We start from the raw sequence: 115,343 nt of genomic DNA on the forward strand, positions 1-115,343 counted from the left end.
ACAGGCCGGATATATGGCAGCAACCTGTCCCTCATCAGACTCTGGAGCCTTGCAAACGGGGAGGAGACCATATATGGATTTAGTGGATTTCGTGGCTGAACAATTCTTTTCTTTTCACTTTTCCGTACCCCGTTCACCCTGAGCCTGTCGAAGGGTCGTGAACTCCGTAACATAACGACCGAAAGTCCGAATTATCCCCGTTCGCCCTGAGCCTGTCGAAGGGCTCTGGACTTCGTGGCAAAACGATCTTTAACGCTCCGCCAAGCGGCGGTACCCCCAACAACACAGGTTCTCCATGGCTTTTCTTGACGCTATTCTGACCACCCCCTGGTTGCTCTATCTGACCGTGCTCTTTGTTTCCCTGTGCATAGGCAGCTTCCTCAACGTCGTCATTCTCCGTCTGCCGAAGATGATGCACCAGGAGTGGCGGTGTCAGTGTGAGGAGTTCCTGGCGGTTCCGGAAAAGGAGCGCAGTAACGAGGAGCGCATCACCCTGTCTCGTCCGGCGTCCACCTGTCCGTCCTGCGGGCATAAGATCCGTCCCTGGGAGAATATTCCGGTGGTCAGCTGGTTGTTCCTGCGGGGCAAGTGCAGTAGTTGCGGCACCCGGATTTCGGTTCGTTATCCGCTGATCGAGGCGGTTACTGCGCTGTTCTCGGTGTTGACCGTGTGGCTGCTGGGCCCCTCGGTGGGCACGCTGTGGGCATTGGTGCTGGTCTGGGCGTTGATTGCCCTGACCATGATCGATTTCGACACCCAGCTGTTGCCAGACAACATTACCCTGCCCCTGATGTGGTTGGGGCTGGTGCTGAATTATTTCGGGTACCTGACGGATTTTCAGAGTGCCTTCTGGGGCGCGGTTGCCGGCTATTTGTCCCTGTGGTCGGTTTACTGGCTGTTCAAGCTGGTGACCGGCAAGGAGGGGATGGGCCACGGGGATTTCAAGCTGCTGGCCGCCATTGGTGCCTGGCTGGGCTGGCAGTTGCTGCCGGCGGTGATTTTGCTGTCGTCGCTGGTGGGAGCCGTGGTCGGTATCAGTCTGATGGTGTTCCATCGCCACGGGCGGGATGTGCCCATTCCCTTTGGGCCTTACCTGGCGGCGGCGGGGTTGCTGGCGTTGTGGTTCGGGGATGAAATCCTGGCTGGGTGGTATGCCTGGCTGGGGGTTGGCTGAGGAAAGGTGGCCAACCCCCCTCGCCTGTCAGCTACCCGCGTAGCCCAGCTTTTTGTCTACGTGGTTAAACAAGTCTTCGCCCTTGTGCCAGCGGTCAAAGTTTTCCAGGAACTGGTCCGTCAGTGCCCTGCGCCAGCCGATAAAGTCGCCGGACATGTGGGGCGTGAGGATCACGTTGCCCATCTCCCACAGCGGGTGGTCTTCCGGCAGGGGCTCTTCCTCGAACACGTCCAGCGCGGCGCCGGCGATCTCGCCCTTGTTCAGCGCGTCGATCAGGTCTTTGGTGTTCACGATGGGGCCGCGGCCGATGTTGATCAGGCGGGCCTCTTTCTTCATCGCCGCGAAAGCCTTCTGATCGAACAGTCCTTCTGTCTGGGGTGTCAGCGGCGCGGCGATCACCACGAAGTCTGCCACCTCCAGCTGATCAAATAACTGCTCGTTGGCGTGAACGGCCACAAAGTCTTCGTCACCGCTCCTCGCGCGACGGGCGACGCCGTGGGGGTTCATGCCCACAGCCCTCGCCAGGCGGGCGATCTGGCGACCTATGGAGCCGGCGCCTACGATCAGCACTTCGCGCCCCTCTGCCCGTTCCGTATCCCGGTGCTTCCATTTGTGCCCGGCCTGCAGGCGCATGGAGCGGGGGAAGTCCTTGGCGAACATCAGCATGGTGCACAGCACGTATTCGGCAATGCTGCGGTCAAAAATGCCGCGGGCATTGGTGACGGTCACGTCACTGTCGATCAGGGCCGGGAACATCAGGGCATCCACGCCGGCACTGGTGGCATGGATCCACTCCAGCTTGTCTGCCGTCGGCCAGGCCGCCGCCAGTGCCTCGGTGCGGAAGTCTGTCACCATCATCACACGGCTGCCGGGCAGGGCCTCCCGCAGGGTTGCCTCATCCCAGGCCAGTCTTACCTCACCCCGGGCCCGGACTGCCTCGATGCCCGGCGGCTCCGGCTCGCCCGGTGCGGTCAGTACGGTGATTACAGGCTTCTGGTCGTGGCTCATGGGTGATGTATCCTCCGGTCTGTCTCGGTTGGCTCTCACTGAGTTTGGTCCTTAGCGGCAACCGGGTCAAACAGGCGCACTCATACTTTTGGGCCAAACTGCACAACGCCCCTTGTATGTGTTGTGACTCGTGGACTACTCTGCCTGAAAGGGGCTGAACACCCTACCAGACTTCCATTCATGGCCGTGAGAGGTGCTTATGGCAGAGGTTGCAAAAGATACCGGGCAGACCGAGCCACGCAAGGTGAAATACCGCAAGGCCAAGGCCTCCTGGAACCCTGCGATGCAGGCGATTCCGGTACCGGGTATCCGCCGCATGGTGAACATGGCGTCCACCATGAAGGACGTGATCCACCTGTCCATCGGCCAGCCTGACCTGCCGACACCCAAGCACATCATTGATGCCTATGTAGACGCCCTCAACGCCGGCCAGACCGGTTACACCATGGACGCCGGCCTGCCGGAACTACTTGTCGCATTGCGGGACTACTATGGCAAGCGCTACAACCGCAAGCTGACCCGGGACAACATCCTGATCACCAGCGGTGCCACCGAGGCCATGTACCTGGCCATCACTTCCACCGCCCAGCCGGGCCGACAGTTTATTATTACCGACCCCACCTTCCTGCTGTATGCGCCGCTGATCCGCATGAACGGCGGCGAGGTGAAATACATCCCCACCCGGCCGGAGAACGATCACCAGCTGGATCCGGACGAGGTTATCCGGGCCATGGGGTCACGGACCTATGCGCTCATCCTGAACTCGCCCAACAACCCCACGGGCGCGGTGTACCCCCGCTCGACCATAGAAACCATCGTGGAAGAGTGCGCCTATCGCGGCATTCAGATCTACGCTGACGAGGTCTACGACCACCTGATCTTCGACGATGATGACTACGCCAGTGTGCTCAAGTGCGCAGTGGACCTGGACAACATCATGTGCATCAGCAGCTTCTCCAAGACCTTCAGCATGGCGGGGCTGCGGGTGGGCTGGGTGATCTCCAGCCAGGCCACCATCAAGAGCCTGCGGCGCTATCACATGTTCACCACCTCGGTTGCCAACACCCCGTCGCAGTTTGCCGGGGTGGCAGCCCTGACCGGCGACCAGCAATGCGTGGCGGACATGCTGGACATCTACCGGGAGCGCCGGGACAAGATCGTGGAGCTGATTGACCAGACGCCCCATATGACCGGCTATAAGCCAGGCGGTGCCTTCTTCGCCTTCCCCACCCTGCCGCCCCATGTGGACGGCTCGGACCTGGCCCTGAGGATGCTGAAGGAAACCGGCGTCTGTACCGTGCCCGGGGATGCGTTTGGCGAGAACACACAGAATGCCCTGCGGCTGAGTTTCTCGACAACGTGCGAGAAGCTTGAGGAAGCCTTCGACCGGATTATTCCGTGGATGGCCAAGCAGCAGTTCTGAGAAATATGCCGGCGCTTGCCTGAAACCCTTTGGTCGTTCACTCTATAAGCATTGATGAATGACCAAAGGAACACCAATGACCCTGCGCCCCCTGCTTGCCTTGTTGCTTGCCGTCACCCTGCTGTCTGGCTGTGCCGGTTTCTCACCACTGTCCATTAGCGAGTCCACGCTGGAGCGTCATATGCAGGACGCTGTCAGCGATTACGACCGCCAGCAGCTGCAGGCCGGCTCGCCACTGAGCTTCTCCCTGGACAACGCTGACATCACCCTGGGTCCGGATGGCAGGGATGTGGCGGTGATCGACCTGTCTGGCCAGGTTGCCCTGAATGCCCTGATGGCAAAGCTTCCTGCGGACATCACCCTGAAGGTAGAAGGCGCCCCGGTCTATGACAGCCAGGAACAGGCCATCTATATCCGGCGGCTGAAATTGCTGGAAAGCAGTGTCGATACCCCGTTTTTCAGCAGCGGCGAACTGGCGCCGATAACGGATAACATCATGCGGGTGGTGGCCCAGATGCTGGAGACGGTTCCGGTGTACCGACTGGACAACACCAGCCTCGGGGCACGGCTGATGGGTATGAGCGGATTGAATATGCGGGTTGCCCCCGGGCGTCTGGAATTTGTGAAACCCTGACCCCGGGGCCGGGGGCCTACCCGATAAGGTAGGTCTCCAGGTCCACCGGCACCCCCACCAGGCCGCCGTCGTAGTTGTCCAGCAGGAACTGGTCAACCAACGGGTCAGTCTGGCGGACGTACTCAGCGGAGTTGACGAAGGACAGCACCAGGTCACCCAGACCGAAACCATTGTCCAGCTCGTCCAGCCAATACGAACGACCGGAAGCGTCTGCCGGGCGGTCCAGTACCTGCTGGTACAGGTAGTCCACCAGCGCCCCTGGATTGGTGTCCGGCTGGGCCAGCCAGAACTCGTCGCTGGCGAGGAATGACTCCGCCAGCCCGGACAGGGATATCACGTCGCCAGCCTCGTCCAGCCAGTAGTCAAAGCCGGAGACATCCGGCTGCCTGTCCAGCACACCGGTGTACAGGCGGACAATGGTTTCTGCCTCCTGCTGTTCCGCCGCGAAGGCCGCCAGGTCAAACCCCAGGCCAGCCGGGTTCATATCTTGCAGGTTTACCCCCCACAGCAGGGGCTTGGCGCCCTGCACCAGGTTCTCACTGGTGGCGATGTATTCGGTCGACTCGGTAAACGACACCGCCACCCCGGCCAGGTCCAGCCGGCCACTCTGCAAGGCCTCTTGCCAGTAACGGAAACCATCGCTATCCGGTGACCGGTCCAGTACGTTCCGGTACAGGGCCTCAATGGCCCCTTCCATGCCACCACCGAGGCTGTTTGCCAGCGCCTGGAACTCATTCGAATCCACGAACGAGCGGGCCAGTTGCTGCAGCGAGCCGCCTTCGTTCAGCTCCCGCACCCAGTATTCCACACCCGACCTGTCTGGCTGGCGCCCGAGCATACCGGTATACAGGCGCAGCACCGGGTCGATCACGGCATCCAGGTCCGGGAAATCAAGCAGCAGGTCGGTGGTCACAATGTCGTCGGCCAGGCCTGCCGGCACCGACCAGCCTTCCGCTTCCAGCTGATCAAAGGCCTGTTCAATCAAAGACTGCTCCGGTGTCAGCTCCGGCGCTGGCGCGGGTATGAGGTGGTCATTGCCGGTAATCCAGCTTTCTACGGTCTCAAACTGGCCATCGACCGCGGTCGCCCAGCCATCAGTGGAGACCGTGCCCACCAGCACCGGCGACGACGCGGGGCCATACCAGACGGGGCCACCACTGCTGCCCGGGCTGATATCAAATCCATTCAGGGAGATAAGGTCGAAGTAGCGGTCTGCGCTGGCATAGCCGGAATCTTCCACCATCCGCGGGCCGCTGTAGTCCTGGTAGGCGCCGGGATAGCCCGTTACCCGGTAGTTTTCGCCGGGCACAAAGCTGCCCATGCCAAACCAGCCAAGCTGATCACCAACGGCCTGGTCCAGGCCGATCAGCGCCAGGTCTTGCTCGCTTTCGCTTTGGGTCAGGCTGCCGGAGTACTGGGCGTCGATCTCGAAATAGTTCAGCAGGGCGCCGTCAAAGCTGCCCAGGGGAGAACCCGCGCCATCCCGGCCCGGGGTGACCTGCACGCTCTCTGCCGCCCAGCCCCGGTCCTGGTCATAGATCACATGGGCAGCGGTAAGTACATCGTTGCGCCCCACCAGAACGCCGGAGCCGGACACCCGACTGCCATCGGGAAACACCGCCTCTATGTAAGCCACGCTGGAATACGGATACTGACTGGCGGCATCGCTGATGTATCGGGTCATTGCAGGGCTCCCGGCCGGGTTGGTAAACCGTCAGAATGCCAGTATACCAACCCGACCGGGAAGATGTGTGACAGCGGCAGAGCTTTGCCTGGAAAGCTATGGCGCCTGTTGCACTCCGTTGATGGAGAGAGAGAGCATCTCGGTGGTGATCTGCTCTTCCCCGTCACTGGTCCTGGACCCTGACTGGATACCTATACCGTGCTCAACACTCATCCAGTTAAGAGAGGCCGCGCTGAACTGGCTGCCGGTCTCCCGGGTCGAGAACTTGCAGGTTTCGAAGGTGCCTGCCGGCACCGTGATGGTTTCCCGGCCCTCGTAGGTCTGGGTGTAATCCATCGCCTGTTCGTATACCGGATCACTGCCGCCAAAAGAGTCATAGGTGGTGTAGATCTGCCGGTAGCTTTGTCCGGGGCTGAGATCAAATCGCTGGTCAAAGGATGGCTCAAACCACTGGGTCACCGTCGGCTCGGCGCCCTCGGAGGGCAGGGTTTCTGACCCATAGCTGCGAAGCACCAGTGCACCCCGATCCAGGACGTGATACTGCCGCCCGTACAGGGTCGTCAGTCCATTGACCATATTCATCTCGGTGTATGTGTTCATTACCCTTACGGTATTGCCCTTGTAATTCACCATACCGCCGATGGTTTGCTGAAGCGTCACATCACCAAGCACCTCACCCGAGAGAGGCTGGTAGGTACGGAACTGCAGTTCGATTTCGGTGCCTTCCTGGTCCAGGTCCGGCATGCAGGCCGCAGCCGAGGCGCCACTGCCGCCACCCTGACCGCCGTCGTCACCGGAGCCGCCATCATCGCCGCCACTGCCGTCATCGCCGCCGTTACCACCATCGTCCCCACCACTGCCACCATCGTCACCGCCGCCCGGGGCCTGGGGAGCCGAAGGAAGCACCGACACGTTGCCGTCGCTGATCAGCGCTACCAGGGCCGGGTAATCTGCGATATTGGGGTTGGCTGCCAGGCTGGCCTGCAGCGCATCCAGCATCTGGTCTACGGCGTCACCAATGGCAAAGCCGGTGCGGAAGGGATCGAAGTCATCTCCGGGCACGTTATAGCCCTGATTTCGCAGGACAGTCAGCAGGTCGTCCCGCGCTTCGGAAAGGTTCTGTACCCGCTGGCCCCTGTCGTCCTGGTCATACCAGGTGGCCGGGGGTATGGTGGCACTGATGGCGATCGCCAGGTCGGTCAGTGGGGTGATATTCACCGTGCCGCCGGTTTCTGCCCAGCTGTGCAGGGTCGTTTGCGGTGTGCCCCCGTTTACCCGCAGGGCACAGGGCAACGCATCCGGGTTGACGTCGCCCCGGAAGCCGCCGTCACTGTCCGTCGTGACGTTGGTCAGAAAGCCGCTGCCATCTTCGCAACGGGCCTCTACCGGGGCCTCTGCGATGGGTGCGCCGACCGCTGCTGTACCCGACAAGGTTGCCGAGGATGAACCATTGTCGCCGTCATCGGAACTGTCGGAGGACGACCCGCCACACCCAACCAGGGCCGTGCCTACCAGACCCACCAGAATACCCTGAACCGTTATTTTCCTCATTATTGCCTCCGCTAGCCATGGAATTGCACCATGATCGAGGCAAGAATGACTCCAGCCAGGCATAAACGCCGAAAAATCAGACCTTCGAGATTGATCAATTATTGTTCATGTTAAATTGTTCGACACTCTGGGGCTGCCCAATGGCAAAGCCCCGGTTAAGGGGCCAAGGCCACTCAGGGTCAGAAATTGAAGCTCAGGTCGTCGTCATCGTCATCACCGAACAGGTCTTCCAGGTCAACATCATCCGCGGTCTGTTGCTGACGGTTGGCTGTTGTGCGCAGGTGATACAAACGGGACAGGCCCTGCAGGCGATGCTCCGACAGCAGCTGGGAATAGGCCACGGACAGCGCACCTGAAGCAGCGAGGAGGGACAGGGTGTCCGGGGCCAGGGCCTTCAGGGCGGCTTCATCGATATGGAACAGGCCTTTGACCTCCTGGTCATCACCGCCGTCCTGGGGCTTGACCTTCAGGGGCCAGGGTACGACCACACCGGCCTCCGCCAGCTGGCCAACCAATGCCTGGGTAACGTTGGTGGCTTTCTGCAGCTGCTCAAGGAACTTTACCGTGCTACGGGTGCGGTCGGTGGGCTCGCCCTCGTCATCAAACAGGCGGGCTGCGGAGTCGTCGGCCTCGGCCTCGAAAGCCTTTGAGTCTTCGTCAATGCAGACCACGGTGCGCTGTTGCTGCTCTTCCTGCATCAGGCGGAAGGGGTGGGCCCGGTACCAGGCCGGCCGATAGCCACCGATCCAGCGCCCGTTGGTGTGTACATACACGTTCACCCCGGCCTGAAGAGACTGCAGTGCCACCAGCTGGTAGCCGTCCCCGGAAGTATTGCTGATAAAGGCGACGGCCATGGTGGGCAGGACCTGCGGCAGCTCTTCCGCCGCCACGGGCACCACAGCCTGTTGCAAGGCGTAGTCGTATCCGGCGGGAACAAGCCCCGCCTCGCGGTGCCGGGATTTGCTCAGAGGGACATAGTTGGGCATTCGGACCTCTCGGTGTTACTGAAAACGGGCTAGGGTCGGCAGAATACCACACCCACTGCGGGCTTACAGTCTGACGGGGCTGGGGCAGCGGGCATCGGGCGTCAGAACGTTGAGTGGGGGTGCGGTGGGGCCGCTCGGTTTTGCTGGTCCCCGGTCTCCTGCTTGAAAGGCGTCAGGATCTGCGCCGGCAGACCGCTGCGGGCCATCGCAGCATGAGCCAGTGCCTATCCAAGGCGTGGTGATGCCCCGCTCGCCCTACAGGGTCAGACTAACTGACAAACCAGTCACTGGGGATTCGCAGCCCCAAGACGTTTTACAGGGCTGACACACAGGTTTTGCTCCTGGATTTTATCTATGGTCGCCTGTTTTGACCGCTCAATAATTTTCGTCGAGCCCGGAACCACCAGCCTTGCTATCGGCTTATACTCGAAAAAGGCGACCGTGCCCGGCTGCGCCTCGAACATCATCTCATCTTCAAACCCGAACATGTCCGGATGGTCCGCCTCCACCAGGTAGTCACCAGGGGCAAGTTCAATACGGACAAAACAGGCTGCACTGGTCTCAACAGTGTGGTCACCGATATAAATATCCAAAAAATGCATCCCGAAATGGGACTCCCTGTCCCGATATAGATACATAACCCCACGTTCATCGTCCGGTTCAAAGGAAAGTGATAAAACTCCCTGCTCAGAGTCTCGGTCAACTGACGGGACAGTGGTACAACCATAGGCCCCAAACAGAATCATGGCCAAAACGACAATCTGCTTCATATCAACTCCTGAACGCGGTACCTGGACAACAGATTCAGGCGCCGCGCATCGCTGAACCCTCTCGAATGCCACCTAAGGTGACCTCTGGCTAATATCGATGGGCAGAATACTGTTTTGCCAGTATCAGGTCCGTTTCGAAGCGTTACTGGTTTGAAAAATGGCGTAAAACAGGGCTGAGGAGGCAAAACGCAAGAGTGCGGCAAAACGCAAGAGTGCCTGTCCATGGCCCTAACGTGTCCATAGCCCTCGACGGTGCTTATCACTCAGTCCACTCAATGCGTGGAGATCCGTGCGGTCTGACGGGAGGCTTTTACGTTCGTCCACGGAAGGTTTACCGGTAAGTTCCAGTTGGCTTTCGTGGCCTGGGCAATCAATGACTGGAGTACCTGGTGCGCATGCGTGGCTTCCAGCGACAACGCCAGGACGGGCACCTGCTGGCCATTTTTCAGCATGGACTCGGGCATTGGCAAGCCCTTGAATGCCAGTTGCAACCGGTCCCGGGCCTGCTGAGCGTTCAGTTCGGTAGCCAGGAATACCCGGGATGCCGATATATCGGCGTATCGCTGTTCCCCGGCTCTTGCGGGCTCGGTACTTTCATTCGACGATGACTCAGCCTTTGCACAGGTATCCTGGGCCCGCCCTCTGTCCGCCTCTTGCTGATGCTGCTGCACCGCCTGCTGATGGGACAGCTCCAGAACTTCCTGCCAGTAGTTGGCCGGTGTTTGGTCCAGTCCACTGAGGGCTGGCAACCGATCAAGGATCTGCTTCAACACCAGCAAGACCATTCGTCGCGTCAGCAACAAAGTGGTCGTACCGGCTTCTTTCAATTCGGTGGTTAGCAGCAGGCGGTCTTCAATAGGATTAAAGCCAATCGAAAACTGGTGGCCCACCGGATACGACGTTTGTTCACTCATCAAGGACTCCATCGGGGATTAATGGAAGGAATGATAACGGAAGGAGGGACGGGGTGCCTGTCCACGAAAACAACGCAACCTGGGCAAAGATAGCAGTGCAAAGACCGACCATTCAGCCCTCGCCTCCTACACCCGATCACGGTAGCATTTCACATCACCCAGCCGATATTCACTTGGTTTAACCCTGCCATGCTCTTTCTTTCTGCAACCCTGACGCTCTGCGCCCTGATACTTTTTGCGCAAACCCTGAAGACCAGGCTGGCGTCAATGGCGGTCTCTGCTTTGCTATTTACATCACTATCCAGCCTTGGGCTTTACGCCATATCCGACTACCTGACCGGAAATGGTATTGACGAAGCGTTGATCTACCACATTTCCAGCGACCTGGGCGGGGCGGGCTTTGGCGCCTTTACGGGTTTAATCGCGTTATCCGTAGCCTATCTGATCGTTGTCGTAATCATCAGTGTACTGGCCTACCGGGTCAGCCGTTCCGAGAGACGTCCCCACTTCGGCCGGGCACGGATGGGCCTTGCCTTAGCGGCATTAACGCTGTCATTCCTGTCCAACCCTGCCCTTCAGGATCTGGCCAGGCTGCATAAAAGTGGCCTGTTCGCCGCCACCGCACCGGTCGAGCCTGCACCTTCGGCGTATAGCGTGCCGGCCGAACTGAACGCCCCGAGCACCGCCCCGCGAAACATAGTCTATCTCTACCTGGAATCGGTGGAGCGAACCTATCTCGATGAGAATCGCTTCCCGGGTCTGATGCCGAACCTGGCAAGGCTTGAAAAAAATGCTCTGAGTTTTACCGATATCCGGCAGGTTTGGAGCACTGGCTGGACTATTGCCGGAATGACTGCCTCCCAGTGTGGCGTGCCCCTGGCTCGTTTTATCCAGACCGGCTCCAACTCAATGTCCGGGGTGGATGAGTTCCTTCCTGGCGCTGTCTGCCTCGGCGACCTGTTATCAGCCCAAGGGTACAATCTGCATTACCTGGGCGGGTCGTCACTGTCGTTCGCGGGCAAGGGAGCCTTCTATCGCACCCACCAGTTTGACAGGACAGAGGGCCTCAAGGAGCTTCAACCCCTACTGGAAGACCCTGACTATACCTCGGTCTGGGGGCTGTATGACGACAGCCTCTACGACATCGCTACTGAGCGGTTCCGGCAACTGTCCGCCAGCGGCGAGCCCTTTGGCCTGTTCCTGTTAACCCTGGACACTCACCACCCGGAAGGCCATATGTCGGAGGGCTGTCAGGGGCTTGCTTACGGCGACGGAACCAACCCCATATTAAATGCAGTTCATTGCGCCGATCGCATGGCGGCCCGGTTTATCGAATCACTTCGCAACAGTCCTCATTTCGACGACACGCTGATTGTTGTGGCTTCCGATCACCTGGCGCTTAGAAACAGCGCCTGGGAAACCCTGGAAAGTGGACCCAGACGCAATTTGTTGATGGTGCTGGGAGAGGACGTGCCAACCAGGCAGGTCGACAAGCCCGGGTCTACCCTCGATATAGGTCCAACAACATTGGACTTGCTGGGCTACCCGACACCGGCCCTGGGGTTTGGCCGGAACCTGATGGCCACAAAGGAAACCCTGGTCACGTCAAAGGCGCCCGCCGACGAGTTCCTGTCCAGCCAAAAGGGTTGGCTGTCGGGGCTTTGGGAGTTTCCATCCGTAACAACTGGCATTACGTTCAATGCGGACGAGCAACGTTTGCAGATGAACAAGCGCCACGTTCAGTATCCGGTTATTTTTCTGCTTAACGAAAGGCTCAATGTCCAGGAACTTCGGTTCGAGTTTGACAATCCCACACCACTACCACAGCAACTGGCGGGGCTTGATCCTGACCAGCGGTTTATCTGGGTTGACCGGTGCAACAGGGTGGACTGGCTTGCCACCACTAGCGTCACTTATGATTCCCAGTACTGTGCGGTCCTTGGCAGTCTATCCCATGAAAACAATATGCTCCTGCAGCTGCAGGACAACATGACGGTCACCGCACGGCAGGTCTATCAATCATTCGATGCCCTGAGTACCGATGCTTCGACCTACCATAACCGTCGCCAGACCCTGAAGCACCTGGAGAAGTTTGGCACTCCACTGGTCAATGAGCTGGCCACCGGCGATGCCACACTGGCATCCCACATCGCGCGATCAGCCGGTGGTATCGAGTCAGGCGAGTCCTACGTCCTGAACGTCGAGACCGGAACGAAGGCATCACTGCAACGAGGCGTTTCCCTGCTTGGCCTCAGGAGGTCATCGTCCCCGGAAATCATCAGCCACCAGGATACCTGCGCCGGGGAGGGCGTAAACTCAGGATCGAATTTCAACGATCTGATGACCGACCACGCCAACGACTACGAGAATTTCGCTGTTGTCGCCCATGATAGCGCGGTTTGTGGAAACGGAGGCCTGGAAAGGCTGCTAACGGACACGCCGCTGTCAAAGTGGCAGGAAATCACCCTTCGCCGTCCCTACATCGGACTGATCTCACCGGGCGCCCCGCCCTACGAATCCGTTGGCCGGGCTGAAGATGCGCTGGTGGTTTTGCCTGTTCCGTCGACGTGACGACTACCGGGGGGGGGTCGAGATTATTAGCCTGACAAGAGTGAGAAGTGGGGGAATATGACGAAGGGGTGCCGGCCCAGTGTAGACACTGGTATACTTTTGTTTCATAGATTTGTGTAACAAGGAGGCTTCGATGGAAGCGACTACGAGGGACCTACGCCTGCATACGAAAGAAGTACTCTCTGCAACCCGCCGGGGCGAGGACGTCATCATCACCTATCGAGGTAAACCCACTGCCCGTCTGGTCCCGATTCAAGAGGAGCAAAAGGCAGATAGAAACCCCGGTTTCGGAATGTGGGCTGACCATCAGGAATTGGGCGTGGACCAACAAGTCAGGAATCTTAGAAAGCGACGGAAGTTTGACTGATGCTGGTAGACACGGATGTATTGATATGGGCTTTCAGGGGAAATGACAAAGCAGCGGACTATCTCGACCGCCAACCCGGCTTCTCGATTTCGATCGTAACCTATATGGAACTGATTCAGGGCGCCCGCAACCGGACAGAAATGCAACTGATCAGAAAGACATTGCGCTACTGGAGCGCCCAGATTGAGCAGGTAAACGAAACAATATCTTCGCGCGCTGCCTTCCTGGTGGAAGAGTATGCGTTGAGCCACAACATGGAGCTTGCAGATGCACTGATTGCATCATCGGCACTCTCAATCGGAGACACGCTGATGACCTCAAATGATAAACACTACCGCTTCATCCCCGGCCTTGAGGTTAACATATTTCGCCCATGAGCTTCAGGGCCATGCCTCATCTTCATCACTCGTCAGCAGGAGCACGGTGCAGGAGAAGCGGTGCCTGTCCACGGAAAAAGCCACGTCGACTTGAACCCTATCCGGGCGGCGATTGCCGACACACCGGAAACGTCCGACTACACCAGCATCAAGGAACGCATTCAGCCACAGTTCAACCTGGCAGACGCCATCCAGAATCAACTCGAACAGCAGGCTCTAAACGACTTTACCGTTCCCCTCAAGCCCCTGCTGGGCTTCGAGGAAGTCATTCGTAACCACGACCAGCGTGGTCTTCTGTTCCGGCAGGATGACTACCTGACGCTGGTGGACGAAACCGGACGGATTACCCGGGACGATAAGCGGGGTGCCATGTCACCTACCCTCCGCCCCATTCTCGAACGCCTGAACCTGGACCCGGAGCGCTGGTGTCATCGGGCGACGGCGTTCGAAGCCTCCTACACGGACTACCGCAAGGAACACCAACGAGCGGCGTAGCCGCCCTCTTCTGCCCCAGCATTTCCTCAGACTGGCTGACCGGCTCAGGGCCTGCCCCTGCCTGCTACTTGACGTTCAACACCAAACACCGACGAAATCGCATTGGATGCGACGCTGACTGCGATCGATTTTCACCATAACGTTGAATTATGCGCAATCGGAGGGCGCGAGGGACAACTGGAAGAGAAAGGAAAAGAAAAAAGAAGGAAGAAGGGGGAAGAAAGAAGGGGTGCCTGTCCAGGGAAACCACCAACCACGCTTACCCAAAATAAAAAACCCCGACAAAAATGCCGGGGTTTCGCTCTACCCTTCCCAGTTCTTAGAACGTCGAGGGCAGTGGCCAGGCTCGGAAAGCTACCTGGCCAATCTACTTCACAAGCGCTTCTTAGACAGCTTGCGTCATATCAACGCTGTCACCGAAGTCATAGGTACCGATCAGCTGAGCCTGAGTCGCAACGGTATCGCCATCGCTGTTCAGTCCAACTGTCAGATCCCATGCCTGGTACGCACCGTCATCACCGTCATCTTCGATCATCAGTACGGCTTTATATGCGTTGCCAACATAGTCGCCGTCGCTGAAGTCAGTGACGATATCTGTGATATCACCATAGGCTTCATCACCGTTCAAGGCAGCCAACAGGTTGGTGCTGGTGATGCCATCGAAGGTCTCACCATTGGGAGCATCGCCATCGAAGTCCCAGAATGTTACCTGGTTAGCGTCGATTTCGGTGTTGGAGTAACCACCTTTAACCAGAACCTGAGAAATCTCAGATGTGCTATCGCTGGTCGGGTTTTGCTCCTTGGTTACCAGGTAGTTGGAGAAGTCCAGGCTATCTACGCCGGACTCACCGGTAGCGTCAGTGAAGTTAACAATGGTGTTGAAACCATTACCGTACTCACTGAACTTGATGGTCTCAGAGCTGTTAGCTTCAGTGCTGAGTACAACCAGGTCGCTACCTGCGCCCAGGTCGACGACAGTGCCGTTGCTTCCATAACCACCTTCTTCGGCGAAGAAGCCATCCTGAGCATTGGCTACTTGTTCGCTCTGCAAGTGACCAGCCTGGAAGTCATAGGTGGAGTCGCTCACGGCTTCCTTGACCGCTTGTTCGATGGTGTCTTGCTGACCGGGGCGAACATAACGGGCGTCGGCTTCGTCGAGGGCATCAGCCTCGAGCAGCTTAAACTGCAAACTTTGCTCGTTAAATACACCATCCACCTTCGAGGTGATCACCAAGCTACCATCAGGGCCGTTTCCGGCCATTAACAGTTTGCTAAGTACCGCATCTTCGTTAATTGCACGCTTGATCGCTTCGTTGATATCAGTTGCATCGCCCAGCACTTCACCCGGGCCAAGGATATCTACCACACTTTCATAGCCATCATTCCAACCAAGCGCTTCGGAGGAGGCGTCAGAGAAAGTAACCGCGATCTGGGCGCCGTAAAGAATGGCACGACTATCCGTATAGTCGGTATCAATCTCAGAGAGCGTATACAGGTCAAACGCAGGGGTCTCACCTTCATCTGCAGAAAAGAGGTCAACAGTCCAAGACGATTTGGCACCAGTGTTGTCGGTATAAACAACGTCGTTACCAGAACCTGCAACAACGGTAGCAGAGGCATTGTTAAACACGGTAAGGTCGACCATATCGTCGCCACTGCCAGTGTTCACGTTAATGACCTGATTACCCACAATCGGCTCAGCCGAAACAGTAACCATCACTGAGTCGTTACCAGCACCAGTGGTGTAATTGAAAGATCCAGCTTCGGTCAGGGAAGCATCGAACCAAACATTACCACCGCCAGTCGCATTCAGAGTATTAACGTTCTGAGCTGCATTCTCATTACCGATGGTCAGATCACCCAGGAACTGAGTGGCGTTGATCATGTCAACAGTGCCACCAAATGGCAGGTCGTCGCCGTAATCATTTTCACCACGAACAGTCAGACTAGCGTGAGTCTCACCAGCCACGTACTCATCAGCAGTGGCGATATTAACAGTACGCAGGGCACCGTTAGTGGAGCTGATCATGCCCAGGTTGCTCGGCTTGTTATCCGCGCCCAGTACGTCAATGTTGAAGACTTCGATACCGTTGCCTTCGTCTGCGTCCTGAGACTTACCACCGATCACCAGGTTGCCGCCTTCACCTTCACGACCAACCTTGTGCAGGTCAACGTTAACGGTTACAGGCTTGTCCAGCTGCTGAGACGGCTGGTTGTCGAAATCACCGTAGATATCGAACGCACCAGTGGCGTCTTCCGGAGACAGGAAGCCAGTCGGCTCCAGCTCACGACCCAGGCTGTCGATGATGGTGATTGCCGGGATGGTAACCAGGTTACCGAAGTCGTTGTAGGTAGCGTCGGTGTTGGTCCGGTCTACAACTACAGACAGGCCTTCCAGTGCGGAGTTACCATCAGCAACCTGCTGGTCGATAGATGCTTGCAGGCCAGCTGCGAAAGCTTCCCAGGTGTCAGCGGCTTCAGCCACGTCTACGGGCATTGCAATGTCGACCGGCTCGCCGTCCAGGTTCAGGGATACACCAAAACGCTCGATGTTGAGCAGCGGTGCATTCTGGTAGTCCTGGCTATCTTCGTCCAGCAGCCAGTAGTTGGCCTGGGAGGTAGTGCGGGACTGGCCGGCCAGCAGGTAGTCTTCGTCGAAGTAAACGGTCAGGTCAGAGGCATCGCCGTCACTGTTGAAGTTGTCAGTGTGATCCATAGTCACAGTAACTTCTTCAGTGTTGCGAGCCTGGCCGTTACTGGTGAGGGTAGTCAGGTTTTCGATAACCAGGTCACCATCGGAGAAGCTGGAACCGATCTTGTCCACGTCGGCGATATCTTTAGCGTCTACGATCACTTCTGCGCTATCGCCGTCCAGATAGTCTTCGATGCTCATGTAAGAAATGCCGTCACGAGCTTCGAACTTGATGTCTTCGACGTTGCGAATAGTGGGCTGGACGTCCAGCGGCCCCCAGTAACCAGCTTCAGCCGTCAGAATAGCGTCGAGGGTGTCATTACCGCCCTGGCCGTCGATGGTGTCAGCAGTAGACAGAGAGTTAACGTTAACGCCCTGATAGGAGTTCCGGACGTCCGTCGAACGTGTCATCGTTAGCTGTACCAACAAGATCATCAGACTCGCCAGTCAGACGGAAGTCTTCACCCGGAACAGAAGGCTCCTGAGGCTCTTCACCATCAGCATCGGTAGCAGCCTGAGCTTCGGCAACGTTCGCGTCCAAGGTGGCGCGATCGTCGGCGCCAGCGCCGTTGATCAGGGCGTAAACCAGCAGATCGGCAGGAACGCCAGCGCCTTCGCCGTTCACCCAGTAATCGAAGCCTTCGTCGTCAACAGCAGGAACGCGGTCGAACAGGTTGCTGTACAGCTGCTGTACGATAGCGACACGGTCGCCGGACTCGTAGATAGCCTGACCTTCCGGCTGCTCGTTAACAAAGTTGGAACGAACTTCTTCCAGAGTCAGTGTGCCGGATTTGATCTCTTCAACCCAGTAGTTAAACCCCGTTGCATCAGCAGGACGGCCCAACAGACCGACGTAAAGCTGCTGAACCTGTTCTTCAACAGTATAAGTTGCCATAACTCTTTATTCTCCATTGGTTAAGTCGAAACGACTAATTCAGGCTTGGCTGTAGCCCCAGGCATCCGTCGATGCCAGCCTGACATGCACTTCCTCTGGGCGAGAAACCCTAAAGGTCGAACATCTCAGATGTAACCGCCGCAACGTAGACGGCTGGGTTACAAATACCGCGAGCGAGCATCGCTTTAATATCGCCGGAATGCTACCACCTGCACGGGCTCACAACAAGCCGACAAGTGTACAGAATTCCGCCGATATCATTACGAAATAAGCCTCGATCTGTCGCTTTGGCGTTTATATCTTATCCACTCAGGCAAGGTCAACCGCCCCCCGGCACCAAATGGCTAAAAGTTAACATAGCTACAAAAATTTACATTCATGCAGCCCCAACCCCTTGCATGGCAAGCGATTTCAGAACCCGGAAACCACGCCAACCGATGGCGGAAAGCGATCTGGTTGGACAGGTGTGGTCCGTTTCATTACTATCGCCACCCTGCTGCGTGCGCGGATACCCGGAAAGCCTTCCCCCGGGGCTCCTGCAGCACTGAATCTCCTGCCTTTACGTGGGGTAACCCCCTTTTTTATGACAGGTACCTGAAGTTTCATGGCAAAACCCTTGATAGTCAAGCAGCATATCCGCCACATTGCCAATTTGTTAATGGAAGGTGACAAGCAGCAACACTTTGCGATCTGCCTGGTGCTGGTGGTAACGTTCTGGCCGCTGACCGGCAGCCCGACAACCGCCCTGGTGCTGACCTTGATGGTAGGGCTGGCGAAGGAGATCTGGGACGGGCTCTGGGGCTCCGGGTTTTGCTGGCTGGATATGACCGCGAACATACTGGGCGCGCTCTGCGGCCTGGTCGCCGTCTGGGGGCTGCTGCAGATGGCGGGCGCCCTGTCAGCGGGCTGACTCCCCGCCCTGCAGCATCCAGGCCAGGGTTTCTTCCAGCGCAACCGGCTGCCATTGCGGCAACAGGGACTGCAGGCGGCTGATGTCACCCACCAGTGTTTTCACTTCGTTGGCGCGCACAAAGGCGGGATTGACCCGCACCTCTATGTCGTAGCCCGCATGGCGCTCACAGATGGCGATAATGTCTTCAAGGCTGCGACCCTTCCCTGAACCAATGTTAACGGTCTGCCCTCCGGCATCTACTTCCAGCAAGCCCCGGTAGGCCTGTGCAACGGCCCTTACATCGTTAAAGTCGCGGACCACGTCCAGGTTGCCCAGCTCGATCACCGGCTCCCGACGCCGGAAATGCTCGACGATCTTGGGCACCAGGAAGTGCGGCGGCTGCCCTGCCCCGGTGTAATTGAAGGGACGCACAATGGTTATCGGTAGTGTGTCCTGCCAGAGCCTGGCCATATGCTCCATGGCCAGCTTGCTGACGGCATAGTCGTTGGCCGGTGCCGGCGGCGTATCTTCGTCCAGCATGCCGCCACGGCTGTTGCCGTAGACGTTGGCACTGCTGGCGAGGATGACCCGGTGCAGGTCGTGCCCACTGTCTGCCAGGGCCTGCAGCAGGTTACGGGTGCCCAGCAGGTTGACGTGGTAGAAGTCTTCCGGGCTGCCATGGGCCACAAAGGCCAGGGCTGCCAGGTGAATGACCGCCTGCGGGCGCACGTGCCGGATGACGGCGGCCAGCTGCTCCGGTTCGCGCAGGTCGACCTGGTAACAGCCGGGGCTGTCCGTCGGCTCGGAGCTGGTACCGTATACCCGGTATCCGGCCTGGACCAGCTCACGTTCAAGGTAGCGGCCTGTGAATCCATGGATGCCGGTGATCAGCACCCGGTCACAGACCGGCCCCTGCCGGTTGGTGGTGCTGGCCGGTCCCATCAGAAGGACACCCCGGCCTTGTTACGGCGCATATCCGACTCCACCATCATGGCGCAGATCTGCTCCAGCGTGGTGTGAGGCTCCCAGCCCAGTTCCTTGCGGGCCTTGCTGGCGTCACCCACCAACAGGTCCACCTCGGCAGGCCGGTAGAACCGCGGGTTAATGCGAACGACCACTTTGCCGGTGCGTGGGTCGATGGCGTGCTCTTGCTCGCCTTCGCCGTGCCATTCCACGGGCATATCAACCACGTTACAGGACATGGTGACAAAGTCCCGTACGGTTTCTGTACGGCCGGTGGCCAGTACGTAGGTATCCGGGTGTGGTGCCTGCATCATGCGCCACATGCCCTCAACATAGTCGCGGGCGAAGCCCCAGTCACGCTTGGCGTCAAGGTTGCCCAACTCCAGGCAGTCCTGCTGGCCCAGGCGGATACGGGCCACGGCGTCGGTGATCTTGCGGGTGACGAACTCCCGGCCACGCAGGGGGGATTCATGGTTGAACAGGATGCCGCTGGTGGCAAACAGGTCGTAGGACTCCCGGTAGTTAACGGTCATCCAGTGGGCGTAGAGCTTGGCCACCCCATAGGGGCTACGGGGATAGAACGGCGTCGCTTCGTTCTGGGGGATCGACTGCACCTTGCCAAACATCTCAGAGGTGGACGCCTGGTAATAGCGAATGGCCGGGTTGACGATACGGATCGCCTCCAGCAGGTTTACCGCACCCAGGCCGGTGATTTCGGCGGTGGTGATGGGCTGGTCAAAGGACACCCCGACAAAGCTCTGGGCGGCCAGGTTGTAGACCTCGGTCGCGCCGCTTTCCTTTAACAGGCGGATGCCGGAAGACAGGTCGGTCAGGTCAAAGTCAACCAGGTGCAGGTTGGGGTGATCGGTGACTCCGAGCTCCTCAAGGCGCCAGAGGTTCACCGAGCTGGTACGGCGATGGGTGCCGTAGACGGTATAGCCCTTGTCCAGCAACAGCTCAGCCAGGTAGGCGCCGTCCTGGCCGGTAATCCCTGTGATCAGTGCGTTCATGATGGTTACTTGTCTCTCTGGGTGTCTTCCGTTGGTGGTCATTGGCTACTGATTGATCCACAGCGAGCGCAACATGTTGAACAGTCGCCGGGACACGGCCGGATAGGAATGGGCCTGCTTCCACTTGTTGACGCTTTCCGGGCTTTGCCGGAGCTGGCCTTCAAGGGCCCGGGCCAGGCCCTGGCGAATGGATTCCGCGTCGGTACCTTCGAAGCGGTCAACCGCCTCTGCCACATCATCAAAGATGGGCAAAGGGGTCACCATGACCGGGGTGCCTGAAGCGAGGGCCATCTTGACGGCGCCACTGGAGGATTCGCCGGTGCCCTGATACGGCATGGCGATGACATCCGCCTGGCTGAGCAAGCCGAGGCTTTCGCCGTCCGGCAGGAAGTTGTGCTCCGCTTTGACGTGCCCGGTAAGCCCCAGCTCGTCGATTCGCTGGTGCAGGGCCTTGATAAAAGCCGCGGACGAAGGATCAGTGTGTTCGGCATTCAGCAACAACAGCACCAGGTCCGGGTGGCTTTCACGCAGGGCGGCAAAGGCTTCCAGCAGTTGCTCGAGCCCTTTATGGGGCAGCGCGAACCCATAGGAGGCGATGCATCGCTTGCCTTCAAATGGCCAGTTTACCGGCTGTGGCTGGTAATCGGCAATGCCGTGGGGAATCAGTACCGTGTTATCGGTGACTCCGGCGGCGACCAGGCGATTGAGGTCGGCCGGCGTGTGCACGATCACCCGGTCAGCCAGCTCCAGGGCGCGGCGCAGGTTCGCCAGGGCCTTGCGGGGTTCCGGGTCGACCGTGGAGTGAAGCGTTACGGTGACCACCACGCCCGCGCCTTTGAGCCGGGTAATGAGGTGCTCGAGGGCCTGGTAGTCGTAAAAGTAGTAGTTCATCTGGATGACGACGGCATCGGGATTGCCTTCCAGGAGGGCATCGCCCAGGGCCTCCAGGTTATCCGCGTCGTCCTGGCGCCAGCAGCGATGGACAAAGTCCTCATCCGCACTCACCGGGTCATCCTCCAGTACCGGTGCCAGCACCCTGATCCGGTCGGTGACGTTCTGTTCGGTCAGGTGCCTGGAATAGGTGGCCAGGCCACACTTCTGGTTCCAGGTGCTCACCCAGGCGATATTCAGGGGGCGGGCCAGGTCCTGCCCTGCCCTTTGCTGGCGGATATCCTCTCCCTGGGTGACCAGGCGCAGTGCCACCTGCTCCCAGCTGAACTGTTCCCGCAACAGGCTGATGGCGGCTGCGGTGCGGTCTTTTACCAGGGCCTGGTCAGCCTGGCGCACCTGCCGGAGGGTCTCCGCCAGGTGGGTAACGTCTGGTTCGGCCCATACCGAATCGTATAACTCGAAATGCGTGTCGGCCAGGCGGAAGCGGTAATCCACCAGCCAGGCGGTCTCCGGATTACAGAAGTCGAGCTGGCCACTCCAGGCCGTGGTAATCACCGGCAGTCCGCTGAGCATGGCTTCGGCCAGGGGCAGGCCAAAGCCTTCCGCCCGGCTGGGCGCCACCAGGGCATGGCAGTGTTCATAGAGGTACCGCAACTGGCTGTCCGGCAGGTCCTCCATGATGACTTCCACATGGGGGTAGCCGGGGTTTTGCTGCTGGTGTTCCGCCAGCATCTCACGGACGGTGTTGTGGGGGTTCTCAAAGGTCTTGATGACGAGGCTGACGTCGTCTTCGCTGGTAAATGCCTGCCCCCAGGCCTCAAGCAGCACCGCGATACCCTTGCGGGGAAAGCAGGACGAAACATGCAGGAAGCGGAAGCTTCGGCCGCCCACGGTCATGGGTTCAGGCTCAATCCGGTCCCAGTGGTCCACGCCACAGCCACTGACCGCCATGGGCAGGCATACCCCGTTATCGACCAGGACCTTGCGAACATGCTCCGACAGACAGGTCAGCCCCGTCAGGTGCTGGTTGAACTGCTCGACCCACTCTGGCGGAAAGCCGCTCTCTTCCCAGGCGTACAGGTGGAGGAAGCGGGCATCGCCGGCCAGGTCGTTAACCCTGGGGGGATACAGGTTGCGACTGACGATATCCACCGGCGCGCCCTCCGGTTCACGGCTTTGCCGGTGCATGGCCGCTATGTCCGGGTTGCGCGCCAGGAAGTCGGCTGACGGGTCAAAGTCCCCCGGCCCTTCGGTGGAGTGCAGGCTGACCTGCTGGCCAATGGCGGCAAGGCCACGGGCGGTTTCCCGGTTGAGCAGGGCCAGGCTGTAGGATGAGTCGAAGGGGCCCTCAATACGCCAGTGGTAACTGGCCGAAGGCGCCCGCTGACTCAGGGCCAGGTCATTGGCGGCCATGCAGTTGGCCGCCTGGCGCACCAGGTTGTCGTCCATCTCCCAGTCACACAGCAGCCTGGCCACGGTGCGCGCCCTGGCTGCCGGCCCGGTATCGCCTGGCGCGGATACCTCACCAGCAGGCCACACAGCCCGTGGTATTTCTTCCAGCACCCTGGCCGCCGTGTCTGCCCAGCTGAAGGCCTTGCTTTGATGCTTGCCGTGATCGGTCAGCCGCTGCCTGAAGTCTGCATCGGTCAGCACTCGCTGGATCAGCGCACTGATTTCGTCAACGTTGCGGGGGTCGAAGGTCGCCTCGGGCAGGCCGATCACTTCCGGCAGGCTGGTGGTGTTGGAACAGATGACCGGCGCACCACAGGTAATGGCTTCCAGTACGGGGAGCCCGAAACCTTCATGGAACGACGGGAAGACAAACAGTTCACAGCGATTGTAAAGCAGGTTCAGGGTCGCCTGGGATATAAAGCCGGTATAGACCAGGTCCGTCGGGGCCAGGCCGTATTTGCGGGCAAGCCGGCTGAGCCGGACACGGTCTGCCTCGTTGTATTTACCCACCAGCACCAGCTGCAGGTCACGGCGAAGGGCGCTGTCCAGGCGACCAAAGGCTTCCAGCAGGCCTTTCAGGTTCTTGCGTTCATCGGCTGCCCCGCTGTAGAGCAGGAAGGGGTTGTCGATGCCAATTTCGTTCAGTGGACGGGTGTCAACGGTGTCACCGTCCAGGGGGTAATAGCCCTCATCGCAGGCTGAGGAAATGGTATGGGTAACACCCGGCGCCGGCGCCAGCATGGTTTCAAACTCACGGCGGGAGCTTTCGGAAATGGCAAAGATACGATCGGCCCGGCGCAGGCTGTCGAGTTTGCGGTTATACCAGCGCTTGATCACTGGGTCCGACAGGTACTCGTCGGGGCTGATCAGCGGAATCAGGTCATAGCCGATAACACCGGTGGCGCAGGGGCGTCGCGCTGGGATATCACAGGCAAAGTCATCAATGACACCCTCGAACAGCGACAGCACCAGCACAAAGTCCGCCTCCAGGCGTTCTATGTAGTCGTTACGCAGGTATTCGTTAACGTGGATGATACCGGCATTGGGGGCGATCAGTTCGCCGCTGCCGGGTATGCCGTGAAACACGCGAATGGTGGAGGGCCCGAGCCATTGCTGCCAGTCACGGCGGATCGCGCGGATGACATCCAGGTGAAAACTGTTGAGCAGCAACAGGATTTCATGGGGCTCGCTGCGGCTGCGGTTAAGCTCCAGCATCTTACGGACCAGCGAACTGGCGTAGTGGCCGATCCCCCGGTAACGGCTGCTGGTTTGCAGGCACTGCAGGTCGATAACGATGCGCATCAGCTGTCGTGTCCTTGCCGTTGTGACTGGTAGCGTTCCATTTCTGCGGTGAGGTCCCGGTATATGGCTCGCCCCCGGGAACTCAGGTGTACCTGGTGCTCAATGGGCTCGGGGGCATGGCGCTGGCGACTGACCCGCTCCACCATTCGAAACAGGACCGGCACACGGGTCAGGGTCGACAGCAGAGCAGACCGGATACGCGGATACCGGGTGGTCAGGCGGTCTGCAGCAGCCAGCCCTTTAACCAGTCGTGGCATCAGGGCGTCACGCAGCTTTGCCCGCCGGTCGGACTGTCGCATCAGGTTGAGCCCGTGCTTGATCGATCGCAGCGGTGCGGTGATGCGCCAGGAAGTACTGTCCACAAGGCGGTGGATGGACGCCTGCACGGTGTCGATTTCATTCTGGAGGGTAGCGATCTCCTGCTGGAGGGCGACAACCCTGGACTCTTCCAGGACCGCCCGGTGGGCCAGCTCATCCCGCAACTGGTCCTCCCGGCGATGGGAGGCCTGCAGCTCCCGGTCACTGGCCGCTCCCTGGCTGATCAGCTGCTGTTGTTTGCGGCGAACCAGGTCGCGATAGCGGGCCAGCTCCCCTGCTACGGCCTCCGGGACCGTATCACTGCGATACTGGTCCGGGTCGTGCTGTTGGCGAAGTGCAAGCATAGCCTCCAGGTCTTGCTGTGCCAGGCCGGCGCGGGACCATAACTGATGAATCTCATGCTCCAGGGCATCGAAACGGGCCCGCTCTTCGTCGCTGTACCAGGACGCCGGCATATGGCAGTCGCTGAAGTCGAGCCCGCTGACACCTGCCCGGCCGAAGCCCTCGATAACGCGCTGTCGCTCGGCAGGATCGGCACTCAGGCTGTCAATATTGACCAGCAGGTCAGCGTAACGCAGGCCATAGTGCATGGCCAGCAACCAGAGGGTGTAGAAGGCCTGGTAGGCCTGGTCCGGTGCCAGTGGGCGGTGCAGGTACCAGTCGTAGGTCACATCCAGCGGAGGATGGGGCTGGGCTTTGAAGCCAACCAGTTCCGCCGCCAGCTGAACCAGGGCGGGCGGTTCCGCCGCGTTGAAGGTCAGCTGGGTGGTCAGGTCAAAGTAGGGAGACACCTGGTAGGACCACCACTGGTCCCGTGGGTTACGCCACAGCAGGGCATGGAAGCCCCCAAGTTGTTCCCGAATCAGGGCCATGCGCCCGGCACTGCGACATTCCTGGATAACCGGACGGGCCGGTGCCTTGTCAATCAGGGTGCGCCAGAAGCCGATACCTGCCGGCTGGCCGGCTGGTGCAAACCAGTGGTTATAGACCTCCGGCTCCGAGAGCTGCTCCAGTGCCTCCACGCCAAGGGCATGGAGCTCGGAAAAATAGGGGTTGTCGAGCTGGGGATGACGGAGCTCGCGGACCTTGTCGTTGCCCTGGTCGTCTATCAGCACCTGCGGGTTGGCAGCGGCCTTGACGGTGATTTCGTGGAGCGGTTCCTGGAAACAGGTATAGCCATCGCCCAGGCGCCGGAAGGCCTTGAACAGATAGGTACTGCCGGAGCGGAACAGGGAATGTATAAAAACCGGGGAGGTGTTGCTGTGCTCGGTCAAGCCTGAAATTCCTTGATGGTCATGATCGCTGGTACATTGATGATGCCGGACTTGACGGTTGTTTTCTCGTCATTGCGAACCCGGAACAACTGGGTGTCCAGCCGCCGATGGAGGAATACCGGGTCGGTACTGCGGTCGTCCCTGACCCCGCAGTTAATGTAATACACGCCGGGAGCAAAGGCGTTGCCGATCTGGTAGCGGAAGCACAGGCTCTCGCCCTCCTGGAAGGCCCTGTCACTGAGCGCCTTGTCATCCGCCGTATCGATTCCGAACAGGTTCAATCCTTCCCGGTTCTTGATCATGAAGGCGAAGACCGCATGGTCAACGGCCTGGTTAAACCGGACCCGGAAATTCAGGAAGATAGGCTCGTCACTGCCAAACAGGTTGGCGCGGGCACCGCTTTCGCTTTCCAGCCAGACTTCTTCGATAGTGGCGCGGCCATCGCCGTAGGTGACCTCGCAGTCGGAGGTGAGCATCGGGTCGACCTGACCGGTTACTGGAACGTCCTGTGCGCTGACTTGCCCGTTACCGCCGTCGGCCTGGCTCGGGTCCCCTGTCGCGGCGGGCGCACCCGGGTGGCTGTCGCCACCGAACAACGAACGCTCATAGGCGTCACTGACCTGCCTGGCAGGACCGTAGGCGGCCATGCGGCCGTTTTCGAGGAAGATCGCCTGGGTGCACAGCTTTTTTACCGCGTCGATGTCATGGGTCACGAACAATAACGTGGTGCCCTGCTCCAGGAATTCGTTTATCCGGCGAAAGCATTTGCGCTGGAAGGCCGCATCGCCCACGGACAGGGCTTCATCGATAATGAGGATTTCCGGGCGTACCGCCGTTGCCAGGGCAAAGGCCAGCCGAACCTGCATGCCGCTGGAATAGACGCGCACCGGCTGGTCGATATAGTCGCCAATGCCGGCAAACTGCTCAATCTCCGAAAATACCGACTGGATCTGAGCGACGGACAGGCCCTGTAGCTGCCCTGCCATAAAGACATTCTGCCGGCCAGTGAAGTCCGGATGAAACCCCATGCCCAGCTCCAGCAGGGCGGCTATGCGTCCGTCAATCTCAATATCGCCGGTGGTGGGCCGGGTAGTACCGGTAATCAGTTTGAGCAGGGTGCTCTTGCCAGCGCCATTCACCCCCAGGATTGCGACCGCTTCTCCCCGGGGAACGTCGAAGGCGATGTCCTGCAACACCCAGTGCAGATGATGCCTTTTCTGGTCACCGGGCAGCACCCACTCTGCCAGCCTGGCCCAGCGCCCCGGATATTGCTTGTAGGCCTTGCCTAGGCCACGAACCCTGATTGCCGCCATTACAACTCATCCACGATTTCAGCCGCGTGCTTGCTGTAGAGGCGTACCGATGCCCATAACAGGAGCAGTGCCAGTGCCGTAATCGGCATCAGGCTGCTCCAGTCCGGCACCTGTGCGCTGACAAACAAGCCCTGGTAGGCGCCCATCAGGCCGGTCAGCGGGTTCAGGTGAATCAGTTGCTGCAACTGCTCGGGCAAGATGCTGAGCGGGTAAACGATGGGCGTGAGCCAGAACCAGAACTGGAGTACAACCGCGAACAGCTGGCCGACGTCACGAAAGAAGACGTTGAGGATGCCCAGCACCAGCCCGAGACTGATGGAAAACAGAAGCTGCAGCAGCAGCACCGGGATGATCGCCAGCACAATCCAGCCGGGAAAGTTGCCGGTAAAAATCAGGAACAGCGCAAACAGCGCAAAGATGATCAGGAAGTTCAGGCAACCGCTGAGCACCACGGTGACCGGCAGGCAAAACCAGGGAAAGCTGAGTTTCTTCAGCAGGTTGGCATTTTCGAGAAAGAGATTCTGGGCGCGCCCGGTGATTTCAGCAAACAGGCCCCAGGTCAGAATGCCGGAGCACAGGTAAATGCTGTAGCCGAAGGTATTCTCGACCCCGGGGAGTTTCGCCTGCATGATCTGGGAAAAAATCAGAGTGTAGACGATGATCATCGCCAGTGGCTGGATCACCGTCCATGCCACACCCAGCAGCGAGTTGAGGTATTTACTCTGGAACTCCCGCTTTACGGTACCGGTAATGAAACCCCGGTATAGCCACAGCTCCCGGACGGGGCGGATGACGGCGCTTGCCACGCCACGGTTTTCCGTGGCGGAGGAACGGAGAAAAGAGCCCATCAGTCTACGGTCATGAGGTTACTCTGGGACAGAGTTCCCGCCACCTGGCGTAGCTCATGCTGCAGCACCAGGTTGGAAAAGATTTCCTGGGTGATACTGCGGCGAATGTCTGCCAGGCGGTTACGACTGTCCAGCAGGTCGGTCAGGCTACGCACCCCACCGATAAAACCTTTCTCTGCTGCATCAAGGGCTGCATTGGCGGATTCCTCGGCGGCTTTCAGTGCCTGGATACGGCTGTAGCTGCCCTGCAGGTCTTCGGTAATACGAGCCACCTCGACCTGGACCTGGTTGCGGGTATCACGCATCTCGTAGCGGGCCGCTTCCAGGCGATTCTCGGCCTGGCGGGTCCGGGAAGACACCGCACCACCCTGGTAGAGCGGCACCCGCAACTGGAGCTCCACCCGGGTTTCCTCCCGCAGGTTTGTAGCAAAGGTATCGTTATTGGTGTAGCGGGCACTGACAAAGAGCTCGGGCCAGTGACCGGCTGACTCCATATCACGGGTCTTGTCAGCGAACTCGACCTCCGCTTCGGCCTGGTCGAGCATGGCTGAGTTCTTGACCGCCAGGTCCTGCCAGGGGCCCTGCAGTACCGCCGGGGTTTTCTGCCAGGCTTCCGCGTTTACCGGCTCCAGCTCGGTGTTCACCAGGGAGAGGCCCGACACGGCTTCCAGGTTTTTAATGGCCGCGCGATAGTCCGACTGCAGGCCGGTCAGTTCGGCGATCACTTCGTCAATACGGGCCTGGGCATCGAGGGTGTCAGCGCGGGTAGCAAAGCCTCTCTCCCGCATGCTCTCAAGCTGGGACAGGCGACGCTGGTGGCTCTGTTGCTCCTCCTCGATAATCGCGATCTCTGCCTCGAGGGACTTTACCTTCAGGTAGGCTTCCACCGCCGCATAGCCGATTTCCAGTTCACGGCCCTTGAGTTCGGCGCCGGCCAGCTTTTCGCCGGCGTAGGCCCGGCGGATGGCTTCGAAGGTTTTCTTCGAGTAGACCACCTGGTCGAGGCTGACGTCGTAGCGGGTGTGCTCGTCCCGGTCTGTGATGCTGCTCTGCAGATCAAAGTCACGGGTGTACTCGGACGTACCATAGCTGGCGGTGGCATCGACCTGGGGCAGGACGCCTGCCCAGGCCTCCCGCACGGCTTCTTCCTCGGCCTTGTAGGTAAACTGCTGGCTGCGCAGTCCATAGTTCTGGGACAGCGCACTGCGGTACACCTCTTCCAGACCCACTGTGCCCTGGGCCTGGGCGCCGGCACTGAACAATGTTGCAGCACCCGCCAACAGGATGAAGACGACCTGCCTTGCCTGTGTCATGGAATTATTCCTCGCGCATGGCCTTGTCGAACATTCGGGAAACCGGCTCGAGCAGGTATTCGATCACGGTGCGCTCGCCGGTACGGATCATGACCTCGGCAGGCATACCGGGTACCAGGTACATGCCCTGCTCACTCATGATATTCATGCCTTCCTCGGTGATGGCAACACGGGCTTCATAGTAGCGCTCGCCATTCTGCTCGTCCTCGAATGCGTCTGCCGACAGGCGTACAACCCGGCCCTGAACCACATCGGCCATTTGCTGGTTGAACGCTGACAGGCGCACATCTGCCATCTGGCCGATGGCTACCCGGTCGATATCCTGGGTCTGTACCCGGGATTCGATCGTGTACTCCTGGTCTTCCGGCACCACCTCAAGCAGGGTGTCGCCGGGTTGTACGATGCCACCCACGGTATGCACCTTCATGCCAACCACCGTGCCTGTGGCCGGTGCGGTAATGGTGGTGCGCTCGAGAGTGTCCGTCAATGCGGTACGGCGGGCCTTGAGATCGGCCAGCTGCTGCTGGGCTTCCCGGAGCTGCTCAGAGACCTCCTCGGCGTATTCCTGGCGAGTGACCAGTAGTTCGGAGCGGGTTTCGCCCACCTTGATTTCCAGCTCGGCGAGCTGGGAGGTGTTACCGGCCTTTTCCCCTTCCAGGCGGTAGAGCTCCCGCTGCATCTCATTGATGCGGGTGCGGTCAGCCAGCTCCTGCTCAAACAGCTCCTGCCAGTTGCGCAGCTCCTCACGGTAACTGCTGATACGGGAATTCAGGTTGCGATTCATGGCCCGCAGGCCTTCCATTTGCTGGGTCAGGGCGCTGACACGCTGCTCGTAGATGCTGATCTGCCCCTCACGGGATTCCGTGCGGGACTCGAACAACGATTTCTGGCCTTCGATGATATTGCTGATTTCTGTCCGGTCCTGGCGCTCAAGCAACGCTTCGGGGAAGCTGATCGCTTCGGCCCCGATACGTTCGGCCTGGAGCCTCGCTTCACGCCCCAGCATTTCCCACAACTGGGACTCCACGATTTCCAGCTCGGAGCGGGCCTGGGTATCCGACAGCTCAATCAATGGCTGCCCCTTTTCCACCTTGTCGCCGTCATTGACGTACAGGCCGGAGATAATACCGCCTTCCAGGTGCTGGACTACCCGGTTCTGGGAATCCACCACCACCTGGCCCGGCGCCACTGCGGCACCATCCAGGGGCGCAAATGCGGCCCAGCCGCCAAAGCCGACAAAGGTGATCAGCAGTACAATGACACCGGCACGGATGCGCTTGCCGTAGTCGGTGGCGATGGAGTTAGCCGCTTTCTGGTCAATATCCGGCTGCTCCCGGCGATACTCACCGGGCAGCGCTGATTCGTCCACTTCTTCCCAGGTTGCCTCCGGGTTATCGGCGCTGTCAGTGGCGTTTTCATCAGCAGCCTTGCCGGCCCGGGTTTCTTCTTCCCGGCCCTGTTCGTCTGCAGGGGATGTGCGCTGGGGTTCGTCCTTATTGCCATCCCGGCGGGCGGAGTCGTTAGTCATACTCAGGCTCCCTTCCCGGCTATGGCCTTACCGGCAGCACCCGGTTTGCCACTGTTTCCCCCGATGGCAATCTGGCCGTTCTGCAGGGCCTTCATGACATCATCACGCTGACCAAAGCCGACGGCCTGGCCGTCCGACAGCACCAGCATTTTATCCACAAGCCGCAGTATGGGTTTACGGTGGGTAATCAACACTACGGTAACCTTTTTCTCACGGAGATTTTCAAGTGCGCTGAGCAGTGCCTGCTCCCCCTGGTCATCCAGGTTGGAGTTCGGCTCATCCAGCACGATCAGGCGCGGATCGCCATAGACAGCACGGGCCAGGCCAATACGCTGACGCTGACCACCGGACAGTACCCCGCCAGCAACGGAGATGGGCGTGTCGTAGCCGTTGGGCAGGCGCAGTATCAGTTCATGGACGCCGGCCAGGCGGGCTGCAGCCACGACCTTCGACGGATCCGGCTCAGCAAAGCGCGCTATGTTTTCGCTGATGGTGCCCTCAAACAGCTCGATATCCTGGGGCAGGTAGCCCACGTAGGGGCCCAGCTGGGCCTTGTTCCACTGGTGCACGTCGGCACCATCCAGGCGTACCGTGCCGTTGGCCACCGGCCAGACACCGAGGATGGCCCGCGCCAGGCTGGACTTGCCGGCAGCGCTGGGACCGACGATGGCAAGCATTTCGCCCTTTTCAAGCCCGAAGCCCACGCCACGAAGTGCCGGGGTCTGTGCGCCAGGGGGCATTACCACCAGTGAGTCCACGGTCAGGCGACCTTCCGGTGGCGGCAAAGGCATACTGCGACGGTCGGAATAGTATTTTTCAAACAGCTCACGCAGCCGGCTGTACGCCGAGCGGGCACCGCTGAAGCCTTTCCAGGACCCGATCATCAGGTCGAGCGGCGCCAGCGCGCGCCCCATAAGTATGGAACCGGCGATCACCATGCCCGGTGTAATTTCCTGCTGGATGGCCAGGTAGCCCCCCAGGCCCAGCATCAGGGACTGGAACAGCATGCGAAGGGTCTTGGACGCGTTGGTAAGGATACCGGCGCGGTCGCTGGCGTCCGCCTGGTTGACCAGGAAGCCCAGGTGGCGGTCGAGCCACTTGCCGCGGAGGTTGTTTTCCATGCCCATGGCGTGCACGACTTCGGCATTCCTCAGGCAGGAGCTGGCGTACTGGGTGGACTGGATGTTCTTGTTGTTGGCATCGGCCAGCATGGCCGAGGTCAGCTTCTCATTGGCCACGGCCAGCGCGATAAGGATCAGTGCCGCTATGACCGCAAACACACCGTACCAGGTGTGGAACATGAAAAGGACCGCAATGTAGATCGGGAGCCACGGACCATCAAAGAACGCGATGGGGCCCTGCCCGGTCAGGTACTGCCGCAGGGTGGTCAGATCGTTCAGCGGTTGCGAGCTCTGCCGGCCGGGCACTTCGATGGCCTGGCGGAACATGGCAGAGAAGATCTTCTGGTTCATGCTCTGGTCGATACGGTTACCCACCCGCACCAGGATGGCCGACCTCACCATCTGCAGGAGTGCCAGGGTGATGAACAGCCCGACCAGGATAACGGTCAGCATGATGAGCGTCTCTACGCTGCGACTGCCCAGCGCCCGGTCATAGACCTGGAGCATATAAATGGCCGGGACGAGCATGAGTATATTAATGAAGAGACTGAATACCCCGGCAGCCATAAAACCCTGACGGCAGTTTTTCAGGGCCAGTTCAAGCTCGGTAGGCTCCGCCGCAGCGGCTCTGGCTTTTTTGAACATCGGAATCAGCTAACCAGTGAAGAAATGTGGTGCCCTGGCGGGTATGTCCGGCCATCAGGGCGAATTTTCTGTTTCATGGCCGACAGGCCTGAAAAGCTGCTGGATTCTAGGCGTCGGCTGTCCATTGTGTCAACAAAGCACCCTGGAACCATTAAAGGATGCTCATTTTTCGGCACCCCTGATCGTTCATGACGATGCAAGAAAAGTTTGTTATCATCGCGCCCTTGACTTTAAGCGCAACCAGCGTCGCGGACTCGCGCCGCACATTTCAGTACTTCTGACGCCGGTTGAAGATACCTTCGTTTTAAAGGTCGTGATAGTTCATGATGAAAAGCATCACCCTCGATGGCAAGACCTACGAGCTTGACAAGATCAACCCCCAGGGCCAGGAGATTGCCAGGCAGGCCGGGGTTGCCTCTGACCTGGTACGCAAACTGGAAGCCAGGCTCGCTATAGCGCGTACCGCCCAGGGGCAATACGCGGAAAACCTGCGGCAAAACCTCAAAGACGCCAACGAACTTTAATCCAGGCTCAGGAGCAACCCCGACAATGACCGAAGAGAAAAAGACCGGTACCCGGAAGCCCGCTGCAAAGGCGGCCCCCGCGAAAAAGGCCAGCACCGCCACTCGCAAGCCAGCCGCTGGCAGCACTACCGGGAAGACGACAACCACCCGTAAGACCGCACCTGCGCAGAAAGCAAAGAAGCAGGCGGCTGCGATGGTGAAGATTGACGGCAAGGACTACCCGGTAGACGCCCTCAGCGACCAGGCGAAGGCCCAGATTACCAACCTCCGGGCAACCGACCGCCACATTGAGGAACTGGAAGCCGAGCTGGCCATTGCCCGCACGGCCCGGGGCTCCTATGCAGCTGCACTGGAGCGGGAGCTGAAGACCCTGGACAAGCAAACCCTGCAATAAGGGTAGCAGGTTAAGTCCGGGCCAGCACCGGCCCCAGGAAAGGCCGATAATCGAGCAGATTATCGGCCTTTTTCGTTAGTGGCCAAGGTACCGGAAACCCCTATTCACCGCTGGCCAGCTCCCGGGACACAACCTCTGACCAGGCACTGGTCAGGCCATCGGTATCCACGGTACGCACGGTGAAGTACCAACTGCCTTCCCCAAGGTCTTCGACGACATATTCCATGGCTTGCCCGTCAGCGACCTCCAGCTCATTCGGCATGTCGTCGATGACATCGGTCCGGCCATAGCGAATGGTATAGCCACCAATCTCGCCCATCGCCAGGGCGGTTCCATCTGCCCGGGTGAGCGGTGCACTCCAGGTCAGTGTGACGGCAGAGGCCACCTGCCCTTCGTCAGGGTCCGGGTCGGAGCGGACTGGTTCGCCATCATCGTCGGCCGGGCTATCGCTGCCTGGATCTTCTTCACCCACGGGGTCTGGTTCTGGTTCTGGTTCTGGTTCTGGGTCGGGTTCAGGGCTGGGTTCTGGCTCAGGCTCAGGCTCAGGCTTTGGCTCTGGCTTGGGTGCCGGCTCAGGCCGGGGTTCTGGCTCCGGGGTTGGCTGAGGACGGGGGCCTGGTTCCGGGGCCGGTTCGGGTTTTGGTTCCGGCTGAGGCGTTGGCTCCGGCTTTGGCGCTGGCTCAGGCCGGGGTTGCGGCTTCGGCTTGTCGACCTCCACCGGCCCCCGGACCTTTTCCGCCAGCTTGTAGAAGCCATCACCGATCTCTTCGAGGCGCCCTGGTACTTGATCAGCACGGCTGTTCTGCGCGTGGACATAGGTCTGGTACGCAGCCAGTTCCAGCAGCCGATCCCGCCCTACTGACCCGGTGCCAGCCTTGTCAGGCAGCTCACCTGCCAGGCGTATCGCCATGGTGTACGCATCGATTGCACCCTGAATACCCTGCCGCGGATAGTCCTCGGCCAGGGCCATGAACGCCGCGCCCATCATGGCTGCCTGGAGCTCGCCTGGGGAAGCATCAGCCGGTATACCGGCGGTAATATCCAGTGGTCGGGCAACGGACCCGGCCTTCTCAAGGCCGAACCATTGAGCGACACGGGCTGCTGCCTCACTATGCCCTGGCACTCCCCCTTCGGTGCCTCGGGCACTGAACACCGTGGCAGAAAGCGTGCTCAGGGGCGTGATGTTTCCGCTGACCTTACCATCGTCATCCACCTCCACGAACGCTTCGAGGCGGAGATTGGGGCCTGGCCAGAACGCCTCCCCGTAACTCACGGGTTGCCCGTCGGGGTAGGCCGCGCAGCCATCCACCGAGTCGCAACGCATGCGGGTCTGGCCATCGGATGTCAGCTCCAGCCGGACGAAATTGGCCTGTTCGGGTAATTCGAGCTGGTACCGGCCGTTCTGGTCCGTACGTGCGCTCTGACCGAGCGCCTCGAGCCTGCCATCAGGGCTCACCAGCCAGGCATTCACGATGCCATCACTGATCACCCCTTTAACGGCATAGCCGGCCAGCGCCTTGGTCGCAGGGGTGGTGGCCGGGGTGGCAGGTGCCGGCGATTCATCATCCTGGTTACCCGTTGGCGCCCCTGCAGATTCGTCCGAACCGGACGATGACGAGCCGTTACACCCGGCCAGCATCGCCGTAAGGAAGACAAGCGTTAAACCAAAACCTGGTTTGCCAAGCCCCATGGGACCACTCCTGTGAACACGTGAACAATCGGGTCCAATGGTAGCCACGGCACTTGTTAAATAATGTTATACAGATCCCAGTCTGACAGACCGTTACGGGTATTTACGTTGCGCTACATAATTTGCAACATACTGACACATTTGGAAAATTGCGATTTGGAGTGATGATGCTCAAGGCTGAAAGCAGCCCGAATGCCAGGCTACCTGGTCAATACCAGGCGCCCGATGCGACGAAGTATGGGTTCAGCACGTTTTCCTTGCCATAGGCCAGCGGTGTGCCATCCAGCTGGGTGACTTTGCCGCCGGCGGCGACGAGGACGGCGTGGGCGGCGCCGGTGTCCCATTCGCAGGTGGGGCCCAGGCGTGGGTAGATGTCGGCCTGGCCTTCGGCGATGCGGCAGAACTTGAGGCTGCTGCCGGCCTGGACCAGTTCATGGTCGCCCAGTTGCTCGATAAAGGTTCGGGTTTCTTCGTTCATGTGGTTCTTGCTGGCTACCGCGCGCACGGCGGCTGGCGGGTTGACTACTTCGAGCTTGCGGGTACTGCCGTCGGCCTCTCGCTTCCACGCGCCCTCGCCCTTGATGCCCCAGTAGGCTTCATTGAGGGCGGGGGCTGTCACCACGCCCATGACTGGCTCACCGTTTTCGATCAGGGCGATATTGACGGTGAACTCGCCGGTGCGATTGGTGAAATCCTTGGTGCCGTCGATGGGATCTACCAGCCAGAAGCGGGTCCAGCCCTGGCGCTCGCTCCAGGGTGCGTTGGCGGATTCTTCCGACAGGATGGGAATGTCCGGGGTCAATGCCTTGAGTCCGTCTACGATGACATGGTGGCTGGCGAGGTCCGCGGCGGTGATCGGGCTGTTGTCGTCCTTGGTCTGCACCTCGAAGTCGGTCTGGTAGATTTCCATGACCTTGCGGCTTGCGGTGTCGGCGATCTCGAGGACTTGGTCCAGCAGGGATTGGTGGTTCATCAGGATTCCTGGTTGGTTGTAACGTTTATCGGGTGTGCGACAAGTTTATCAGGCCCGGTGAAGCCTCTCACAGGTTTGCATCAGATCAATGTGCGCGGACAAGCTATGCTTCATAGTGAGAACACAACTCTCCAGAGGGATATCCGGATGAAATTACAATTCCTGGGCGGCACAGGCACGGTTACCGGTTCACGCTACCTGCTCAGCGATGACAAGCATCGCTTGCTGGTGGATTGTGGCATGTATCAGGGCGTCAAGACGTTACGTCGCCGTAACTGGGCTCCCTTCCCGGTGGAGCCGGGCACCATCAATGCGGTGGTGCTGACCCATGCCCATATCGACCATACCGGTTATCTGCCGGCGCTGGTAAAAAACGGCTTCAAGGGCAAGATTTACTGCACCAGGGCGACCCATGACCTGTGCAAGGTGCTGCTGCCGGATGCGGGATACCTGCAGGAGGAGGACGCCAGGTACGCCTTCCGCAAGAAGTTCTCAAAGCATGAGCATCCGGAGCCCCTGTTCACGGAAAAAGACGCCTACGAGGCCCTGAAACACTTTGAGTCGGTGCACTACCATGAAGAAATCGAACCGGTGAAAGGATTCCATGTGTCCTTTACCCCGGCGGGCCATATTCTCGGCTCGTCCTGCGTGCACGTTCGCCACGCGGAGCATGGCCGGACCGTGGTGTTCAGCGGGGACGTAGGCCGGCAGAACGACGTCATCATGCGGCCGCCAGAGCCGATCCAGAAAGCCGATGTACTGGTGTGCGAGTCCACCTATGGTGACCGCCTGCACGGGGACACCGACCCGGAAGATGAACTGACAGAGATTATCAGCAAGACGGCGGGCCGAGGTGGTGTGGTACTGATGCCGGCATTCGCCGTGGGCCGCGCCCAGATGCTGTTGTACCTGGTGCACAAGCTGATGGCCCAGGGCAAGATTCCGAAACTGCCGGTGTACCTGAACAGCCCCATGGCGATCCGCGCAACCGAGATTTTCTGCCGCCACCACAAGGAGCACCGGCTGAACCAGGCCCAGTGCGAACTGATTGATGACAACACCCATTTTGTGCGCTCGGTGGAAGAGTCCATCGAGCTGACCACGAAGAAGTTCCCTGCCATCATTATTTCCGCCAGTGGCATGGCCAGCGGCGGCCGGGTGCTGCACCACCTGAAGATGCTGCTTCCCAATCCCCGTAACAGCATTGTCTTTGCCGGCTTCCAGGCTCCAGGCACCCGGGGTGATGCCATGGTTAACGGTGCCGAGTCGGTCAAGATCCACGGCGAGTACTGGCCGGTAAAAGCTGAGGTCCATAATCTGGACTCACTGTCGGCTCACGGTGATTACCAGGAAATACTGGAGTGGCTGGGCCAGGGGCAACTAAAGCCAGACCAGGTCTATATTACCCACGGTGAAATGCTGGCCGCCGACGTCATGCGCAAGCGGGTGCATGAACGGTTCGGCTGGGATTGTGAGGTACCGGAGCTGTTCCAGGAAGTAGAGGTATGAACAGCGTCAGGTCATAGCCGGCGGTGCTCCCATACCGGCATGCGTGTGCGCACCTGCTGCAGGTAGTCCGGGTCAAGCGCCGTGGTGATAACGCCGGCCCCTTCCGGGAGTTCCTTCCGAACCTTGCCCCAGGGGTCGACAATCATGGAATGCCCCCAGGTGCGGCGGTGTTCGCTGTTCTGCCCACCCTGGCCGGGCGCCACCACCCAGACCTGGTTCTCAATGGCACGGGCCTGGATTAACGGGTGCCAGTGGGCATTGCCGGTCTGCCAGGTAAAGGCGCTGGGCAGGGTGATCCAGTCTGCCTGCCGGTCCCGGAGCTGCCGGAACAGTTCCGGGAAGCGCAGGTCGTAGCAGATAGCCAGTCCCAGGCGACCGGCGGGGGTATCCACGGTGACCAGGGAGTCGCCGGGCTCAAAGGTATCGGACTCCCGGTACTGCCCCTGGCTGTCCGCCACCATGGCGTCGAACAGGTGGACCTTGTCGTAGCGGGCAACTTCCTTCCCCTGATCGTTCACAACGATACAACTTGCCCGCACCCGCTCCTCAAGGGGGGTTCCGTCAGGCCGTGCCGCTATGGGCAGGGAGCCACCAACGATCCAGAGCCGGTGCCTGCGAGCCTGCTCAGCCAGGAAGCTGCGGATGGGGCCGTCCGGCGAAATCTCCCGGCTGCCATGGAGCACCATGTTATCGGTGTCCAGAGCCGCAAAGTTCTCCGGCAGTACCGCTACCCTCGCGCCCTGACTTGCCGCCCGATCCAGCAGCAGGGCTGCCTGGCGCAGGTTCTCGTCGATGTTATGGGTACTGACCATCTGTATGGCGGCAACCATGGTTGCGGGCATGTCGGCCTCCGGTTTGTCGTCGTCAGGTATCTGATCCGTTGATTCTATTCCTCACCACCGGTGTCGAAGATGTTACGCAGGTCCACGTCCGGTTCACCCCAGGTTCCGCCTACACTATAAGTCGCACTGGTCAGTTTGCTCAATGGCTCGCCCAGCAGTTTGTCCAGTACGAACAGAGCGCCCCCCACCGGGGGAGATGCCCCCATAAGGATTGCTGCCAGGGGCAGGTTCTGCGTCAGCGGGAGAACGACCACGAGGCGCATGTCCAGGGTCCGGTCGGCCAGGTTGGTAGAGCCGGACATACGCAGGGCACCCGACGGCCCTGCCAACTGGAGGTCCGGATCCCAGGTCAGGACACCCTGGCGGAGGTTACCCTTGCCGGAAATTGCATCAAAGGCCACCCCGGCTTCATAGAGGTCAGAGAAATCAAAGGTCAGGCGGCGCTGAAGGGTATCCGTGTTCAACAGGTTGAAGAGACGGAACAGCTGGGCGGTTTCGTTGTTTTTCAGGATGACGCCGTCTTCAAGCCGCAGGCTGAACGTGCCATCAAGGCGCCCGGCGGCGAACTGGTCAGGCCGGCCTGGCCATGCCACCCCGAGATCGATCACCGAGGATTCATTGGTCAACGGCGCCTCTTCCCCCAGCAAGGCGGCCAGGTCCTGTAGCCCGCCCCCTTCCAGCACACCTTGCAGGACAGTCCGCTCACTGCCGGATGTCACGCCCCACCGGAGCCGGCCATCGAACGCCAGTGAGCCGATATTGCCCTGCAGGTCCTTGAGGGTAACCTGCTCCCGCGATGGCGATAGCAGGAAGGACCAGCTGCCGGCCGGGTCCGGGCCCAGCCAGAGGGAGCCAATCCTTACCTCCACCTCTGGCCAGTGCCCTGACGCCATCCTGCGGAAGCTTTCCAGCTGTTCCGTAGGCGTCAGCAACGACGGAGCCTCGGCGGAGGCTTCGGTATTATCCTGCGCGGAGCGGGCCAGCCGCAGTTCATCCAGCTGGACACTCACTGTGCCTTCCCCGGAGGGAACCTGAATCTGGCCCCTGGCCCGGGCTGAGTCACTGGAAATCAGCCACCCACCTGGCTGCGGGATAACGGAAGCGGTGACATCCGGCAGGCGGTGTTCTCCGATAACAAGCTCCCCGGTTTTCAGGTCAACCCGTCTCAGCCAGGGTACTGACGGCGCACCACCTTCAGGGGCCACACCCTCGGTAGCAGGGCCGGAGATCAGTTGCTGAATCTCCGCCACCCAGGGTTGCCACTGGGCCGGGGAAAAGCTGGCCACATCAGCACGTATGAACAGGCCCGGCTCGCCCGTGAGCGTGGGGACATCGCCCTTCCCGACCAGGATTTCGCCGCCGTGGAAGCCCTGCCCCTGCCAGTCCAGTGCCACCGCCAGCCGCTCGCCCCAGCGCGCTTCGACCTGCATTCCCTCTCGTCCCGGCCAGGACACGATGGCGTGGATGTTCTCTTCCTGGCCAGCCTCCCGACCCAACGGGTCGGGCCATTCAGACCAGAGGCTGGCAGCATTTGCCTCTATCTCCAGCCGCGACGGTGACTGAGGGGCAAATTCCATGGTGGCGGTATAAGGTAGGCGCCCCTCAAGACCGGGGATTCCCTCACTCCCGGGAAGTAGCCTGGCGCCCAGGGTTTGCGTGTCGGCCTGGCCACGCTGAGTGATCGTCAGGCCTGCCTGCTCACCCCCACCGGACAGGGTGACTGACACCGGGTGGCCAAGGAAACGGGCGGCCAGCTCATCGGTGGAAAAACCCTGTCGGCTATTCCAGGAAAGCTGGCCATTGATGGCCTGCCAGTCCAGGTCGGCGGCGGGGAATCGGAGGCTTCCATTGTTGGTGGCGACACGGGCATCCACGCCCACTGTACTGCCGGACGCAAGCGGGATCTGCAGCGCCAGGTCCGTCTGGTAATCACCGGATACGGAAAGTTCCTGGGCGATATTGCCTGCCATGTCGCCCAGGGGGGTTTCCGCCAGCCAGTAGCGGAGCTGATCTCCGCTCACCGTCGTGCGGGCGGCCACGTCGATCACGGGGTTTGCCGCGCCACCATCCACGGTGACTTCGGCCTGTGATACCGAGAGGCCTCCCGTTGTCGCCTGGTCCAGTTTCACCAGGGTACGGTCATTGTGAATACGGACCATGCCAGAGGCGTCGGTCACTTCCGGCCAGGCAGGATCGTAGGTAATGTGGCCGTCACGAAACCGGTACTCCATGGCGGTACTGAAGCTGCCATCGGGTGCGTCATCGCCGATCTGGCCGTGGCCATGGAACTCGCCCTGGGTAACCTCCCCCGCCTGGACCGCGGTGGTCAGCCAGTCGTAGAGTCCGGCGTCGACGACGCCCACCGGTACAAAGTCCGCCAGCATGTCGGCCCTGCCATTCTCGACCGAGACCCTCAACCCCAGGTTGTCTTCACCGTATCGGTCCAGGCGCAGGTCAAAGGCACCTTCAAGGTGGGTCTGGTCCTGGTAGGTCACCTGGAGCCCCCGGGCGAAGACCCGGGTAATGCCTCCGTCCAGCCGCCAGCCTACGTGCCCGGCTGCCTCTGTGAAATCCCAGGGGCCAGCAAACAGCTGCGGAAAGTGGAGCGCCATGCCTTCACCATCCACCCGCGCCTGGCCTCCATGGCGATTCAGCCACAACTGACCCTGCACATTACTGCCCCCCGGGGCGCCCAGATGGGGCTGTACCGACACACCGTCAAGCCGGGCGGACAGGTGGAACTCTTGCGGCAGCCTGCGGGGTATCTCAAGCTGGAAGGCCGCCAGGTCACCTTCGGGCGCCAGTGCGGCCAGGTGGAACTCCCCCTGGGCGGTCAACAGCTCCGAGGCGACAAGCAGCCTGGCCAGTGGCCCCAGGGGTACCGCCGGTGCGCTTACCCGGAACCGCAGGCGGTCATAATCGACCCGACCTGCAAGGCCCGAAACCTGGTCGCCCTGCCACTGCCAACCCAGTTCCCTGACATGGAAACTGGCACCGGCGTCGGTGCGCCGCCAGCCGACCCGGGCGGAGAGATTCCGTAACGGAGCGAACCTGTCGAGCTCGCTCTCCAGCTGTATCCGGTTTACCTCCACATCGCCATTGAGGCGTTCCAGCTGCCCGTCAGCGAAGGTAAGCCACGCCCGGGCGCCAGCATCCAGCTCCCGGATTTCAAAGCCCTGCCATTGCAGGCCCCGGGTAAGCCCCTCAAAAAAGCCGCCCGGTGTCAGTTCGGCCCACACCTGGCCGGTAAAATGACCTTCAATCAGACCCTGTCCGCTGACAGAGAAGGTGGCCAGCTGTTCCAGCGTACCCTGGCGCATGGCCCTGCCTGAGGCCAACATGTTCTGGCCATCATAGGCCAGGTCCAGTTGCGGAATATCCACGAAGACGGTGTCAGACCCGGGGGTCCGCAGGCCAACCGTCAGGTGGGTCAGGCGAACGTGGGGGTCAGAGATCCGGGCGGTGAGTTCGTTCAGCCAGCGCCGGGGTTCAAGCCAGGGCTCTGCCGCGGGGTCAGCACCGCTGATGCCCGGGCCAGCCTCCGGCATGATAAGGCCGTCGATAGACAATCGGCCGTCCTGGCCCTGCTCCAGCACCAGGTCCAGGCCGTCGGCTTCCATGCGATGGAAGACCAGGCCCAGGCGAAACAGGGACCTGGAACCATCGAGCTGAAGCAGCAGTTGCTGCAGAGAGAGGGCGCTCTGGCGTTCCTTGTCCCTGTGGGCAATACGGACCCCCTCAGCCTGGAGCACCGGGTCAGTGCCCTGCCAGCGGGCCGAGAGCGCATCGATGGACACCTCCTGGCCCAACCGGTCGCTCAGGAGGGTTTCCAGCGCGGGGCGATAGTCGTCGATGTGCTCGGCTGCGTACCTGGCCCCGCTGGTCAGCACCGCGACCACCAGCAGCAGGCCGATAGACAGCCACATCAGGACCAGCAGGGAAAAGCGTAGCAGGGTACGGTCGCCGGTGGGCTCCGGTACGGGGTCAGACGGTGTCGGGGTTGGCGGGACCATGGTGCTCAGAGTAACACCACATCGTACTGCTCCTGGCTGTAGAAGGACTCAACCTGGAAGCGGATCGACTTTTCAATAAAGGTTTCCAGGTCGGCCACGTTATCGGCCTCTTCATCCAGCAGTCGGTCCACCACTTTCTGGGAAGCCATCACCAGGTAGCTTTCGGCATCATAGGCACGATTGATCCGCAGGATCTCCCGGAAAATTTCATAACATACGGTCTCGGCGGTCTTGAGGAAGCCGCGACCATCGCAGATGGGACAGGGCTCACACAGTATCTGACCGAGACTCTCGGTGGTGCGCTTGCGGGTCATTTCCACCAGGCCCAGCTCCGAGACCCCGGTGATCTTGGTCTTGGCGTGGTCCCGCTCGAGCATCTTTTCCAGCATCCGGTGCACCTGGCGCTGGTGCTCCGGGTCGTCCATGTCGATGAAATCAATGATGATGATGCCGCCAAGATTTCTCAGGCGCAGTTGCCGGCTGATGGCCCGGGCTGCCTCCAGGTTGGTCTTGAATATGGTCTCTTCCAGGTTCCGGTGACCAACAAACGCCCCGGTGTTGATATCAATGGTGGTCATGGCCTCGGTCTGGTCTATGATCACATAGCCACCGGATTTCAGCTGTACCTTGCGGCTCAGGGCTTTCTGGATTTCGTCCTCGACGCTGTACAGGTCGAATATCGGCCGCTCTCCGGGGTAGTACTCCACCTTGGTTTCGAACTCGGAAACGAACTCCCGCACAAAGTCCATGACCCGCTGGTAGCTCTCCCGGGAATCTATCCGTACCTTTTCGGTCTGGGGGCGGATCAGGTCACGGATGGTACGGATAAAGAGCGGGAGGTCCTGGTAGATACTGGACGGCAGGCTGGCATGCTCGATACGGTCAACAATGGACTGGTTCAGGCGCTGCAGGTAGACCATGTCGGCCAGCAGGTCTTCCTCGGAAACACCCTCCGCCGCGGTACGGATAATAAAGCCGCCGGCGCAATCCCCCTGCTCACTGATGGCACCATCAAGGATACCCCGGAGGCGAGCGCGCTCCTCGTCGTCCTCGATGCGCTGGGAAATGCCGATATGATGCACGCCGGGCATGAACACCAGGTAGCGTGACGGTATCGAAAGCTGGGTGGTAAGCCGTGCCCCCTTGGTGCCGATGGGGTCCTTGGTAACCTGCACCACCAGCGACTGCCCCTCTCGCAGCAGTGTGCGGATATCGGGCACTGTGCGCGGTCCGTCACTGGGCTCACTCACTTCGCCGTCCGACATGGAGGGCATGACATCCGAGGCGTGGATAAAGGCGGCCCGCTCCAGGCCGATGTCCACAAAGGCTGCTTCCATGCCCGGCAGCACCCTGACCACCTTGCCCTTGAAGATGTTGCCGACGATGCCCCGGCGGGTGGTCCGTTCGACATAAGCTTCCTGAAGCATCCCGTTTTCAACCAGCGCTACCCGGGTTTCCACCGGTGTCACGTTGATCAGGATTTCCTCGCTCATGTCATTCTCCGTTGTTATTGGATATCCAGCATTCCCAGACCGGAAGACCTGCCTGCTCCAGCAAGCCCGCGACCACGTCCAGCGGCAGGCCCACTACCGCACTGTAACTGCCGGTGATGGCGGACACAAAGGCTCCACCGCGGCCCTGGATGCCATAACCGCCAGCCTTGTCCATGGGTTCACCGCTTGCGCAGTAGGCATCGATTTCACGCTCACCAAGAGTGCGAAAGGTCACTTCTGTGATACTGACCAGGATTTCCGTTCCCGCCTGGCCCGTCAGCGCGACCCCGGTCATCACCTGGTGGGTACGCCCGGAGAGCGCACCCAGCATGGTTTTCGCGTGTTCCCGGTCGGTCGGTTTGCCCAGCACACGTCCGTCCAGGACGACGGTGGTGTCCGAGCCAAGAACCAGCGCATCCGGGTCGCCTGCCCTTGTAAACCCGGCAACGGCTTTCTCCCCGGCCAGCCGATGCACATAGGCTGACGCCTCCTCGCCCGGCAGGGGCGTCTCGTCAATATCGACGGGCCGTGTTGTGAAGCATAGCCCAAGCTGCCTCAGCAGGTCTGCCCTTCTGGGCGATGCAGAGGCAAGTACAATGTTCTTTGCCATGTTGGTCGGTCCGGCTGTATCAGCCCAGTTTCAGGTTCAGTTTGTCGAGTACCGGGCACAGCAGCAGCCACAACACCGCGCTGGTGGCTGCCGGCCACAGGTATTCGAAACCGGGTGTTTGCCCCCCCAGCAGGTGCTTGATGAAATGCACCACCATCTGGTTGATGCCCACCAGCAGGAAGACAAGGATGCTCTGCTGTATCAGGGGAAACATTCGCAAACGCTGATGAACCGTAAGCACCAGGAACGCGACCACTGCCATGGCCAGGCCGTTCACACCCAGGGGCGTCGCTTCCAGTACATCCAGCAGTATGCCGAGTACGAAGGCAGTCAGGATGCCAAACTGGGATGGTGCACGGTAGGTCCAGTAAAAGACCATGAGGGTGACCCACTCAGGGCGAAACTCGAACCAGCCCTGGGGAAACAGGGATATGCTGAGCACCAGCGAAATGATGACGCTGACGATCATTACCGGGTAGCTGATCACTGATAACATCAGCCCTCCCCTCCGTTGTCGCCCGGCCCGGCGGCAGCCTCACCATTACTGCTGCCGGGGGGTTGCTGGTCATACAGTTCTTCGGGCACGACGGTCCCCGCCTCTGAAAACACGACAAGCACCAGCTTGCTGCGACTGAGCCTCGCCATGGGTGTCGCGTGGATCGTTACAAACGGAGCACCGGGTTCCTTGGCGATAGAGGAGACTTCTGCCACGGGATAGCCCTTGGGGAAGCGACCGCCAAGCCCGGAGCTGACCAGCACGTCGCCTTCACGGATGTCTGCGGTATCCGGTACATGGACAAGCTCGAGCTGACTGATGTCTCCGTTGCCCAGCAATATCGCCCGCAGACCATTGCGAAGCACTTCCACGGGCACGGCATGGCTGCTGTCGGATATCAACAACACCCGTGATGTGAACGCCGCCGTGTAAAGCACCTGGCCCATAAGCCCATTGGCATCCAGAATCGCCTGGCCTGCTTCGACGCCATCCCTCGCGCCCTTGTTGATAACGACTTCATGGGAGAACGGGTCTGGCGACACCCCGACCACCTCGGCCACGACCACCCGGTCATCCAGCGTGGCGGAGGCGTTCATCAGGTCCCGGAGGCGGTTGTTCTCGGCCGCCAGGGCACCGTATTTGAGGGCCCGGCGTTCGAGGATCATCAGCCGCGCCTTGAGCGCTTCGTTTTCGCTGAGCAGGTCCTCGCGGGGTGTAATAACGCCGGCGAACCAGTTCGAAAAGCGGTCAGGGGCGTTCCCCAGCCAGAGTACGGGGGCAAGCACGCTGGCAATGGCACTGCGAGCAGGCTCAAGGCGATCAAAGCGGGCATCCGCCACAATGAGCACCGCAGACAGAACCAGCACGAACAACAACCGAAACCCGGGAACACCGCCCTGGACAAAGATCGTCTTAATGGTGCTGCCCCCCCGCCCTGATAACACAACCGCCGCTGGAGGAGATCCTCAGCGGCGGTTGTCGGCGTACGCTGGACAGGCCGGAACCCGGTACCATGGTCACCCCTCCTGGGAGAACATACCGATTCCACCGCGATCAATAACCTCCAGCGCCTTGCCGCCACCACGGGCGACACAGGTCAGCGGATCTTCCGCTATGATGACCGGCAGCCCGGTCTCTTCGGCAATCAGCTTGTCGAGGCCACGTAGCAGGGCACCACCACCGGTCAGCACGATGCCGCGTTCGGCAATATCAGAGGCCAGCTCCGGCGGAGACTGCTCCAGCGCACTTTTGACGGTCTGCACGATCTGGGCGAGGGACTCCTGCAGTGCCTCCAGGATTTCCTCACTGTTAAGGGTGAACAGCCTCGGTACACCTTCAGCCAGGTTGCGGCCACGGACGTCGATTTCCCTGACTTCAACGCCTTCATAGGCACAGCCGATCTCATGCTTGATACGTTCGGCCGTGGAGTCACCGATCAGGCTGCCGTAATTGCGACGCACGTAGGTGACGATGGCTTCGTCAAACTTGTCGCCACCAACCCTGACGGATTCTGCGTAGACGATACCATTCAGGGAAATAATGGCGATCTCGGTGGTGCCCCCACCAATATCGACAATCATGGAGCCACTGGCTTCCTCCACCGGCAGCCCCGCCCCGATGGCTGCGGCCATGGGCTCTTCGATCAACAGGACTTCCCGGGCTCCGGCGCCGAGGGCAGATTCCCGGATGGCCTTCTTTTCAACCTGGGTGGATTTGCTGGGCACACACACCAGCACCCGCGGGCTCGGAGTAATAAAGCTGTTCTCGTGCACCTTGTGAATAAAGTGCTGCAGCATTTTCTCGGTGACCACGAAGTCAGCGATAACGCCGTCCTTCATAGGGCGGATTGCCGTGATATTGCCCGGCGTGCGGCCAAGCATCCGCTTTGCCTCGGCACCTACGGCCGCGACCATCTTCTGGGAGTTATTGGTCCGGATAGCCACCACCGAAGGCTCATTCAGGACGATCCCCCGCTCACGGACATAGATAAGGGTGTTCGCGGTACCAAGATCGATCGAGAGATCGCTTGAGAATAGGCCTCGGATACGTTTCAACATTCGTGTTTTTTCAACCTGAGAAATGCAGTCTGGAAATGATGCGGCAACTTTAGCAGTGAGCATCCCTGCAGGCAAGGCGTGATCCGCGGCGTTACAAGCCTTTACGGCACCGTCAGGGTACTGCCACTGGCCATGGATCTGTTAACATAGCGATTTTCCATAAACCCCGGAGGCAATGCGTGACCATTTCCCGCAAGGACATTGAAAAAGTCGCGGTGCTTGCCCGCATCCAGGTGGATGATGAGCAGGTGTCGGCCCTGGAAAAGGACCTGGGCAATATCCTGGACCTGGTAGACCAGCTCAGCGCCGCTGATACCGAGTCGGTCGAGCCCCTGGCTCACCCCCTGGACGCCGTCCAGCGCCTGCGGCCGGATGAGGTAACCGAGACGGACCAGCGCGCCGCCTTCCAGGCCATTGCCCCGGCCACGGAGAACGGCCTTTACCTCGCCCCCCGCGTAATCGAGTGACCGACCAGCGACCCAGGAACCACCATGCACAACAAATCCGTAGCCGAACTATCCCGCGCGCTGGAGCAAGGCACCGTATCCAGCGTGGAGCTGACCCGTCAGTTCCTTGACCGTATCCGCAACGAAGACGGCAAGTACAACAGTTTCATTACCGTTACCGAGGACCAGGCCCTGGCGGACGCCAGGACAGCTGACGAGCAGCGTGCCGCCGGCAATGCCACGCCCTGGACCGGCGTACCCTTCGCCCACAAGGACATTTTCTGCACTAACGGTGTACGCACCACCTGCGGATCGAAGATGCTGGCGAACTTCGTGCCACCCTACGATGCGACAGTCACCGCAAACTTCCGCAAGGCCGGCGCGGTTTGCCTCGGCAAGACCAACATGGACGAATTCGCCATGGGCTCGTCCAACGAGTCCAGCCATTTCGGCCCGGTCACCAACCCCTGGGGTGAAAAGCGTGTACCTGGCGGCTCTTCCGGTGGCTCCGCGGCGGCCGTAGCCGCACGCCTGGTACCGGCGGCCACCGCCACCGATACCGGGGGTTCGATCCGTCAGCCGGCCGCCCTGTGTGGCATCACTGGCCTCAAACCGACCTATGGCCGGGTGTCCCGCTATGGCATGATCGCGTTTGCCTCCAGCCTGGACCAGGGCGGCACCATGGCCCGCACCGCAGAGGACAACGCCATGATGCTCAACGTCATGGCCGGTTTCGACCCGAAAGACTCCACCAGCGTCGATCGTGAGGTGCCAGACTACACAGCCACCCTCAACGAGCCCCTGAAAGGCCTGAAAATCGGCCTGCCCAGGGAGTACCTCTCGGACCAGCTCAGCCCGGCCATGGAGCAACAGGTCCGCGACGCGGTAAAAGAGTACGAGAAGCTGGGCGCCACGGTGAAGGAGGTCTCCCTGCCCCACGCCAAACTGGCCATCGCAGCATACTACGTTATCGCCCCGGCAGAGGCGTCGGCCAACCTGTCCCGTTTTGACGGCGTTCGCTACGGCTATCGCTGTGACGATCCGAAAGACCTGATGGATCTTTACACCCGTACCCGCGCCGAGGGCTTCGGCAATGAAGTGAAGCGCCGGATCCTGGTGGGCACCTACGCCCTGTCGGCAGGTTACTTCGACGCCTATTACCTAAAGGCCCAGAAAGTGCGCCGGCTGATCCAGCAGGATTTCGTCAATGCCTTCCAGGAAGTGGATGTACTGATGAGCCCCACATCGCCGTCGCCGGCGTTTATTCAGGGCGAGAAGAACACCGATCCGGTCACCATGTACCTGGAGGACGTGTTCACCATTGCGATTAACCTGGCCGGTGTGCCGGCCATGTCGGTTCCGGCCGGCTTTATCGACGGCCTGCCGGTTGGCTTGCAGATCATCGGGGACTATTTCTCCGAAGCCCGGCTGCTCAACGCCGCCCATCAGTTCCAGCAGGTGACCGACTGGCACCAGCGCGAGCCCAACTAAGCCCGACGGAGGAAAGAGCCACATGCAATGGGATATCGTCATCGGGCTGGAGATCCATGTTCAGCTCGCCACCCGCACCAAGATCTTTTCCGGCTCCAGCACCGCCTACGGCGCCGAGCCCAACACCCAGGCCAACGCCGTTGACCTGGCCATGCCCGGCACCCTGCCGGTGCCCAACGAGCAGGCTTTCCGCTACGCCGTGATGTTTGGCCTCGCGGTAAACGCCGAGATCGAGCGCCGCTCGGTGTTTGAGCGCAAGAACTACTTCTACCCGGACCTGCCCAAGGGCTATCAGACCACCCAGCTGGCCCGCCCAATTGTCGGGCCCGGCTACGTGGATATCGAGCTGGGGAACGGTGAATCAAAGCGGGTACGCATCCACCATGCGCACCTGGAAGAGGACGCCGGCAAGTCACTGCACGAGGCTATCCATGACAGCATGGGCCACGGCATGACCGGGGTGGACCTGAACCGGGCCGGCACCCCGCTGATCGAAGTCGTCACTGAGCCGGATATGAATAATGCCGAGGAAGCCGTCGCCTTTGCCAAAAAGCTCCACGGCATTGTGACCTCCCTGGGTATCTGCGACGGTGACATGTCTCAGGGGTCCATGCGCTTCGATGTAAACATCTCACTCAAGCCAAGGGGCTCTGACACCCTGGGCACCCGCACGGAAACCAAGAACCTGAACTCGTTCCGGTTTATGGAGCAGGCCATCGCCCATGAAGTGGAGCGGCAGATGGACATCCTGGAAGACGGCGGCACCATCACCCAGGAAACCCGCCTTTACAACGGCGACCGCGACGAATCCCGCTCCATGCGCACCAAGGAGGAAGCCAACGACTACCGCTACTTCCCCTGCCCGGACCTGCTGCCGGTGGTACTGGATGACGCCTTTATTGAAGAGGCCCGCAACAGCCTCCCGGAACTGCCAGACACCCGCAAGGCGCGCTTTATGGACCAGTACGGCCTGAACGACTATGACGCAGGGCTGCTGGCTGGCGACTCGAAACTGGCGGCCTTGTTCGAGGAGACAGTACTGCACGGCAAGGATGCCAAGCTGTCGGCCAACTGGATTCTCGGGGAATTCTCGGCCCGCCTGAATGCCGATGAGAAGTCTGTGGCGCAGGCGCCCGTTGACGGCAAGCAGCTCGGCAACCTGGTCGCGCGGATTGCAGACAATACCATTTCGTCCGCTGGCGCCAAGAAGGTCTTCGAAGCGCTCTGGGCCGGCGACAATGGCGATGTGGACGCGATCATCGATGCCAAGGGCCTGAAGCAGGTGTCAGACACCGGGGAACTTGAGAAGATGGTAGACGAAGTGCTCTCCGGCATGCCGGACCAGGTTGCCCAGTACCAGAACGAAGAAGACCCGAAAAAGCGCAAGAAAATGCTCGGGGGCTTTATGGGGCCGCTGATGAAAGCATCCAAAGGGCAGGGCAACCCCAAGCTCTTCAACGAAATCCTGGCCCGCAAACTCGACGGCTAAGGCCGCATTACCCGAGGCTCTCCCGTTCGGAGAGCCTCTTTCAATTCCCTTCAGGCTGGATGCCCTGGCCAACCATTTCCCGGAACGTGCGTTCGAAACCGGCAATATTCTGCTGAACATAGTCGATAAAGGCCTGCATGACAGGGGTCGGGTACCTCGCCTGCGGGTAAACCAGGCACCAGCTGCGTCGCAAGGGGAAGCCACTAATATCCAGCTCCCGAAGTGAGCCCAGCGCCAGTTCCGATACCGCACTCAAACGGGGTACCACTGCCACACCCAACCCCGCCAGAACCGCATGCTTGACCGCGTCATTGGATCCCAGCTCCATGGCTGGCTCAATCTTCAGACGATGCTGCTGGCAATACACCTCCAGCGCGAGGCGGCTACCGGATCCGCTCTCCCGGATCAACAGCCTGGCGTTCAGGAACTCGTCAGGACTCACAGTTGTGCGCTTCAGCAGCGGGTGACCTGCAGGAACAACGGGGACAAGCTCATTATCAAGGAAGGGCAATGACTTGAGCGGCTTATCCGGCGGCACCATACCCATGATTACCAGGTCATCGCTGTTCTCGCTCAGCCGTTGCAGGGCGGTAGCCCGGTTGACCACCGCCACCGAGATGTTGACCTGCGGATTCAGCTGCAGGAACGAGCGCAACAAATACGGCACAACATACTGTGCTGTGCTGACTGCCACCAGGCGGAGATCTCCAGCCACCCGGCCCTCCAGCGCCGCCAGACGATTCTGCATGTCCGCTAGTTCCCGGAACACCGAGCGCACGCACGCCGCCATCTCTTCTCCTGCCGCGGTGCAGTAGAGTTTGCGGCCGACGTATTCAAACATGGGCGTGCCCAGCGCCTGCTCCAGGTGCCTCACCTGGCTGCTGACAGCCGGCTGGGTCAAGCCCAAGAGATCGCCGGCTCTCGAGTAGCTCCTCAGGTCATGGACGGCCTTGAACACCTGCAGCTGCCGGAAGGTTAGGCGGTTGGCAAGTTTCTGGATACTCAGGGGCATGCGGCCTTACCTCACACTGTCTATAAACTATTACTTATACAATAGCGAAAAAATATCAATTTTTCCTGATTCGTAACCCCCGTTAAGCTTTTTAAACCTTCATTCGGGACGACGAGATGAGGAATCGCCCATGTTGAAGAAAGTTCTAATTGCCAACCGTGGCGAGATCGCGGTGCGCATTGAGCGGGCCTGTGCGGAGATGGGTATCCGTTCGGTGGCAATCTATACCGAGCCGGATCGTTACGGCCTGCACGTCAAACGCGCAGACGAATCCTATTCTCTGGGCGAGGACCCGCTGGCGGGCTACCTGGACCCTGCAAGGATTGTGAACCTGGCACTGGAAACCGGCTGCGACGCCATCCATCCAGGCTACGGCTTTCTTTCAGAGAATGCCCGCTTCGCGAAGCTGTGTGAGCAACATGGAGTGACCTTTATCGGCCCGAAATCCGACGTCATTCACAAAATGGGTGACAAGACCCAGGCCCGAGCCAGCATGCGGGCGGCGGGCGTACCGGTTACCCCCGGCTCCGAGGGCAACCTGACGGATCTGGACGAAGCCCTCAAACTGGCCGGCGAAATCGGCTACCCGGTCATGCTCAAAGCCACCTCCGGCGGTGGTGGCCGGGGCATACGCCGGTGCGATACGCCGGACGAGCTGAGAACCCAGTACCCACGGGTGATCTCGGAGGCGACCAAGGCATTCGGGTCCGCCGAAGTCTTCATGGAGAAGTGCATTGTTAACCCGCGTCACATCGAGGTGCAGGTGCTGGCAGACAGCCGGGGCGATGCCATCCACCTGTTCGAGCGCGACTGCTCCATCCAGCGCCGTAACCAGAAGCTGATCGAGATTGCTCCCAGCCCTCAGCTCACCCCTGAACAGCGCCAGTACATTGGCGACCTGGCGGTTAAGGCCGCCAAGGCCGTGGGTTACGAAAATGCCGGCACAGTGGAGTTTTTGCTGACCGGCAATGAAGTGTATTTCATGGAAATGAACACCCGGGTGCAGGTTGAACACACCATCACCGAAGCCATCACCGGGGTGGATATTGTGCGGGAACAGCTGCGCATTGCTGCCGGGGAGCGCCTGAGTTACCGGCAGGAGGATATTTCCTACCGGGGCTATGCGCTGCAGTTCCGGATCAATGCGGAAGACCCGAAAAACGACTTCCTACCCAGTTTCGGGCGCATCACCCATTATTACGCCCCCGGGGGGCCCGGCGTGAGAGTCGACACAGCGATCTATACCGGCTACGAGATTCCGCCCTACTACGACTCCATGTGCCTGAAACTGGTGGTGTGGGCACTGACCTGGGACGAAGTAATTGCCCGTGGCAAGCGTGCACTGGATGACATGCGCCTGCACGGCATCACCACCACCGCCAACTATTACCAGCAGATTCTGGACCATCCGGATTTCCGGGCCGGGGTATTCGACACCAGCTTCGTACCGGCTCATCCGGAGTTACTGAACTACTCCGCCAAACGGCACCCGAGTGAAATTGCGCTGGCCATTGCAGCCACGATCGCAGCCCACGCCGGCTGGTAATCCGCAGGAGGACTGAACATGAGCAATGCCAGGAAAATCGAAGTCACCGACGTTATCCTTCGTGATGCGCACCAGTCGCTGATTGCCACCCGGATGCGCACGGAAGACATGCTGCCCATTTGCGACAAGCTGGACCAGGTGGGTTACTGGTCGCTGGAAGTCTGGGGCGGCGCCACCTTTGACGCCTGCGTACGCTTCCTTAAAGAGGACCCGTGGGAACGACTGCGTCAGTTGCGCAAGGCGCTACCCAACACCCGCCTGCAGATGCTGCTGCGGGGCCAGAACCTGCTGGGGTATCGCCACTATGCAGACGATGTCGTGGAAGCCTTTGTGCAGAAAGCCGCTGACAACGGCATTGATGTGTTCCGGGTGTTCGACGCCCTGAACGACCTGCGCAACCTGGAAACCGCCATGACAGCGGTAAATAAGGCTGGCAAACACGCCCAGGGCACCATCTGTTACACCACCAGCCCGGTCCATACGCCGGAACTGTTTGTTACGCAAGCCCAGGAGTTGAAGGCCATGGGGGCAGATTCCATTGCCATCAAAGATATGGCCGGCTTGCTGACACCTTACGCTACCTACGAGCTGGTAAAAGCCATCAAGTCAGAGGTGGATCTGCCTCTGGTGGTTCACAGCCACGCCACCGCCGGTCTGGCGCCCATGTGCCAGCTAAAAGCCATCGAAGCCGGGGCAGACCGGATTGATACTGCCATCTCCTCCTTTGCCAATGGCACCAGCCATCCGGCAACGGAATCCCAGGTGGCCGCCCTGAAGGACACTGAATTCGACACCGGCCTGGACCTGGAGCTGCTGAGTGAGATTGCCGACTACTTCCGGGAGGTGCGCAGGAAGTACCAGCAGTTCGAAAGCGAATTTACCCGGGAAGATGTGTCCGTACAGATCAACCAGGTGCCGGGGGGTATGATGTCCAACCTGGCTAACCAGCTGAAGGAACAGAACGCCCTGGACAAGATCCGCGATGTATTCAACGAGATCCCGCGGGTGCGGGCCGACCTGGGCTACCCCCCGCTGGTGACGCCTACCTCGCAGATTGTCGGCACCCAGGCGGTGTATAACGTGCTGGCCGGCCAGCGTTACAAGACCATAACCAACGAGGTGAAACGCTACCTGCAGGGCGGTTACGGGCACCCGCCGGCAGACGTGAATACAGACATCCAGAAGAAAGCCATCGGCAACGAAAGCGTGAACGACGGCCGTCCCGCAGACCTTCTCAGCCCCGAGCTGAACAAATTGCGGGCAGACATCGGTAACCTGGCTACTTGCGAGGAAGATGTACTTACCTACGCCATGTTCCCCGACCTTGGCCGGGAGTTCCTGCAACAGCGCAGGGACGGCACCTTGCAGCCGGAAGAGTTGCAGCCAGTGGAAAACAAGGGCCGTGATCGCATGGGCGCGGCTGTGGCCACCGAGTTCCGCATTGATGTACACGGAGAGACCTATGAGGTCGCGGTTACCGGTGTCGGCGCATCCGGTCCCGGCAAGCGCAAGCTGTATCTGTCACTGGACGGTATGCCCCAGGAAGTGGTGTTCGAATCCCTCAACGAATACGATGCCTCCGGCGGCGGCAGCGGTCGCAAGAAGGCCACCGACCCCGGTCATGTCACAACCACCATGCCCGGCAACGTGGTGGACGTACTGGTCAGCGAGGGGGATACGGTCTCCGCCGGCCAGGCTGTACTGATTACTGAAGCCATGAAAATGGAGTCTGAAATTCACACCAGTGTCGACGGCACAGTACAGGCCGTTCATATTACCAAGGGCGACCGGATTACTCCGGGCGAAGTACTGATCGAGATTGCCTGAACGGCAGGAACAGGAGCACAGTTTATGGATCATATTGTTCGCGGCGTACTGGATTTTCGCAGGAACGTCTATCCGGAGCACAAAGACCTGTTCGGCGCTTTGGCAGACCACCAGAACCCGGACGTACTCTTCTTCACCTGTTCGGATTCGCGCATCGATCCGAATATGGTGACCGGCTCACACCCGGGGGACCTGTTTATCTGCCGCAACGCCGGTAACGTTATCCCCCCCCACAGCAATGAGACCGGGGGCATGACCGCTTCCATCGAATATGCGGTGGCGGTGCTGGGCGTTCGCCACATTATCGTCTGTGGCCACACCGACTGTGGCGCCATCAAGGGCGCACTGGATATTCCAGCCCTTAAAGGCCTGCCCCATGTAAAGGAGTGGTTGGGACATTGCCGTTCCGCCATGGAAATTGTGCGGGAGCGCCATAACATTGGCGGCGAGGAGCCACTGGACCCGAAGTACCTCAATGAAGCCATCGAGGAAAACGTGCTCCAGCAGGTTCAGCATCTGCGAACCCACCCGGTGGTGGCGGCCAAGCTGGCTACAGGCAAGATCGAGGTGCACGGCTGGGTGTATGACATCAAGTCCGGTCGCATCCGCTGCTGTGGGCGGGACAGCATCGAGTTCAAGGACTTTGATGACTACTATGCGGAGATCGTTGCGCGGGTTGGTGACGTCTGACGTCTGAGGGTGGTGTTTGGGCGGGGTGGGGGTACCTTCCCTCCGGGAAAAAGAACTCGCTTCGCTCAGACACCTTTTTCCCTGCGGGAAGGTACCCCCACCCCACCCATTCAACTTTCTGCAATCAGGTCAGCGCGGCCCAGAGGTCGTGCTCGTCGGCGTGTTCTACCACCGCCTGGACAATCTGGCCTGGCTGCAGGTCGGTCTCACCATTGAGGTAAACCATGCCGTCGATTTCCGGGGCATCGGCTTTTGAGCGACCAATGGCACCTTCTTCGTCCACTTCGTCGATCAGTACCTCAATGGTCTTGCCAATCCTGGCCTGTAAGCGGGCGGCTGATATTTCAGCCTGCTTGGCCATAAAGCGGGCCAGTCGCTCTTCCTTCACATCTTCCGGCACGGCGCCTTCCAGTTCGTTGGCTTTCGCGCCTTCTACCGGGCTGTAGGTGAAGGCACCCACGCGGTCGAGCTGCGCTTCGTCCAGCCAGTCGAGCAGGTACTGGAAGTCTTCCTCGGTCTCGCCCGGGAAGCCGACAATAAAGGTAGAGCGGATGGTCAGTTCCGGGCAGATCTCCCGCCACTTCCTGATACGCTCCAGGGTCTTGCTGTCATGGGCCGGGCGTTTCATGGCCCTGAGCACTTTCGGGCTGGCGTGCTGGAACGGGATATCCAGGTACGGCAGGATCTTGCCTTCGGCCATCAGCGGGATGATGTCGTCCACATGGGGATAGGGGTACACGTAGTGCAGTCGAACCCACACGCCCATATCGCCCAGGGCTTCGCACAGGGACTGCATCTTCGTTTTCAGGGGCTTACCCTGCCAGAACCCGGTGCGGTATTTGATATCCACACCGTAGGCGGAAGTGTCCTGGGAGATGACCAGTAGCTCCTTCACGCCAGCATCCACCAGGCGCTTCGCTTCATCCATTACATCACCAATGGGACGACTGACCAGCTTGCCGCGCATGTCCGGGATGATGCAGAAGGTGCAACCGTGGTTACAGCCCTCGGATATCTTGAGGTAGGCATAGTGCCGGGGCGTCAGCTTGATACCCTGGGGTGGCACCAGGTCCACAAAGGGATCATGGTCCTGCTTCGGGGGCACGTACTCGTGTACTGCACCGACCACTTCCTCGTAGGCCTGTGGGCCTGAAACGGCCAGTACGCCCGGATGGGTCTCGCGGATGCGCTCTGCCTCCACGCCCATGCAGCCGGTAACGATGACCTTGCCATTCTCACTGATGGCTTCGCCGATGGCGTCCAGGGATTCCTGCTTGGCGGCGTCGATAAAGCCACAGGTATTCACTACGACGATGTCTGCATCATCGTAGGAAGGCACGACGTCATAGCCGTCCAGGCGAAGCTGGGTCAGGATGCGTTCGGAATCCACCAGGGCCTTGGGGCAGCCAAGACTGATAAATCCGACCTTGCCACTATTGCCACTACCAGTGGCGGGAGTTTTCTGCGTCATCAGGAAGACCGTCTTTGTCAGAAGAATGGTGCAGGCGCATTCTACCTCACCGGGGCCTGGCACCAGAAGGTGTTCAATCGTTAATCAAACAAATGTTTAATAACATGACCGGCATCACGACCCCCACACTTGCTGCTCAGTAATCCACCAGCTAAACTCCTCGAAAAATAAAAACCGTAATCTCCGCCCGAAGTTACAGACGTATCTTACGAGCCTCCGAAGAGGGGTCTGGTACCGGTGAAGTACAGCGCCGGGAGAATGCAACGACAATGGAGTCAACGTCAGGCCGCAGGACGCGCACCAGGCTTTCATGAGGGCCGTTACCTTATTTTCGGGCACGACAGGTAACTATACCGAACAGGATATGACCATGGGAAAGCCGCTCGACGTCGAGTCCGCCGCCGTCAGGCCCATGCGGGTCAAACCGCGCTCTGCCGAACCAAACCTCCGGGACCAGCAGCGTGCGGAGGTCTGCCTCCCTGTGACGCTGAATCGCCCCGGACAGGCAGCGATTGAGTGCGAGATGTGCAATCTGTCACGGGCCGGCATGATGATCCGGTGCTCCGACGCCGTTGCCCAAACGCTCATCCCCGGTAGACGCACCCCTGCCCCCGGAGACTGGATCGACATCAACGCACACTTCGAGGTGCCCGTCCTGCCCCAGCAATCGGTCAACCTGGCGGCCCGGGGGCATATCGCCCATCTGCGCCGGGTCGCCAGGGACGAGTTCCAGCTGGGTATCCGCTTTGTTGATTTCGACGGTCGTGGCTTCGACTACGTAGACCAGTACGTCCATCGCCTGCTGACGGAGCGTGCCTGACAGGCCACCGAACAACCCTATAACCGGACGGTTACCCGACGCATATTGTTATAGCCGGAAACTCTAGTAGACCGCCTTCTTATAAGAACTTGCCGCTGGTATAGTAGCTCACCTCTGATAATGCCTCTCTATTCCTGTTTTGGGCACCTCGCTGAGGCGCCCCAATGAGCTTAACTTATGACCACGTACAACCTGACCCATCTCAAACAGCTGGAAGCTGAAAGCATCCACATCATCCGGGAGGTCGCCGCGGAATTCGACAACCCGGTGATGCTCTACTCCATTGGCAAGGACTCTGCGGTCATGCTGCACCTGGCCCGCAAGGCCTTCTATCCCGGTAAGCCGCCGTTTCCCCTGATGCATGTGGATACCACCTGGAAGTTCCGGGAGATGATCGATTTCCGGGACCGCAAGGTTAAGGAATATGGCCTGGACCTGATCGTCCACATCAATGAGGACGGCGTGAAACAGGGTATTGGCCCGTTCACCCATGGCAGCGCCAAGCACACCGATGTGATGAAGACCCAGTCCCTCAAGCAGGCGCTGGACAAGTACAAGTTCGACGCCGCCTTCGGTGGCGCCCGCCGGGACGAAGAAAAATCCCGGGCCAAGGAGCGGGTCTATTCCTTCCGGGATGAGTACCATCGCTGGGATCCAAAGAACCAGCGCCCGGAGCTCTGGAACATCTACAACGGCAAGGTCAACAAGGGTGAGAGCATTCGTGTGTTCCCACTGTCCAACTGGACCGAGCTGGACATCTGGCAGTACATCTACCTGGAAAACATCGAGATCGTCCCCCTGTACTACGCCGCGAAACGACCGGTAGTAGAGCGGGACGGCACGCTGATCATGGTGGATGACGACCGCATGCCCCTCAAGGAAGGCGAGGAGCCAATGATGAAATCCGTGCGCTTCCGCACCCTGGGCTGCTATCCGCTGACCGGGGCTATCGAGTCCGAGGCGGACACGCTGCCGGAAATCATCCAGGAAATGCTGCTGGCCACCAGCTCCGAGCGTCAGGGTCGCGTGATCGACCACGATTCCGCCGGGTCCATGGAACAGAAAAAGCGGGAAGGGTACTTCTGAGATGTCACACCAGTCTGATCTGATTGCCGAAGATATTCAGGCCTACCTGAAGCAACACGAAAACAAGGAACTGCTGCGTCTGCTGACCTGCGGCAGTGTGGATGATGGCAAAAGCACCCTGATCGGCCGCCTGCTCCATGACACCAAGATGATCTACGAAGATCACATGGCCAGTCTGAAAACCGACAGCGCCAAGATGGGCACCACGGGCGAGAAGCTGGACCTGGCGCTTCTGGTCGATGGCCTGCAGGCCGAGCGCGAACAGGGCATCACCATTGACGTGGCCTACCGCTACTTCAGCACTGACAAGCGCAAGTTCATCATCGCGGACACCCCGGGCCATGAGCAGTACACCCGCAACATGGCCACCGGCGCCTCCACTGCCCAGCTGGCGATCCTGATGATCGACGCCCGTTATGGTGTGCTCACGCAGACCCGCCGGCACTCCTACATTGCCTCCCTGCTGGGCATCCGCCACATCGTCGTGGCGATTAACAAGATGGACCTGGTGGACTACAGCGAGGAACGCTTCAACGAGATCAAGGAAGACTACCTGGCATTTGCAGCCAGGCTGGGTCTGAAGGACGTCCGCTTCGTGCCCATCTCGGCCCTGGAAGGCGACAACGTGGTTAACCGGAGCGAGAATACGCCCTGGTTCAGCGGACAGCCGTTGATGGACATCCTGGAAACCGTAGAGGTGTCACGGGACAAGAACCTGGAGCACTTCCGTTTCCCGGTCCAGTACGTCACCCGGCCCAACCTGAACTTCCGTGGTTTCTGCGGCACCATCGCCTCCGGCGTAATCCGCCCGGGTGACCAGGTCATGGCCCTGCCGTCTCGCCGCAAGAGCACGGTAAAAGACGTGGTCACCTTTGATGGCAACCTGGAAGAAGCCTATATCGACCAGGCCGTGACCCTGACCCTGAACGACGAGATCGACATCAGCCGTGGCGACATGCTGGTGAAGGTCGAAGACGAGCCGGAGGTGGGCAACCGCTTTACCGCCAACCTCGTCTGGATGACAGACGCCCCACTGGAAACCGGCCGCCTTTACGACATCAAGCTGGGGCCGACCTTTACCTCGGCAACGGTGAAGAAGATTCACCACCAGACGGATGTGAATACCCTGGAACAAAGTGCCAACCCGGCCCAACTGGCGCTTAACGAAATCGGCCTGTGCGAGCTCACCCTCAGCCAGCCCGTTGCCTTCGATGCCTACCCGCGTAACCACGCGACCGGCAGCTTCATTGTCATCGACCGGCTGACTAACGTCACCATTGGCGCGGGTATGATCGCCGGCACCGCCAGTGATACCGAGTCCCTTGACCCGGTCACCGCTGAAGAACGCGAACGGCGCCTGGCCCAGAAGCCGGCCATCATCGCCTGTAACGGCCGCAAGGCCGGCGACCTGGCCCTCGCGGTGGAGCGCGCACTGTTCGACCAGGGCAAGACGTCCGTTGTACTGACCGAAGAGAACGCCGGACCCGCCGACGACCGCCGTCGCGCTGCCCAGCTACTGGCGACCCATGGCCTGATTGCGGTTGCGGTTAACCTCGGCACCGACGTGGCTACGGTCAGCGTTGAAGCAGACAGCGACGATGCCATTCCAGGGGCAGTCAGTGAACTGCTCGCGGGGCTGGCCCGGGACCGCCGGGTCTGACATCCGGCGGTTCATCCGCCAACCCTGCCCTCTCCCTGCGCCCGCCCCGTCAGCGGGCCGCAGGGGGTATCAGTTCCCCGCCGGCCACTGACCGGTCACCCTTTCGAAGTAGTGACTCTCACAAGCCTCGCAAGGGCCTAGCTGGCTGGTAGCAGTCAGACACTTCATGTGGCCACAATTCAGGCAGCGGAACATGCCCGCCGTGGCTACCTCTCCGGTCATGTAGTGGGTGACGTCCTGGTTCTCCAGTTTCTGGTCCAGCTCCAGGGTGTCCAGACGGGTCTTGTCGGCAATGGAGAACAGCAGGTCCTGGAGCTTGCGCTCCAGCAGTGACAGGTCCAGCTGCAGCCACTCCCTTAGCCCTTCGCCCGTGCCGCCAACGAAGGTGACCAGGTGTTCCAGGTCACGGCGCAGGTAAGCCGCCAGCAGGCTGGCTTCATCCCGGGTAAGCCGTTCAAGCTCGGTTTCAAACTCCACCGCATCGTCGATCTCCTGCCGCAGGGTCTCCAGGGTGCGCTCTTCGGCATCTGCGAGCCGGCTTTCCACCCGTTCCAGCATGCGGTCATAGGCCTCGAGGGCCTGGTGGGAAACCTGTTTCGGCTGTTCTTTGCGTTGCTGATCGGTCATGGCCGCTCCTCAGGGTGTCATTTCGTTCAGTGTGGCATAAACCCCGGGTTTTGGCAGGCTACCTGTTGCCGCGCCAGTACGTTAGAATGTCCGGCCAATTTGACAACACTTCGGCAACATTTTTCTGATGGAAGCCCGTTTCCGGCTTCTTTCCGACACAAGGTACCAAACGGCAATGGCAGGAATGGACGAGCAATACAATCCCCGCGATGTTGAACAGAATGCCCGCAAATTCTGGGAAGACAACGACACCTTTACGGTGAAGGAGGAGCCCGGCAAACCCAAGTACTACTGCCTGTCCATGTTCCCCTACCCGAGCGGCAAGCTGCACATGGGCCATGTGCGCAACTACACCATCGGCGACGTCATCTCCCGCTACCAGCGCATGCAGGGCAAGAATGTGATGCAGCCCATGGGCTGGGACGCCTTTGGCCTGCCCGCCGAGAACGCCGCCATTGCCAACAAGTCTGCCCCGGCCAGGTGGACCCGGTCCAATATCGAGTACATGAAGAAGCAGCTCAAACAGCTCGGCTTCGGCTACGACTGGAAACGGGAGCTGGCCACCTGCGACCCGGAATATTATCGCTGGGAGCAGTGGTTCTTCGCCCGCCTCTACGAGAAGGGCCTGGTGTACAAGAAGTTGTCCACGGTGAACTGGGACCCGGTGGATCAGACCGTACTGGCCAATGAGCAGGTGGTAGACGGCCGCGGCTGGCGCTCCGGCGCCATCGTGGAACAGAAAAAGATCCCCCAGTGGTTTATTCGAATCACCGACTACGCCGAGGAATTGCTGAGTGACCTGGACCAGCTGGAAGGCTGGCCGGACCAGGTCAAGACCATGCAGCGTAACTGGATCGGCAAGTCCGAAGGCACCGAGCTGACCTTTCCCCTCAAGGGAGCCGATGACGGCCTCACGGTCTACACCACCCGTCCGGACACCCTGATGGGCGTCACCTACATGGCGGTCGCGGCCGAGCATCCACTGGCGAAGAAGGCCGCGGAAGAACACACCGATGTTGCACGGTTCGTGGACGAGTGTCGCAACAGCAAGGTCGCCGAAGCGGAAATGGCTACCATGGAGAAGCGGGGCATCGACACCGGCTTCAAGGCCATTCACCCGCTGACCCAGGAAGAGATTCCGGTGTGGGTCGCCAACTTTGTGCTGATGGACTATGGCACGGGCGCCCTCATGGCGGTGCCGGGCCACGACGAGCGTGACCACGAATTTGCCCGCAAATACCGCCTGCCCATCCAGCAGGTCATTGCCGCCCTCGATGGTCGCGAGCTGGACGTACAGGAAGAGGCCTTCACCGAGAAAGGCACCCTGGTTTCTTCCGGCAGCTACAGCGGCCTCACCAGCGACGAAGCTTTCGATGCCATCGCTGCTTACCTGGAAGAGAACGGCATCGGCAAGCGCACCGTAAACTACCGCCTGCGGGACTGGGGTGTGTCCCGTCAGCGTTACTGGGGCGCGCCCATACCCATGATGACCCTGGAAGACGGCACCGAGATGCCGGTACCGGACGACAAGCTGCCGGTACGGTTGCCGGAAGATGTGGAAATGGACGGCGTACAGTCTCCCATCAAGGCTGACCCCGAGTGGGCGAAGACCGAGTACAACGGCCAGCCCGCCACCCTGGAAACGGACACCTTCGATACCTTCATGGAGTCGTCCTGGTACTACGCCCGCTTCTGCAGCCCCAACTACGACAAGGGCATGCTGGACCCGGCCGCCGCCAACTACTGGCTGCCGGTAGACCAGTATATCGGTGGTATCGAACACGCCATCCTGCACCTGCTGTACGCCCGCTTCTTCCACAAGTTGCTGCGGGATGTGGGCCTGGTGGACAGTTCCGAGCCCTTCAACCGCCTGCTGACCCAGGGCATGGTGCTGGCCGAGACCTACTACCGTACCGATGAGTCCGGCAAGACCACCTGGATCGCGCCGGCAGATGTGACGGTGGAGCGGGACAACAAGGGCCAGGTGGTCAAGGCTACGCACCGGGAAGACGGCCAGCCGGTTGCCATCGGCGGCGTCACCAAGATGTCCAAGTCGAAGAACAACGGCATTGACCCCCAGGCGATCATTGACCAGCACGGCGCCGACACCGTGCGCCTGTTCATGATGTTCGCTGCCCCGCCAGAGCAATCCCTGGAGTGGTCTGACAGCGGCGTGGAAGGTGCCAACCGTTTCCTCAAGCGCCTGTGGCGCCTGGTACGGGAACACACCACCGGTGGCCCGGTACAGGCCATCGATGTGGCGCAACTGAACGACGCACGCCGGGACCTGCGCCGGAAAACCCACGAAACCATTGCCAAGGTCAGCGACGACATCAGCCGCCGCCTGACCTTCAACACCTCTATCGCAGCCGTTATGGAGTTGCTGAACGAGGTGGGCCGGCTCGATGCCACGGAAGAACAGGACCGGGCCGTGGTCCAGGAAGCCCTGGACGCTGCCGTACTGATGCTGGCTCCTATCGCGCCCCATATTTGCCACACCCTGTGGCAGGCCATGGGCCACGAAGAGCCGGTGGTGGATGCCTCCTGGCCTGTCGCTGACGAGAGTGCCATGGTACGAAGCGAAATCCAGGTGGTATTGCAGGTCAATGGCAAGGTTCGCGGCAAGGCCGACGTACCCGCTGATATCAGCAAGGATGACCTGGAAAAACTGGCCCTGGAGCACGAAAACGTTACCCGCTTCACCGAAGGCAAGACGGTGCGTAAAGTGATCGTCGTGCCCGGCAAGCTGGTCAACGTGGTTGCCAACTGATATCCGGGGACGGAGGCGGTGATGAGAAAGCTCGCAATGGCATTCAGCCTGGGCCTGTTGACCCTTCTGGTCAGCGCCTGCGGCTTCCAGTTGCGGGGCGCGTCCCCGGTGCCATCCGCACTGGAGCCACTCTGGGTCGGGTGCCACTCCGGGGTTCCTGCAGACCTTTGCCGGGCGTTGAAATCACAGTTTTCGATGGCTGACGTAACCCTGGTGGAAAACCGGGAACAAGCCGCACACCTGCTCCTGCTGGGCGACTTCCGTCAGACTCAGCGCACCAGTGCCATTTCCGCCCGCGCCGAGGCCGCCGAGTACGAGTTACGCCAGAGTATCAGCATCATGCTGCAAACCCGTGAGGGCATTCCCTTGCTGCCGGATACCGACGTGAGTGCTGCACAAAGCTACCGGTTCGACTCTGCCAGCGTACTCGCCAATCGTCGGGAACGGGGAGAGATTGAGCGACAGCTCCACGATAGCCTGGTGAGACAGATCGGCTATCGCCTGGTGCCGTTCGACCAGCGCAGAATCGACGAAATCCTGGAGGCCTCGGAAGCCCGGGGCAGCGATACCCGCCAATGAAGATTAACCCCGGACAGCTAGGCCAGGCACTGGAGAAATCCCTCGCACCAGTGTACCTGGTGTCCGGGGATGAACCCCTGCTGGTCCAGGAAGCCTGTGACCAGATCCGCGCGAAGGCCCGCAGCGAAGGCTTCAACGACCGCCAGGTCTACCACGCCGACCAGCACCTGAACTGGGGCGCCCTGCGGGACGAGCTGGGCGCCATGTCGCTGTTTGCCGAGCGCCGTCGTATAGAGATTCACCTCCCCAATGGCAAGCTCGGTGACGGCCGTGACGTGATCGAGCAGGCGCTGGCCCAGCCTGCGGACGATATCCTGCTCCTGCTGATCAGCGTCCGCCTGGATGCCGCCGAGACCCGGCGCAAATGGTACAAACAGCTGCAGAAAGCCGGTGTCCACGTCACTGTATGGCCCGTGGATGGAGACAAGTTTGCCGGCTGGCTGCAGCAACGGGCCCGCTCCCGTGGGCTGACGCTGACCCAGGGGGCACTGAACCTGCTGGCTGAACGTCTGGAGGGTAACCTGCTGGCGGCAAGCCAGGAGCTGGATCGCCTGAGCCTGCTGGCTGCCGATAAAACCATCAATGAGGATGTGGTGGAAACCGCGGTACAGTACAGTGCCCGCTTCAATATCTTCGAGGTGATTACCGACCTGCTGGCCGGCCGGGCGGCCCATGCCCGCAAGGTGATCACCACGCTGCAACAGGAAGGCGAGAACCCACTTGGCCTGCTGGCAGTGCTGGTCAGGGACATCAATATGACCCTGGAACTGCAGCAGGCGATGAAACAGCGGGAAGCCCCCGCTGCGTTTCTCAAGAAAAACGGCGTCTTCCAGCCGCAACGGGCCCGGGCGATCGAGCACGCAGCCCGCCGGCTACCAGGCCCCACCCTCCACCGGGCGCTGACACTCTGTAGCGAGGCTGACCGGGCGGCCAAGGGCTATGGTGACCTGCCGCCCTGGCACCACCTCTCCGACCTTGCCGTATTGCTGCGCCAGGGCTGACACAGGCAGGCAGCTACTTGATGCGCTGGCGTATCCGCTCGTACCCGGATTTGAGTTCTTCGCCGAGCCTGTGGGCTGTCTGCCGGGTTTCGTCGCTGACACCCTCGGCATCATGGCGGATATCGTCCAGCTTCTGCCGGAACTTGTCCCAGTATTCGTCCAGGTCATCCCACTCATCCCGCACGTCCTGGCGGGCGAGGTGCAGCTGGACACGAAGCTCATCCCGGTATTGCTTGAGGGTTTCGGAGAGTTTGTTCAGATCCTCTTTCATGGTCATGGTGACCTCCTTGGCAACGGATTGTCGCGATGACCTTCAAGATGCGCCTGTTACGCAAATGGTGTCAATATGCCCAATACACAACAGGCCGGCAAAAGCCGGCCTGTTGTGATATTTCCTGCTGTGCGCTGATCAGAGTCAGAACTCGTTGTCAGCATGCTCCATCATGGAGTGGCTACCACTACGAATACTCTCCGCCAGTGACACTGTCTGGGGCAGCAGGCGCTCGTAGAAGAACCGGGCCGTTTTCAGCTTGCCAGTGTAGAAGCCAGAACTGTCACCCTCGGCCTTGGGGGCAGCCGCAACGACCATCTTCGCCCACATATAGGCCAGTGCCGTCAGGCCAAACAGGTTGGTGTAGTCGGCCGAGGCGGCACCGGGAGCATTGGGGTCATCCTCGGACTGGTTCAGAACCTGCTCGGTAACGTCAGACAGACGCTCCAGGGACGCCGACAGCGGCGCCAGGAACGGCTCCAGGGCAGCATTGCCCTGCTGTTTCTCGATGAAAGCGGCCAGGTCGTCGGCAAACAACTCGTAGAGCTTGCCCTGGCTGCCAACCACCTTGCGCCCCATCAGGTCCAGCGCCTGGATGCCATTGGCACCTTCATAGATCTGGGTAATACGGGCATCGCGAACCAGTTGTTCCTGGCCCCACTCACGGATGTAGCCGTGGCCGCCGAAGACCTGCTGGCCAACAACGCACATGTCAAAGCCGCGGTCGGTGAGGAAGGCCTTGGCCACCGGTGTCAGCAGGGCAACCAGGCCCTCGGCCCGCTCCCGGTCTGCATCCTCGTCAGAGAACTTGGCAATGTCCAGCCACTGTCCCACGTAGGTTGAGAAGGCACGGCCCCCTTCCACATAGGCCTTCATGGTCAGCAGCATACGACGCACATCCGGGTGGACCACCAGCGGATCAGCGGCCTGCTCCGGATTACGGGCGCCGGTAGGGGCACGGCTCTGGATGCGCTCGAAGGCATACTCCCGGGCACTCTGCAGGGACGCTTCCGCGGCGGCCAGGCCCTGGATACCCACACCCAGGCGCTCGTAGTTCATCATGGTGAACATGGCGGCCAGGCCCTTGTTTTCCTCGCCGACCAGCCAGCCCCTGGCGTCATCGAAGTTCATAACGCAGGTGGCAGAACCCTTGATGCCCATTTTCTTTTCAATGGAGCCACAGCTGAAGGCGTTGCGCTCGCCCAGGGAGCCGTCGTCGTTAACCAGGAACTTGGGCACCAGGAACAGGGAAATGCCCTTGGGTCCCTTGGGCGCATCCGGCAGCTTGGCCAGCACGAAATGGATGATGTTCTCCGCCATATCGTGCTCACCCCAGGTAATGAAAATCTTGGTACCCGAGATACTGTAACTACCGTCATCCTGGGGGACGGCGCGGCTGCGCATGATGCCCAGGTCAGTACCACAATGGGGCTCGGTCAGATCCATGGAGCCGGACCAGACGCCTGAGTAGAGGTTGGGCAGGTACTTTTCCTTCAGTTCCTCGCTGCCATGGGCGTCCAGGGCCAGGCAGGCGCCGGCGGTAAGCATGGGCGCCAGGCCCAGGGCCATGTTGGACGCCTGCAGCATTTCCTCAAACTGCACCACCAGGGTCTTGGGCATGCCCATGCCGCCGAAGTCCGGGTTGCCACCCAGGCCGTTCCAGCCGCCGTCCACGATAGTCTGGTACGCCTCACGGAAACCCTCCGGAGCGGTGACCTTGCCGTCGTTCCACTGGCAGCCCTGCTCGTCACCTTCACGGTTAAGGGGGGCGATCACGTTGGTGGTGACCTTGCCGGCCTCCTCAATAATGGCATCCGCCGTGTCCGGGTCCACGCGCTCCGCCAGCCGGGGCATGGATGCCCACAGGGACGGGGCGTCGAACACGTCGTTCATTACGAATCGGATTTCCTGTAACGGGGCCTTGTAGTCAGCCATCAGGTTCTCTCCACGTCTGTTAATAAGGGGGTCTTGTATTTACTGAACCGAAGCGGGTTCAGATTATTATGAATTCAAGGTGCCACAGTTTAACGCATCGGACGCGTTGAACCAGCCAAATTGGCCAATCGCCGCCTGCAAAAAAGCCCGCCTCACAGGGAGAGCGGGCTGGACTGGCACATGGCCAAAATCTTCAGCAACCTGTCACTCCCGGCACCCCAGGGCGCCGGGAGTTAGAACATGCCTCAGAACGCGAAGTGTTCTTCCGGCAGGTCCAGCAGCGTATCGGCACCAGCAAACATGGTTTCCACATGGGTGCGGGTACGCGGCAGCAGGCGCTTGAAGTAGAAGCGTGCGGTCTGGACCTTGGCGTTGTAGAAGGCTTCCTCGGGGGTACCTTCAACCATGGCGTCCAGGGCCACCTTGGCAGAACGGGCCCACAGGTAGGCGAAGACCGCATAGCCGGAGTACATCAGGTAGTCCACCGCAGCGGCACCCACTTCCTCACGGTCCTTCATGGCGCTCATACCCAGCTTCATGGTGATCTCGCCCCACTCCTTGTTGATCTGCTGGAGCGGCTCGATGAACTCCTTGAGCTGCTCGTTGTCGGCGTTTTCCTTACAGAACACGTGGACCAGCTTGGTGAACTGCTTGAGGGCTTCGCCCTGGCTCATCAGGATCTTGCGACCAAGCAGGTCCAGCGCCTGGATGCCAGTGGTGCCTTCGTAGATCATGCCGATACGGGCGTCACGAACGTTCTGTTCCATGCCCCACTCGGAAATGAAGCCGTGACCGCCGAATACCTGCATCCCCAGGTTGGCGGACTCGTAACCGATCTCGGTCAGGAAGGCCTTGGCGATCGGCGTCAGGAAGCCCAGCATGGCATCAGCTGCCTTGCGCTCTTCCTCGGTCTTGCCACGGGCCACGATGTCGGCCTGCTGGGCGGCCAGGTAAATCAGCGCACGGGAGCCCTCAGCCACGGACTTCTGGGTCAGCAGCATGCGGCGTACGTCCGGGTGGACAATGATCGGATCCGCCGGGCCATCCGGGTTCTTCGGACCGGACAGGGAACGCATGGCCAGGCGCTCTTTCGCGTAGGCCAGTGAGCCCTGGAAGCCCAGCTCGGCGGCACTCAGTCCCTGGATGGCGGTACCGATACGGGCGGTGTTCATGAAGGTGAACATGCAGTTCAGGCCCTTGTTCTCCGGGCCGATCAGCCAGCCCCTGGCGCCGTCGAAGTTCATGACGCAGGTGGCGTTACCGTGGATACCCATCTTGTGCTCGATGGAGCCACAGGAGACAGCATTGCGCTCACCGGCAGAGCCGTCTTCGTTGGGCAGGCACTTGGGTACGATGAACAGGGAGATACCCTTGGTGCCTTCCGGGGCGCCCGGCAGGCGGGCCAGTACGATATGGACGATGTTGTCGGCCATGTCGTGCTCACCGGCGGAGATGAAGATCTTGGTACCGGTGATGCTGTAGGTGCCGTCGCTGTTGGGCTCGGCCTTGGTGCGCAGGGTGCCCAGGTCGGAGCCGCAATGGGGCTCGGTCAGGCACATGGTGCCGGTCCACTCGCCGCTGATCAGCCTGGTCAGGTAGGTCTGCTTCTGTTCCTCGGTGCCGTGAGCCTCGATGGTGTTCATGGCGCCGTGGCTCAAACCAGGGTACATGCCCCAGGACCAGTTGGCGGTGCCGACCATTTCGCTCATCACGATACCGACGGAACCCGGCAGGCCCTGGCCGCCGTATTCCGGGTCCGAGGTCATGGATGGCCAGCCGCCTTCCACGTACTGCTGGTAGGCTTCGCGGAAGCCGGTGGGCGTCTTCACGCCGCCTTCACTCCAGGTGCAACCTTCACGGTCACCCACCTGGTTCAGCGGAGAAAGTACCTGCTCACTGAACTTGGCGCCTTCCTGGATGATGGCGTCGACCATATCCGGGGTAGCTTCTTCCCCGCCTTCGATGGACGCATAGTGCTGCTCGCTGCCAAGCAACTCTTTCATTACGAACTGGATATCACGCAGGGGCGCTTTGTATTCGGGCATGAAACTCACCTCACTTCGGTCCGACCCGCGTTTGCCGGGTCTGGGGTCCAACTGGTTAAGCCGGCCGGCACATGAACAGTGCAAGCCGGGCGGTCCCGGGTCTGAAGCCGTCCCGGTGATAGAAAGCAGGTTGGTTCGGGCGCTTCAAACGGTTGTTTGAAACATACGTTTATAGCGCTCACCTTGTCAAGGGTTTTACCGGACAAAAGGCGCGATTTGGGGACTGGTCACGATCAGGGCGCGAACCACCCTGCATCCTGGCCCAGGAGCGGGTTCAGGCGACGGCAGTGAAACCGGGGTTAGCCCGGTCGGGGCGAGCCATACTGGCGATGGTGCGGTAGGTATTTGAAGCGTCGATACTGTCAGTGGCAGCGGTATCGCCCTGGTCAGTCTGACTGGTGTCACTTTCCGGGACTTCCCGGCCGGAAGGCTGGCCTTCGAGGGCAACCTCGGACTGGGCCTGGAGCATCAGCTGCATGGCCTGGGCAGCGACCGCCCTGTCCTGGCCAGACGGCTGCGCGGGCGCCATGGCGGCGGCACGGACCTGGCGCATTTTTTCGATGGTGGCCTGGGGATCGCCCTCCACCGGGCTGAGGTCTATGGAGACTTCGCCACCAACGGCGTACTGGTTGCCATCCGGGCCTCGCTGGTAGGTGTAGCTGACGGACCCGGCATACTGTCCGCCAACAGCCTGGTGGGCCTGCTCGTGGGCGCGGACTTCACGGTCACGGGCCTTGAGGTCGCGGAGTTGCTTGAGCTGGGCTTCGTCCAGGGACTGGCCGGCCCTTGCCTCACCGTTGCTTCTTTCACCCTCGGCCTTGCCGTTTTTCTCTCCCCTTTCACCCCGTGTTTCGGCGGCCTGGTCGGTGGCCCTGGGCGTTTCAGGGTTACGGGATTCGGAGATGCCGCGGCTGTCTGAATCTGAGACAGGCGGCACCGGGCCCCGCCCGGTGGTGGGCGGTACGGTTATGGGGCTTATGGATGGCAGTGCTGAGGAGATTGCCATGGCGGTAGTTGTCGGGGTTCAGTAGCCGCCGGGTCAGGCGCGCAGGTCGAGTAATGTACCGAGGGTTTCGTCGGCGGTTTTGACGACCTGGGCAGAGGCCTCGACGCTGCGTTCGTAGAGTTTCAGGTCGACGATGGACTCGGTCATGCCGTTGCCGCCATCGGCAGTGCCGCGTGGGCCGTCGGCGCCGCCCCTGGCGATGTTGCGAGCCGCCCCTTCCACACCCTGCATGCCGTCCTGGATGCCCTGGATGCCGATGTTCAGTGCATTGTTGATCATCATGGCGGTGTCCTCCCGGACTTTCTGTCAGCCTTTATTGGGCCACAGGTGTGTACAATTTTCAAACACACTTGGTTACAGAATGTTGCCGGCGTTGGTGGCCGAGAACGAGTTGTTCCAGGGCCCGCCTACGTCTTAAGGTGTGTTCTGCATAACTATGCCGTCTGGCTTGCGGTGCATGAGCAAGGTGGGAGGGGTGCTTTATCCGGGACACGCCGTAAACCCATCCATGGGGGCTCTTCAAAAACGTCCCTGTTTTTGAAGGTCCCGGATAAAGCACCCCTCCCCCCTCGCTCCAGGACTTTGGTGCGGGTCTCGGGAATGAAGCTCGACGCTTCAGATAATCACACCTTTGGTGGATGTCGTTAGCTGACTGGGTGAGGCTTCCCAACCAGCGGCTGAATATCCAACTGAGTGGCCAGCCTGGCTATGTCCAGTTTCGGCAACCAGGGAAGCACGCCCAGGCAGGGAGCACCCATATGGGCCTTCAGGTAGTCCAGGGTTTCTTCCTCACAGCTCATGACCGCTTCGTCCGGGCGGTTGGCGACCCAGCCGGCGACGGTGAGGCCGTCGTGGCGGATGGCCTCGGCGGAGAGCAGGGCGTGGTTGATGCAGCCCAGGCGCAGGGGGACCACCATGACCACACCGATACCGAGCTCGATCGGCAGGCGGGAGTAGGTTTCCCGCTCGTTAAGGGGGACGCGCCAACCGCCGGCGCCCTCTATCAGCATGAGGTCGGCGGGTTTCATCATCAGACCCCGGGCGAGGCCCACCAGGCGTTGTGCAGAGAGTTGTCGCCCTGCCTGTTTGGCCGCCACATGGGGAGCGATGGCCGGCTCCAGGGCGATGGGGTTTACCTGTTCATAGGGGAGCACTTCGGTCATATGCTCCATGAGTAGCAGGGCGTCTTCGTTTTTGAGGCCGTCCGGGGTCTGTTCGCAGCCGGACGCCACGGGTTTCATGGCGACGGTGCGCAGGGAGAGGTCGGCGGCTTTTTTCAGGATGGCGGCGGAGACGACGCTTTTTCCGACTTCGGTGTCGGTTCCGGTGACAAAGTAGGTTCGACGGGACAAGGTGGTGTCCTCCCGGGCTTGGGGTTGTTCGGGCTCAGGTGCTTCGGGCATGGCAATTGGGGCTCAGTATAGCGGCGTATCCGCCAGCGGGTTTTTCAGGCGGTCGCCAGGGCCTGCTGGCGGATACGTCGGGGCGCGCAATCCTTGAGGGCCGCCAGCAGCTGATCAAGCTGGCCTTCGGTGTGGGCAGCGCTGAAAGTCACCCGCAGCCGGGACTCCCCCTGGGGGACGGTCGGTGGCCTTATGGCGGTAACCAGCAGGCCCCGTTGCTCCAGCGCCTTGCTCAGCCGGATGGCTTCGTGGGGGTCGCCGATCATGATGGGCTGGATGGGCGTGGCCGAGGGCATCAGTTCGTAGCCCATGGCGGCCGCTTCGGCGCGGAAGCGGTTAATCAGCCGGGATAGATGGTTACGGCGTTGCTGGCCGTGCACTACCAGTTCCACGCTTTTGCAGGAAGCGGTCGCCAGTGCCGGCGGCATGGCGGTGGTGTAGATGTAGGAGCGGGCCTTCTGGACCAGGTAGTCCAGCAACAGCGGGGGGCCAGCAACAAAGGCGCCGCTGGTGCCGAAGGCCTTGCCCAGGGTGCCTACAACCAGGGGTACCTCGTTTTCATCCAGGCCAGCCTCCAGCACAGAACCACGACCATCAGGTCCCACACAGCCAAACCCATGGGCATCGTCGACGACCAGCATTGCATCATACTGGCGACAGAGTTCGGCCAGTTTACGCAACGGCGCCACATCGCCATCCATGCTGAAGACTCCGTCGGTGACCACCAGTTTGTGCCCGTCGGTTTCGGCCAGCTGCGACTCAAGCGTGGTCATATCGGCATGGGGGTAGACCCGCACCCGGGCCCCACTGAGGCGGCAGCCGTCAATAATCGAGGCGTGGTTAAGGGCATCGGAAAAGATGGTGTCGCCTTTTCCGGCCAGGGCGGTGATAACGCCTACGTTGGCCATGTACCCGGTGGAAAAGAACAGTGCGCCTGAGCGACGGGTGAACGCCGCCAGGCTCTCCTCAAGTCTGTGATGCTCGCTGTGATGGCCGCAGATCAGATGGGACGCTGCGCCACCCAGGCCATGCTGAGCCAGTCCGCCTGTCGCGGCGGCTACCAGTTCCGGGTGTGAGGCCAAGCCCAGGTAGTCATTGGAGCAGAACGCGAGTACCGGCTCACCGTCGGCGTTGAGTGCCGGACCATGGGGGCCGTCGATATGACGGCGTACCCGGTAAAGACCCGCGTCCTGTCGTTGCTGAAGTTCGGCGGCGAAGTCGCGCATGTCAGGCGCTCTTGGCGGCGTCGTAGAACAGGTGCCGGTTGCGCTCTTCTTCCAGGGCGTGCACCAGGGCCTCTTCGTGCTCTTCCTCGGTGTGCTTCACGGCGCGCTCTTCCGGGCGGATACCCAGGCGGTTGAACAACTGACGGTCATGATCCGCTTCCGGGTTGGCGGTGGTCAGCAGTTTTTCGCCGTAGAAGATGGAGTTGGCACCGGCCAGGAAGCACAGGGACTGCATCTGGTCGTTCATGTCCTCACGGCCCGCGGACAGGCGTACATGGGACCGGGGCATGAGGATACGGGCGACCGCAATGGTGCGTACGAACTCGAACGGGTCCAGGTCTTCCACATCTTCCATGGGGGTGCCGGCGACTTTCACGAGCATGTTGATGGGAACGCTTTCCGGGTGATGGGGCAGGTTCGCCAGCTGCATCAGCAGGCCCGCACGGTCGTCCGCGTCTTCGCCCATACCCATGATGCCGCCACAGCAGACTTTCATACCTGCCTTGCGGACGCGCTCCAGGGTATCCAGCCGGTCCTGGTAGGTGCGGGTGGTGATGATGTGGTTGTAGAACTTCTCGGAGGTGTCGAGGTTGTGGTTGTAGTAGTCCAGCCCCGCTTCCGCCAGTTCACCGGCCTGTTCGTCATTCAGCATGCCGAGGGTCATACAGGTTTCCAGGCCAAGGGATTTCACCTGGCGGACCATTTCGGTTACATAGGGCATGTCTTTCCCGGTGGGGCTGCGCCAGGCGGCGCCCATGCAGAAGCGGGATGCACCTTTCTCTTTGGCGGCCCGGGCTTCGGCGACCACTTTCTCGATTTCCAGCAGCTTTTCCTTTTCCAGGCCGGTGTTGTAATGGCCGCTCTGGGGACAGTACTTGCAGTCCTCCGGACAGGCGCCGGTCTTGATGGAGAGCAAAGTACTGACCTGCACTTCGTTGGGGTCAAAGAACTGCCGGTGAACAGTCTGGGCCCTGAAGATCAGGTCATTGAACGGAAGGCTAAAAAGGTCGCGGATTTCCTGCAGGGACCAGTCGTGTCGAACGGCAGTAGCGGTCATGGCATTATCCTGTTAACTTTTTGTCGATTCAGGTTTACGGATAAACCGCATGATAAAGCTACCAGACGCCCTGTCAACCAGATTTGAAATCCTGGTTAACACGATTCCAGACTCTCTCGCCCGCCTTCATGAGGCACTGCTGCCGGAACTCTGTGTCACCTGCCTCGCGCCAGACGCCCGCAAGGGCCTGTGTAACGGCTGCCGCGGCGACCTGCCGGTAAATGATCGCTGCTGCGCCCGTTGCGGCCTGCCGTTGCTCCTGGCCAGGCCCGGTCGCGAGCGCACCTGCGGCGACTGCATCAAGCTTGAGCCCGCCTACCACCGCGCCTTTATTCCCTGGCGTTACGAGTTTCCCGTGGATCGGATGATCAGCCGGTACAAATACCAGGGGCAGCGGCATTACGGCCGCCCCCTGCTCAGTGAGATGGCGCTGCTGGTGGACGAGTTGCTGACCCGCCAACCCGACCGCCGGCCGCAGCTCCTGGTTGCTGCGCCCATGCACCGGAAACGACAACGCAAGCGGGGCTTCAACCAGGCGGCGGAGATCGCAGAGGCCATCAGCCGGCAAACGGACATACCCTGGTCGGACCGGTTGTTACAGCGCCCCCGGTCTGCCCGCCCCCAATCCGGTCTGAACCGGAAGCAGCGACTGTCCAATCTGAAAGGGCTTTTCGAGCTCCATGGCGGGGTTCCGCGACATGTCGCCCTGGTGGATGATGTCGTAACAACGGGCGCTACGGTCGGGACACTGGCGACACTATTGCAGCAACATGGCGCGGAAAGGATCGAGGTCTGGGCCCTGGCCCGGACCCCGGCCAGGGTGAATCGCTCAGAGCAGGCGCTCCATGACGTAGCGGGCGATCGCCAGGCTGGCGGTCAACCCGGGTGATTCGATGCCGAACAGGTGCACCAGCCCACCGATGCCATGGTGTTCGGCGTCATCGATGCGAAAATCGGTAAAGCCCGCATCCGGGCCCGCCAGCTTCGGGCGCACGCCAGCATAGGCAGGTTGCAGACGATCCGGATCCAGCCCGGGCCACCAGCGGCGCACTGAGTCCACGAAAGCCTGTCGCCGGTCCGGGTCTACTGTGTAGTCGGGCTCGGCGATCCACTCCACATCCGGACCAAAGCGTGCCTGACCGGCCAGGTCCAGCGTCAGGTGAACCCCCAGCCCACCCGGCTCCGGCACCGGGTAAACCAGGGTAGTGAACGGGTGTCGACCGCTGTAGGAGAAGTACACCCCCCGCGCATACCAGGGGTCAGGGCAGAGGCGCGCCTCATAACCCTGCCATAGCTGAGCCAGGCCAATAGCGCCGAGCCCGGCGGAGTTGACCACCCGACGACAGCGAACCCGGCAGGGCGCCTCGCCCGCCACCTGCAGTTGGTGGCCCTGATCATCGCTGGCCGCCGCAACCACCGGGGCCTGGCACACAAGCTGTCCACCGGCGGCTTCCAGCTCCCCCAGCAGCGAGACCATCAGTTCATGGCTACTGATGATACCGGTGCGCGGAGAGTAGAGCCCGGCCGAGGCAGTGATGTCCGGCAATGCCCGGGCCAGCTCAGCCTGACCGGCAGATTCAAGGCGAACACCGTTGGCGGCTGCGGCCCGGCCAACCTGTTCCAGCTGTTCCTGCTGCCCTGCCCCGGCGATAATCCACTTGCCGGTCTGCCGGCAGCCCACGGGATGGCTGGCGCAATAATCGTAGAGCAGTTCCCTGCCCTGCAGGCACAGCCTTGCCTTGAGGGAGTCCGCCGGGTAGTAGAGGCCGGCGTGGATAACTTCGCTGTTACGGGAGGAAATCCCTTCGCCGAAGTACTTGCCCTGCTCCAGTACAATGACCTCCTGACCAGCCATCGCCAGCTCGCGGGCAATGGCCAGGCCCACTACGCCAGCACCGATGACCACGGTATCGATATCCAGGGTTTCCAAAATCTTCCTCTCCGGGCTACTGAACTGTCAGGGTCGGAACCGGTATACTGTAGCTCAATTCTTGCAAGCGCACTCGGGAGCCCCATGTCCGCGGACGATCAATCGGCCAGCACCAGCAGCCACCCTTACGACGATCTGACACCGGACCGTATCCTGGACGCCGTGGAAGGCGAAGGTTTCCCCGTCAGCGGGCGGCTGTTTGCCCTGAACAGTTACGAAAACCGGGTATACCAGGTAGGCCTGGACGACCAGCCGCCGGTGATTGCCAAATTCTACCGCCCCGGCCGCTGGAGTGAAGCGCAGATTCGGGAAGAACACAGCTTTTCCCTGGAACTGGTCGAGGCGGGCGTGCCGGTGGTAGCACCGCTGCCGCTGGCGTCCGGGGATACCCTGGGCCGGGAGGGGCCCTTCCTGTTCGCCCTGTTCCCCCAGCGCGGTGGCCAGGCACCGGACACCAGCACGCCAGACACCCTGTACCGGCTGGGCCAGTGGCTGGGGCAGCTCCATAATATTGGCGACCGCAAGCCCTTCAGTCACCGACCGGCCATGTCCATCCTGCCGGCGATTACGGATTTCAGCCGCTACCTGACTGAAAATAACTGGATACCGGCGGATCTTCGACCGGCCTGGGACAGCCTGATTCCGGACCTGATCAACGAGTGCGCCCGCCAGGTGGACCAGGCCGGCGATGTGCACAACCTGCGCCTGCACGGCGACTGCCACGCCGGCAACATACTGGTGCGTGAGGACCGGCTGTTGTTCGTCGATATGGACGACTGCCGCAGTGGGCCGGCGATACAGGATCTCTGGCTGCTGCTGAACGGCGACGACCTGGAGCGAAGCCAGCAGTTCGGCGAGCTGCTGGAAGGCTACGAAATGTTCCGGGATTTCAATCGCCGCGAGCGTTACCTGATTGAACCCCTGCGCTGTTTCCGACAGCTCTCCCATTGCGCCTGGCTGGCCCAGCGTTGGGATGACCCGGCATTCCCGCGGTTTTTCCCGTGGTTTGCCCAGCCCCGGTTCTGGTCTGACCAGATCCTGTCCCTGCGTGAGCAACTGGCTGCCCTGCAAGGCCCCGTACTGAACATTCCCGGCCAGTACTGAGCCGTTTCACCCTGATATCTATCCGGAGACGCCATGAGCAAACCCGAGGCCACCTACACCGTCCGCAGCCTGATTGTTACGGCCATCGCCAGCATTATTGCCACGGTCCTGGTGCTGGAGTTCAGCGGCAAGATTGCCCACAGCGAAAACAAGGACCATGTGCCCGTTGGTGACTTCAAGGCCGTCCACGTTCAGCCCGGTGATGACTTCCGTATGTCCTCCAGGGCGTCGGAGCTACACGCAGTGTGCCAGAACGGCTACCTGGCTATTGCCGCGGACGCGGACCCTAGCTACCGGGGCATTGTGGTGGACTACAAGAACCGCGGAGTCCGCTGTCAGCGGGCCCCTGAGGCGGACGAATAACGGGGGGACACATCCATGAGCCAACAGCGCACACCCGGCCCGAACCACCGCCTGGACACCATCTACGCCACCGACCAGCCGCGCCAGGACTTCCGTTTTGATGAGTCCGTTGCCCGAGTGTTCCCGGACATGATCCGCCGCTCCGTGCCCGGTTACACCACCATCATTCCCATGATCGAGGTGATCACCGAGCAATACGTACAACCGGGCTCCCATTGCTACGACCTGGGCTGTTCACTGGGGGCATCCACCCTGGCCATGCGCCATGGCATGCCCGCCTCCGGCTGTACCCTGGTGGGGGTGGACAATTCCCCGGCAATGATCGAACGCTGTGAGCACTATATTGCGCTGGATGACCACCCGCTGCCGGTCACGCTTCGGTGCGAAGATATCCTGGAAACCGACATCGCCGATGCCTCGGTTACCACCCTGAACTTCACACTGCAGTTTGTAGACCCCGCCCGCCGGGTGGAGCTGCTGACCCGGATTGCCGAAGCCACGCGCCCGGGCGGCGTACTGGTCCTGTCCGAAAAGATCCGCTTTGACAACGAGCGCGAGCAGGAGACCCAGACCCGGCTGCACCATGAGTTCAAGCGGGCCAATGGCTATTCAGACCTGGAGATCAGCCAGAAGCGCAGTGCCCTGGAGCAGGTACTGATCCCGGAGACCCTGACCGAGCACCGGCAACGGCTGGGAGGGGCCGGATTCCGGGATGTCACGGTCTGGTACCAGTGTTTCAATTTCGTATCCATGCTGGCATTCAAGCCGCACTGACGAGGACATACCATGCTGGACTGGCAGACCACCTGGTCGGACATGCTGCTGCGACTGGAAAAGGAAGGCTGGCAGGACTGGGCGGACGCGATCCGCGACCAGCTCCACCAGCGCTTTGTGGAAAACCCCCACGGCGACCTGCCCCGCTGGCAGGCGGCCCTCGACCGCCTGCCAGAGCGCAGTGACGGAATGCTGTATTGTGACCGCAGCGAAGTCACCGTCGACAGCCTGATTCCGCTATCTTCACCGGAAGCGGAACAACTGGAACAGGGCCTGCGGGGCCTTATGCCCTGGCGCAAGGGGCCTTTCCGCTTCTTTGGCACCCTGGTCGATACCGAGTGGCACTCGGACTGGAAATGGGACCGGGTTGCGCCGGCCCTGAGCGACCTCACAGGCCGGCGCATCCTCGATGTGGGCTGCGGGTCCGGTTATCACCTGTGGCGAATGTACGGGGCCGGGGCCAGCGAGGTCATCGGCATAGACCCCGGACTGTTGTTCCTGTGCCAGTTCCTGGCCGTCAAGCGTTACCAGCCCAATGCACCGGTGGACCTGCTGCCACTGCGTATCGAAGACCTGTCGCGCCCGCTGGAATACTTTGACACCACGTTCTCCATGGGGGTGCTGTACCATCGGCGCTCACCCATTGACCACCTGCTGGAGCTCAAGGACACCCTGCGGCCTGGCGGCGAACTGGTGCTGGAAACGCTGGTGGTGGACGGTCCGGAGGGCTACGCGCTGATGCCAGAGGATCGCTACGGCCGCATGCGTAATGTGTGGTTCCTGCCGTCATGCCCCACCCTGCTGAGATGGATGGCCAGGGCTGGCCTGGAAGACGCCAGGGTCGTTGATGTGACAACCACAACCACGGAAGAACAGCGCTCCACTGACTGGATGCAGTTCCAGTCACTGGAGCATTTCCTGGACCCGGAAGATCCGGGCCGGACCATTGAGGGCTACCCGGGGCCGCAGCGGGCGACGGTCATTGCCCGCAAGCCAGGCCGGTAACAAGGCGGGAACGCTGGCCGGCTTCCGGGAAGCAGGCCAGTTCCCTGCCAGGCTGGCACCCGGACAACAGCCTGGCGGGGAGGCAGGTCAGGTGCCGAAGGGATGACGCATGGTGATGGTTTCCACGCGATCAGGCCCGGTGGAGATAATATCGATCGGCGCCTCGATCTGCTCCTCCAGGAAACGGATATAGGCCCGGGCATTGGCCGGCAACTGATCGATGGACGTCAGTCCCACGGTGCTGTCACTCCAGCCCGGCAGTTCCTCGTAGACCGGTTCGATCAGATCGTACTCTTCCACATTGATGGGCGGGCGACTCATTTCACCGGTGGCGGTCTTGTACCCCACACAGACTTTCACCGTTTCCATACCGTCCAGCACGTCCAGCTTGGTCAGGCAGATACCGGATACACTGTTGATCTGAATGGCGTGGCGCAGTGCCACCGCATCAAACCAGCCGCAGCGGCGGGCGCGGCCCGTGGTGGTGCCCTTCTCGTTGCCCTTTACCGCCAGGTGCTGCCCCATCTCGTCAAACAACTCGGTCGGGAACGGACCGGAACCAACCCGGGTGGTGTAGGCCTTGGTAATGCCCAGCACATAGTCCAGGAACAGGGGACCAAAACCGGAGCCTGTCGCTGTGCCACCGGCGGTGGTATTGGAAGAGGTCACATAGGGATAGGTGCCAAGGTCGATGTCCAGTAACGAACCCTGGGCACCCTCAAACAGGATATTCTCACCACGCTTTCGATAATCATGCAGCAGATCGGTGACGTCGGCGGCCATGGGCAGGATCTCTTCACCCATCTGGCGCAGCGTAGCCAGTGCCTGGTCAATGTCCTCCGCCTCTTCCCGGAAGTACTCCGTCAGCACAAAGTTGTGGTAGGTCATGATTTCCCGAAGCTTGGCCTCGAAGGCCTCCGGGTTACACAGGTCACCGAGGCGCAGGCCGCGACGGGACACCTTGTCTTCGTAGGCCGGGCCAATGCCGCGTCCGGTGGTACCGATCTTGTCGTTGCCACGGGCACGCTCACGGGCCTGGTCGATACGGACGTGGGTGGGCAGGATCAGAGGACAGGCATAGCTGATACGCAGGCGATCACGAACCGCTACACCGTTCTGCTCCAGCTCACGAACCTCCTTGAGCAGTGCGTCCGGGGAAAGCACCACACCGTTGCCGATCAGGCACTGGACATGCTCCCGCAGGATACCGGATGGAATCAGGTGGAGGGCCGTCTTCTTGCCCTCGATGACAAGGGTATGGCCGGCGTTGTGGCCACCCTGGAAGCGGACCACGGCCGCGACCTGATCCGTCAGCAAATCTACGATCTTGCCCTTGCCTTCGTCACCCCACTGGGTGCCCAGCACTACAACGTTCTTTCCCATGACAATCTCTCATATGGCCCGGTCAACGACCGGTCACTGTCCGAATGAATCGCGGAGACAGGCAGGCGTGGCGCCGGCCTACTGAATCTCGAGTTGTTCCACTACCCACTGGCCATCGCGCTTGACCACGATGCGGTCGCAACCCCGCTCACCAGGGTTGACGCTGACATCTTCCGGCAGGGCCCGCACGACGGTTTCGGTCATACGCAGACCTGCCACCACAGCGTCCAGTGATGGATCCGGGTCCGCCGGCGCCCAGATGGCGGTGCGAGGGCGTGCAGCACGGCGACCGAGGGCCACCAGGGCCCGCACATCGAGGCTGAAACCGGTGGCAGGACGGGCGCGGCCAAAATCCTGGCCGATGGCATCATAGCGACCACCCTTGCCTACCGCATCACCGTGACCCGGCACGTAGGCTGCGAAGACCAGCCCCGTGTGGTAGTTGTAGCCGCGCAACTCACAGAAGTCGAAACCGAGACGAAGATCCGGATGGCTTTCCCGCAGCCGTCCGGCAATGCGCTTGAGCTGGTCCAGGGCCGCGATGACATTTGCCGGCGCGCCTGACAACACCCGGCGGGCTTCCTCGAGGGCATCCAGGCCACCGCTGACCCGTGCCAGTTCGCGCAGGTATGCGCCGGGAGTATCTGCAGGACACTGCCCCAGCAACTGGTCGAGCTCGGGGATAGACTTGCGCGCCATGGCGTCGAAGATGGCACTTTCGGTGTCGTCATCAAAATCCGCCGCTTCAATCAGCGACTGATAGACCGCCACGTGGGCCAGGTCCAGGTGTACTTCCGGAACACCGGCGACCCGCAGTGACTCGAGCATCAACCGGATAACTTCCAGGTCGGCTTCTTCCGAAGCGCTACCAAACAGCTCACATCCGGCCTGGATAGGCGTGCGGCCGGTCAGCATATGCTGGGGCCGGGCGTGGAGCACATGCCCGGCGTAGCACAGGCGGGTAATACCCTCCTGGTGCAGGGTGTGGGCGTCGATACGGGCCGCCTGGGGAGTCATGTCCGCGCGGACCCCCATCATACGCCCTGTCAGCTGATCGGTCAGCTTGAACGTCTGCAGGGCCAGGTCGTGGCCAGTGCCGGTAAACAGGGAATCGAGGTACTCGATAAGCGGCGGGATCACCAGCTGATAACCCCAACGCTGGCAGGTATCCATGACCTCACGGCGCAGGGATTCAATCTGGCCGGCCAGCGGCGGCAGGATGTCTTCTACGCCGTCAGGAAGCAGCCAGCGGTCGGAAACCGTCATAACCTGTTTACCTTCTGCTGAATTCAGTGTGGGCTGGAGGGCCCGGGGATGCCGGGCCAGGGTTCGGGCAACATTCACCCAAAACCCGGCGAATTCTACACCTTTGCCGGCCACAAAAAAACCGGGCCTCCGCGGTCGCTGCCGAAGAGGTCCGGTTTGGTCTGCCAGGCGCTACCGTGGATCAGTCCAGCTGGGGGTTGGACTCCTTGAAGTAGCGCAGGAACTGGCTGTCGCTGTCGATGACCATCACATCGTCCTTGCCGGAGAAGGTCTTCTGATAGGCTTCCAGGCTGCGATACAGGCGATAGAACTCAGGGTCACTGCCGTAGGCATTGGCGTATATCCTGGCGGCTTCACCATCACCCTCACCGCGGGTTTCTTCCGCAGTCGCAAAGGCTTCGGCGAGTGTCACTGTCCGTTGGCGATCCGCGTCAGCCCGGATACCCTCAGCCAGCTCACGGCCCCGTGACCGGAATTCCTGGGCCAGCTTCTCACGCTCGGTGGCCATGCGACGGTAGACGTTCTCACTCACCGACTGGGGCAGTTCGATAGCCTTGACCCGGATATCCAGTACCTCGATACCGAAAGCTTCACGCACCCGCTCGTTGACGCGGGAACGCAAGGTCTCCATCAGCTCATCCCGCTGTCCGGACACCACCTCGTGCATGGTACGAACACCGAATTCATCACGCAGGCCATTGTCGATACGCGACAACAGCAGGGACTGGGCCCGGAGCTCGTCACCACCAGTCGCACGGTAGTACTCATCCACATCCCGGATGCGCCAGGCCACGTAGGAGTCCACATCCAGCGGTTTTTTCTCGATGGTCAGATACTGCTTGGCGGGAAGGTCCGTAGTCAGCACCCGGATATCAAACTCCCGGACCTGGTCCACCACCGGCACCTTGAAATGCAGGCCGGCAGGAACGTCGGTTTCGATCAGTTCACCGAACCGCAGCACCACGCCCCGGTGGGTCTCCGGGATGATAAATACGCTGGACAGAACCAGCAGGATAACAACGAGGGCCCCTGCAAGGCCCGCTATGCTTTTAGGCCCCATGATTATCGACTCCTCCGGCTGTTATTCAGTTCCTGGCGGTTGCGCAACTCCTCAATGACCCTGTCAGTCAGGGCCTGGATGCTCTGCTCGTCCTGTCGCTGGCTGCTGTCCTGGGATGCAGATCCGCCGGAACCACTGGTGCTGCTACCCTGATTGCCGAACATGCGATCGAGGGGCAGGTACATCATGTTGCCGGTGCTCGCCGTGTCCACCAGTACCTTGGTGGTATTGGAGTAGACGTTCTCCAGTGCCTGCAGATACATGCGCTCACGGGTCACTTCCGGCGCACTCTGATAGACCGACAGCAATTCCGTGAAACGGGCCGTTTCACCGCGGGCGCGCTCGATCACCTCATCCCGGTAGGCATTGGCCTCTTCGATCAGACGCTGGGCGCGACCGCGAGCTTCCGGTACCACGCGGTTACGGTAGGTTTCGGCCTCTTCCTTGAAGCGCTGCTCATCCTCGCGGGCACGCTGTACTTCCCGGAAGGCATCCTGCACCGCTTCCGGTGGCTGGGTGCTTTCTACGTTTACCTGGACAATTTCCAGACCGGTGCCGTAATCGGCAAGGAATCTCTGGAGGCGCTGTTCAACACGGATGGCCAGTTCGGCGCGTCCCTCAGTCAGCACATCATCCAGCACCGAGCTGCCCACTTCGTGGCGCAACGCGCTGTCGGTGGCAAAGGCCAGGGCCTGGTTGGAGTCCCTTACGTTGAGCACATAGGCCTGGGCATCAGATACCCGATACTGTACCTGCAGGTCCACACTGACGATGTTTTCATCTTCAGTCAGCATCTGGCCCTGGGACTCAGCATTACGCACGTTGGTGACACGTACCTTGGTCGCCTGCTCCACCAGCGGCAGCTTGAAACGCAGACCCGGGTTCTCTGTGCGGTGGTATTCCCCGAAACGGAGGACGACGGCCCGCTCCTGTTCGTCGACGGTATAGAACGACTGAAAGACGACGTAGCCCACCACGATAATGGCACCAAGGGCAAAGACAGCACCAAGTCCGGCACCGCTGCCCTTGCCACCGGAGCCACCGCCAGAGCCACCAGAGCGGTTACCACCCTTGCCGCCCAGCATTCGGTTGAGCTTGTCCAGCCCTTTTTTCAGGGCCTCATCCAGGTCAGGGGGCCCCTGGTCATTGCCGCCGCGACCACCGCCACCGGTACCCCAGGGGTCGTTGTCGTTGCGATTTCCACCCGGTTCATTCCAGGCCATAGGTCTCTCCGTCTATGCGTTTAAAGCGTTACGAATGGCTGCAAATACTAGGGATTTATACCTGCCCCGGCAATAGCCAACGCTGTTTTCACAGGCTACAGGCCCGAATCCTGTGATCCGGGTGCTTCTACCCTGACCTGGTCTGCCGAAAAACCGGCGCGACTGAGCAGCTGGAACCAGTCGCGGCTCTGCAGCCGGACTTCTACGGCCACGTCGCCATTGTCCAGGTAGTCCTCCCGAATCACGGAGCCCGCCTCATGCAACAGGGCGCGCAACTTGCCATCCGCCGGACCCAGCACCACACGCTGGTGAAGCAGGTCTTCGGCAAGGCGCTCGACAATGGCGTCGAACAGCAGGTCCATGCCCTGGCCAGCCTGCGCAGATACCCAGACCCGCACCGGTATGCCCTCTTCGTTGCGCTCGACCCGTGGCGAGAAGTTTTCAAGCAGGTCAATCTTGTTGAACACCTGGAGGAAGGGCACTTCATCGGCACCGATTTCATGGAGCACGCTTTCAACCTGCTCCATGTTCTCTTCCCGGCGGTCATCATGGCAATCCACCACGTGCAGCAGCAGGGAGGCCTGGACCGTTTCTTCCAGGGTCGCGCGGAATGCTTCCACCAGCTTGTGCGGGAGGTGACGAATAAAGCCCACCGTGTCGGCAATAACGACAGGGCCAATGTCAGGAAGTTCCAGCCGCCTCAGTGTTGGGTCCAGGGTCGCGAACAGCTGGTCTGCCGCGTAGACGCCGGACTCGGTGATGCGGTTGAACAGGGTAGACTTGCCAGCATTGGTGTAACCCACCAGTGAAACAGTCGGAATATCGGCCTTCTTGCGGGCACGCCGGCCCTGGTCACGCTGCCGGCGCACTTTCTCCAGCCGCTTGTGGATGGCCTTGATGCGCTCACGCAACAGGCGCCGGTCAGTCTCCAGCTGGGTTTCCCCCGGACCACGCAGACCGATACCGCCCTTCTGCCGCTCCAGGTGGGTCCAACCCCTTACCAGGCGCGTGGACATGTGTTCCAGCTGGGCAAGCTCTACCTGCAGCTTGCCCTCGTGGGTGCGGGCCCGCTGGGCGAAGATATCGAGGATGACACCGGTGCGGTCCAGCACCCGGCATTTCAGTTCCCGCTCAACATTCCGCTCCTGGCTGGGGCTGAGGGCGTGATTGAACAGCACCACATCAGCCTCACAGGCAGCGGCCATGTCACGGATTTGTTCCAGCTTGCCTTCCCCGACAAACAATCGCGGGCTGGGCTGGTTACGGGAACCGGTAACTTCTGCGACCGGCTCAACACCGGCCGATGCCACCAGTTCCCGGAATTCCCCAAGGTCTTCCATGGCGCTGCCATGGGAGCTGAATTCGATATGAACAAGCACGGCCCGTTCACCGACATCAGGACGCTCAAACAATCAGTCTTTCTCCCGTCTCTGCAGACAGCCCCGGTGATGAACTACCGCCACGACCGAAGCACGATGTTACTGGCTGAAAATGTAAAAACCCGCACAGCCTGAACCAGCATCACCTGGTCAGCCTGTGCGGGCCTGACGACAAAACCCCGGGGTGCTGTCAGTCTTCCGATTCAATTTCTCCGGCCGGGTTCTGCTGGGGAATGCGGACATTCCGGGCAGGCACAACGGTGGAAATTGCATGCTTGTAGACCATCTGGCTGACGGTGTTCTTCAGCAGGATGACAAACTGGTCGAAGGACTCAACCTGGCCCTGAAGCTTGATACCGTTGACCAGGAAGATGGAAACCGGGATACGCTCCTTGCGCAGCGCGTTGAGGTAAGGGTCTTGTAGAGAGTGCCCTTTTGACATGTTAATTCTCCTGTATTTTTCTGATAGTGCAGATCGTCGTTGTGTTATAGCCGCAAAACCCACCAGCATTAATCAATGCCACGTCAGCAGCCAATCGGGACCGGATATCTCCAGCGAAGTTCCCGGTGAACCTCCGGCAAAGCCTGAAGCCCTGATCCTCAGCGCCCCGCATTCAATGTGGTGTGAGATTCGAGTTTTTTCAAGGCAATGGCGAGATTTTCCCCGGCATCCATCTCGAGCCAGGTCACATCCTGCCACTTTCGTAACCAGGTCAGCTGACGCTTGGCCAGTTGACGGGTGGCGGCGATGCCCCGCTCCGCCATGTCCTCGTACTCCCCCTCGCCGGCCAGCCAGGACCACACCTGGCGATAGCCCACGCACCGCATGGAAGGCATTTCCGGCGTCAGGTCACCGCGGGCCATCAGGCCGCGCACTTCCTCAACAAATCCCTGTTCCAGCATGGCCAGGAAGCGGGTCCGGATCCGATCATGGAGCTGCTGTCGCTCTGGTGGTGCCAGGGCAAACTGGACCACAGTATACGGCAGCCGGTGGGCGGCGTCTGCCTGCCAGTTGGTCGAATACGGGTAATCCTTGATATTTTCCCCACTCTGCCAGAACGACGAGATAGGCCGCCCGGTCAGCCGATAGACTTCCATTGCCCTCAGCAGTCGCTGGCGGTTATTGGGGTGCACCAGCCCGGCCGCGACCGGGTCCACTTCTTCCAGTTGTCGATGAAGGACGTCCCATCCCTGGCGGGCTGCCAGTTGTTCCAACTCCTGCCGAACACCGGGACTGGCGGCAGGCAGGTCTCCCATGCCCTGTAACAGCGCCTTGAAATACATCATGGTGCCGCCCACCAGCAAGGGTATGCGGCCAGCGCGGACAATTTCGTCCATCTCACGCAGGGCGTCCCTGCGAAAATCTGCCGCTGAGTAGGTCTCCGCCGGGTCACAGATGTCGATCAGCCGATGGGGCGCCCTGGCCAGTTCGTCTGCGGAAGGCTTCGCCGTTCCGATGTCCATGCCACGGTAAATCATGGCGGAATCGACACTGATGATGTCGCAGGGCAAATGTTCACACAGCTCGATTGCCAGGTCCGTCTTGCCGGAGGCCGTGGGCCCCATGAGCAGGATGGCCAGGGGCAGCTGACGGGATGTCGCAGTCATCAGCGCCCCCGCAGGAACAACTTGTCCAGCTCGGGCAGGGTTACCAGGGTCCAGGTAGGCCTGCCATGGTTGCACTGACCGCTACGCTCGGTGGCTTCCATGTCCCGCAACAGCGCGTTCATCTCGGGAATGGTCAGCTGGCGATTGGCCCGCACCGAACCATGGCAAGCCATGGTGCCGAGCAACTCATGGGTCTGGGCTTCCACCCGGTCGCTCTGGCCGTGTGCAATCAGGTCTGCCAGTACATCCCGCAACAACTGCTCGGCGTCGGCACCACGCAACAGCGCCGGCAGTTGCCTTACCGCCAGGGTCTCCGGGCCTATGCGTTCGACAACCAGCCCGAGCGTCGCCAGGTCGCCGGCACACTCGTCCGCCAATGCCGCCTCTTTCTGGCTGACCGCCACGGAAACCGGTACCAGCAATGGCTGACTGGTCAGGTCCTGTGCGTCCAGGGCTCGCTTCATCCGCTCATAGGTAATGCGTTCGTGGGCGGCGTGCATGTCCACAATAATCATGCCCTGACGGCTCTGGGCCAGGATATAGATACCGTGCAGCTGGGCGATGGCGTAACCAAGGGGCGGCTCGCCATGCTCCCCCTCTTCCGGGGCCGTGCCGCCCATGGCCGGGGTGGGCTGGGCCTGGGGGTAGGCTCTCGGCTGCGACTGGCCCGGGTCGCCTTCGGGTCCTGCAGGGCCCCCGCCTTCACTGAGCGAACGGTAGAAGGCCATCTGGTCCCGGGATTCCCAGGGCGACCGAAGGTGGCTGCCGGTTTGCCAGGCCCCGCTGCCCGCTCCGCCAGCACCCGAAACCCCGGTCGTCCCGGGTGCATCACCTGGCGCCTGCATGGCAACTGGCCGGGAATCACCGGCACCAGCCTCACGACCCAGGGACTGGGCGACGGCGCCGCGGAAGTGGTCGTCCGGTCGTACGTCGGCCAGCGCCCGATGGAGGGTGCGGAAGATGAAGTCATGGACCAGGCGCCCATCCCGGAAACGAACCTCATGCTTGGTGGGGTGCACGTTGACGTCCACGTTAGCGGGGTCCAGTTCCAGGTAAAGCACGAAGGCCGGATGCCGGTTGTTATAAAGCACATCACGATAGGCCTGTCGCACCGCATGGGCGACCAGGCGGTCGCGTATCACCCGGCCATTGACGAAGAAATACTGCAGGTCTGCCTGGCTGCGGGAAAAGGTAGGCAGGGCGACCCACCCCCTGAGCCGCAGGCCAGTGGCTTCGGCGTCAATGATCACCGCATTGTCGATGAATTTCTGGCCACAGAGCGAACCGATGCGACGCTCGTGGTCCAGGTCACTCTCTGCAGGCCTGAGGCTATGCACCACTTTCTGGTTATGGCGCAGGGTAAAACCCGTATCAAACCGGCCCAGGGCCTGGCGACGCAGCACTTCTTCCACATGGCCAAACTCGGTCTTCTCGGTGCGCAGGAATTTGCGCCGGGCCGGTGTATTGAAGAACAGGTCCCGCACTTCCACGGTCGTGCCCACCGGATGGGCGGCCGGAGAAACCCGGGCGTCCATATCGCGCCCTTCCACCTCCACCCGGCTGGCCGCCTCCTGCTCTACCGTTCGTGAGGTGAGTGTGAGCCGGGATACGGAGCTGATGCTGGCCAGCGCTTCGCCACGGAACCCCAGCGATGCCACCGCTTCGAGGTCATCCAGGGTGGCGATCTTGCTGGTGGCGTGACGGCTCAGTGCCAGGGGCAGTTCTCCTTCCGGGATACCGGCACCATCATCCCGCACCCGGATCAGGCGAACGCCACCCTGCTCCACCTCCACGTCGATACGACGGGCGCCGGCATCCAGGGCATTTTCAACCAGTTCCTTGAGTACCGAGGCGGGACGTTCGACGACCTCCCCAGCCGCAATCTGGTTGGCCAGCCGGGGGGTCAGCTGCTTGATGGAAGGCATTGAGGGATGGGTCTCCGGCAAACAATGAATGACAAAACGGATCGCCGGATGATAACAGATTCATCGGGGCGTCAACCGCCCCGATTGTTCACGATCTGGGAATCTGCAGGGTCTGCCCTACCATGACCACATCGTCGGTCAGGCCGTTGGCCCGCTTGATGGCTTCAACACTGACCTGGTTACGACGGGCAACGGCCGACAGGGTGTCACCCCGCTGCACCCGGTATTCACTGGCCACGGCTCCACCCTGCTGACGTTTCTGCCAGGCCAGCAGGGTGCCAGGTGGCGGCAGGGTGTTGAAGTACTCGTCGATGCCGTCAACGACGGCACGGGCAACCTTGTCCTGGTGGGCGGAGCTGAGCAGGTTTTTCTCCTCCTGGGGGTTGGAGATAAAGCCGGCCTCCACCAGGATCGAAGGAATATCAGGGGATTTGAGTACTGCGAAGGCAGCCTGCTCCACACCGGACTTGTGCAGCCGGGTGACATTGCCCAGCTTTTTGAGGACATAGTCGCCCACGCCAACACTGGCGTTGATACTGGCCGTCATGGACAGGTCCAGCAGAACGCCGGCAAGTACATCGTCCTTGTCGCCGAGGGTGACTCCGCCTTCGCCACCGATCAGGTCAGAACGGTTCTCGCTGCGGGCCAGCCAGCGGGCAGTTTCACTGGTTGCCCCTCGCTGGGACAGCGCAAACACCGATGCCCCCCTGGGCTGGGGGCTGTGGAAGGCATCGGCATGGACTGACACAAAAAGATCCGCCTTGTGCTTCCTCGCCAGCAGCGTACGACGACGCAAGTCGATAAAGTAGTCACCGGTGCGGGTCAGCCGGGCTTCATAGCCCGGCTTGCTATCGATCAGTTTTTCCAGGCGACGGGCCAGGGCAAGAACCACGTCTTTTTCCCGGGTCCCGGAAGGCCCGATAGCCCCCGGATCCTCGCCACCATGGCCGGCGTCAATCACCACGATGATATCCCGTTTGCTGCCAGTGTCCTCCCGGACGATGGGGCGGGTCATATCATTGAGGGACTCCCGGTCTTCCTCGATAAGGTCGATGACCAGCCGGTGACCGTATTGCTGGTTGGGCTCAAGCTGGAAACTTCGCGGCTTGATGTCCTTGCCCAGGTCAAGGACCACCCGCAGGTCGTCGCCGTTGCGGGACGCGCTGCGAATCCGGCGCACCGGGCTGTTCGTAAGGTCCAGCTGATCCAGCCGGGCCTTGAGGCTGGCGTCTTTCATATCAATCACCAGCCGGGCCGGGTTCTCCAGTGAGAAGATGGTGTGTTCCACGGGTGAACGGGTATCGAACACCAGCCGGGTATGATCCGGCGCGGGCCAGATACGGGCTCCCTCCACCTCGGTGGCGGCCCTGGCCGGAATGGCCGCGAGCACCATGGCAAGGAGTGGCACTATCGCTCTGAGCCAGGGACTTGTAACGAATTTTGTTGCTGTCATACGCGGGCCCTCAATCCTGGTCCGTCTTTGTTTGCGACCGCATGGTTTCAGCGGTAAAACCCCTTTGTTCTGTCAGGCGGTGCAGTAGCACCCTGCCCGTATCGCTGCGGGCCTGAAAGGCCAGCGAGCGACCACCCCGCTCCGGCGTCAGGGTCAGTTCAAGGTCCGGCACGGGAAGGATACCCTCCCCACGCTCTGGCCACTCCACCAGGCAGGCATTGCCAGGGGCCAGGTAATCCCGGATGCCCATGAATTCCAGTTCTTCCGGATCGCCCAGTCGATAGAGATCAAAGTGCCAGGTGGCTGGCTGCAACTGCTCATAGGGTTCCACCAGCGTATAGGTCGGGCTTTTTACTGCCCCCTGGTGCCCCAGCCCCTGAATGAAACCACGGCTGAATGTGGTCTTGCCGGCACCCAGGGTGCCATGGAGAAAGATAACAACCCCTTCAGCAGATGCGACCGACCTGACCGCATTTGCAAGACTTTTACCAGCTGCGACAGTAGCTGCCTCATCCGCCAGCCAGACGGTCTGTTCAGTCATCCGATACCTCCCCGGTGGCGACCCTGGCTTCTTCGACACGGGTTTCAGCCGCGCCGAGCACACCTGGCAACGCATCGATCACGTCCATCGGCAACAGGCCGCGAGAGCCCTTGCTGCGGGAGGCGCTGTCCGCTGCGGCCAGGTGGAGGGACGCTCCCAGCACCACTCCGTCAGCCAACGACAGGGCACCCGACCTGGTGGCCTGTGCCATGAATGCCCCCAGAATACCGGACAGAACATCTCCCATTCCCCCGGTGGCCATGCCGGGGTTGGCTCCGGCAACCAGAACCGGCAGCTGATCCGGGGCTGCAACCAGGGTGCCGGCACCCTTTAACAATGCCAGGCCGCCAAACCGTTGTTGCAGTGAGCGCACTGCAGCGAGCCGGTCTGCCTCGATCTCGGCAACGGAGCAGGATAACAACCGGGCTGCCTCGCCGGGATGGGGCGTAATGACCTGCTCGTCCGAGACCACCGGCATCCGGTGCGCCATCAGATTCAGGGCATCGGCATCCAGCAAACGGGGTTTGCCGGCCTCAAGCACCTGCTGCAGCATCTGTTCCCCCCAGGCAAACTGCCCCAAACCCGGACCGCACACCACCACATCGGCCTTCTCGAGAAGCGGCGCAAGCTCATTACCATGCACAACTCCGCGAACCATCAACGACGGACACCGGGACAAGGCGGGGGCAACGTGCTCCGGACGGGTAGCCAGGCTGACCAGCCCTGCACCGCTGCGGGCCGCTGCCTCAGCCGCCAGCAACCCGGCACCGCCAAACCCCCGGTCACCAGCCACCACGAGCACATGTCCGAAGACACCCTTGTGGGCTGAACGGGAAAGTGGTGGCAGCCATTCCCGGCACCGGCTCCAGCCCGCTAACGAAGCCACTGCTTCAACCGGGAAGTCAGCCGGGGCCCGCTCGGCACCCAGGGTGTCATGGATAACCGTGCCGGCGAAATGAGGCCCCTCGCCCGTCAACAGGCCCAGCTTCTGGCCAATAAAGGTAACCGTAACATCAGCCTTGACTGCGTCGCCCTCTGCCACACCGCGACTGGCATCCAGCCCGGAGGGAACATCCACCGCCAGCACCGGACAGCCGCTGGCATTGACCTGGCGAACCACTTCGTCGAAGGGTGCCCTGGGTTGACCCCGCACACCGGTTCCCAGCATGGCATCCACCACAACCGGCGATCCGTCGAAAAGCCGAATGCGTTCGTCTCCTGCGACGGCCTGCCACTGGCGGATGGCCACGCCAGCCTGTTCAGCATCCCGCCAGGCCCGACGGGCATCACCGGACAGTTTTTGCGGATCCGCAACGGCGATACAGTCAACCGCAAGCCCCTGGCGCAGGGCATTGAGGGCCACCAGGTAACCGTCGCCACCATTATTGCCCGCTCCGCACAGCACCAGTACAGAGGCTGCGTCCGGCCAGTGCCGCATCAGTTGGCGGAACGCGGCGCGGGCGGCTTTCTGCATCAGCCCGTAGCCGTCAACGCCCTGATCTTCAATAAGAAATCGGTCGAGGGCCTGCACGCCATCTGCAGTGAAGAGTGATTCTGTTAAGCTGTGGGTTGTCGGCATAACGGGCCAGAACCTGTCAGGTTTCAAGAATCCAGTTTAACTGTTTTTGCCAGCTTCCTGTTAAGCATAGCAAAATTCAGCCATAGACCACACTTTAACCAATAGTAACTCCGATCCATGACCTCTGCACTTGAAGAATTCCCCGCCCGTATCCGCGAATGGGCCCGGGAACTGGGTTTCAGCGATATCGGCATCACCCGGCCGGATACCGGCGTGCACGCCCAGCGATTACAGCAATGGCTGGAACAGGGCCTGCAGGGAGAGATGGAATGGATGGGCCATCACGGCGACAAGCGCTATTCACCGACCTCCCTGGTGCCCGGCACGGAAAGAATCATCTCCGTTCGCATGGACTACCGCAACGCGCCGGACAACCCGCAGCAGGTCCTGCAAGACCCGGAGAAGGCCTACGTTACCCGCTACGCCCTGGGCCGGGATTACCACAAGCTGATCCGCAAGCGCCTGACCCACCTGGCCAAGCGCATTGACTCGGAATTGCACGGGTTTGACTACCGGGCCTTTACTGACAGCGCCCCGGTGATGGAAAAGGCCCTGGCCCAGCGGGCCGGCCTGGGCTGGATCGGCAAGAACACCCTGGTGCTGAACCCCAAAGCCGGCTCGTATTTTTTCCTGGGCGAAATTTTTACCTCTGCCCCGTTGCCGGTCACACCAGCTTTCGAGAAAGATCATTGCGGAAGCTGCACCGCCTGTCTGGACACCTGCCCTACCAACGCCTTTGCCGGACCCTACGTGCTCGATGCCCGCCGATGCATCAGCTATCTGACCATCGAGCTGAAAGGCTCCATACCCGAAGACTTGCGTCCTTTGATGGGCAACCGGGTATTTGGCTGCGACGACTGCCAACTGGCCTGCCCCTGGAACCGCTTCAGCAAGCCGACACAGGAAGAGGATTTCAGCCCCAGGCACAACCTGGATAACAGCACCCTGGCTGAACTGTTCCGCTGGACCGAAGACGAGTTCCTCAAGCGCACCGAGGGTTCCGCCATTCGACGCACCGGCTATGAAGGCTGGCTGCGTAACCTCGCAGTGGGCCTGGGTAATGCACCGTCCACCATCCCGGTGGTTGAGGCCCTGAAATCAAGGGCCGACCACCCCTCGGAACTGGTCCGCGAACACGTTCACTGGGCCCTGGCCCGCCACGGCATCGAATAGACCGGCCATCCGTGGCAAAATCCGCCCTCACTTCCCGGAATCATCAGCAGGAACCTCCGCACCATGGCCATCAAGCACCTGAGAACCGCCTTTGCCAGCCAGTACCAGCCCGGACAGCCTGCCAGGCTGCAAACCGGCGAACCCTTGCAGGAGCCCGGTGGCGACTACGAGATACTGCACAAGCAGATGAAACGGCTGTTCAACAGCAAGCCGGGCAAGAAATACGGGCGCTTCTCCGAGGATATCGGCGAAAGTCCGTTCAGTGCCTGGCTCAAGGACTACATGGAAGAAAAGCAGACGTTCGCCTCCCTCACCGACCGGCTGTTCGGCCAGTTCAAGGAATTGCTCGATAGCGCCCAGGAGGAGTTCTCCGGTCACCTCATGCTGGTCCACGAGGCCCTGGCCGATGGCGAAGTGGCCTACCTGTTGGTACTGGAGAGCGACAGCGCCATGCGCTTTGACAGCAACCAGGCCCTGGATGCCACCGACGTACTCAGCCTGTCGCGGCTTAACCTGGCACTGCGGATTGAACTGGACGACTGGCTGGGCGACAACGGCAGTGACAATCACCTGACCCTGGTCCATGGCCGTGGCACGGGCGAAGGCGGCGACCTGTTTATCCGCCTGTGTGGGTTCACCAACCAGGTGGATGTGGAAAAGGAAACCGTTACCTTCCTGGACGCGGTGGAAGCCTTCGCCAAGTCTGCGGAACCAGAGAAAGCCGGCGAGGTGCGGGCAAAGGCCTACGAATTCTGCAAGGAACAGCACGCCCTGGGCGAGCCGGTAGAAATCGGCGCGCTTTCAGGCTACCTGGACGAAAGCCAGCCCGAGCGCTTCCGGGAATTTGCCTCACAGAATGCCGAGGTTCCCGAAAGCGGTGTACTCCACCCGGATCACCGCAAGGTCAAGAAACTGGTCCGCATCGCCGGCTCCGGCGGCGGCATGAGCCTGTCGTTCTCGTCGGACCTGGTCAACCAGGCGGTGTACTACGACCGTGACAAGGACGCCCTCACCATCACCCGCCTGCCCAAGGCATTGCGGGAGCAATTGCAGCGCTATCTCCAGGATCGGGAAGTCTGAAAAGACCGGTTTAGCCACGGAATCCACGGAAAACACGGAAGAAAAGATCAAATAAAATGGCTGCTTTTATTTTCCGTGTGGTTCCGTGGATTCCGTGGCAGATTCTTCCGGCTTTTTCAGCGAATTCTATGGCTAACCTTCGATAAGCTCGGGATGCCGCTGCTTGCGCACCTCGTTCATCCACCCCACCCCGTCAATCAGCTCCCCGGTTTCCGGGTCAATGGGCGGGTACGCCAGGTTACGGTCGTCGCAGTAGCGTTTGACCGTGGGCTGGCACCACTGAAACAGCAGGCGCATGTAGTCCTCATCCGGCAGCCGTCGCTGGTCGAACATACCCGCCAGCTTCCGCTGCCGCTGGGCCTCGGCCAGGATAATCGCGCAGGCGGAGGATACGTTCAGGGACTCCACCATGCCCATCATGGGTATGATGATATGTTCGTCAGCCTGGTCTGACGCCCCTGCGCTGACACCATCCACCTCATTACCCATGATGACGGTGCAGGGTACGGTATAGTCCACCTCCCGATAGTCCACCGCCCGGTCGGACAGCTGCGCTGCGTAGAGCTTGTGCCCGCTGGCCTTCAGTGAGGCAACCGCCTCGTCCATGGTCGGATGGGTATGGGTACGCACCCAGTTGTAACTTCCACCAGCGGTCTTGCGGAACGCCCTGAAGCCCTCCTTTGGCCACACCACATGCATATTGGCCAGCCCGAAGGCGTCGCAGGAACGGATAATGGCGGACAGGTTACGGGGCTTGTGGACCTGGTCGGTCAGTACACTTATATCGGGTTGGCGGGTAGCCAGGATCTGCTTGATACGGGCGAGGCGTTCGGGAGTCATGGTCAATTCTTCGACAACAATCGGAAAACGCCGAAGTTTACCATAACCGCATGGCAACTAACCGAGACTATGGTGGTTGATAAGTGGCCAGGCCGTTATAATACGCGGTCCAGTTCTGCCAGCGTCCCGCAGGCGCCGAATTCACCAGGTTAGTTGAGACCCATGGCCAAGAAGCTTTTCATCAAGACCCACGGCTGCCAGATGAACGAGTACGACTCTGCCCGCATGGCAGACCTGCTCAAAACCGGCGAAGCAGTGGAAATGACCGACACCCCGGAAGACGCCGACATCCTGCTGCTGAACACCTGTTCCATCCGGGAAAAGGCCCAGGAAAAGGTCTTTCACCAACTCGGCCGCTGGAAGGGTCTCAAAAAACACAAGCCGGAACTGATCATCGGCGTCGGCGGCTGCGTCGCCAGCCAGGAAGGCCAGGCGATCATTGACCGGGCACCCTACGTGGACATGGTGTTCGGCCCCCAGACCCTGCACCGCCTGCCAGACATGATCACCGAAATCCGCACCAAGGGTGACGGCGTGGGCGTGGTGGATGTCAGCTTCCCGGAAATCGAGAAGTTCGACAACCTGCCCGAGCCCGGCGCCGACGGCCCCTCTGCCTTCGTGTCGATCATGGAAGGCTGCAGCAAGTACTGCACCTTCTGTGTGGTGCCCTACACCCGTGGCGAGGAAGTCAGCCGACCGGTGGACGACGTCATCGTGGAAGTCGCCCACCTGGCCAGCCAGGGCGTGCGGGAAGTGAACCTGCTGGGCCAGAACGTCAACGCCTACCGGGGCGAAACCCACGACGGCGACACCATGGACCTGGCGGAACTGATCGAGGTTATCGCCACCATCGACGGCATCGACCGCATCCGCTACACCACCTCACACCCGGTGGAGTTCTCCGATGCGCTGATCGACGTCTACGAACGCGTGCCGGAACTGGTCAGCCACCTGCACCTGCCGGTACAGAGCGGCTCCGACCGCATCCTGGCGGCCATGAAGCGCGGCCACACGGCCCTGGAGTACAAATCCAAGCTGCGCCGCCTACGCAAGATCCGTCCGGATATCAGCTTCTCATCCGACTTCATCATCGGCTTCCCCGGGGAGACCGAGAAAGACTTCGAGGACACCATGAAGCTGATCAACGACATCGGCTTCGACGTCTCCTTCAGTTTCGTCTACAGCGCCCGCCCCGGCACCCCCGCGGCCGACCTGCCGGACGACACCCCGATGGACGTCAAGAAACAGCGCCTGGCCATCCTCCAGCAGCGCATTAACCAGCAGGCCATGGACATCAGCCGAAAGATGGTGGGTACCACCCAGCGCATCCTCGTCACCGGCCTGTCCAAGAAAGACCCGGGCGAATACGCCGGCCGTACCGAGAACAACCGCATCGTCAATTTCCGCCACGACAATCCCGAGGTGGTGGGCAACTTTATTGATGTGGAAATCAAGGAAGCGTTACCGAATTCCCTTCGCGGTATCCCGGTCAACGCGGAGCTATACTGAGGGGCAATAAGGCCAAACGTCCGACCGGTCGTGCTGCGGAGTTATAAGTGAGATTCGCACTACCGCTGGAAAGGCCGTGGGGTGGGGAGGCTTTTCTGCAGGAAAAAGGTGTCTGAGCGAAGCGAGTTCTTTTTCCGAAAGAAAAGCCTCCCCGCCCCGCGGCCCAACCCCCAAACCGAAACAGAGGAAAGATTGACTACAACCACCGAAGCAAGACAATTTGATTTGAGCCCGGCCGACCAGCGCCGGCTAACCGTCCTGTGCGGCCAGTTTGACGAACACCTCAAACACATCGAACGGCGCATGAACGTACGCATCGGCCGCCGGGGACACCACTTCCGCATCGAAGGCGCCCCGGAAAACGCCACCGCCGCCACCGAAGTCATCCGCCACCTCTACCGGGAAACCGAAGCCACCGACGACATCAGCCCGGAAACCGTCCACCTGTTCATCCGGGAATCCGGCTTCGAGCGCATGCCCGAAGCCTCCGAATGGGACGGCAACCAGATCGTCATCAAGACACCCAAGCTCCAGGCCCGGCCCAGAGGCAAGAACCAGCAGAAGTACGTTCATAACATCCGCAACCACGACGTCAACTTCGGCATTGGCCCCGCCGGTACCGGCAAGACCTGGCTGGCCGTGGCCTGCGCCGTGGAAGCCCTGAAAGACGAGCAGGTCAAACGCATCCTGCTGGTACGCCCTGCGGTAGAGGCAGGCGAGAAACTGGGCTTCCTGCCCGGCGACCTGGCCCAGAAGGTAGACCCCTACCTGCGCCCGCTGTACGACGCCCTCTACGAAATGCTGGGCTTTGAACAGGTGACCCGCCTGATCGAGAAAAGCGTGATCGAGATCGCACCACTGGCCTTCATGCGCGGACGCACACTGAACAACTCGTTCATCATCCTTGACGAGAGCCAGAACACCACCCGCGAGCAGATGAAAATGTTCCTGACCCGTATCGGCTTTGGGTCCACCGCTGTCATCACCGGTGACACCACCCAGGTGGACCTGCCACGAGGCCAGAACTCCGGGCTCATCCATGCTGCCAGCGTACTCAGCAAGGTATCCGGCATCGGCTTTACCCGTTTCGAGTCCGCCGACGTGGTCCGCCACCCGCTGGTACAGCGCATCGTGGAAGCCTACGACGACTTCGGTGATGGCGACGCGGTATGAGCCAGCTGACCGTTGATATCCAGCGGATTATCGAAGACGACACCCTGCCTGGCGATAACGACCTCATTCGCTGGGCACGGGCCGGCTGGCAGCAGGACCATGACTCCGAAGTCACCCTGCGCCTGGTGGACGAGGACGAGAGCCGGGAACTGAATCATCAGTACCGGGGCAAGGACAAGCCCACCAACGTGCTGTCCTTCCCATTTGAGGCGCCAGCCGGTATAACAGTGCCTCTGGCCGGTGACCTGGTGATCTGCGCACCGGTGGTGGCACGGGAAGCCGCCGAACAGGGCAAGACACCCGAAGCACACTGGGCCCATATGATCATCCACGGCATGTTGCATCTCCAGGGCTATGACCATATTGACGATGCTGATGCCGGGGTTATGGAAGCCCTGGAAATCCGGTTGCTGGCCGACCTTGGCTATAACAACCCCTACGAGACAGAGGAATCGGAACCACACTCATGAGCGACGATCAGTCGAGTCGCGGCCAGGACCGAAAGTCCTGGCTGGAGCGAATATCCCAGGCTTTCTCCAGCGAGCCTGAGTCCGTCGAGGACGTGCTGGAGATTCTTCGTGATGCCGAAGAACACAATATTATCGACACCGATGCCATGAGCATCATCGAAGGCGCCATGCAGGTAATTGACATGCGCGTCGACGAAATCATGATTCCCCGCTCCCAGATGGTCACCGTGAAGGCCTCCCAGGAACCCAAGGCCTTCCTCAAGGAAATCATCGATTCTGCCCACAGCCGCTTCCCCGTCATCGGCGACAGCCAGGACGACGTGATCGGTGTGCTGCTGGCCAAGGACCTGCTGCCCCTCGCCCTGAACAACGACCTGCACTGGAACCGGATTCGCGAAATCCTGCGACCGCCCACCTTCGTACCCGAAAGCAAGCGCCTCAACCAGCTGCTCAAGGAGTTCAAGGAGACCCGCAACCACATGGCCATCGTGGTGGACGAGTATGGCGGCACAGCCGGCCTGATCACCATCGAGGACGTGCTGGAACAGATTGTTGGCGAGATTGAGGACGAGCACGACTTCGATGAGGAAACCAACATCAAGCCCCACGGCGACGGCTCCTGGGCCGTGAAGGCCGTGACCTCCGTCGAAGACTTCAATGAATTCTTCGGCACCGACATGGACGAACAGGAGTTCGACACCATCGGCGGCATTGTGCTCAAGGAGTTCGGCCACCTGCCCCGCCGGGGCGAAACCATCAGCTTCTACGGCTTTACCTTCACCATTGCCAACGCCGACAACCGGGTCATCCGGTTACTGCAGGTGACCCGCGACGATGTTGAGTAACCCGCTGGCCCACGCACCCCGCTGGGCCGGGGCACTGGTCTTACTGGTTGCCGGTGGCTTGCAGACGCTGACCCTGTCACCCTGGGAATGGTGGTGGCTGGGGCCGGTATCGGTTGCCCTGATTCTTGCCGTTACCCTGTTCCAGCCTGGCCGGCAGCTGTTCCTGTCGGGCTGGCTGACCGGACTTGGCCTGTTCGCATCCGGTGTCACCTGGATCTACATCAGCATCAGCGAGCACGGCAACACCTCCATTCCCGTGGCGGTACTGCTGATGACGCTCTTCGTGGCCGGCCTGGCGCTGGTGCACGGCATTGCCTTCTGGGGCTGGGGCAAACTGGCGAAGGAGAGCCAGGTTCGCCGGCTGATCCTGTTTCCGGCGGTGTGGGTGCTGGCGGACTGGATTCGCGGCTGGTTACTCACCGGCTTTCCCTGGCTCTATCTGGGCACCGCCCACGTGGACGGCCCCCTGGCAGGCTGGGCACCACTGGCCGGCGTTCATGGCATCACCCTGATCATCACCGGCACCGGTGCTGCACTCTACGGACTCTGCAGCCTCATCCGCAGTCGCAGAAACGCCCCTGCCGCCATCCTGGCTGTGTGCACACTGGCGCTCTGGCTGGCCGGCCCGGCCCTGAACCGCTTCCCCTGGACCGAGGTCAGCAACAAGCCTCTGACCTTTGCGACCATGCAGGGCAACATCCCCCAGCAGATCAAGTGGGATCCGGATTTTCTCCGGGACCAGCTAATGGTGTACCTGGGCTTGACCGAAGAGGACTGGGACCGGGACATTATCCTGTGGCCGGAAACCGCCATCCCCATCACCCAGGACCAGGCCGGGCCGATCATCGAGCATATCCATTCAAAGCTTGGCGAGCAGAGCGTCCTGATCAGCGGCATCCCCTGGTACACCTACAGCACCGACCGGGAGGACTACACCTACCATAACTCCATTATGGCCATCGGTAATGACGGGAACGGTGTCTACCACAAGCAGAAGCTGGTGCCTTTTGGCGAGTACGTGCCACTGGAACAGTGGCTGCGGGGTATTATCGGGTTCTTTGACCTGCCCATGTCCAGCTTCAGCCCCGGTCCGAAATACCAGCAACCGCTGGTAGCCGGCGATGCCAGGCTGATGCCCGCCATCTGTTATGAAGTGGCCTACCCGGACTTCGTGGCCATGAACGCACGCCGGGGCAACCTGCTGGTAACCATCAGTAATGATGGCTGGTTCGGGGACTCTATCGGCCCCCACCAGCACCTGCAGATGGCCAGGATGCGCGCCCTGGAGACCGGGCGCTATATGCTGCGGGGCACCAACAATGGTGTAACGGCGGTGATTGACAACAAAGGTCAGGTCCGTGGCGATATTCCCCAGTTCGAACGGGAAGTACTCAACGGCGAGCTGCGCACCGTCAGTGGCCACACCCCCTTCATGCTGACCGGCTCCTGGCCGGTGCTGACCCTGGTGGCCATCCTGGTCGTTTTCGTGAGAGAGCGGGTGATTCCCAAGAACCGTTGACGATCGAAACGGAACCCGGCTGGTTAGCGGCTGGGTTCCAGGTAGTCGATCAGAAGCTGCAGGCTGGTGCGCCCGCGAAAGGTGTTGGCGTCCGGCTTGTACACCACCCGGGCGCCACAACGGGTAAAGTCCGGTACTTCCGGGCCGGTGTTGAACGCAATGCCGTCGACTGCCACCTTCCCGTCCACCGGTTGCAGTACCAGCTTCAGATGGTTTTCCCCCACAATCCGCTGGCTGATGACCCGGAACTCGCCATCGAACAGGGGTTCTGGAAAATGCTGGCCCCAGGGACCGGCTTTTTTCAGCAGGTTCGCAGTTTCAAGATTCATTTCCGACGGGCTCAGCGGCCCATCCGTTACAATCGCGGCCTCCAGGTCCTCCGCTGTCAGCGTATCGCGCACCGCCTGGTCAAAGGCCTGGCTGAAGTGCTCCAGCGCCTCCCGCTCGATAGTCATTCCCGCAGCCATGGCATGCCCGCCAAACTTCTTCAGTAACCCCGGGTGTCGGGTATCCACCACCGCCAGGGCATCGCGAATATGGAGACCGGGAATCGACCGGGCCGAGCCCTTGATATGCACCCCGTCATCATCCGGTGCGAAGGCAATCGTAGGCCGGTGAGTCTGCTCGCGGATCCGCGCAGCAAGGATACCGATTACCCCCTGGTGCCAGTCCGGATCGAACAGCGCCAGCCCCCAGGGCAGCCCTTCCAGGTCCAGGGACATCGAGGCCAGCAGCTCCTGGGCCTGGGCCTTCATTTCCCGTTCGATGGTCCGGCGCTCCCGGTTAAAGCTGTCCAGCTCGCTGGCCAGGCGCCTTGCTTCCTCGGGATTGTCTGCCAGCAGGCACGCGATCCCGACGCTCATATCGTCCAGCCGGCCAGCCGCATTCAGGCGGGGACCCACCACAAAGCCAAGGTCGGTAGAGCTGATCGCAGTATGGTCACGGCCGGCCACCTCCAGCAAGGCAAGGATACCCGGCCGCGCCAGGCCCTGGCGGATTCGCCGCAAACCCTGCTCCACGAAGATCCGGTTATTGTGATCCAGGGGTACCACGTCTGCGACGGTACCCAGGGCCACCAGGTCCAGCAGGCTCCCGAGGTTCGGCTCCGGACTTGGCAACCGGCCGGCCTCCCTCAGGTACTTTCTCAGTGCCGTGAGCACATAGAACATGACGCCGACACCGGCAGCGTTCTTACTCAGAAACGGACACCCTGGCTGATTGGGGTTAACGATGGCATCGGCGTCCGGAAGGCCCTCACCGGCCAGGTGGTGATCCGTGACCACCACCTTCATGCCTGCGGCCCGGGCCGCAGCAACACCCTCGTGGGCGGAAATGCCGTTATCGACGGTGACGAGAAGGTCGGGAGCCGCACCCTCCTCGAGCAGTCGCTCGATGATACCGGGGGTCAGGCCATAGCCATCGGCGAAGCGGCTGGGTACGCGGAAATCCACGTTACCCAGACCGAGCATGGACAGCCCCAGCATGGCAACCGCGGTACTGGTAGCGCCATCGGCGTCAAAGTCACCGAGAATCAGTACCGATTGCTGGTGCTCGATGGCCTCGGCGAGCAATGCGACGGCACGGTCGATACCTCTGAGGTCCATGGGCGAAGCGAGGTGCTTCAGGGTATAGGCCAGTTCATCGTCGGAGGTCACACCCCGAACGGCATAGAGACGGCGGAGCAAGGGAGGCAAGTCCCGCCCCCAGTCTGTCACGGTTGACGGACCTGGGCGTCGCAGGATTTTTCTGGGGGTCATAGAAACTCCGGGCGCCCTGATAGGGCGCCCCAATTACTCAGGTCAGGCATGCTTCCAGTGCTTGGCCATGAAGTCCTGAACGTCGGTCAGGTTGTTACCCAGCACGGTGTAACGCTCTTCCCGATCGAACAGATCCGCCATATGGGCCGGCAGCTGCGGCTTGACTGTCAGACCCGCCTCGGCAATCGCATCCGGGAACTTGGCCGGGTGCGCGGTACCCAGGGTGATCATGGGCACGGCCGGGTCACGGCGGCAGCTGCGGGCAGCTTTAACGCCGATCGCGGTGTGGGGATCGAGCAGGTACTCGTTCTCGTCGTAGACCTGGCGAATCGTCTCACAGGTCGCCTTGTCGTCAACCGCATCACTGTCGAACAGCTTGCGGGCATGGCGCCAGCGGTAATCCTCGATACTGACCGGGCCCTTGGCAGCATTCTCGAGCAGCAGTTTCACGGCCGCGCCGTCGCGACCGTGCAGGTCAAACAGCAGGCGCTCGAAGTTGCTGGATACCATGATATCCATGCTCGGGGACAAGGTGTGTTCAAGCTGGTGCTGTTCATAGCGGTTGCCGCTCATGAACCGGTGCAGGATGTCATTGCGGTTGGTAGCAATCACCAGCTGGGAGATGGGTAGCCCCATCTTCTTCGCCAGGTAGCCCGCGAAGATATCACCGAAGTTACCGGTAGGTACCGAGAACGCCATTGAGCGATCCGGGCCGCCCAGGGACAGGGACGCCTGGAAGTAGTAAACGATCTGGGCCATGATCCGCGCCCAGTTGATGGAGTTCACCGCCGCCAGCCGCGCCTTGCCGCCCAGAAAGGACTGGTCGCCGAAGCTGGCTTTCACCATGCGCTGGCAGTCGTCGAAGTTGCCCTCGATGGCCAGGTTATGGATGTTGTCGCCGGGGACCGTCGTCATCTGACGGCGCTGCACTTCCGAGACCCGCTGGTGCGGGTGGAGAATGAAGATGTCCACATGCTCGCAGCGACGACAACCCTCGATGGCCGCTGAACCGGTGTCACCGGACGTGGCGCCCATAATCACGGCGTGTTCGTTTCGCTTTTCCAGCACGTAGTCCAGCAAACGCCCCAACAGCTGAAGGGCGAAGTCCTTGAACGCCAGTGTCGGCCCCCGGAACAGCTCCAGCACCCATTCATTGGCATCCAGCTGCACCAGTGGCGCGACCGCGTTGTGGGCGAACACGTCGTAGGTTTCGTCCAGCATTTTCCGGAAATCGTCTTCCGGAATGGCATCGTCCACGAACGGGTACATGATCTTGAAGGCCAGTTCGCTGTACGGCAGGCCGCGCCAGCTGCGGATCTCCTCAAGGCTGAAATGAGGAAGGGACTCGGGTACGTAAAGCCCGCCGTCAGTGGCGAGGCCGGTCAGCAGGACATCCTCGAAGCCCAGCGCGGGTGCTTCACCCCGTGTACTGATGTATCTCACGTGCTTACCTGTCAGTTGAAGTTTTCTGCGCGGATGCGGACAACCTGGTCATCCACCTCGTCCAGGGCTTCCAGTTCCTCGATGGCCTGGTTGACCTGGCGCTCCTGTACCGTGTGGGTAAGGATGATCACCGGAATCCGGCCATCATGGACCTCGGATTCCTTCTGCATGATGGACTCGATATTGATGCCATGCTCACTGAGGATGGACGCCACCTTGGCCAGCACACCCGGACGGTCCAGGGCCTGGATGCGCAGGTAGTAGGCAGACTGGGTGAACTCCATGGGCAGCACTTCGAGGTCCTCGATGGCCTCCGGTGCGAAACCGAGGTAGGGCACGCGACCCTGGGCGCCAGACTGGACGGTTCTGGCAACATCGACGATATCCGCGATAACAGCAGAGGCGGTGGCCTCATCACCCGCACCCGGCCCGTAGTACATGGTCTGCCCAACCGCGTCACCGTCCATCAACACGGCGTTCAGAACCCCGTCTACCTGGGCAATCAGGTGACTCCGGGGAACCAGTGTCGGGTGGACCCGCAGCTCGATGCCGCCTTCACGGCGACGGGCAATACCCAGGTGCTTGACCCGATACCCCAGCAACTCTGCGTGGGCTATATCGTAGGGCGTAAGGCGGGAGATGCCTTCAGTGTAGGCCCGTTCAAACTGCAATGGTACGCCAAAGCTGGCGGATGCCATGATGGTGAGCTTGTGGGCCGCATCGACGCCTTCCACATCGAAGGTCGGGTCGGCTTCTGCATAACCCAGGTCCTGGGCTTCCTGGAGCACCTCGTTAAAGGGGCGCCCCTTGCGCATCTCGGTGAGAATGTAGTTGCCGGTACCATTGATGATGCCTGCCAGCCAGTCGATTCGGTTGGCCGCCATGCCCTCACGAATTGCCTTGATAACGGGAATACCGCCGGCGACACCGGCTTCATAGGCAACGGCAACCCCGGCCTGTGCGGCGGCTTCGAAGATCTCGTTGCCATGGACCGCGATCAGCGCCTTGTTGGCGGTTACCACATGCTTACCGTTGGCGATGGCTGCCAGTACCAGCTCGCGGGCGGTTTCATAGCCGCCAATCAGCTCGACCACAACATCGACGTCCGGATCGTTGACCACATCCATGATATCGGTACTGAAGGGAATATCGCCAAGATCAATATCGTCCCGCCAGGTGCGAGTCGCTACCCGTACCGTACGGATGGCACAACCAGCACGGCCAGCAATCAGGCCAGCGTTCCTGGTCAGCACATTGAACGTCCCGCCACCGACGGTCCCCAAGCCGCAGATTCCGACCCTGACTTCTTTCAAGCTTCACCTCAATGCCCGATGGATAGTATTTGCGGCACTAGTATACCGATTAGCCGGGCTCAGAACACCACCGCCCGGCCAATATCAGGCATCGGTTCAGTTCAGGCCAAGGCCTTCTGCCAGCTTGTCTGCGGGTACGTAGCCACGAATCATGTTGCCGTCCTCCAGCAGGATGGCCGGCGTGCCGGTTACACCCACCTGCTGACCAAGCTGGTACTGGTCCGCTACCGGATTGTCACAACTGGCCTCGGGAACGCTCTCTCCAGCCTTGGCCCTGTTCATGGCCGCCACCTGGTCCTCGGCGCACCAGACCGACTCGTACTTGGCGAATGACGGCGTGCCAGGACCCGAACGGGGAAAGGCGTAGTAATTCACGGTAATACCAAGGTCATTCAGACGCGCCATCTCGTCATGCAACTTGCGGCAATAGGGACAATCGATGTCCGTAAACACATCGACTTCGGCCCTTTGCTCGCCATTCGCCGGATAGGTAATCAACCCCTTCTCACCGAAGGAAGCCATGGTTTCAGCTCGCTCACCTGCCCGGGCTTGCTCGGTTACGTTGACGATACCCTTGTCAGTGAGCTGAAGCATTTCGCCGGCAAGGATGTACTCGCCATCTTCGGTGGCGTAGATCATGTCACGGTTATTGGTACGCACCTCGTAAAGGCCGGGGACCGCTGACACCTTGACTTCATTGACCTGGAGGCCTGGCACGGCGTCACTGAGCCGCTTGGCAATGATGTCTTCAGGGGTTTCCGCTACCGCCTGGGGAGCCACCAGGAATGCGCTCAGCGCCAGGATGGCTGCTACACCACGTAGGGAACGGACTAGCAATTGATTCATGGATAACCCTGCTTTTTCGAAAGGGGGTGGATTTTTGATTCGGCACTCAGTAGACCAAAGCCCTGCCCACGGAGCAATTGTTCGCTGTCCGGTTGTGACTGAACGACAGTGAAAAAGTTCAGCCTCGCGGATGATGGGTATGATGCAGGTCCTGGAGGCGCTGTTGTGCTACATGGGTGTATATCTGGGTTGTTGACAGGTCCGCATGGCCCAGCAGCATCTGCACCACCCTCAGGTCGGCGCCATGGTTTAAAAGATGGGTTGCAAAGGCGTGGCGGAGGGTATGAGGCGACAGTTTCTTGCGGATACCGGCCCGGTCGGCGTAGTGCCGGATCCGATACCAGAACGCCTGTCGGCTCATGGCCGTACCACGGTTACCGGGAAACAGGTCATCGGAGACCTTGCCCCGCAGCAGCTCCCCCCGGGCCTGGTTCATATAGCGAAGCAGCCAGTCGACAGCCTCCTCTCCCATGGGTACCAGACGCTCCTTGTCTCCCTTACCGGTCACCCGGATCACCCCCTGCCGGAGGTTGACCTGGTCCACCCGTAACGTCACCAACTCGCTGACCCGCAGCCCGCAACCGTACAAAATCTCCAGCATGGCCCGGTCACGCAATTCCAGACGCTCATCCCGCACCTGCTGCCCCAGCGGCTCATTCAACAGCCCCTCCACGTCGGCCTCAGACAGGGTATCCGGCAAACGGCGGGCAAGGTGAGGGCTTTCAATGCGAAGCGTCGGATCCTCGGTAACCAGGTGTTCCCGCAGAAGATACCGGTAGAACCGGCGCAGCCCGGACAGGCGCCGGGCGGCCGTGGCATTCTTGCGACCCTGGACAAAGGCGGAGGATATCCAGTCCAGCAGGTGCTGACGGCCGGCTCCCAAAAGCGACGGCGACCCTGGCCTGTCCGCCAGCCAGGCCGACAGCAGCCGCAGATCACTGCCATAGGCCGAACGGGTTTTTTCCCCCAACCCATCCTCCAGCCAGAGTGCATCCAGGAACCGCTGGATCAGGTGCTCGTCTTCAGCTCTCAGGGGCTTTCTGTCTTTACGCTCAACCACTTTGCGGTCTCCGCCATGCACTTGTCCGGTTTCCAGACGCGAAAAAGGGCAGCCGAAGCCGCCCTTTTTCGTTGCCTGCAAAGCGGACATTGCCCGCCTGCGGCCGTATGCGCCAGACCTGGATCAGCCCAGCTTTTCCTTGATCCGTGCGGCCTTGCCGGACAGTTCGCGGAGGTAGTACAGCTTGGCCTGGCGAACGTCGCCACGACGCTTCACAGAAATGCTGTCAATCAGCTTGGAGAAGGTCTGGAAGGTACGCTCAACGCCCACACCATAGGAAACCTTCCGTACGGTGAATGACGAGTTCATACCACGGTTGCGCTTGCCGATAACCACGCCTTCGAACGCCTGCAGACGCTCACGGTTACCTTCAGTTACGCGAACCTGTACAACCACGGTATCGCCCGGTGCAAACTCGGGGATTTCCTTGGTCATCTGCTCCGCTTCAATCTGACTGATGATGTCGTTCTTGCCACTCATCGTTATGTGCTCCTGATACCCAATCTCTTAATGCCCTGATTCAATCAGAGGCACCCGGTTCGTTTAAAATCTCGTCCAGCAGCTCACGCTCTTCGTCCGTCAGCACCCGCTGCTCCAGCAGGTCGGGGCGTCGCTCCCGGGTTCGCCTCAGCGACTCTTTGAGCCGCCAGCGCCGGATCTGTTCGTGGTGACCGCCTAACAATACATCCGGCACCGCCTGGCCTTCGTAGACTTCGGGCCGGGTGTAGTGCGGACAATCCAGCAGACCGTCAGCAAAGGAGTCCTGCTCCGCTGACTGCGCATGACCCAGCGCTCCGGGGATGAGGCGTGTAACCGCATCAATGACGGCCATGGCCGCCAGTTCGCCACCGGACAGAACAAAGTCTCCCAGTGACACTTCCCGATCGACTTCCGTCGAGATCAGGCGTTCGTCAACACCCTCGTAGCGACCCGCCACGAGGATCAGACTATCCTGTGAAGCCAGCGACTCCACCACCTGCTGATCCAGCCTTTCACCCTGGGGTGAAAGATACACCACACAGGCCTTGCCCGGCGCTTCCTCGCGGGCAGCGTGGATAGCGTCCCGCAGGGGCTGGATTTTCATCAGCATGCCGGGGCCACCGCCGTATGGCCGGTCGTCTACCGTGCGATGCCGATCATGGGTAAATTCCCGCGGGTTCCAGCGCTCAAAGGTCAGCAGACCTTCACGAACTGCCCTGCCGGTAATCCCGTAGTCGGTAACCGCACCAAACATCTCGGGGAACAGACTGACTGCGCCAATCCACACCCTCAGAACTCCGGATCCCAGTCAACGACGAGCCTGTCAGCCGCCAGTTCCACTTCCGTAACCACCTGGCCCGGAAGGTAGGGAATCAGCCGCTCACGCTGGTCAATGGAGGCATCGTCTGCCCTCACAACCAGCACGTCATTGGAACCGGTTTCCATAAGGTGGTGCACCCTGCCAAGGCGCTCACCCTCTGTCGTAACCACGCCGAGCCCTTCCAGCTGATGCCAGTAGTACTCACCCTCCGGCAGCGGCGGCAGCTCCGATAGCGGAATCCGTATCTCAGCACCGCCGTAGGTCTGCGCCAGGTTACGATCGTCAATACCCTTGAGCTTGACAACAATGCCCGGGCCATGACGCCGCCCGGCTTCAAGCTCTGCCGGGATGCGCTTACCTTCGTGGAGCAGCATCCAGTGCCGGTAGTTCAGAATCCCGTCAACGGGGTCCGTATAGGAATAGACCTTAAGCCACCCCTTGACCCCGAAAACCGAGGTAATCCGGCCGATCACAGTTTCCTGTGGATGCTGTGTCATGCCAGGTCCCCGGTAAAACGCTTACTTGGCAGCGGCCTTCAGCAGCTGTGCAACACGCTCGGAAGGCTGCGCACCCTGGCTGATCCAGTACTGCACGCGCTCCTGGTCAACACGCAGGCGCTCTTCCTGGCCACGGGCGATCGGGTTGAAGAAGCCTACGTGCTCGATGAAACGACCATCACGGGCGTTGCGGCTGTCAGTTACTGCCAAGTGGTAGAAAGGACGCTTCTTGGCGCCACCACGAGTCAAACGGATTGTTACCATTTCGACCAATATCCTGTTCAGTTGTACGAACTTTGTACGATTCATGCGAGGCGCGCTGGCACCCACACGTCGACCCATACTCGAAAGGGGCGCTATTCTATGCTAATTCCCCGGTAAAGAAAACAGGCAACACGTCCCGATTTCTACATACGCCCAAATGGCGGCATACCTCCACCACCGGGCGGCATCATGCCCTTCATTCCGCGCATCATATTCTGCATGCCGCCCTTCTTGCCGAACTTCTTCATCATTTTCTGCATCTGCTTGTGCTGCTTAAGCAAACGGTTGATATCCTGGATCTGGGTACCAGAACCAGCCGCAATACGACGCTTGCGGGAGTTATTGATGGAATCGGGGTAACGGCGCTCTTTCGGCGTCATGGAGCAGATGATGGCCTCCATCTGACCGAAGGTCTTGTCGTTCACCTGACTCTGCGCCATCTGAGCCATCTGCCCCATACCGGGCAGCTTGTCCAGCAGACCGGCCATGCCGCCCATATTCTTCATTTGCTGGAGCTGGTCGCGGAAGTCCTCGAGATCAAAGCCCTTGCCCTTCTTGATCTTTTTAGTGAGTTTGTCGGCCTTCTGCTTGTCCAGCTTGCGCTCGGCCTCCTCGATCAGGGAAAGCACGTCCCCCATACCAAGGATTCGCGACGCCACCCGGTCCGGATGGAAAGGCTCCAGGGCATCCGACTTCTCACCCACCCCCATGAACTTGATGGGCTTGCCGGTAATATGGCGTACAGACAGCGCGGCACCACCACGGGCATCACCATCGGTCTTGGTGAGCACCACACCGGTCAGCGGCAGCGCATCACTGAAGGCCTTGGCGGTATTGGCCGCGTCCTGGCCGGTCATGGCATCGACCACAAACAGGGTTTCCGCCGGGTCGACGGCCTTGTGGAGGCGACCGATCTCCCCCATCATCTGTTCATCAACGTGGAGCCGGCCGGCGGTATCCAGGATGACCACGTCCACATGCTTCTTGCGGGCGCTATCAATGGCGCCTTCCGCTATGGCGACCGGGTCCTGGTCCGCGGAACTCGGGAAGAACTCAACACCGACTTCGCCAGCAAGGGTTTCCAGCTGGCGGATAGCGGCCGGCCGGTATACGTCGGCGCTGACCACCATTACGGACTTTTTCTCACGCTCCTTCAGCAGACGCGCCAGCTTGGCCACAGTGGTAGTCTTACCGGCACCCTGCAGGCCAGCCATCATGATGACAGCGGGCGGGCGTACGGCGAGGTTCAGTTTTTCATCGCCGGACCCCATGACCTGCTCCAGCTCCTGCTGGACCACTTTCACAAATACCTGGCCTGGCGTCAGGCTGCGCTGGACCTCCTGGCCCAGGGCCCGCTGGCGAACCCCTTCTACAAAGGACTTGACCACTGGCAGGGCCACATCGGCCTCCAGCAGGGCCATGCGAACTTCACGCAGGGTTTCCTTTATATTGTCATCGGTCAGCCTGGCCTGGCCGGAAATTTTCCTGAGACTCCCGGAGAGTCGGTCTGTCAGGTTCTCAAACATGGTGGTATCCGTAGCCCTGAGAATGAATCGCTGAAACGGCAGCGCCCTGTTTACCGGTCACGGATGACCGGTCAATTCCGTCGCTGTGCCGGGACATGACGCCGCACGCAAACCGGTTGATTCCGGTTGCACAATCACGACATTATAACCAGACTAACGCGCTGAAACGACCAGCCCGGTCATTTCGGTATGCCGAAACCCGAAAGCCCGGACCCTATCACATAACCACCAACCAGGAATGCCATGGGAACGCTGATTCTCGCTGTAACCACCCTGTTCCTCTATAGCATTGGCACCGCCCTGCAGGCACTGACCTTCAGGGGCCGGATCAGCGTAAGCAAGCATGTACACACCATCATCGGCATCCTTGGCCTGGTGGCCCACGGCCTGCTGGTATGGCGCACCCTGTTCCAGGAAGGCGCCCTGAATCTCGGTTTCTTCCAGAGCTCGCTGCTGATCTCCTGGCTGATGATCGCGTTACTGCTCTTCATGAACCTGCGCAAACCCCTGGACAGCCTCTTCCTGGGAGTCTATCCCCTGGCGTGCCTTACCGTGGTCTTCGCGCTGCTGACCCACGCACCACCCCGTTTTATCCAGCGGGACGACTGGGGCATCCTGTCGCACATCGCTCTCTCGGTCACCGCCTACAGCCTGTTTGCACTGTCTGCGGGGCAGGCATTACTGCTCTACTTCCAGAACCGTCAGCTCAAGCACAACTACAACAGCCCCCTGGTACGAAACCTGCCGCCCCTGCAAACCATGGAGTCGATACTCTTTGAACTGGTCTGGGCCGGCGTAATCCTGCTGGTACTGGCCATCGTCACCGGCGCCCTCTTTGTCAGCGACCTGTTTGCCCAGGACCTGGCCCACAAGACGGTGTTCTCGCTGATTTCCCTGGCAGTGTTCTCGGCCCTGCTGATCGGCCGGCAGACCCAGGGCTGGCGCGGCATAACCGCCAGCCGGTGGACCCTGGTGGGCTGCGCCCTGCTGGCCCTGGCGTATTACGGCAGCAAGTTCGTACTGGAACTGGTGTTCCACCGGGCAGGTTGACACCCGGGCTGCCGAACCCTATTTTTCCCCTTCATACGCAATACAAGGACCCCCCTCTTGAACGAGGCATCGCTTACGGCGCTGTTCATCCTGCTCGCCGGACTGATCGTTCTTTCGGCGTTTTTCTCCAGCTCAGAAACCGGGATGATGTCCCTCAACCGGTACCGCCTGAAGCACATGGCCAAGACCGGCCACAAGGGTGCCCGTCGCGCCCAGGGCCTGCTGCAGCGCACCGACCAGCTGATCGGCGTCATCCTGATCGGCAACAACTTTGTGAATATCTTTGCCTCGTCGATTGCCACCGTCATTGCCATCCGGCTTTGGGGCGATGCCGGCATTGCCGTGGCCACCGTGGCCCTGACCATTGTCATCCTGATTTTTGCCGAGGTGACACCCAAGACCCTGGCAGCGCTGTTTCCGGAAAAAATTGCCTTCCCCGCCAGCCATGTCCTCGGCCCGCTGCTGAAACTCCTCTACCCCGTGGTGTGGGCGGTCAATCTGTTCACCTCCGCCATTCTCCGCCTGCTACGGGTGTCGGCGGAAGACGCCAGTTCGGACCACCTTTCCCGTGAGGAGTTGCGTACGCTGGTGAACGAATCCGGCGCGCTGATCCCCTCCAAGCACAAGGATATGCTGGTCAGTATCCTGGACCTGGAAAAGGTCACGGTTAACGACATCATTGTGCCCAGGAACGAAATTGTCGGCGTCGACCTGGAAGATGGTATCGACGACATCCTGCGCCAGTTACGCACCAGCCAGCACACCCGCCTGCCAATCTATAAGGGGGATATCAATAACATCCAGGGGGTGCTACACCTTCGCAATGTCTCCCGCCTGCTAATGCAGGAGAACGTCAACAAGGCCATGCTGATGCAGCTGTCACGGGAGCCCTACTTTATTCCGGAAAGCACGCCGCTCAATACCCAGCTGATCAATTTCCAGAAAGCCAGGCGCCGCTTCGGCATTGTGGTGGACGAATACGGGGATGTGCTGGGCATCGCCACCCTGGAAGATATCCTCGAGGAGATCGTCGGCGACTTCACTACCGACTACTCCGAAACCAGTCCCGACATTATCCCCCAGGAGGACGGTACCTTTATCATTGATGGCAGCGCCGCAGTACGGACCATCAACAAGAACCTCCACTGGAAGCTGCCTACCGACGGCCCCAAGACCCTTAACGGCCTCATCACAGAAACCCTGGAGTCCATTCCCGAAACCAATGTCTGCCTGGTAATCCATGGCCACCGCACAGAGGTCCTGCAAATCAAGGACAACGTGGTCAAGGCCGCCATCGTGCACCCGGCACCGCGGAAAAAGTCCTTTATTCGTCAGCAAAGCTCCTGAAGGCATAGATTTAATTATTCTATTAATTACTTTTTAAAAAGATCATGGTTTAAACGAGTTCTTGACCGTTACTGCCCCTCTAACCAAAACTGACCCTGTGCGACACATTGACGCGCTTGCAACCTGCCGGAACTGAGGCCCGCCTCAAACCCGGCAGGCTGCCCGACAACAATAAGAGGAGAAGGTCCATGAGCCTTTCACATACTGTAGGTCTGCTGACCCACCCTGATGAAGAGTGGGAAGCCATCCGTAATGAATCCGAATCCGTATCCAAGCTCTATTTTGGCCATATCTTCATACTGGCGCTGATCCCAGCGGCAGCTGCCTTCTACGGAACCACCCAGGTCGGCTGGCAGATCGGCGGCAGCCAGGTGATCCGGCTGACAACCGGCAGCGCACTGCAGCTTTGCGCCCTCGCCTACCTGGCGATGCTCGCCGGGATCTATATCATTGGCAAATTCATAGATTTCTTTGCTGCGACCTATGATGTGAAAGAAAGCACGCCCCGGGGGATCACCCTGGCGGCCTATACCGCTACGCCCATTTTCCTGCTCGGCGTAATTGCCGTGTACCCGAACATCTGGGTTAACATGGCCGTAGGCATTGCGGCCATCGCCTACGCGGTCTACCTTCTGTATGAAGGCTTGCCGATACTGATGAAAATCCCGGAAGAGCGCGGTTTCATGTTTGCCTCGTCGGTACTGACAGTCGGGCTGGTGATGTTTGTGGGCCTGCTCGCCATCAGTGTGGTGGTCTGGAGCATGGGAGTTGGGCCTCAATACGTCAGCTGAACCCGGTTTTTAACCGCTGCCAGCACAGAAAAGGCCGGCCCGGAAGGACCGGCCTTTTCTGTGCCACGACTTCACTCAGACAGCAGGTGATGTGGCTTTCTGGGGCATGGCTATATTGTTACTGATAATTAATCGTGTAACCCCGGTATATTTTGCGATAGATTACGCAGATAAATAACGATCTCAGAGTAAGCTCGGTAACGTATCCGGTTGAGGCTCATCAGGAGTTAGCCATGAACAGACAATCCGGCATACATTACCTGCACGACCGACCTGGTGCAGGTGGGCCGGTTTCCGCCCCCCCGGAAGTATCCCGGATCAGGGATACCGTGGTAGCAGGGCTGGGCGACCTCCTGCAGGGCGCATTTGATGCCGTGGACGACTCGCTGTTCGAGCTTGCCAACAATGCCCGCAGCAATAACGAACAGAATCGTTACTTTGAGGCGATGCGTGAAATACGCATCAAGCGCAAGGGTG

General features: G+C 60.6%; 99 protein-coding genes (1 of these 99 running past the window's edge). 39 read left to right on the forward strand and 60 right to left on the reverse strand.

Going from position 1 to position 115,343, the window contains the following annotated elements; genetic code table 11:
- Positions 1-295 precede the first annotated feature (295 nt).
- Positions 296-1,174, forward strand: a complete 879-nt coding sequence (locus tag MLC59_RS01130; RefSeq protein ID WP_248230202.1) for a prepilin peptidase — start codon at positions 296-298, stop codon at positions 1,172-1,174.
- Positions 1,175-1,201: 27 nt separating this feature from the next.
- Here the strand turns inward: MLC59_RS01130 and MLC59_RS01135 are convergent, their stop codons facing one another.
- The gene (locus MLC59_RS01135) at positions 1,202-2,182 is read right to left on the reverse strand and encodes a D-2-hydroxyacid dehydrogenase (RefSeq protein WP_248230203.1); all 981 of its coding nucleotides are present in this window, start codon (positions 2,180-2,182) and stop codon (positions 1,202-1,204) included.
- 199 nt (positions 2,183-2,381) lie between these two features.
- Between MLC59_RS01135 and MLC59_RS01140 the strand changes: the two genes are divergently transcribed.
- Positions 2,382-3,605, forward strand: coding sequence for a pyridoxal phosphate-dependent aminotransferase (locus MLC59_RS01140; protein ID WP_248230204.1), 1,224 nt, complete (start codon positions 2,382-2,384; stop codon positions 3,603-3,605).
- A gap of 76 nt (positions 3,606-3,681) precedes the next feature.
- Positions 3,682-4,239, forward strand: coding sequence for a YceB family lipoprotein (locus MLC59_RS01145; RefSeq protein WP_248230205.1), 558 nt, complete (start codon positions 3,682-3,684; stop codon positions 4,237-4,239).
- 16 nt (positions 4,240-4,255) lie between these two features.
- Here the strand turns inward: MLC59_RS01145 and MLC59_RS01150 are convergent, their stop codons facing one another.
- The 5 genes from MLC59_RS01150 to MLC59_RS01170 all read right to left on the reverse strand — a co-directional run bounded on the left by MLC59_RS01150 (position 4,256) and on the right by MLC59_RS01170 (position 10,144).
- A complete protein-coding gene (locus tag MLC59_RS01150) occupies positions 4,256-5,923 on the reverse strand; it encodes a DUF4214 domain-containing protein (protein WP_248230206.1) in 1,668 nt (555 codons plus the stop codon).
- Between the two features lie 96 nt (positions 5,924-6,019).
- The gene (locus MLC59_RS01155; protein ID WP_248230207.1) at positions 6,020-7,474 is read right to left on the reverse strand and encodes a hypothetical protein; all 1,455 of its coding nucleotides are present in this window, start codon (positions 7,472-7,474) and stop codon (positions 6,020-6,022) included.
- Between the two features lie 179 nt (positions 7,475-7,653).
- Complete coding sequence (locus tag MLC59_RS01160) at positions 7,654-8,460, reverse strand: SapC family protein (RefSeq protein WP_248230208.1); 807 nt, start codon at positions 8,458-8,460, stop codon at positions 7,654-7,656.
- Positions 8,461-8,744: 284 nt separating this feature from the next.
- Entirely contained in the window at positions 8,745-9,230 is a 486-nt protein-coding gene (locus tag MLC59_RS01165; RefSeq protein WP_248230209.1) for a hypothetical protein, read from the reverse strand.
- A 272-nt stretch (positions 9,231-9,502) separates the two neighbouring features.
- The gene (locus tag MLC59_RS01170) at positions 9,503-10,144 is read right to left on the reverse strand and encodes a hypothetical protein (RefSeq protein ID WP_248230210.1); all 642 of its coding nucleotides are present in this window, start codon (positions 10,142-10,144) and stop codon (positions 9,503-9,505) included.
- Between the two features lie 189 nt (positions 10,145-10,333).
- On the opposite strand from MLC59_RS01170, the gene MLC59_RS01175 reads away from it, so the two are divergent.
- The 4 genes from MLC59_RS01175 to MLC59_RS01185 all read left to right on the forward strand — a co-directional run bounded on the left by MLC59_RS01175 (position 10,334) and on the right by MLC59_RS01185 (position 13,954).
- A complete protein-coding gene (locus MLC59_RS01175) occupies positions 10,334-12,715 on the forward strand; it encodes a sulfatase-like hydrolase/transferase (protein WP_248230211.1) in 2,382 nt (793 codons plus the stop codon).
- Between the two features lie 133 nt (positions 12,716-12,848).
- Complete coding sequence (locus MLC59_RS20100; protein ID WP_427901684.1) at positions 12,849-13,082, forward strand: type II toxin-antitoxin system Phd/YefM family antitoxin; 234 nt, start codon at positions 12,849-12,851, stop codon at positions 13,080-13,082.
- On the forward strand, positions 13,082-13,459 hold the full coding sequence (locus MLC59_RS01180) for a type II toxin-antitoxin system VapC family toxin (RefSeq protein WP_248230212.1): 378 nt from the start codon (positions 13,082-13,084) through the stop codon (positions 13,457-13,459). Before MLC59_RS20100 ends, MLC59_RS01180 begins: the two co-directional genes overlap by 1 nt.
- 90 nt (positions 13,460-13,549) lie before the next feature.
- Positions 13,550-13,954, forward strand: coding sequence for a hypothetical protein (locus MLC59_RS01185; protein WP_248230213.1), 405 nt, complete (start codon positions 13,550-13,552; stop codon positions 13,952-13,954).
- A 385-nt stretch (positions 13,955-14,339) separates the two neighbouring features.
- Here MLC59_RS01185 and MLC59_RS01190 read toward each other — a convergent pair whose 3' ends face one another.
- The gene (locus MLC59_RS01190; RefSeq protein WP_248230214.1) at positions 14,340-17,057 is read right to left on the reverse strand and encodes a hypothetical protein; all 2,718 of its coding nucleotides are present in this window, start codon (positions 17,055-17,057) and stop codon (positions 14,340-14,342) included.
- Entirely contained in the window at positions 17,014-17,541 is a 528-nt protein-coding gene (locus tag MLC59_RS01195; protein WP_248230215.1) for a DUF4214 domain-containing protein, read from the reverse strand. Before MLC59_RS01195 ends, MLC59_RS01190 begins: the two co-directional genes overlap by 44 nt.
- A 604-nt stretch (positions 17,542-18,145) precedes the next feature.
- Between MLC59_RS01195 and MLC59_RS01200 the strand changes: the two genes are divergently transcribed.
- A complete protein-coding gene (locus MLC59_RS01200) occupies positions 18,146-18,451 on the forward strand; it encodes a YfiM family lipoprotein (protein WP_248230216.1) in 306 nt (101 codons plus the stop codon).
- Here MLC59_RS01200 and MLC59_RS01205 read toward each other — a convergent pair.
- Genes MLC59_RS01205 through MLC59_RS01250 form a run of 9 tightly spaced genes read right to left on the reverse strand, consistent with a single transcriptional unit; the run spans position 18,440 to position 32,411 of the window.
- Positions 18,440-19,375, reverse strand: coding sequence for a GDP-mannose 4,6-dehydratase (locus MLC59_RS01205; protein ID WP_248230217.1), 936 nt, complete (start codon positions 19,373-19,375; stop codon positions 18,440-18,442). The two genes, MLC59_RS01200 and MLC59_RS01205, sit on opposite strands and share 12 nt — an antisense overlap.
- Positions 19,375-20,406 (reverse strand): GDP-mannose 4,6-dehydratase, encoded by a 1,032-nt coding sequence (gmd, locus tag MLC59_RS01210; RefSeq protein WP_248230218.1) that lies wholly within the window; start codon positions 20,404-20,406, stop codon positions 19,375-19,377. Before gmd ends, MLC59_RS01205 begins: the two co-directional genes overlap by 1 nt.
- Positions 20,407-20,451: 45 nt before the next feature.
- Positions 20,452-24,051 carry a glycosyltransferase gene (locus tag MLC59_RS01215; RefSeq protein ID WP_248230219.1) on the reverse strand — a complete coding sequence of 1,200 codons (3,600 nt, stop codon included), beginning with the start codon at positions 24,049-24,051 and terminating at the stop codon, positions 20,452-20,454.
- A complete protein-coding gene (locus MLC59_RS01220; protein ID WP_248230220.1) occupies positions 24,051-25,643 on the reverse strand; it encodes an HlyD family secretion protein in 1,593 nt (530 codons plus the stop codon). The genes MLC59_RS01215 and MLC59_RS01220 overlap by 1 nt, the downstream gene beginning before the upstream one ends.
- Positions 25,640-26,956 (reverse strand): ABC transporter ATP-binding protein, encoded by a 1,317-nt coding sequence (locus MLC59_RS19890; protein WP_282450806.1) that lies wholly within the window; start codon positions 26,954-26,956, stop codon positions 25,640-25,642. Before MLC59_RS19890 ends, MLC59_RS01220 begins: the two co-directional genes overlap by 4 nt.
- Positions 26,956-27,762, reverse strand: coding sequence for an ABC transporter permease (locus tag MLC59_RS01235; protein ID WP_345799738.1), 807 nt, complete (start codon positions 27,760-27,762; stop codon positions 26,956-26,958). Before MLC59_RS01235 ends, MLC59_RS19890 begins: the two co-directional genes overlap by 1 nt.
- Positions 27,763-27,803: 41 nt before the next feature.
- The gene (locus MLC59_RS01240; RefSeq protein ID WP_248230221.1) at positions 27,804-29,117 is read right to left on the reverse strand and encodes a TolC family protein; all 1,314 of its coding nucleotides are present in this window, start codon (positions 29,115-29,117) and stop codon (positions 27,804-27,806) included.
- 4 nt (positions 29,118-29,121) lie between these two features.
- Entirely contained in the window at positions 29,122-30,645 is a 1,524-nt protein-coding gene (locus MLC59_RS01245) for an HlyD family type I secretion periplasmic adaptor subunit (protein ID WP_248230222.1), read from the reverse strand.
- 2 nt (positions 30,646-30,647) lie between these two features.
- Complete coding sequence (locus tag MLC59_RS01250) at positions 30,648-32,411, reverse strand: type I secretion system permease/ATPase (protein WP_248230223.1); 1,764 nt, start codon at positions 32,409-32,411, stop codon at positions 30,648-30,650.
- Positions 32,412-32,734: 323 nt separating this feature from the next.
- Between MLC59_RS01250 and MLC59_RS01255 the strand changes: the two genes are divergently transcribed.
- Together MLC59_RS01255 and MLC59_RS01260 are read left to right on the forward strand one after the other, a co-directional pair.
- A complete protein-coding gene (locus MLC59_RS01255) occupies positions 32,735-32,935 on the forward strand; it encodes a DUF6447 family protein (RefSeq protein ID WP_248230224.1) in 201 nt (66 codons plus the stop codon).
- 25 nt (positions 32,936-32,960) lie between these two features.
- Entirely contained in the window at positions 32,961-33,329 is a 369-nt protein-coding gene (locus MLC59_RS01260; protein WP_248230225.1) for a DUF6447 family protein, read from the forward strand.
- Positions 33,330-33,429: 100 nt separating this feature from the next.
- On the opposite strand, the gene MLC59_RS01265 is transcribed toward MLC59_RS01260, so the two are convergent.
- On the reverse strand, positions 33,430-35,019 hold the full coding sequence (locus MLC59_RS01265) for a fibronectin type III domain-containing protein (RefSeq protein ID WP_248230226.1): 1,590 nt from the start codon (positions 35,017-35,019) through the stop codon (positions 33,430-33,432).
- Positions 35,020-35,227: 208 nt separating this feature from the next.
- Complete coding sequence (gene cysQ / locus MLC59_RS01270; protein WP_248230227.1) at positions 35,228-35,992, reverse strand: 3'(2'),5'-bisphosphate nucleotidase CysQ; 765 nt, start codon at positions 35,990-35,992, stop codon at positions 35,228-35,230.
- A gap of 147 nt (positions 35,993-36,139) precedes the next feature.
- Here cysQ and MLC59_RS01275 point away from each other — a divergent pair, with 147 nt between their 5' ends.
- Positions 36,140-37,501: an MBL fold metallo-hydrolase gene (locus MLC59_RS01275; protein ID WP_248230228.1), complete on the forward strand. Its 1,362-nt coding sequence runs from the start codon at positions 36,140-36,142 to the stop codon at positions 37,499-37,501.
- Positions 37,502-37,512: 11 nt separating this feature from the next.
- Here the strand turns inward: MLC59_RS01275 and MLC59_RS01280 are convergent, their stop codons facing one another.
- The 7 genes from MLC59_RS01280 to MLC59_RS01310 form a co-directional block, all read right to left on the reverse strand.
- The gene (locus MLC59_RS01280; protein WP_248230229.1) at positions 37,513-38,343 is read right to left on the reverse strand and encodes a carbon-nitrogen hydrolase family protein; all 831 of its coding nucleotides are present in this window, start codon (positions 38,341-38,343) and stop codon (positions 37,513-37,515) included.
- A gap of 44 nt (positions 38,344-38,387) precedes the next feature.
- Positions 38,388-42,356 (reverse strand): YhdP family protein, encoded by a 3,969-nt coding sequence (locus MLC59_RS01285; protein WP_248230230.1) that lies wholly within the window; start codon positions 42,354-42,356, stop codon positions 38,388-38,390.
- A gap of 5 nt (positions 42,357-42,361) precedes the next feature.
- Complete coding sequence (gene rng, locus MLC59_RS01290) at positions 42,362-43,849, reverse strand: ribonuclease G (RefSeq protein ID WP_248230231.1); 1,488 nt, start codon at positions 43,847-43,849, stop codon at positions 42,362-42,364.
- 1 nt (position 43,850) lies between these two features.
- Entirely contained in the window at positions 43,851-44,459 is a 609-nt protein-coding gene (locus tag MLC59_RS01295; protein ID WP_248230232.1) for a Maf family protein, read from the reverse strand.
- 19 nt (positions 44,460-44,478) lie between these two features.
- The gene (mreD, locus tag MLC59_RS01300) at positions 44,479-44,955 is read right to left on the reverse strand and encodes a rod shape-determining protein MreD (RefSeq protein WP_248230233.1); all 477 of its coding nucleotides are present in this window, start codon (positions 44,953-44,955) and stop codon (positions 44,479-44,481) included.
- Entirely contained in the window at positions 44,955-45,830 is an 876-nt protein-coding gene (gene mreC, locus MLC59_RS01305) for a rod shape-determining protein MreC (RefSeq protein WP_248230234.1), read from the reverse strand. The genes mreD and mreC overlap by 1 nt, the downstream gene beginning before the upstream one ends.
- Before the next feature lie 141 nt (positions 45,831-45,971).
- The gene (locus MLC59_RS01310; RefSeq protein WP_248230235.1) at positions 45,972-47,012 is read right to left on the reverse strand and encodes a rod shape-determining protein; all 1,041 of its coding nucleotides are present in this window, start codon (positions 47,010-47,012) and stop codon (positions 45,972-45,974) included.
- 179 nt (positions 47,013-47,191) lie between these two features.
- Between MLC59_RS01310 and gatC the strand changes: the two genes are divergently transcribed.
- Genes gatC through gatB form a run of 3 tightly spaced genes read left to right on the forward strand, consistent with a single transcriptional unit; the run spans position 47,192 to position 50,438 of the window.
- Positions 47,192-47,479, forward strand: coding sequence for an Asp-tRNA(Asn)/Glu-tRNA(Gln) amidotransferase subunit GatC (gene gatC, locus MLC59_RS01315; RefSeq protein ID WP_248230236.1), 288 nt, complete (start codon positions 47,192-47,194; stop codon positions 47,477-47,479).
- A gap of 24 nt (positions 47,480-47,503) precedes the next feature.
- Positions 47,504-48,949 carry an Asp-tRNA(Asn)/Glu-tRNA(Gln) amidotransferase subunit GatA gene (gene gatA, locus MLC59_RS01320; protein WP_248230237.1) on the forward strand — a complete coding sequence of 482 codons (1,446 nt, stop codon included), beginning with the start codon at positions 47,504-47,506 and terminating at the stop codon, positions 48,947-48,949.
- Between the two features lie 22 nt (positions 48,950-48,971).
- Entirely contained in the window at positions 48,972-50,438 is a 1,467-nt protein-coding gene (gene gatB / locus MLC59_RS01325; protein ID WP_248230238.1) for an Asp-tRNA(Asn)/Glu-tRNA(Gln) amidotransferase subunit GatB, read from the forward strand.
- Positions 50,439-50,478: 40 nt separating this feature from the next.
- On the opposite strand, the gene MLC59_RS01330 is transcribed toward gatB, so the two are convergent.
- Complete coding sequence (locus MLC59_RS01330; protein WP_248230239.1) at positions 50,479-51,450, reverse strand: LysR family transcriptional regulator; 972 nt, start codon at positions 51,448-51,450, stop codon at positions 50,479-50,481.
- 130 nt (positions 51,451-51,580) lie between these two features.
- On the opposite strand from MLC59_RS01330, the gene MLC59_RS01335 reads away from it, so the two are divergent.
- Genes MLC59_RS01335 through MLC59_RS01345 form a run of 3 tightly spaced genes read left to right on the forward strand, consistent with a single transcriptional unit; the run spans position 51,581 to position 55,513 of the window.
- Positions 51,581-52,996: an acetyl-CoA carboxylase biotin carboxylase subunit gene (locus tag MLC59_RS01335; RefSeq protein WP_248230240.1), complete on the forward strand. Its 1,416-nt coding sequence runs from the start codon at positions 51,581-51,583 to the stop codon at positions 52,994-52,996.
- An 18-nt stretch (positions 52,997-53,014) separates the two neighbouring features.
- On the forward strand, positions 53,015-54,823 hold the full coding sequence (gene oadA / locus MLC59_RS01340; RefSeq protein ID WP_248230241.1) for a sodium-extruding oxaloacetate decarboxylase subunit alpha: 1,809 nt from the start codon (positions 53,015-53,017) through the stop codon (positions 54,821-54,823).
- A 24-nt stretch (positions 54,824-54,847) separates the two neighbouring features.
- Positions 54,848-55,513, forward strand: a complete 666-nt coding sequence (locus MLC59_RS01345; protein WP_248230242.1) for a carbonic anhydrase — start codon at positions 54,848-54,850, stop codon at positions 55,511-55,513.
- Positions 55,514-55,637: 124 nt separating this feature from the next.
- Here the strand turns inward: MLC59_RS01345 and rimO are convergent, their stop codons facing one another.
- Positions 55,638-56,984 carry a 30S ribosomal protein S12 methylthiotransferase RimO gene (gene rimO, locus MLC59_RS01350; protein WP_248230243.1) on the reverse strand — a complete coding sequence of 449 codons (1,347 nt, stop codon included), beginning with the start codon at positions 56,982-56,984 and terminating at the stop codon, positions 55,638-55,640.
- 370 nt (positions 56,985-57,354) lie between these two features.
- On the opposite strand from rimO, the gene MLC59_RS01355 reads away from it, so the two are divergent.
- From MLC59_RS01355 to cysN, 3 genes are all read left to right on the forward strand, one after another.
- Complete coding sequence (locus MLC59_RS01355) at positions 57,355-57,804, forward strand: PilZ domain-containing protein (protein WP_248230244.1); 450 nt, start codon at positions 57,355-57,357, stop codon at positions 57,802-57,804.
- Between the two features lie 177 nt (positions 57,805-57,981).
- Positions 57,982-58,890 (forward strand): sulfate adenylyltransferase subunit CysD, encoded by a 909-nt coding sequence (gene cysD / locus MLC59_RS01360; protein WP_248230245.1) that lies wholly within the window; start codon positions 57,982-57,984, stop codon positions 58,888-58,890.
- A 1-nt stretch (position 58,891) separates the two neighbouring features.
- On the forward strand, positions 58,892-60,550 hold the full coding sequence (cysN, locus tag MLC59_RS01365; RefSeq protein WP_248230246.1) for a sulfate adenylyltransferase subunit CysN: 1,659 nt from the start codon (positions 58,892-58,894) through the stop codon (positions 60,548-60,550).
- Between the two features lie 69 nt (positions 60,551-60,619).
- Here the strand turns inward: cysN and MLC59_RS01370 are convergent, their stop codons facing one another.
- Complete coding sequence (locus tag MLC59_RS01370) at positions 60,620-61,177, reverse strand: zinc ribbon-containing protein (protein ID WP_248230247.1); 558 nt, start codon at positions 61,175-61,177, stop codon at positions 60,620-60,622.
- A gap of 184 nt (positions 61,178-61,361) precedes the next feature.
- Between MLC59_RS01370 and leuS the strand changes: the two genes are divergently transcribed.
- The 3 genes from leuS to holA are packed head-to-tail and all read left to right on the forward strand — an operon-like array spanning position 61,362 to position 65,527.
- Positions 61,362-63,947: a leucine--tRNA ligase gene (gene leuS, locus MLC59_RS01375; RefSeq protein ID WP_248230535.1), complete on the forward strand. Its 2,586-nt coding sequence runs from the start codon at positions 61,362-61,364 to the stop codon at positions 63,945-63,947.
- A 21-nt stretch (positions 63,948-63,968) separates the two neighbouring features.
- Positions 63,969-64,526 carry an LPS-assembly lipoprotein LptE gene (locus MLC59_RS01380; RefSeq protein WP_248230248.1) on the forward strand — a complete coding sequence of 186 codons (558 nt, stop codon included), beginning with the start codon at positions 63,969-63,971 and terminating at the stop codon, positions 64,524-64,526.
- Entirely contained in the window at positions 64,523-65,527 is a 1,005-nt protein-coding gene (holA, locus tag MLC59_RS01385) for a DNA polymerase III subunit delta (RefSeq protein WP_248230249.1), read from the forward strand. The genes MLC59_RS01380 and holA overlap by 4 nt, the downstream gene beginning before the upstream one ends.
- Before the next feature lie 13 nt (positions 65,528-65,540).
- Here the strand turns inward: holA and MLC59_RS01390 are convergent, their stop codons facing one another.
- The 8 genes from MLC59_RS01390 to bioB all read right to left on the reverse strand — a co-directional run bounded on the left by MLC59_RS01390 (position 65,541) and on the right by bioB (position 74,470).
- A complete protein-coding gene (locus MLC59_RS01390; protein ID WP_248230250.1) occupies positions 65,541-65,804 on the reverse strand; it encodes a hypothetical protein in 264 nt (87 codons plus the stop codon).
- A gap of 138 nt (positions 65,805-65,942) precedes the next feature.
- Entirely contained in the window at positions 65,943-67,733 is a 1,791-nt protein-coding gene (locus MLC59_RS01395) for an acyl-CoA dehydrogenase C-terminal domain-containing protein (RefSeq protein ID WP_248230251.1), read from the reverse strand.
- A 245-nt stretch (positions 67,734-67,978) separates the two neighbouring features.
- Positions 67,979-69,778 carry an acyl-CoA dehydrogenase C-terminal domain-containing protein gene (locus tag MLC59_RS01400; protein ID WP_248230252.1) on the reverse strand — a complete coding sequence of 600 codons (1,800 nt, stop codon included), beginning with the start codon at positions 69,776-69,778 and terminating at the stop codon, positions 67,979-67,981.
- Between the two features lie 274 nt (positions 69,779-70,052).
- Entirely contained in the window at positions 70,053-70,784 is a 732-nt protein-coding gene (locus MLC59_RS01405) for a putative metalloprotease CJM1_0395 family protein (RefSeq protein ID WP_248230253.1), read from the reverse strand.
- A 33-nt stretch (positions 70,785-70,817) separates the two neighbouring features.
- On the reverse strand, positions 70,818-71,063 hold the full coding sequence (locus MLC59_RS01410) for a flagellar biosynthesis protein FlgE (RefSeq protein WP_248230536.1): 246 nt from the start codon (positions 71,061-71,063) through the stop codon (positions 70,818-70,820).
- Positions 71,064-71,428: 365 nt separating this feature from the next.
- Complete coding sequence (gene bioD, locus MLC59_RS01415; protein WP_248230540.1) at positions 71,429-72,136, reverse strand: dethiobiotin synthase; 708 nt, start codon at positions 72,134-72,136, stop codon at positions 71,429-71,431.
- 95 nt (positions 72,137-72,231) lie between these two features.
- A complete protein-coding gene (gene bioF, locus MLC59_RS01420) occupies positions 72,232-73,413 on the reverse strand; it encodes an 8-amino-7-oxononanoate synthase (RefSeq protein ID WP_248230254.1) in 1,182 nt (393 codons plus the stop codon).
- 1 nt (position 73,414) lies between these two features.
- Positions 73,415-74,470, reverse strand: a complete 1,056-nt coding sequence (gene bioB / locus MLC59_RS01425; RefSeq protein WP_248230255.1) for a biotin synthase BioB — start codon at positions 74,468-74,470, stop codon at positions 73,415-73,417.
- A 49-nt stretch (positions 74,471-74,519) separates the two neighbouring features.
- Here bioB and MLC59_RS01430 point away from each other — a divergent pair, with 49 nt between their 5' ends.
- The gene (locus MLC59_RS01430) at positions 74,520-75,359 is read left to right on the forward strand and encodes a ComFC family protein (protein ID WP_248230256.1); all 840 of its coding nucleotides are present in this window, start codon (positions 74,520-74,522) and stop codon (positions 75,357-75,359) included.
- On the opposite strand, the gene MLC59_RS01435 is transcribed toward MLC59_RS01430, so the two are convergent.
- A complete protein-coding gene (locus MLC59_RS01435; protein ID WP_248230542.1) occupies positions 75,300-76,391 on the reverse strand; it encodes an NAD(P)/FAD-dependent oxidoreductase in 1,092 nt (363 codons plus the stop codon). The genes MLC59_RS01430 and MLC59_RS01435 overlap by 60 nt on opposite strands.
- A gap of 93 nt (positions 76,392-76,484) precedes the next feature.
- Between MLC59_RS01435 and MLC59_RS01440 the strand changes: the two genes are divergently transcribed.
- From MLC59_RS01440 to cmoB, 4 genes are read left to right on the forward strand one after another with little or no spacing between them, the layout of a single operon-like run.
- A complete protein-coding gene (locus MLC59_RS01440) occupies positions 76,485-77,504 on the forward strand; it encodes a serine/threonine protein kinase (RefSeq protein ID WP_248230257.1) in 1,020 nt (339 codons plus the stop codon).
- A gap of 33 nt (positions 77,505-77,537) precedes the next feature.
- Positions 77,538-77,867, forward strand: a complete 330-nt coding sequence (locus tag MLC59_RS01445) for a PA3694 family proteiin (protein WP_248230258.1) — start codon at positions 77,538-77,540, stop codon at positions 77,865-77,867.
- A 15-nt stretch (positions 77,868-77,882) separates the two neighbouring features.
- Complete coding sequence (gene cmoA / locus MLC59_RS01450; RefSeq protein ID WP_248230259.1) at positions 77,883-78,641, forward strand: carboxy-S-adenosyl-L-methionine synthase CmoA; 759 nt, start codon at positions 77,883-77,885, stop codon at positions 78,639-78,641.
- A gap of 12 nt (positions 78,642-78,653) precedes the next feature.
- Positions 78,654-79,646 carry a tRNA 5-methoxyuridine(34)/uridine 5-oxyacetic acid(34) synthase CmoB gene (gene cmoB / locus MLC59_RS01455; protein WP_427901685.1) on the forward strand — a complete coding sequence of 331 codons (993 nt, stop codon included), beginning with the start codon at positions 78,654-78,656 and terminating at the stop codon, positions 79,644-79,646.
- Between the two features lie 87 nt (positions 79,647-79,733).
- Here cmoB and MLC59_RS01460 read toward each other — a convergent pair whose 3' ends face one another.
- The 11 genes from MLC59_RS01460 to MLC59_RS01510 all read right to left on the reverse strand — a co-directional run bounded on the left by MLC59_RS01460 (position 79,734) and on the right by MLC59_RS01510 (position 93,063).
- Positions 79,734-81,029, reverse strand: a complete 1,296-nt coding sequence (locus tag MLC59_RS01460; RefSeq protein WP_248230260.1) for an adenylosuccinate synthase — start codon at positions 81,027-81,029, stop codon at positions 79,734-79,736.
- 78 nt (positions 81,030-81,107) lie between these two features.
- Positions 81,108-82,295, reverse strand: a complete 1,188-nt coding sequence (locus MLC59_RS01465; protein WP_248230261.1) for an ATP phosphoribosyltransferase regulatory subunit — start codon at positions 82,293-82,295, stop codon at positions 81,108-81,110.
- Positions 82,296-82,476: 181 nt separating this feature from the next.
- Positions 82,477-83,355, reverse strand: a complete 879-nt coding sequence (gene hflC, locus MLC59_RS01470; protein WP_248230262.1) for a protease modulator HflC — start codon at positions 83,353-83,355, stop codon at positions 82,477-82,479.
- Positions 83,356-83,357: 2 nt separating this feature from the next.
- A complete protein-coding gene (gene hflK, locus MLC59_RS01475) occupies positions 83,358-84,578 on the reverse strand; it encodes an FtsH protease activity modulator HflK (protein WP_248230263.1) in 1,221 nt (406 codons plus the stop codon).
- Between the two features lie 95 nt (positions 84,579-84,673).
- Positions 84,674-85,990 (reverse strand): ribosome rescue GTPase HflX, encoded by a 1,317-nt coding sequence (gene hflX / locus MLC59_RS01480; protein ID WP_248230264.1) that lies wholly within the window; start codon positions 85,988-85,990, stop codon positions 84,674-84,676.
- 157 nt (positions 85,991-86,147) lie between these two features.
- On the reverse strand, positions 86,148-86,399 hold the full coding sequence (gene hfq / locus MLC59_RS01485; RefSeq protein WP_248230265.1) for an RNA chaperone Hfq: 252 nt from the start codon (positions 86,397-86,399) through the stop codon (positions 86,148-86,150).
- Between the two features lie 158 nt (positions 86,400-86,557).
- Positions 86,558-87,565, reverse strand: coding sequence for a tRNA (adenosine(37)-N6)-dimethylallyltransferase MiaA (gene miaA / locus MLC59_RS01490; protein WP_248230266.1), 1,008 nt, complete (start codon positions 87,563-87,565; stop codon positions 86,558-86,560).
- Positions 87,565-89,490 (reverse strand): DNA mismatch repair endonuclease MutL, encoded by a 1,926-nt coding sequence (gene mutL / locus MLC59_RS01495; RefSeq protein WP_248230267.1) that lies wholly within the window; start codon positions 89,488-89,490, stop codon positions 87,565-87,567. The genes miaA and mutL overlap by 1 nt, the downstream gene beginning before the upstream one ends.
- Before the next feature lie 88 nt (positions 89,491-89,578).
- The gene (locus MLC59_RS01500; RefSeq protein WP_427901686.1) at positions 89,579-90,943 is read right to left on the reverse strand and encodes an N-acetylmuramoyl-L-alanine amidase; all 1,365 of its coding nucleotides are present in this window, start codon (positions 90,941-90,943) and stop codon (positions 89,579-89,581) included.
- A gap of 10 nt (positions 90,944-90,953) precedes the next feature.
- Entirely contained in the window at positions 90,954-91,484 is a 531-nt protein-coding gene (gene tsaE / locus MLC59_RS01505) for a tRNA (adenosine(37)-N6)-threonylcarbamoyltransferase complex ATPase subunit type 1 TsaE (RefSeq protein WP_248230268.1), read from the reverse strand.
- On the reverse strand, positions 91,477-93,063 hold the full coding sequence (locus tag MLC59_RS01510; RefSeq protein WP_248230269.1) for an NAD(P)H-hydrate dehydratase: 1,587 nt from the start codon (positions 93,061-93,063) through the stop codon (positions 91,477-91,479). The genes tsaE and MLC59_RS01510 overlap by 8 nt, the downstream gene beginning before the upstream one ends.
- Before the next feature lie 117 nt (positions 93,064-93,180).
- Here MLC59_RS01510 and queG point away from each other — a divergent pair, with 117 nt between their 5' ends.
- Together queG and MLC59_RS01520 are read left to right on the forward strand one after the other, a co-directional pair.
- Positions 93,181-94,236, forward strand: a complete 1,056-nt coding sequence (gene queG / locus MLC59_RS01515; protein ID WP_248230270.1) for a tRNA epoxyqueuosine(34) reductase QueG — start codon at positions 93,181-93,183, stop codon at positions 94,234-94,236.
- Positions 94,237-94,299: 63 nt separating this feature from the next.
- Positions 94,300-95,316 (forward strand): nucleoid-associated protein, encoded by a 1,017-nt coding sequence (locus MLC59_RS01520; RefSeq protein WP_248230271.1) that lies wholly within the window; start codon positions 94,300-94,302, stop codon positions 95,314-95,316.
- A gap of 132 nt (positions 95,317-95,448) precedes the next feature.
- On the opposite strand, the gene trmH is transcribed toward MLC59_RS01520, so the two are convergent.
- Positions 95,449-96,156 carry a tRNA (guanosine(18)-2'-O)-methyltransferase TrmH gene (trmH, locus tag MLC59_RS01525; RefSeq protein WP_248230272.1) on the reverse strand — a complete coding sequence of 236 codons (708 nt, stop codon included), beginning with the start codon at positions 96,154-96,156 and terminating at the stop codon, positions 95,449-95,451.
- A 162-nt stretch (positions 96,157-96,318) separates the two neighbouring features.
- Between trmH and miaB the strand changes: the two genes are divergently transcribed.
- From miaB to lnt, 5 genes are all read left to right on the forward strand, one after another.
- Positions 96,319-97,665, forward strand: coding sequence for a tRNA (N6-isopentenyl adenosine(37)-C2)-methylthiotransferase MiaB (gene miaB / locus MLC59_RS01530; protein WP_248230273.1), 1,347 nt, complete (start codon positions 96,319-96,321; stop codon positions 97,663-97,665).
- Positions 97,666-97,857: 192 nt separating this feature from the next.
- Positions 97,858-98,838, forward strand: coding sequence for a PhoH family protein (locus tag MLC59_RS01535; RefSeq protein WP_248230274.1), 981 nt, complete (start codon positions 97,858-97,860; stop codon positions 98,836-98,838).
- Positions 98,835-99,308 carry an rRNA maturation RNase YbeY gene (gene ybeY / locus MLC59_RS01540; protein ID WP_248230276.1) on the forward strand — a complete coding sequence of 158 codons (474 nt, stop codon included), beginning with the start codon at positions 98,835-98,837 and terminating at the stop codon, positions 99,306-99,308. The genes MLC59_RS01535 and ybeY overlap by 4 nt, the downstream gene beginning before the upstream one ends.
- Complete coding sequence (locus MLC59_RS01545) at positions 99,305-100,153, forward strand: CorC family transporter (protein ID WP_248230277.1); 849 nt, start codon at positions 99,305-99,307, stop codon at positions 100,151-100,153. Before ybeY ends, MLC59_RS01545 begins: the two co-directional genes overlap by 4 nt.
- Positions 100,143-101,672 carry an apolipoprotein N-acyltransferase gene (gene lnt / locus MLC59_RS01550; RefSeq protein WP_248230278.1) on the forward strand — a complete coding sequence of 510 codons (1,530 nt, stop codon included), beginning with the start codon at positions 100,143-100,145 and terminating at the stop codon, positions 101,670-101,672. The genes MLC59_RS01545 and lnt overlap by 11 nt, the downstream gene beginning before the upstream one ends.
- Positions 101,673-101,695: 23 nt before the next feature.
- Here lnt and recJ read toward each other — a convergent pair whose 3' ends face one another.
- The 10 genes from recJ to ffh all read right to left on the reverse strand — a co-directional run bounded on the left by recJ (position 101,696) and on the right by ffh (position 111,678).
- Positions 101,696-103,429 carry a single-stranded-DNA-specific exonuclease RecJ gene (gene recJ / locus MLC59_RS01555; protein WP_248230279.1) on the reverse strand — a complete coding sequence of 578 codons (1,734 nt, stop codon included), beginning with the start codon at positions 103,427-103,429 and terminating at the stop codon, positions 101,696-101,698.
- Positions 103,430-103,471: 42 nt separating this feature from the next.
- On the reverse strand, positions 103,472-104,872 hold the full coding sequence (thrC, locus tag MLC59_RS01560) for a threonine synthase (RefSeq protein WP_248230280.1): 1,401 nt from the start codon (positions 104,870-104,872) through the stop codon (positions 103,472-103,474).
- 11 nt (positions 104,873-104,883) lie between these two features.
- On the reverse strand, positions 104,884-106,185 hold the full coding sequence (locus MLC59_RS01565; protein WP_248230281.1) for a homoserine dehydrogenase: 1,302 nt from the start codon (positions 106,183-106,185) through the stop codon (positions 104,884-104,886).
- Between the two features lie 96 nt (positions 106,186-106,281).
- Entirely contained in the window at positions 106,282-107,031 is a 750-nt protein-coding gene (locus MLC59_RS01570; protein WP_248230284.1) for a thioredoxin fold domain-containing protein, read from the reverse strand.
- A 118-nt stretch (positions 107,032-107,149) separates the two neighbouring features.
- A complete protein-coding gene (gene xerD, locus MLC59_RS01575; RefSeq protein WP_248230553.1) occupies positions 107,150-108,064 on the reverse strand; it encodes a site-specific tyrosine recombinase XerD in 915 nt (304 codons plus the stop codon).
- 150 nt (positions 108,065-108,214) lie between these two features.
- On the reverse strand, positions 108,215-108,571 hold the full coding sequence (gene rplS, locus MLC59_RS01580) for a 50S ribosomal protein L19 (protein ID WP_248230285.1): 357 nt from the start codon (positions 108,569-108,571) through the stop codon (positions 108,215-108,217).
- Positions 108,572-108,611: 40 nt separating this feature from the next.
- Entirely contained in the window at positions 108,612-109,358 is a 747-nt protein-coding gene (gene trmD, locus MLC59_RS01585) for a tRNA (guanosine(37)-N1)-methyltransferase TrmD (protein WP_248230286.1), read from the reverse strand.
- Positions 109,359-109,360: 2 nt separating this feature from the next.
- Positions 109,361-109,888, reverse strand: a complete 528-nt coding sequence (gene rimM, locus MLC59_RS01590) for a ribosome maturation factor RimM (protein WP_248230287.1) — start codon at positions 109,886-109,888, stop codon at positions 109,361-109,363.
- Between the two features lie 21 nt (positions 109,889-109,909).
- A complete protein-coding gene (gene rpsP, locus MLC59_RS01595) occupies positions 109,910-110,152 on the reverse strand; it encodes a 30S ribosomal protein S16 (RefSeq protein WP_248230288.1) in 243 nt (80 codons plus the stop codon).
- Positions 110,153-110,295: 143 nt separating this feature from the next.
- Positions 110,296-111,678, reverse strand: coding sequence for a signal recognition particle protein (ffh, locus tag MLC59_RS01600; protein WP_248230289.1), 1,383 nt, complete (start codon positions 111,676-111,678; stop codon positions 110,296-110,298).
- 243 nt (positions 111,679-111,921) lie between these two features.
- Between ffh and MLC59_RS01605 the strand changes: the two genes are divergently transcribed.
- From MLC59_RS01605 to MLC59_RS01620, 4 genes are all read left to right on the forward strand, one after another.
- Positions 111,922-112,728, forward strand: a complete 807-nt coding sequence (locus MLC59_RS01605; protein ID WP_248230290.1) for a cytochrome C assembly family protein — start codon at positions 111,922-111,924, stop codon at positions 112,726-112,728.
- A 57-nt stretch (positions 112,729-112,785) separates the two neighbouring features.
- Positions 112,786-114,075 carry an HlyC/CorC family transporter gene (locus MLC59_RS01610; RefSeq protein WP_248230292.1) on the forward strand — a complete coding sequence of 430 codons (1,290 nt, stop codon included), beginning with the start codon at positions 112,786-112,788 and terminating at the stop codon, positions 114,073-114,075.
- A 188-nt stretch (positions 114,076-114,263) separates the two neighbouring features.
- A complete protein-coding gene (locus MLC59_RS01615) occupies positions 114,264-114,866 on the forward strand; it encodes a Yip1 family protein (protein WP_248230293.1) in 603 nt (200 codons plus the stop codon).
- A 233-nt stretch (positions 114,867-115,099) separates the two neighbouring features.
- Positions 115,100-115,343, forward strand: the 5' end (the start) of a protein-coding gene (locus tag MLC59_RS01620) for a DUF1631 domain-containing protein (RefSeq protein ID WP_248230295.1). 1,982 nt of this gene lie beyond the right edge of the window; 244 of the gene's 2,226 nt are visible here — the first part of the coding sequence; its start codon is at positions 115,100-115,102; the stop codon falls past the right edge of the window.

Source organism: Marinobacter bryozoorum, from assembly GCF_023156245.1.
GTDB classification, from domain to species: Bacteria; Pseudomonadota; Gammaproteobacteria; order Pseudomonadales; family Oleiphilaceae; genus Marinobacter; species Marinobacter bryozoorum.

What these genes read in the sequence shown, in the direction of transcription:
- MLC59_RS01130 (WP_248230202.1), top strand. Translation starts at nt 296, where the DNA reads ATGGCTTTTCTTGACGCTATTCTGACCACCCCCTGGTTGCTCTATCTG.
- MLC59_RS01135 (WP_248230203.1), bottom strand. Translation starts at nt 2,182, where the DNA reads ATGAGCCACGACCAGAAGCCTGTAATCACCGTACTGACCGCACCGGGC.
- MLC59_RS01140 (WP_248230204.1), top strand. Translation starts at nt 2,382, where the DNA reads ATGGCAGAGGTTGCAAAAGATACCGGGCAGACCGAGCCACGCAAGGTG.
- MLC59_RS01145 (WP_248230205.1), top strand. Translation starts at nt 3,682, where the DNA reads ATGACCCTGCGCCCCCTGCTTGCCTTGTTGCTTGCCGTCACCCTGCTG.
- MLC59_RS01150 (WP_248230206.1), bottom strand. Translation starts at nt 5,923, where the DNA reads ATGACCCGATACATCAGCGATGCCGCCAGTCAGTATCCGTATTCCAGC.
- MLC59_RS01155 (WP_248230207.1), bottom strand. Translation starts at nt 7,474, where the DNA reads ATGAGGAAAATAACGGTTCAGGGTATTCTGGTGGGTCTGGTAGGCACG.
- MLC59_RS01160 (WP_248230208.1), bottom strand. Translation starts at nt 8,460, where the DNA reads ATGCCCAACTATGTCCCTCTGAGCAAATCCCGGCACCGCGAGGCGGGG.
- MLC59_RS01165 (WP_248230209.1), bottom strand. Translation starts at nt 9,230, where the DNA reads ATGAAGCAGATTGTCGTTTTGGCCATGATTCTGTTTGGGGCCTATGGT.
- MLC59_RS01170 (WP_248230210.1), bottom strand. Translation starts at nt 10,144, where the DNA reads ATGAGTGAACAAACGTCGTATCCGGTGGGCCACCAGTTTTCGATTGGC.
- MLC59_RS01175 (WP_248230211.1), top strand. Translation starts at nt 10,334, where the DNA reads ATGCTCTTTCTTTCTGCAACCCTGACGCTCTGCGCCCTGATACTTTTT.
- MLC59_RS20100 (WP_427901684.1), top strand. Translation starts at nt 12,849, where the DNA reads ATGGAAGCGACTACGAGGGACCTACGCCTGCATACGAAAGAAGTACTC.
- MLC59_RS01180 (WP_248230212.1), top strand. Translation starts at nt 13,082, where the DNA reads ATGCTGGTAGACACGGATGTATTGATATGGGCTTTCAGGGGAAATGAC.
- MLC59_RS01190 (WP_248230214.1), bottom strand. Translation starts at nt 17,057, where the DNA reads ATGACACGTTCGACGGACGTCCGGAACTCCTATCAGGGCGTTAACGTT.
- MLC59_RS01195 (WP_248230215.1), bottom strand. Translation starts at nt 17,541, where the DNA reads ATGGCAACTTATACTGTTGAAGAACAGGTTCAGCAGCTTTACGTCGGT.
- MLC59_RS01200 (WP_248230216.1), top strand. Translation starts at nt 18,146, where the DNA reads ATGGCAAAACCCTTGATAGTCAAGCAGCATATCCGCCACATTGCCAAT.
- MLC59_RS01205 (WP_248230217.1), bottom strand. Translation starts at nt 19,375, where the DNA reads ATGGGACCGGCCAGCACCACCAACCGGCAGGGGCCGGTCTGTGACCGG.
- gmd (WP_248230218.1), bottom strand. Translation starts at nt 20,406, where the DNA reads ATGAACGCACTGATCACAGGGATTACCGGCCAGGACGGCGCCTACCTG.
- MLC59_RS01215 (WP_248230219.1), bottom strand. Translation starts at nt 24,051, where the DNA reads ATGCGCATCGTTATCGACCTGCAGTGCCTGCAAACCAGCAGCCGTTAC.
- MLC59_RS19890 (WP_282450806.1), bottom strand. Translation starts at nt 26,956, where the DNA reads ATGGCGGCAATCAGGGTTCGTGGCCTAGGCAAGGCCTACAAGCAATAT.
- MLC59_RS01240 (WP_248230221.1), bottom strand. Translation starts at nt 29,117, where the DNA reads ATGACACAGGCAAGGCAGGTCGTCTTCATCCTGTTGGCGGGTGCTGCA.
- MLC59_RS01245 (WP_248230222.1), bottom strand. Translation starts at nt 30,645, where the DNA reads ATGACTAACGACTCCGCCCGCCGGGATGGCAATAAGGACGAACCCCAG.
- MLC59_RS01250 (WP_248230223.1), bottom strand. Translation starts at nt 32,411, where the DNA reads ATGTTCAAAAAAGCCAGAGCCGCTGCGGCGGAGCCTACCGAGCTTGAA.
- MLC59_RS01255 (WP_248230224.1), top strand. Translation starts at nt 32,735, where the DNA reads ATGATGAAAAGCATCACCCTCGATGGCAAGACCTACGAGCTTGACAAG.
- MLC59_RS01260 (WP_248230225.1), top strand. Translation starts at nt 32,961, where the DNA reads ATGACCGAAGAGAAAAAGACCGGTACCCGGAAGCCCGCTGCAAAGGCG.
- MLC59_RS01265 (WP_248230226.1), bottom strand. Translation starts at nt 35,019, where the DNA reads ATGGGGCTTGGCAAACCAGGTTTTGGTTTAACGCTTGTCTTCCTTACG.
- cysQ (WP_248230227.1), bottom strand. Translation starts at nt 35,992, where the DNA reads ATGAACCACCAATCCCTGCTGGACCAAGTCCTCGAGATCGCCGACACC.
- MLC59_RS01275 (WP_248230228.1), top strand. Translation starts at nt 36,140, where the DNA reads ATGAAATTACAATTCCTGGGCGGCACAGGCACGGTTACCGGTTCACGC.
- MLC59_RS01280 (WP_248230229.1), bottom strand. Translation starts at nt 38,343, where the DNA reads ATGCCCGCAACCATGGTTGCCGCCATACAGATGGTCAGTACCCATAAC.
- MLC59_RS01285 (WP_248230230.1), bottom strand. Translation starts at nt 42,356, where the DNA reads ATGGTCCCGCCAACCCCGACACCGTCTGACCCCGTACCGGAGCCCACC.
- rng (WP_248230231.1), bottom strand. Translation starts at nt 43,849, where the DNA reads ATGAGCGAGGAAATCCTGATCAACGTGACACCGGTGGAAACCCGGGTA.
- MLC59_RS01295 (WP_248230232.1), bottom strand. Translation starts at nt 44,459, where the DNA reads ATGGCAAAGAACATTGTACTTGCCTCTGCATCGCCCAGAAGGGCAGAC.
- mreD (WP_248230233.1), bottom strand. Translation starts at nt 44,955, where the DNA reads ATGTTATCAGTGATCAGCTACCCGGTAATGATCGTCAGCGTCATCATT.
- MLC59_RS01310 (WP_248230235.1), bottom strand. Translation starts at nt 47,012, where the DNA reads ATGTTGAAACGTATCCGAGGCCTATTCTCAAGCGATCTCTCGATCGAT.
- gatA (WP_248230237.1), top strand. Translation starts at nt 47,504, where the DNA reads ATGCACAACAAATCCGTAGCCGAACTATCCCGCGCGCTGGAGCAAGGC.
- gatB (WP_248230238.1), top strand. Translation starts at nt 48,972, where the DNA reads ATGCAATGGGATATCGTCATCGGGCTGGAGATCCATGTTCAGCTCGCC.
- MLC59_RS01330 (WP_248230239.1), bottom strand. Translation starts at nt 51,450, where the DNA reads ATGCCCCTGAGTATCCAGAAACTTGCCAACCGCCTAACCTTCCGGCAG.
- MLC59_RS01335 (WP_248230240.1), top strand. Translation starts at nt 51,581, where the DNA reads ATGTTGAAGAAAGTTCTAATTGCCAACCGTGGCGAGATCGCGGTGCGC.
- oadA (WP_248230241.1), top strand. Translation starts at nt 53,015, where the DNA reads ATGAGCAATGCCAGGAAAATCGAAGTCACCGACGTTATCCTTCGTGAT.
- MLC59_RS01345 (WP_248230242.1), top strand. Translation starts at nt 54,848, where the DNA reads ATGGATCATATTGTTCGCGGCGTACTGGATTTTCGCAGGAACGTCTAT.
- rimO (WP_248230243.1), bottom strand. Translation starts at nt 56,984, where the DNA reads ATGACGCAGAAAACTCCCGCCACTGGTAGTGGCAATAGTGGCAAGGTC.
- MLC59_RS01355 (WP_248230244.1), top strand. Translation starts at nt 57,355, where the DNA reads ATGGGAAAGCCGCTCGACGTCGAGTCCGCCGCCGTCAGGCCCATGCGG.
- cysD (WP_248230245.1), top strand. Translation starts at nt 57,982, where the DNA reads ATGACCACGTACAACCTGACCCATCTCAAACAGCTGGAAGCTGAAAGC.
- cysN (WP_248230246.1), top strand. Translation starts at nt 58,892, where the DNA reads ATGTCACACCAGTCTGATCTGATTGCCGAAGATATTCAGGCCTACCTG.
- MLC59_RS01370 (WP_248230247.1), bottom strand. Translation starts at nt 61,177, where the DNA reads ATGACCGATCAGCAACGCAAAGAACAGCCGAAACAGGTTTCCCACCAG.
- leuS (WP_248230535.1), top strand. Translation starts at nt 61,362, where the DNA reads ATGGACGAGCAATACAATCCCCGCGATGTTGAACAGAATGCCCGCAAA.
- MLC59_RS01380 (WP_248230248.1), top strand. Translation starts at nt 63,969, where the DNA reads ATGAGAAAGCTCGCAATGGCATTCAGCCTGGGCCTGTTGACCCTTCTG.
- holA (WP_248230249.1), top strand. Translation starts at nt 64,523, where the DNA reads ATGAAGATTAACCCCGGACAGCTAGGCCAGGCACTGGAGAAATCCCTC.
- MLC59_RS01390 (WP_248230250.1), bottom strand. Translation starts at nt 65,804, where the DNA reads ATGACCATGAAAGAGGATCTGAACAAACTCTCCGAAACCCTCAAGCAA.
- MLC59_RS01395 (WP_248230251.1), bottom strand. Translation starts at nt 67,733, where the DNA reads ATGGCTGACTACAAGGCCCCGTTACAGGAAATCCGATTCGTAATGAAC.
- MLC59_RS01400 (WP_248230252.1), bottom strand. Translation starts at nt 69,778, where the DNA reads ATGCCCGAATACAAAGCGCCCCTGCGTGATATCCAGTTCGTAATGAAA.
- MLC59_RS01405 (WP_248230253.1), bottom strand. Translation starts at nt 70,784, where the DNA reads ATGGCAATCTCCTCAGCACTGCCATCCATAAGCCCCATAACCGTACCG.
- MLC59_RS01410 (WP_248230536.1), bottom strand. Translation starts at nt 71,063, where the DNA reads ATGATCAACAATGCACTGAACATCGGCATCCAGGGCATCCAGGACGGC.
- bioF (WP_248230254.1), bottom strand. Translation starts at nt 73,413, where the DNA reads ATGCGCGACTTCGCCGCCGAACTTCAGCAACGACAGGACGCGGGTCTT.
- bioB (WP_248230255.1), bottom strand. Translation starts at nt 74,470, where the DNA reads ATGACCGCTACTGCCGTTCGACACGACTGGTCCCTGCAGGAAATCCGC.
- MLC59_RS01430 (WP_248230256.1), top strand. Translation starts at nt 74,520, where the DNA reads ATGATAAAGCTACCAGACGCCCTGTCAACCAGATTTGAAATCCTGGTT.
- MLC59_RS01440 (WP_248230257.1), top strand. Translation starts at nt 76,485, where the DNA reads ATGTCCGCGGACGATCAATCGGCCAGCACCAGCAGCCACCCTTACGAC.
- MLC59_RS01445 (WP_248230258.1), top strand. Translation starts at nt 77,538, where the DNA reads ATGAGCAAACCCGAGGCCACCTACACCGTCCGCAGCCTGATTGTTACG.
- cmoA (WP_248230259.1), top strand. Translation starts at nt 77,883, where the DNA reads ATGAGCCAACAGCGCACACCCGGCCCGAACCACCGCCTGGACACCATC.
- cmoB (WP_427901685.1), top strand. Translation starts at nt 78,654, where the DNA reads ATGCTGGACTGGCAGACCACCTGGTCGGACATGCTGCTGCGACTGGAA.
- MLC59_RS01460 (WP_248230260.1), bottom strand. Translation starts at nt 81,029, where the DNA reads ATGGGAAAGAACGTTGTAGTGCTGGGCACCCAGTGGGGTGACGAAGGC.
- MLC59_RS01465 (WP_248230261.1), bottom strand. Translation starts at nt 82,295, where the DNA reads ATGACGGTTTCCGACCGCTGGCTGCTTCCTGACGGCGTAGAAGACATC.
- hflC (WP_248230262.1), bottom strand. Translation starts at nt 83,355, where the DNA reads ATGGGGCCTAAAAGCATAGCGGGCCTTGCAGGGGCCCTCGTTGTTATC.
- hflK (WP_248230263.1), bottom strand. Translation starts at nt 84,578, where the DNA reads ATGGCCTGGAATGAACCGGGTGGAAATCGCAACGACAACGACCCCTGG.
- hfq (WP_248230265.1), bottom strand. Translation starts at nt 86,399, where the DNA reads ATGTCAAAAGGGCACTCTCTACAAGACCCTTACCTCAACGCGCTGCGC.
- miaA (WP_248230266.1), bottom strand. Translation starts at nt 87,565, where the DNA reads ATGACTGCGACATCCCGTCAGCTGCCCCTGGCCATCCTGCTCATGGGG.
- mutL (WP_248230267.1), bottom strand. Translation starts at nt 89,490, where the DNA reads ATGCCTTCCATCAAGCAGCTGACCCCCCGGCTGGCCAACCAGATTGCG.
- MLC59_RS01500 (WP_427901686.1), bottom strand. Translation starts at nt 90,943, where the DNA reads ATGACAGCAACAAAATTCGTTACAAGTCCCTGGCTCAGAGCGATAGTG.
- tsaE (WP_248230268.1), bottom strand. Translation starts at nt 91,484, where the DNA reads ATGACTGAACAGACCGTCTGGCTGGCGGATGAGGCAGCTACTGTCGCA.
- MLC59_RS01510 (WP_248230269.1), bottom strand. Translation starts at nt 93,063, where the DNA reads ATGCCGACAACCCACAGCTTAACAGAATCACTCTTCACTGCAGATGGC.
- queG (WP_248230270.1), top strand. Translation starts at nt 93,181, where the DNA reads ATGACCTCTGCACTTGAAGAATTCCCCGCCCGTATCCGCGAATGGGCC.
- MLC59_RS01520 (WP_248230271.1), top strand. Translation starts at nt 94,300, where the DNA reads ATGGCCATCAAGCACCTGAGAACCGCCTTTGCCAGCCAGTACCAGCCC.
- trmH (WP_248230272.1), bottom strand. Translation starts at nt 96,156, where the DNA reads ATGACTCCCGAACGCCTCGCCCGTATCAAGCAGATCCTGGCTACCCGC.
- miaB (WP_248230273.1), top strand. Translation starts at nt 96,319, where the DNA reads ATGGCCAAGAAGCTTTTCATCAAGACCCACGGCTGCCAGATGAACGAG.
- ybeY (WP_248230276.1), top strand. Translation starts at nt 98,835, where the DNA reads ATGAGCCAGCTGACCGTTGATATCCAGCGGATTATCGAAGACGACACC.
- MLC59_RS01545 (WP_248230277.1), top strand. Translation starts at nt 99,305, where the DNA reads ATGAGCGACGATCAGTCGAGTCGCGGCCAGGACCGAAAGTCCTGGCTG.
- lnt (WP_248230278.1), top strand. Translation starts at nt 100,143, where the DNA reads ATGTTGAGTAACCCGCTGGCCCACGCACCCCGCTGGGCCGGGGCACTG.
- recJ (WP_248230279.1), bottom strand. Translation starts at nt 103,429, where the DNA reads ATGACCCCCAGAAAAATCCTGCGACGCCCAGGTCCGTCAACCGTGACA.
- MLC59_RS01570 (WP_248230284.1), bottom strand. Translation starts at nt 107,031, where the DNA reads ATGAATCAATTGCTAGTCCGTTCCCTACGTGGTGTAGCAGCCATCCTG.
- rplS (WP_248230285.1), bottom strand. Translation starts at nt 108,571, where the DNA reads ATGAGTGGCAAGAACGACATCATCAGTCAGATTGAAGCGGAGCAGATG.
- rimM (WP_248230287.1), bottom strand. Translation starts at nt 109,888, where the DNA reads ATGACACAGCATCCACAGGAAACTGTGATCGGCCGGATTACCTCGGTT.
- rpsP (WP_248230288.1), bottom strand. Translation starts at nt 110,152, where the DNA reads ATGGTAACAATCCGTTTGACTCGTGGTGGCGCCAAGAAGCGTCCTTTC.
- ffh (WP_248230289.1), bottom strand. Translation starts at nt 111,678, where the DNA reads ATGTTTGAGAACCTGACAGACCGACTCTCCGGGAGTCTCAGGAAAATT.
- MLC59_RS01605 (WP_248230290.1), top strand. Translation starts at nt 111,922, where the DNA reads ATGGGAACGCTGATTCTCGCTGTAACCACCCTGTTCCTCTATAGCATT.
- MLC59_RS01615 (WP_248230293.1), top strand. Translation starts at nt 114,264, where the DNA reads ATGAGCCTTTCACATACTGTAGGTCTGCTGACCCACCCTGATGAAGAG.